General features: G+C 49.1%; 82 protein-coding genes and 1 tRNA gene (1 of these 83 running past the window's edge). 41 read left to right on the top strand and 42 right to left on the bottom strand.

The features are described 5' to 3' along the window. Window positions 1-202, top strand: the end of a protein-coding gene (gene purL, locus H6F93_RS24900) for a phosphoribosylformylglycinamidine synthase subunit PurL (RefSeq protein ID WP_190686817.1). 2,198 nt of this gene lie to the left of the window's left edge; only the last 202 of its 2,400 coding nucleotides appear in the window; the start codon falls outside the window, past its left edge; its stop codon occupies window positions 200-202. 333 nt (window positions 203-535) lie between these two features. Then, window positions 536-2,101 carry an amidophosphoribosyltransferase gene (gene purF, locus H6F93_RS24905; RefSeq protein ID WP_190642625.1) on the top strand — a complete coding sequence of 522 codons (1,566 nt, stop codon included), beginning with the start codon at window positions 536-538 and terminating at the stop codon, window positions 2,099-2,101. A 175-nt stretch (window positions 2,102-2,276) separates the two neighbouring features. On the opposite strand, the gene glgP is transcribed toward purF, so the two are convergent. Beyond that, window positions 2,277-4,490 carry an alpha-glucan family phosphorylase gene (gene glgP, locus H6F93_RS24910; protein WP_190686820.1) on the bottom strand — a complete coding sequence of 738 codons (2,214 nt, stop codon included), beginning with the start codon at window positions 4,488-4,490 and terminating at the stop codon, window positions 2,277-2,279. 416 nt (window positions 4,491-4,906) lie between these two features. Between glgP and H6F93_RS24915 the strand changes: the two genes are divergently transcribed. Next, complete coding sequence (locus tag H6F93_RS24915; RefSeq protein WP_190686823.1) at window positions 4,907-6,151, top strand: hypothetical protein; 1,245 nt, start codon at window positions 4,907-4,909, stop codon at window positions 6,149-6,151. 2 nt (window positions 6,152-6,153) lie between these two features. Then, window positions 6,154-7,428 (top strand): 1-deoxy-D-xylulose-5-phosphate reductoisomerase, encoded by a 1,275-nt coding sequence (gene dxr / locus H6F93_RS24920; protein WP_524538011.1) that lies wholly within the window; start codon window positions 6,154-6,156, stop codon window positions 7,426-7,428. 55 nt (window positions 7,429-7,483) lie between these two features. Here the strand turns inward: dxr and rimM are convergent, their stop codons facing one another. Beyond that, window positions 7,484-8,014 (bottom strand): ribosome maturation factor RimM, encoded by a 531-nt coding sequence (gene rimM, locus H6F93_RS24925; protein ID WP_190642628.1) that lies wholly within the window; start codon window positions 8,012-8,014, stop codon window positions 7,484-7,486. Continuing rightward, entirely contained in the window at window positions 8,014-9,318 is a 1,305-nt protein-coding gene (locus H6F93_RS24930; RefSeq protein ID WP_190642629.1) for a valine--pyruvate transaminase, read from the bottom strand. The genes rimM and H6F93_RS24930 overlap by 1 nt, the downstream gene beginning before the upstream one ends. 247 nt (window positions 9,319-9,565) lie before the next feature. Here H6F93_RS24930 and H6F93_RS24935 point away from each other — a divergent pair, with 247 nt between their 5' ends. After that, window positions 9,566-9,940, top strand: coding sequence for a hypothetical protein (locus tag H6F93_RS24935; protein WP_190642630.1), 375 nt, complete (start codon window positions 9,566-9,568; stop codon window positions 9,938-9,940). A gap of 7 nt (window positions 9,941-9,947) precedes the next feature. Here the strand turns inward: H6F93_RS24935 and folB are convergent, their stop codons facing one another. From folB to H6F93_RS24965, 6 genes are all read right to left on the bottom strand, one after another. Continuing rightward, window positions 9,948-10,316 carry a dihydroneopterin aldolase gene (folB, locus tag H6F93_RS24940; RefSeq protein WP_190642695.1) on the bottom strand — a complete coding sequence of 123 codons (369 nt, stop codon included), beginning with the start codon at window positions 10,314-10,316 and terminating at the stop codon, window positions 9,948-9,950. An 86-nt stretch (window positions 10,317-10,402) separates the two neighbouring features. Continuing rightward, window positions 10,403-10,786: a type II toxin-antitoxin system VapC family toxin gene (locus H6F93_RS24945; RefSeq protein WP_190686828.1), complete on the bottom strand. Its 384-nt coding sequence runs from the start codon at window positions 10,784-10,786 to the stop codon at window positions 10,403-10,405. Next, window positions 10,783-11,604 (bottom strand): hypothetical protein, encoded by an 822-nt coding sequence (locus tag H6F93_RS34245; RefSeq protein ID WP_242043609.1) that lies wholly within the window; start codon window positions 11,602-11,604, stop codon window positions 10,783-10,785. Before H6F93_RS34245 ends, H6F93_RS24945 begins: the two co-directional genes overlap by 4 nt. Before the next feature lie 69 nt (window positions 11,605-11,673). After that, a complete protein-coding gene (locus H6F93_RS24955; protein ID WP_190686831.1) occupies window positions 11,674-12,978 on the bottom strand; it encodes a glutamate-5-semialdehyde dehydrogenase in 1,305 nt (434 codons plus the stop codon). Window positions 12,979-13,222: 244 nt separating this feature from the next. After that, the gene (locus tag H6F93_RS24960) at window positions 13,223-13,861 is read right to left on the bottom strand and encodes a Uma2 family endonuclease (protein ID WP_190686834.1); all 639 of its coding nucleotides are present in this window, start codon (window positions 13,859-13,861) and stop codon (window positions 13,223-13,225) included. 57 nt (window positions 13,862-13,918) lie between these two features. Continuing rightward, the gene (locus H6F93_RS24965) at window positions 13,919-14,968 is read right to left on the bottom strand and encodes a catalase family protein (protein ID WP_190686837.1); all 1,050 of its coding nucleotides are present in this window, start codon (window positions 14,966-14,968) and stop codon (window positions 13,919-13,921) included. Between the two features lie 310 nt (window positions 14,969-15,278). Between H6F93_RS24965 and H6F93_RS24970 the strand changes: the two genes are divergently transcribed. The 4 genes from H6F93_RS24970 to H6F93_RS24985 all read left to right on the top strand — a co-directional run bounded on the left by H6F93_RS24970 (window position 15,279) and on the right by H6F93_RS24985 (window position 18,000). Beyond that, on the top strand, window positions 15,279-15,476 hold the full coding sequence (locus H6F93_RS24970; RefSeq protein ID WP_190642635.1) for a DUF751 family protein: 198 nt from the start codon (window positions 15,279-15,281) through the stop codon (window positions 15,474-15,476). Window positions 15,477-15,566: 90 nt separating this feature from the next. Further along, complete coding sequence (gene rbfA / locus H6F93_RS24975; protein ID WP_190686841.1) at window positions 15,567-16,079, top strand: 30S ribosome-binding factor RbfA; 513 nt, start codon at window positions 15,567-15,569, stop codon at window positions 16,077-16,079. Between the two features lie 2 nt (window positions 16,080-16,081). Next, entirely contained in the window at window positions 16,082-17,710 is a 1,629-nt protein-coding gene (locus H6F93_RS24980) for a glycoside hydrolase family 3 N-terminal domain-containing protein (protein WP_190686844.1), read from the top strand. A 107-nt stretch (window positions 17,711-17,817) separates the two neighbouring features. After that, a complete protein-coding gene (locus tag H6F93_RS24985; RefSeq protein ID WP_190642638.1) occupies window positions 17,818-18,000 on the top strand; it encodes a hypothetical protein in 183 nt (60 codons plus the stop codon). 52 nt (window positions 18,001-18,052) lie between these two features. Here H6F93_RS24985 and H6F93_RS24990 read toward each other — a convergent pair whose 3' ends face one another. Together H6F93_RS24990 and hemB are read right to left on the bottom strand one after the other, a co-directional pair. After that, window positions 18,053-18,562, bottom strand: coding sequence for a DUF732 domain-containing protein (locus tag H6F93_RS24990; protein WP_190686847.1), 510 nt, complete (start codon window positions 18,560-18,562; stop codon window positions 18,053-18,055). A gap of 182 nt (window positions 18,563-18,744) precedes the next feature. After that, window positions 18,745-19,728 (bottom strand): porphobilinogen synthase, encoded by a 984-nt coding sequence (hemB, locus tag H6F93_RS24995; RefSeq protein ID WP_190686850.1) that lies wholly within the window; start codon window positions 19,726-19,728, stop codon window positions 18,745-18,747. Window positions 19,729-19,937: 209 nt separating this feature from the next. Here hemB and H6F93_RS25000 point away from each other — a divergent pair, with 209 nt between their 5' ends. Continuing rightward, window positions 19,938-21,338, top strand: a complete 1,401-nt coding sequence (locus H6F93_RS25000; RefSeq protein WP_190686853.1) for an AAA family ATPase — start codon at window positions 19,938-19,940, stop codon at window positions 21,336-21,338. A gap of 12 nt (window positions 21,339-21,350) precedes the next feature. Further along, a complete protein-coding gene (locus tag H6F93_RS25005; RefSeq protein WP_190686856.1) occupies window positions 21,351-22,142 on the top strand; it encodes an HNH endonuclease family protein in 792 nt (263 codons plus the stop codon). Between the two features lie 40 nt (window positions 22,143-22,182). Here the strand turns inward: H6F93_RS25005 and trhO are convergent, their stop codons facing one another. The 4 genes from trhO to H6F93_RS25025 form a co-directional block, all read right to left on the bottom strand. Further along, window positions 22,183-23,076 carry an oxygen-dependent tRNA uridine(34) hydroxylase TrhO gene (gene trhO, locus H6F93_RS25010; protein ID WP_190686859.1) on the bottom strand — a complete coding sequence of 298 codons (894 nt, stop codon included), beginning with the start codon at window positions 23,074-23,076 and terminating at the stop codon, window positions 22,183-22,185. 2 nt (window positions 23,077-23,078) lie between these two features. Beyond that, window positions 23,079-25,754 carry a GAF domain-containing protein gene (locus H6F93_RS25015; RefSeq protein ID WP_190686862.1) on the bottom strand — a complete coding sequence of 892 codons (2,676 nt, stop codon included), beginning with the start codon at window positions 25,752-25,754 and terminating at the stop codon, window positions 23,079-23,081. Window positions 25,755-26,085: 331 nt separating this feature from the next. Further along, window positions 26,086-27,219, bottom strand: coding sequence for a glycosyltransferase (locus H6F93_RS25020; RefSeq protein ID WP_190686865.1), 1,134 nt, complete (start codon window positions 27,217-27,219; stop codon window positions 26,086-26,088). Between the two features lie 271 nt (window positions 27,220-27,490). Further along, the gene (locus H6F93_RS25025) at window positions 27,491-28,642 is read right to left on the bottom strand and encodes an NAD-dependent epimerase/dehydratase family protein (RefSeq protein WP_190642644.1); all 1,152 of its coding nucleotides are present in this window, start codon (window positions 28,640-28,642) and stop codon (window positions 27,491-27,493) included. Between the two features lie 291 nt (window positions 28,643-28,933). On the opposite strand from H6F93_RS25025, the gene H6F93_RS25030 reads away from it, so the two are divergent. The 4 genes from H6F93_RS25030 (at window position 28,934) to H6F93_RS25045 (ending at window position 31,813) form a co-directional block, all read left to right on the top strand. Beyond that, window positions 28,934-29,851, top strand: a complete 918-nt coding sequence (locus H6F93_RS25030) for an NAD(P)-dependent oxidoreductase (protein ID WP_190686870.1) — start codon at window positions 28,934-28,936, stop codon at window positions 29,849-29,851. Window positions 29,852-29,867: 16 nt separating this feature from the next. Beyond that, window positions 29,868-30,674 (top strand): AraC family transcriptional regulator, encoded by an 807-nt coding sequence (locus H6F93_RS25035; protein WP_190686875.1) that lies wholly within the window; start codon window positions 29,868-29,870, stop codon window positions 30,672-30,674. An 87-nt stretch (window positions 30,675-30,761) separates the two neighbouring features. Then, the gene (locus H6F93_RS25040; protein WP_190686876.1) at window positions 30,762-31,505 is read left to right on the top strand and encodes an AzlC family ABC transporter permease; all 744 of its coding nucleotides are present in this window, start codon (window positions 30,762-30,764) and stop codon (window positions 31,503-31,505) included. Beyond that, on the top strand, window positions 31,502-31,813 hold the full coding sequence (locus H6F93_RS25045; RefSeq protein WP_190686879.1) for an AzlD domain-containing protein: 312 nt from the start codon (window positions 31,502-31,504) through the stop codon (window positions 31,811-31,813). Before H6F93_RS25040 ends, H6F93_RS25045 begins: the two co-directional genes overlap by 4 nt. Before the next feature lie 24 nt (window positions 31,814-31,837). Here the strand turns inward: H6F93_RS25045 and H6F93_RS25050 are convergent, their stop codons facing one another. The 5 genes from H6F93_RS25050 to H6F93_RS35930 form a co-directional block, all read right to left on the bottom strand. Next, window positions 31,838-32,281 carry a type II toxin-antitoxin system VapC family toxin gene (locus H6F93_RS25050; protein WP_190686881.1) on the bottom strand — a complete coding sequence of 148 codons (444 nt, stop codon included), beginning with the start codon at window positions 32,279-32,281 and terminating at the stop codon, window positions 31,838-31,840. Between the two features lie 12 nt (window positions 32,282-32,293). Beyond that, a complete protein-coding gene (locus H6F93_RS25055; protein ID WP_190686884.1) occupies window positions 32,294-32,554 on the bottom strand; it encodes a hypothetical protein in 261 nt (86 codons plus the stop codon). A gap of 260 nt (window positions 32,555-32,814) precedes the next feature. Beyond that, a complete protein-coding gene (locus tag H6F93_RS25060; RefSeq protein WP_190686887.1) occupies window positions 32,815-33,405 on the bottom strand; it encodes a chromophore lyase CpcT/CpeT in 591 nt (196 codons plus the stop codon). 64 nt (window positions 33,406-33,469) lie between these two features. Next, window positions 33,470-34,210, bottom strand: coding sequence for an ABC transporter permease subunit (locus H6F93_RS35925; RefSeq protein ID WP_190686889.1), 741 nt, complete (start codon window positions 34,208-34,210; stop codon window positions 33,470-33,472). A 124-nt stretch (window positions 34,211-34,334) separates the two neighbouring features. Continuing rightward, window positions 34,335-35,171 (bottom strand): basic amino acid ABC transporter substrate-binding protein, encoded by an 837-nt coding sequence (locus H6F93_RS35930; RefSeq protein ID WP_190686892.1) that lies wholly within the window; start codon window positions 35,169-35,171, stop codon window positions 34,335-34,337. 281 nt (window positions 35,172-35,452) lie between these two features. Here H6F93_RS35930 and H6F93_RS25075 point away from each other — a divergent pair, with 281 nt between their 5' ends. Further along, window positions 35,453-36,223 (top strand): amino acid ABC transporter ATP-binding protein, encoded by a 771-nt coding sequence (locus H6F93_RS25075; protein ID WP_190642651.1) that lies wholly within the window; start codon window positions 35,453-35,455, stop codon window positions 36,221-36,223. Between the two features lie 29 nt (window positions 36,224-36,252). On the opposite strand, the gene H6F93_RS25080 is transcribed toward H6F93_RS25075, so the two are convergent. Together H6F93_RS25080 and H6F93_RS25085 are read right to left on the bottom strand one after the other, a co-directional pair. Further along, window positions 36,253-36,999, bottom strand: a complete 747-nt coding sequence (locus H6F93_RS25080; RefSeq protein ID WP_190686894.1) for a Uma2 family endonuclease — start codon at window positions 36,997-36,999, stop codon at window positions 36,253-36,255. Between the two features lie 82 nt (window positions 37,000-37,081). Then, window positions 37,082-38,788 (bottom strand): transglutaminase domain-containing protein, encoded by a 1,707-nt coding sequence (locus H6F93_RS25085; protein ID WP_190686895.1) that lies wholly within the window; start codon window positions 38,786-38,788, stop codon window positions 37,082-37,084. A 126-nt stretch (window positions 38,789-38,914) separates the two neighbouring features. Here H6F93_RS25085 and bioF point away from each other — a divergent pair, with 126 nt between their 5' ends. Next, entirely contained in the window at window positions 38,915-40,099 is a 1,185-nt protein-coding gene (gene bioF, locus H6F93_RS25090; RefSeq protein ID WP_190686896.1) for an 8-amino-7-oxononanoate synthase, read from the top strand. Between the two features lie 97 nt (window positions 40,100-40,196). Here bioF and H6F93_RS25095 read toward each other — a convergent pair whose 3' ends face one another. Further along, a complete protein-coding gene (locus H6F93_RS25095; RefSeq protein ID WP_190642655.1) occupies window positions 40,197-40,784 on the bottom strand; it encodes a general stress protein in 588 nt (195 codons plus the stop codon). A gap of 200 nt (window positions 40,785-40,984) precedes the next feature. Continuing rightward, window positions 40,985-41,293 (bottom strand): TMEM14 family protein, encoded by a 309-nt coding sequence (locus H6F93_RS25100; RefSeq protein ID WP_190686904.1) that lies wholly within the window; start codon window positions 41,291-41,293, stop codon window positions 40,985-40,987. A gap of 80 nt (window positions 41,294-41,373) precedes the next feature. Between H6F93_RS25100 and H6F93_RS25105 the strand changes: the two genes are divergently transcribed. Then, a complete protein-coding gene (locus H6F93_RS25105; protein WP_190642657.1) occupies window positions 41,374-42,687 on the top strand; it encodes an ATP-binding protein in 1,314 nt (437 codons plus the stop codon). Between the two features lie 4 nt (window positions 42,688-42,691). On the opposite strand, the gene H6F93_RS25110 is transcribed toward H6F93_RS25105, so the two are convergent. Beyond that, window positions 42,692-42,764, bottom strand: a tRNA-Arg gene (locus H6F93_RS25110). A 37-nt stretch (window positions 42,765-42,801) separates the two neighbouring features. Between H6F93_RS25110 and H6F93_RS25115 the strand changes: the two genes are divergently transcribed. Beyond that, window positions 42,802-43,275 (top strand): low molecular weight protein-tyrosine-phosphatase, encoded by a 474-nt coding sequence (locus tag H6F93_RS25115; protein ID WP_190642658.1) that lies wholly within the window; start codon window positions 42,802-42,804, stop codon window positions 43,273-43,275. Window positions 43,276-43,312: 37 nt separating this feature from the next. Here the strand turns inward: H6F93_RS25115 and H6F93_RS25120 are convergent, their stop codons facing one another. Then, window positions 43,313-43,978 (bottom strand): response regulator transcription factor, encoded by a 666-nt coding sequence (locus H6F93_RS25120; RefSeq protein WP_190642659.1) that lies wholly within the window; start codon window positions 43,976-43,978, stop codon window positions 43,313-43,315. Between the two features lie 382 nt (window positions 43,979-44,360). Between H6F93_RS25120 and H6F93_RS25125 the strand changes: the two genes are divergently transcribed. Then, window positions 44,361-45,437: a Gfo/Idh/MocA family oxidoreductase gene (locus H6F93_RS25125; protein ID WP_190686908.1), complete on the top strand. Its 1,077-nt coding sequence runs from the start codon at window positions 44,361-44,363 to the stop codon at window positions 45,435-45,437. 370 nt (window positions 45,438-45,807) lie between these two features. On the opposite strand, the gene remA is transcribed toward H6F93_RS25125, so the two are convergent. Beyond that, on the bottom strand, window positions 45,808-46,071 hold the full coding sequence (remA, locus tag H6F93_RS25130; protein WP_190642661.1) for an extracellular matrix/biofilm regulator RemA: 264 nt from the start codon (window positions 46,069-46,071) through the stop codon (window positions 45,808-45,810). 251 nt (window positions 46,072-46,322) lie between these two features. On the opposite strand from remA, the gene H6F93_RS25135 reads away from it, so the two are divergent. After that, a complete protein-coding gene (locus tag H6F93_RS25135) occupies window positions 46,323-48,035 on the top strand; it encodes an Rqc2 family fibronectin-binding protein (RefSeq protein WP_190686984.1) in 1,713 nt (570 codons plus the stop codon). A 167-nt stretch (window positions 48,036-48,202) separates the two neighbouring features. On the opposite strand, the gene psaJ is transcribed toward H6F93_RS25135, so the two are convergent. Both psaJ and H6F93_RS25145 read right to left on the bottom strand, forming a co-directional pair. Further along, complete coding sequence (gene psaJ, locus H6F93_RS25140; RefSeq protein WP_190642662.1) at window positions 48,203-48,337, bottom strand: photosystem I reaction center subunit IX; 135 nt, start codon at window positions 48,335-48,337, stop codon at window positions 48,203-48,205. Between the two features lie 156 nt (window positions 48,338-48,493). Beyond that, window positions 48,494-48,976, bottom strand: a complete 483-nt coding sequence (locus H6F93_RS25145) for a Photosystem I reaction center subunit III (protein ID WP_190642663.1) — start codon at window positions 48,974-48,976, stop codon at window positions 48,494-48,496. A 171-nt stretch (window positions 48,977-49,147) separates the two neighbouring features. Between H6F93_RS25145 and tsaD the strand changes: the two genes are divergently transcribed. Further along, window positions 49,148-50,191 (top strand): tRNA (adenosine(37)-N6)-threonylcarbamoyltransferase complex transferase subunit TsaD, encoded by a 1,044-nt coding sequence (gene tsaD, locus H6F93_RS25150; RefSeq protein ID WP_190642664.1) that lies wholly within the window; start codon window positions 49,148-49,150, stop codon window positions 50,189-50,191. A 74-nt stretch (window positions 50,192-50,265) separates the two neighbouring features. Here the strand turns inward: tsaD and H6F93_RS25155 are convergent, their stop codons facing one another. Then, window positions 50,266-51,267: an alpha/beta fold hydrolase gene (locus tag H6F93_RS25155; protein ID WP_190642665.1), complete on the bottom strand. Its 1,002-nt coding sequence runs from the start codon at window positions 51,265-51,267 to the stop codon at window positions 50,266-50,268. Between the two features lie 49 nt (window positions 51,268-51,316). Further along, window positions 51,317-52,672 (bottom strand): proton extrusion protein PcxA, encoded by a 1,356-nt coding sequence (locus H6F93_RS25160; RefSeq protein WP_242043611.1) that lies wholly within the window; start codon window positions 52,670-52,672, stop codon window positions 51,317-51,319. A 383-nt stretch (window positions 52,673-53,055) separates the two neighbouring features. Here H6F93_RS25160 and H6F93_RS25165 point away from each other — a divergent pair, with 383 nt between their 5' ends. From H6F93_RS25165 to H6F93_RS25190, 6 genes are all read left to right on the top strand, one after another. Next, entirely contained in the window at window positions 53,056-55,146 is a 2,091-nt protein-coding gene (locus tag H6F93_RS25165) for a recombinase family protein (RefSeq protein ID WP_199314007.1), read from the top strand. 167 nt (window positions 55,147-55,313) lie between these two features. After that, window positions 55,314-55,877 (top strand): pantetheine-phosphate adenylyltransferase, encoded by a 564-nt coding sequence (gene coaD / locus H6F93_RS25170; protein ID WP_190686914.1) that lies wholly within the window; start codon window positions 55,314-55,316, stop codon window positions 55,875-55,877. Then, window positions 55,775-56,518, top strand: coding sequence for a F0F1 ATP synthase subunit B (locus H6F93_RS25175; protein ID WP_190642668.1), 744 nt, complete (start codon window positions 55,775-55,777; stop codon window positions 56,516-56,518). Before coaD ends, H6F93_RS25175 begins: the two co-directional genes overlap by 103 nt. Window positions 56,519-56,562: 44 nt before the next feature. Beyond that, window positions 56,563-58,368, top strand: a complete 1,806-nt coding sequence (locus H6F93_RS25180; protein WP_190686917.1) for a proline--tRNA ligase — start codon at window positions 56,563-56,565, stop codon at window positions 58,366-58,368. A 6-nt stretch (window positions 58,369-58,374) separates the two neighbouring features. Beyond that, entirely contained in the window at window positions 58,375-59,178 is an 804-nt protein-coding gene (locus H6F93_RS25185) for an LmeA family phospholipid-binding protein (RefSeq protein ID WP_190686920.1), read from the top strand. Window positions 59,179-59,297: 119 nt separating this feature from the next. Beyond that, window positions 59,298-60,053 carry a GerMN domain-containing protein gene (locus H6F93_RS25190; RefSeq protein WP_190686922.1) on the top strand — a complete coding sequence of 252 codons (756 nt, stop codon included), beginning with the start codon at window positions 59,298-59,300 and terminating at the stop codon, window positions 60,051-60,053. Between the two features lie 86 nt (window positions 60,054-60,139). Here H6F93_RS25190 and H6F93_RS25195 read toward each other — a convergent pair whose 3' ends face one another. The 4 genes from H6F93_RS25195 to mgtE all read right to left on the bottom strand — a co-directional run bounded on the left by H6F93_RS25195 (window position 60,140) and on the right by mgtE (window position 63,711). Continuing rightward, entirely contained in the window at window positions 60,140-60,526 is a 387-nt protein-coding gene (locus H6F93_RS25195) for an ArsR/SmtB family transcription factor (protein ID WP_190642672.1), read from the bottom strand. Window positions 60,527-60,639: 113 nt separating this feature from the next. Next, a complete protein-coding gene (locus tag H6F93_RS25200) occupies window positions 60,640-60,918 on the bottom strand; it encodes an Npun_R1517 family heterocyst differentiation transcriptional regulator (protein WP_190686924.1) in 279 nt (92 codons plus the stop codon). A 976-nt stretch (window positions 60,919-61,894) separates the two neighbouring features. Further along, a complete protein-coding gene (locus H6F93_RS25205) occupies window positions 61,895-62,200 on the bottom strand; it encodes a DUF6464 family protein (protein ID WP_190686927.1) in 306 nt (101 codons plus the stop codon). A gap of 107 nt (window positions 62,201-62,307) precedes the next feature. Beyond that, window positions 62,308-63,711: a magnesium transporter gene (gene mgtE / locus H6F93_RS25210; protein WP_190686929.1), complete on the bottom strand. Its 1,404-nt coding sequence runs from the start codon at window positions 63,709-63,711 to the stop codon at window positions 62,308-62,310. 240 nt (window positions 63,712-63,951) lie between these two features. On the opposite strand from mgtE, the gene H6F93_RS25215 reads away from it, so the two are divergent. From H6F93_RS25215 to H6F93_RS25250, 8 genes are all read left to right on the top strand, one after another. Next, window positions 63,952-64,386 (top strand): hypothetical protein, encoded by a 435-nt coding sequence (locus H6F93_RS25215; RefSeq protein WP_190686931.1) that lies wholly within the window; start codon window positions 63,952-63,954, stop codon window positions 64,384-64,386. A gap of 237 nt (window positions 64,387-64,623) precedes the next feature. Then, window positions 64,624-66,420: an aspartate--tRNA ligase gene (gene aspS, locus H6F93_RS25220; protein WP_190686933.1), complete on the top strand. Its 1,797-nt coding sequence runs from the start codon at window positions 64,624-64,626 to the stop codon at window positions 66,418-66,420. Then, window positions 66,417-66,749 carry a cytochrome c6 PetJ gene (gene petJ, locus H6F93_RS25225; RefSeq protein ID WP_190686935.1) on the top strand — a complete coding sequence of 111 codons (333 nt, stop codon included), beginning with the start codon at window positions 66,417-66,419 and terminating at the stop codon, window positions 66,747-66,749. The genes aspS and petJ overlap by 4 nt, the downstream gene beginning before the upstream one ends. A 25-nt stretch (window positions 66,750-66,774) precedes the next feature. Next, window positions 66,775-67,617: a Tab2/Atab2 family RNA-binding protein gene (locus H6F93_RS25230; RefSeq protein ID WP_190686937.1), complete on the top strand. Its 843-nt coding sequence runs from the start codon at window positions 66,775-66,777 to the stop codon at window positions 67,615-67,617. Window positions 67,618-67,671: 54 nt separating this feature from the next. Then, a complete protein-coding gene (locus tag H6F93_RS25235) occupies window positions 67,672-68,544 on the top strand; it encodes an S-methyl-5'-thioadenosine phosphorylase (RefSeq protein WP_190686940.1) in 873 nt (290 codons plus the stop codon). Window positions 68,545-68,810: 266 nt separating this feature from the next. Beyond that, on the top strand, window positions 68,811-70,067 hold the full coding sequence (locus H6F93_RS25240) for an aspartate aminotransferase family protein (RefSeq protein ID WP_190686943.1): 1,257 nt from the start codon (window positions 68,811-68,813) through the stop codon (window positions 70,065-70,067). A gap of 153 nt (window positions 70,068-70,220) precedes the next feature. Beyond that, complete coding sequence (locus tag H6F93_RS25245) at window positions 70,221-70,607, top strand: nuclear transport factor 2 family protein (RefSeq protein WP_190686947.1); 387 nt, start codon at window positions 70,221-70,223, stop codon at window positions 70,605-70,607. A 78-nt stretch (window positions 70,608-70,685) separates the two neighbouring features. Then, window positions 70,686-71,666: a YegS/Rv2252/BmrU family lipid kinase gene (locus tag H6F93_RS25250; protein WP_190686950.1), complete on the top strand. Its 981-nt coding sequence runs from the start codon at window positions 70,686-70,688 to the stop codon at window positions 71,664-71,666. A 157-nt stretch (window positions 71,667-71,823) separates the two neighbouring features. Here H6F93_RS25250 and H6F93_RS25255 read toward each other — a convergent pair whose 3' ends face one another. Next, on the bottom strand, window positions 71,824-73,122 hold the full coding sequence (locus H6F93_RS25255) for a glycosyltransferase family 4 protein (RefSeq protein ID WP_190686954.1): 1,299 nt from the start codon (window positions 73,120-73,122) through the stop codon (window positions 71,824-71,826). Between the two features lie 530 nt (window positions 73,123-73,652). Continuing rightward, window positions 73,653-73,784: a hypothetical protein gene (locus H6F93_RS34820; RefSeq protein ID WP_277882018.1), complete on the bottom strand. Its 132-nt coding sequence runs from the start codon at window positions 73,782-73,784 to the stop codon at window positions 73,653-73,655. 766 nt (window positions 73,785-74,550) lie between these two features. On the opposite strand from H6F93_RS34820, the gene H6F93_RS25260 reads away from it, so the two are divergent. Further along, window positions 74,551-75,816, top strand: a complete 1,266-nt coding sequence (locus H6F93_RS25260) for a GTP cyclohydrolase II (protein ID WP_190686957.1) — start codon at window positions 74,551-74,553, stop codon at window positions 75,814-75,816. A 46-nt stretch (window positions 75,817-75,862) separates the two neighbouring features. On the opposite strand, the gene fmt is transcribed toward H6F93_RS25260, so the two are convergent. Further along, the gene (gene fmt / locus H6F93_RS25265) at window positions 75,863-76,882 is read right to left on the bottom strand and encodes a methionyl-tRNA formyltransferase (RefSeq protein ID WP_190686960.1); all 1,020 of its coding nucleotides are present in this window, start codon (window positions 76,880-76,882) and stop codon (window positions 75,863-75,865) included. Between the two features lie 71 nt (window positions 76,883-76,953). Continuing rightward, window positions 76,954-77,193 (bottom strand): hypothetical protein, encoded by a 240-nt coding sequence (locus H6F93_RS25270; RefSeq protein ID WP_190686963.1) that lies wholly within the window; start codon window positions 77,191-77,193, stop codon window positions 76,954-76,956. Window positions 77,194-77,548: 355 nt separating this feature from the next. On the opposite strand from H6F93_RS25270, the gene H6F93_RS25275 reads away from it, so the two are divergent. Next, complete coding sequence (locus H6F93_RS25275) at window positions 77,549-78,376, top strand: hypothetical protein (protein ID WP_242043612.1); 828 nt, start codon at window positions 77,549-77,551, stop codon at window positions 78,374-78,376. A 48-nt stretch (window positions 78,377-78,424) separates the two neighbouring features. On the opposite strand, the gene H6F93_RS25280 is transcribed toward H6F93_RS25275, so the two are convergent. The 3 genes from H6F93_RS25280 to H6F93_RS25290 all read right to left on the bottom strand — a co-directional run bounded on the left by H6F93_RS25280 (window position 78,425) and on the right by H6F93_RS25290 (window position 80,741). Continuing rightward, complete coding sequence (locus H6F93_RS25280) at window positions 78,425-79,639, bottom strand: DUF4335 domain-containing protein (RefSeq protein ID WP_190642686.1); 1,215 nt, start codon at window positions 79,637-79,639, stop codon at window positions 78,425-78,427. Continuing rightward, window positions 79,636-80,205, bottom strand: coding sequence for a DUF3038 domain-containing protein (locus tag H6F93_RS25285; RefSeq protein ID WP_524538012.1), 570 nt, complete (start codon window positions 80,203-80,205; stop codon window positions 79,636-79,638). The genes H6F93_RS25280 and H6F93_RS25285 overlap by 4 nt, the downstream gene beginning before the upstream one ends. A 251-nt stretch (window positions 80,206-80,456) precedes the next feature. Next, complete coding sequence (locus H6F93_RS25290) at window positions 80,457-80,741, bottom strand: DUF427 domain-containing protein (protein WP_190686968.1); 285 nt, start codon at window positions 80,739-80,741, stop codon at window positions 80,457-80,459. A gap of 277 nt (window positions 80,742-81,018) precedes the next feature. On the opposite strand from H6F93_RS25290, the gene H6F93_RS25295 reads away from it, so the two are divergent. The 3 genes from H6F93_RS25295 (at window position 81,019) to H6F93_RS25305 (ending at window position 84,973) form a co-directional block, all read left to right on the top strand. Further along, window positions 81,019-83,016, top strand: a complete 1,998-nt coding sequence (locus tag H6F93_RS25295) for a long-chain fatty acid--CoA ligase (RefSeq protein WP_190686971.1) — start codon at window positions 81,019-81,021, stop codon at window positions 83,014-83,016. A gap of 91 nt (window positions 83,017-83,107) precedes the next feature. Beyond that, window positions 83,108-83,557: a YlqD family protein gene (locus tag H6F93_RS25300; RefSeq protein WP_190642690.1), complete on the top strand. Its 450-nt coding sequence runs from the start codon at window positions 83,108-83,110 to the stop codon at window positions 83,555-83,557. Between the two features lie 96 nt (window positions 83,558-83,653). Next, complete coding sequence (locus H6F93_RS25305) at window positions 83,654-84,973, top strand: dihydrolipoamide acetyltransferase family protein (protein WP_190642691.1); 1,320 nt, start codon at window positions 83,654-83,656, stop codon at window positions 84,971-84,973. Window positions 84,974-85,141 lie beyond the last annotated feature (168 nt).

Raw genomic sequence — 85,141 nt, forward strand, 5'->3', positions numbered from 1 at the left:
TGTGATTTCTGTTTCAGCGATTCACAAAGCAGAGTGGGAATCCTATTTAACCAAGAACTTGGATCAGAATTGGCAGCAAATTGGGCAAGTCAGCGGAACAACTCTCCAGGTAATGGCGGACGGTTCCAACTTAATCAACGCTAGGATTGAGGAGATGGGCGATCGCTGGCTCAATGCTATCGAGCGGCGTTTAACCACCTGATCAGCTTCAGTAAAGGCTTCCGGGCAACGCAGCATGAGAGTTGTCATTTACTGGTAATGCAGACCTCCGGCATTGAGCTGGAAGAATCTTGGTGGGTAGAGTGTCAACGATACATACATTTCAACCCTTTTCTGCATCAATGTAAGCCCAACGAAACAGATATGAATGGTTAACTAAAAGCTGTTTACGTTACCGTTAATCTATGGGATTGTTAAGGAAACGTTAATTTGTAAACATTAATCCACTTCTTTACTACCGTGGGTAGTTACATCTCGTAGCATTTATTTAGTATTCAACAAAATTCGCTAACTCAACCAGGAGCCAAATCCTCGCATGATGCCTAATCCTGCTGATCGTCCATCTTCGGGTGAAGATTCTGACTTGTCCCTTGCTACTTCCGCTGGTTTGACCCGGCCAGACAAACCAGAAGAAGCCTGTGGCGTGTTTGGGGTTTATGCACCTGGTGAAGATGTTGCGAAGTTGACTTACTTTGGGCTGTACGCGCTCCAGCATCGTGGACAAGAATCTGCTGGAATTGCCACGTTTGAAGGCGATCGCGTGCATCTGCATAAGGATATGGGACTGGTTTCTCAAGTATTTAACGAAACCACTCTGGGCGATTTGCCTGGCGATTTGGCTGTAGGGCATACTCGCTACTCCACGACTGGCTCTAGTCGAGTTGTGAATGCTCAACCCGCCGTGGTGGAGACTCGGCTGGGTTCATTGGCGCTGGCTCATAACGGTAATTTGGTCAATACACCAGCCCTGCGAGAAGAGTTGCTGAGATCTAAGTTCAACCTGATCACCACGACCGACTCAGAAATGATTGCCTTTGCGATCGCTGAAGAGGTTAACGCGGGCAAAGATTGGCTAGAAGGCTCAATTAGTGCTTTTAACCGCTGTCAGGGAGCATTTAGCTTGGCGATCGCCACTCCAGACGGCATCATGGGTGTGCGCGACCCCAACGGCATTCGTCCACTGGTTATTGGCACCCTGAATGATCCTGAATCAGAGGCTCCTCAACGCTATGTTTTGTCTTCAGAAACCTGTGGGCTAGACATTATTGGCGCAGAATATTTGCGTGACGTTGAGCCAGGGGAACTAGTGTGGATCACCGAGCAAGGGCTAGCTTCTTTCCATTGGGCACCTAAGGTCAAGCGTAAGCTATGCATTTTTGAAATGATTTACTTTGCTCGCCCTGATAGCGTCGTAAATGATGAAAGCCTTTACAGCTATCGGTTGCGGTTGGGTAAACAACTGGCGATCGAATCTCCTGCTGATGTCGATATGATCCTGGGAGTGCCTGACTCTGGAATTCCGGCGGCGATCGGTTTTTCACAAGAATCCAAGATTCCCTACGCAGAAGGATTAATCAAAAACCGCTACGTCGGAAGAACCTTCATTCAGCCCACCCAGAGTATGAGAGAGTCTGGCATTCGGATGAAGCTGAATCCGCTCAAGGATGTGTTAGTCGGTAAGCGAATTCTAATCGTGGATGATTCGCTCGTTCGGGGTACCACTAGCCGCAAAATTGTGAAAGCGTTGCGTGAAGCTGGGGCGATCGAAGTTCACATGCGAATTTCTTCCCCACCCGTGACTCATCCTTGCTTTTATGGCATCGATACAGATAGCCAGGATCAATTGATTGCTGCAACCAAATCAGTAGAGGAAATTCGTGAGCAGATTGGTGTAGATTCCCTAGCCTATCTGACCTGGGATGGAATGTTAGAAGCGACCGAGCAAGACAAGGAAAGCTTTTGCTCAGCTTGCTTTACAGGTGACTATCCCGTGCAGATTCCAGAGATGGTCAAGCGATCGAAGTTGATGCTAGAGAAGAATGTTCCGGCAGAGCAGCCTGTTTTGCCTGAGAAAGCAATTCCGGCTTCAACTTCGGTGTAGGGCAGCTTTTGCATTACCGCTGTAGCCGTACAGGTTAGGACAAAGAAGGGAGGGCACCCCGCTGCGCGGGGTGCCCTCCCTTCTTTGGTAAGTGGGTATGACTGGCACTATAAAAAAGGGACAACATTACATTTAGATGTTGTCCCTACAAAAATAACCCTACGTTGAAGCGTCTCTAAGAAGGAACGCTGGCTAAAATCGGCTCCATGTGAATCGGCGCACCAGGTGCGTACATCTTGGCCACATAATCGGCAATCATGCGATCGGTGTTAAACACAGGTGCATTTGTGCGAATTGAAGCTTTCATCATCTGCACCCAGCCATGCGGAACGCCGTTCTCATCCTGGTCATAGTAGAGCGGTACGATTTCCTGCTCCATCAGCTGATACAGAGATTCAGAATCGATTTGATCCTGCAAATCTTGGTCGCTGGTGTGAGCGTCTTCGCCGATCGCCCATCCATTAATGCCCTTACCGTTTGCGTCTACCTGGTAGCCTTCACACCACCAGCCGTCTAACACGCTGCAATTGATGCCGCCGTTAAAGCAAACTTTCTGACCGCTGGTGCCTGATGCTTCTAGTGGACGACGAGGATTGTTGAGCCAGACATCGACTCCCTGTACCAGCTTTTGGGCGGTGAAGATATCGTAGTCTTCCACAAACGCAACTCGGTTTTGCAAGGCAGGATGTTTGCACCATTCCATCAGTCGTTGAATGATGCGTTTGCCTTCCTCATCGGCAGGATGTGCCTTGCCCGAAAAGACAATTTGAATGGGGCGCTCTGGGTTGCCAAATAGGCGAATTGCCCGCTCAAAGTCGCGCAGTAGTAAGGCTCCACGCTTGTAGGGGCTAAATCGACGGGCAAAGCCAATTGTCAGTACTTTGGGATCAAGTAGTTGATCGGTTGCCTGAATCAGTCCCTGATCTTCACCCCGTAGTTGCCGTGCGTGTTTGATCTTGAAGCGGGTATGGGCAACCAGACGGTCTTTGAGAATCTGGTGGCGATGCCACAATTCCTCATCCGGCACCTGATCTACCTTTGCCCACATTTGTGGGTCGACGACATGGCTAGACCAGTCTTCTCCCATGTATTGGGCGTAGAGGTCAGCCAGCAAGGGGGCTGTCCAGGTGCGCGCATGAACGCCGTTTGTGATGTGACCAATCGGAACTTTGTCTTCAGGGCGATCGGGATAGAGAATCGTCCACATCTTGCGCGATACCTGACCATGCAATTCGCTTACGCCATTGGCAGCACGGGTCAGACGCAGTGCTAGAACGGTCATGCCAAACGGTTCCCAGGGATCGCCTAAACGCCGTGCGCCCAGTGCCAGGAACTGTTCACGGGAAAGCCCTAGTTCTTGCCAGTAGTGAGCAAAGTAGGAATCGATCAGGTCAGCAGAGAATACGTCATGCCCCGCAGGAACGGGCGTATGAGTGGTGAAGATGGAGCGATCGCGTACCGACGCTTCTACGTCGTAGAAGGATTTGCCCGTACGCTGAATTTCCAGCTTTGCCACTTCCAGCAAGCAAAAAGCAGCGTGTCCTTCATTCAAGTGATAAACCGAAGGCTCGATTCCCAGAGCTTGTAGTGCCCGGACACCGCCGATCCCCAGTAGCACTTCTTGGGCGATCCGGGTTTCCTGGTTGCCACCATAGAGGTGTCCAGTAAGCCAGCGATCAATCGGATCATTGTCTTCTCGGTCCGTATCTAACAGGTAAAGGCTGACGCGCCCCACCTGCACCCGCCAAATTTGCGCTCTAACGAGTCGCTGGCGAACCTGTAGCTCAATCGTGATGGCTGATCCCTGGTCATTGAGCATTAGCTCCAGGGGCAGTTTCTCAAACTGGTTATCTACGTAATAGTCTTCCTGCCAACCGCTGCGGCTCAGCCGTTGCCGAAAGTAGCCCTGACGATAAAGCAGCCCTAATCCTACCAGTGGTACGCCCAGGTCAGCGGCTGATTTGAGGTGATCCCCAGCCAGAATGCCTAGACCGCCTGAGTAGATGGGCAGCGACTCATGCAGCCCAAACTCGGCGCAAAAATAGGCTACGGGATGTTCTTGAGAAATCTGGGGCGCGACTCGATTAGCCCAGGTGTTGCGCTCTGACATGTATTGGTCAAGCTGAGCAGCCAGGATTTGCAGTCGCTTGAGATAGGTAGGGTCTTCAGCAACTTGGGTGAGGCGATCGTAGGAAACGGTTTCTAGCAGAGCAACGGGGTTATGACCGCAACGCTGCCATTCCTCTGGGTCGATGTTTTGAAATAGGGAGATTCGATCGCTTGTCCAGCTCCACCAATAGTTGTAAGCCAAATCCGCTAAGCGTTTGAGGGGAAGCGGTAATCTTGCGCCTAATCTGTTAGCAGGCGTTACAGAACTGTCGTTCACCATATCTTTTTTGCTCTCAATACTCTCTGTGCTTCGTTAGACTTCTCTCATCAGAACTGGATTGTGTGATTCAGGCTGGTTATTTGGTACGACTTGAACTAGTTTTGCGATCGCCAAGTAACCTAATTTATTTAGCGCTGAATCAAAACCCTGATGAGTCAAAACGCACTGCAATGAAGTCTACCTACAGGCTGACAGGATTTTGCTTAAAAAGAAGTTTTTTTTACACTCTTTACGGTTTTGCAGACTACAAACTGACTTGATCCTGAATTACTTTTTCAATCTGCAAAGTTTTGAACGCTTTTTTAACTAATCATTACTCAAGCTGAAGGGCAGGCTACAAGGCGCAGAAAGTAGGTTGGTGACCTTCAATTTACTTGAGGCTATAGTTAGGTTTTATACTTCAAAGCTTTGGGTGTATGACACAACCCAACTTGCATCTTGCTAAGCAGGGGAATGAGCAGGCGATCGCCACTTTCATTGAAAAAGCGCTTCAGACTGAAGCGATCGCCACAAAAGTAAGCCTGACGGATGGCTGTCTGCGAATCAGGCTAGGGGCGGCTGAGCTTCCTGATCAGGCAACTTGTCTCAAACAGATCTATCGCGCCTTGCTGCATTTACAGATTCCGCTGGTCAAGTCAGTTCAGGTTTATGCCTGCCAGCAAGACCAGCTTCCGGTGTGGGCTGACCAGTGTTCTGCCAATCGGCTAGGTCTGCTCAAGGGATTAGCAAAACAGGGCGATGAAGAGGCGATCGCCGCTCTGCTCAGCCGTGCTTTAGCTCACCAAACGGTTGAAATCAAAGCTCAGCTACAAAATGCTCATCTATCCGTTTATTTAAGTTCTGACCAAACTCCCAATCAAAGAGCTGCAGTAACGCTGATTGAGCGAGAATTAGCCGGATTCAGCACAAATTTGATTGCAGACGTTCAGGTTTTTGGAAAACGGACTAAATCAGATTCTCCAGACTGGACTGAGGAGTTTTCGCGGCAGGTACCCGCAGAGGGAGTAGTCAATCCGCCCGCAACAGAAGCGATCCCCGTTTCAAATCTGCTCAAGTCCAGGGCTGGTCAGCCCCTTTCTGCTCAACAGCCTGCCCAACCCCCGATGGAGTGGACGTTCAAGTTTAACTATCTCAAGCTGGGGTTCGTTTCAGCTCTGGCATTCTATGGGCTGTTTAGCGCTTCAGACTACACGGTTGATGGCTTTCTGATAGCTAACAACGGCATCATGATGTTTATGCATGGGGTCAACCTGATTTTTCATGAAGCGGGGCACGTTCTGTTCAGTCCCTTTGGGTGGTTCATTTACGTTTTAGGGGGATCGCTGATGCAGATTTTGGTACCTGCGGGCATCTGCGGCTATTTTTTCTATACGCAACAGCGCTATGCCAGTGCGATCGCCCTTTGCTGGGCTGGAGAAAATTTCTGGGATGTCTCCATCTACATCAAAGATGCTCAAGATCGAATTTTGCCGCTGCTGGGCGGTGAAATCAGCTATCACGACTGGCACTACCTGCTATTGCACACGAGTTCTTTGGCTAAAGCACAGCCTTTCGGCAACTTTGTTTACACCATTGGCATTTTGATTTACGCCTTTGCGGTTTTTGCTGGGGTTTACTATGCCCAGATTGATCAAAAGGCTGAGACGGCATCTGGGAAATAACCTTGGGATCATCTCTTCTGCTTTGCTTGGTTCCTGCCCCAGAGCGTCCTATAGTGGAGTTGCTGCTAATTCTTAAACAATCCGTGAAACCGATTACTCTGCTTGGCTCCACTGGCTCTATCGGCACCCAAACCCTGGATATTGTGGCTGAATATCCCGATCAGTTTCAGATTGTCGGATTGGCAGCCAGACGGAATGTTGAACTGCTGGCTCAGCAAATTCGTCAGTTTCGTCCCCAAATTGCAGCGATCTGTGACACCACTCAGTTGGGCGCTTTGCAGGAGGCGATCGCCGATCTTGATTACAAACCGATTCTGCTGGCAGGCGAAGCCGGTGTAACTGAAGTCGCTCGCTACGGCAACTCAGAAGCCGTTGTGACCGGGATTGTAGGTTGTGCCGGACTTTTACCAACAATTGCGGCGATCGAAGCCGGAAAAGATATTGCCTTAGCCAACAAAGAAACCTTGATCGCAGGTGGTCCGGTCGTCCTGCCGCTGGTTGAGAAACACGGGATCAAACTGTTGCCTGCCGATTCAGAGCATTCTGCAATCTTTCAATGCCTGCAAGGAGTTCCGGCAGGAGGGTTGCGCCGAATTCTGCTCACTGCCTCTGGTGGTGCGTTTCGAGACTTGCCTGTGGAAAAGTTGGCAACTGTTAAAGTTGCTGATGCGCTAAAGCACCCTAACTGGACAATGGGGCAAAAAATTACCATTGACTCCGCCACCCTGATGAATAAGGGATTGGAGGTGATTGAGGCACATTTTCTGTTTGGGCTGGATTATGACCATATTGAGATTGTGATCCATCCGCAAAGTATCATTCACTCACTGATTGAGCTAGAAGATACATCCGTGCTGGCGCAGCTTGGTTTGCCTGACATGCGGTTGCCCTTACTGTATGCCCTTTCTTACCCAGAGCGAGTTTCGACGGATTGGGAACGATTGGATCTGGTCAAAGCTGGGAATCTGACATTTCGAGAGCCTGACCATCAGAAATATCCCTGCATGCGGTTGGCGTATGCAGCAGGTCGAGCCGGGGGATCAATGCCTGCCGTTCTCAATGCTGCAAATGAACAGGCTGTTGCGCTGTTTTTAGAGGAAAGAATTCAGTTTCTCGATATTCCTCGGCTAATTGAGCAGGTGTGCGATCGCCATCAATCTGACAATCACGCTTCTCCTTCCCTGGAGGACATCATTGCGGCTGACCAGTGGGCCAGGCAGGCGGTGTTGGAGTTTTGCCAGAAACTGGATAAGGGCGATCGGGCGATCGCCGTTTAGACCTAATTTTATTAAGCTCTGCAAACATCTTCTGAGATGTTTGAGCGTTGAAGCTCTACTCAATTAACCCAGCAGGGGGCGTGATCTCAATTCGTCTCTGCTGCAAATCCACGACAGGCACAATTTCCTCAACAAATGGAATCAGCTTTTTAGAGCCGGATTCACTGAGCTCTACTTCTAACAAATCATTGCCTGCTGCAAATACGTCTACAACGGTGCCAACCAAAGCCTGGGTTGCCTGGTCAAAGACCTTTAGACCCAACAGATCGGAGACATGAAATTCACCCTCTTCTAAAGGGGGGCGATCGCTCTCTGGCACCAGCAGGCGGCAATTTTTTAGTGCTTCAGCCTGGGTGCGATCGCTAACTCCCTCAAACCGCAGCACATACAGCCCTTTACCGTTGAGATAGCGTCCTGACAATAGCTCAATTTGCTCTGGCTCTGTTGCCTCTGGTCGTAGCAGCCAGCGCAGCCCAGGTACCTCAAATCGCTCTGGAAAATCTGAGTTTGGATAAACCCGAACTTCCCCTTTTAATCCTTGTACGCCAACAATTTTACCGACTTCCAACCAGCTTGTATCAGCCATCAACCCACCACCAAATTAGCCACCCGCTTACTTGATTGTAGGCTCGACTGCCGATAGGTTTGCTCTGTCACCTCTGCTAGTCGTTGCATGGCTGTTACCAGTTCTTGATCGGTGGCAGTCAGGCTGATGCGGAAGCATTGTTGCGTGTGGCTCCAATCCTCCCGAATGCCTGGGAAGAAGGGGCTACCTGGAACGACTAAAACACCCTTTTGCTTTAGCAGTTCGTAAAATTCCCAATCGGTGATGGGCAAATCTTGGAGCCAGAGCCAGCCAAAAATCGAGCCTTCGCCGCGATGCAAAAACCAGGGCACATCAGGCATTACGTCTTGTAGAGTTGACTCCAGGACGGCAAACTTTGCCTGATAGTGAGGACGAATCACTCGTGTTGAGATGTCTGCCAGTTGTCCAGAGCGAATTGCGTGAGCGGCGATCGCCTGCCCATAACGTGAAGAATGTAAGCAAAGATTAGTCTGAAAAGATTCTAGCGCCTGAATCACCTGCTCATCGCCTAGGGCAATCCCTACCCGCTCACCCGGAAGCCCCGCCTTTGACAAACTAGTGCAGTGAACAATGTTGTCTCCAAAGATAGGAGTCATCTCCGTAAAGTTGAGTGACGGGAAAGGTGGCGCATAGGCGGAATCAACTAGTACAGGGACATTATAGGTACTAGCCATTGCCGCAATTCGTCTCACCTCATCGTCTGACAACACATTGCCTGTTGGGTTACACGGACGCGAAAACAGCACGAATCCGGTCTTTTCGTTGATTTCTAGTTGGCTAAAGTCAGGGCGATATTTAAACCAATGCCCCTTTGCATCCATCTCAATGGCTGGCTTGTAAGCTTTTACCGCTTCTGGTGTGAGCGAGATGCCGCCATATCCGGTGTAGTCAGGACTCAGCGGCAAAACCATTTGCTTAAGTTCGCCGTCAGTAGTGTAGCCGCCCAGTGCATTCGCAGCGTAGAAGTAGAGGGCTTGACTACCGGGGGTGATGAGAATGTTGCGATCGCTCAAATTCAGCCCAAACCGCTGATTAAAATCTTGGAGTACTGCCTCAATTAAAGGACGGTAGCCCTGGCTTGCACCATAGCGACAGACCACTTCCCCATATTCCGCACTACTCAAAAGCTTGGCAGTACAATCGCGCCACATCTGCTCAACCTCCGGCAAAATTACCGGATTGCCAGCGCTCAAATTAATAAAATCTTTGCCTGCCCGGGCTGCCTCGACGATATCCTTCATCACTGCGCGAACGCCGCTCAGGTGAGACATCTGATTGCCAAATCGAGTAAGGGCAGGCTTCATAGGAAGTTAGGACTAAAAGCTAAGGGGATGCAAATGGGTGCTGTGCAAAAATGCTGTGCAGATTTACAGGCAAGAATAGTAAGGAAAGTCTAAGCCCCATTCTCAAAAATCGCAACTTTAAAGCGGTGTAGTGCTGCTCATCTAAGCTATACCAATTCTCAGTTTCGAGCGGCGGAACTAGCCCTACACAACCTGTTGAGACGGCAGGCAAGATGAAGAGAAAAGAGTAAACATAGTGGAAAAAAATATGCCAGGACGCTTAAATATCACCATTGTTTGTTTGCATATCAGTGCAGCTCTTTATGTACTGCTAGGAATTGGCTTGGGATTTTTCTTTGCTTTCGTTTCAGTACAATCCATAGCACCTGACCCTTCCCTAACATCCGTGCAGCCTTTGGGAATTTTTCTGGGTGTGTTTACCTTGATTTTTTCTTTATTGCTTGCAGTAGGGGTAGAAGTGGTCGTTTGGGGTTTGAGAAAACTCAAGTACTGGGCTTGGATTGCTGGTATCGTCATTTGTGCCCTGTATATTACAAGCGCTTTTGTAGTTTTGGGTGGATTAGGGCTGTGGGGCTTGCTCGATTCAGAAACTCAGGCTGCTTTCCGTGCCGCCAAACAATAGCGCAGGCTTAGGAAACCGCAGTGTTGCGACTTCGGGTAATTTCTACTGCGATTCTGCCGTCAAAGTCTGGAATTGGTGCAGTTACTTTGGTGACCCGAACTCGAACTTTCTCAACGCCTGATTCTAGAATTAGCGTGGCGATCGCCCCTGCTAGTTTCTCAATCAGGGCAAATCTCTCGGTTTTGATCAACTTTTGAACTTCAAGGACGGCTGAGCGGTAATCGTAAGTGTCTTCAATGCGATCGCTCTCCGCCGCCTTCGTCAAGTCAAACCACACCGTCAGGTCAACTTCAAACCACTGCCCCAATACCTGCTCTTCGGGCAGCAGCCCAATATGTCCAAAAGCCCGAATTCCAGTTACTTGAATAGAGTCCATTATTAACTACGCTGCGATTCATGAAAATGGCAACTTCAAAGGATTACTTGACCCGTTCGGCTCAAAGGCTATGTTGGGCTGCGCTGCTACATGACGCTGACTGAGTAAGCACGAATAGCTGCGTCTACAGTCGCAATCGTCAAACCATTCTGTAATGCCTGACAGATTAACATCCTATTAAACGGATCACGATGTAATGGCGGTAGGTTAGCCAGTTGCGCCACACTGCTTTCGTCGAGAGCAAGACTGGTAATCTGATGAAGATTTCGTTGTTTAGGTAAATACATTCCGGGATGCTCCGGCAGAGGCAGTTTACCCAACTGGTACTTAACAATTGCTTCCCAAACTGAAACTGCACTCAAATAGACTTCGTTGTCCGGTGTACGAATGGTATCCCGAATATCGGTTGACAATCGGGTATCACCGATAATGAACCACAGGAAAATATGCGTGTCTAACAGAACTTTCATTTACCCTCGAATGCACTTAAAATCTCCTCTGGTAAGGGCGAATCAAAATCATCGGGAACTATAAATTTTCCGGCACACAGTCCAAACGGTCGTAGTTGCTTATTGTTGGATACAGCAGGTCTAGCTTCAGCGTCTAACTTATCAGAGTGGTAGTTAGATGCTACTTCAACTATTACCTTACTGTTCTGTTCAAGTTCTTCGGACGTATTAATATACTCCTCAACTCTCAGTACAATAAGGCTACTATAAGCTCTAAGTTGAGTAACTAAAATCGACAATTCTAAGCCATTCTCAAAGTATTCTTCTACGTCACGGATAGAGATAGAAATTGCATTCTTGGCACCGTTTTGAATTTGTTTGAGGTCTGAGATTGAGAAGAAATTTGTAAAAACATCAACAATTTGAGAGAGCAGCAGGAAACCTGAAACGATTCTCTCAAGATCCGCTTCATATTCACCAGTTCTACCTTCGTTTATACGGGAGAGACTAAGAAATAAACAGGAATATGCTATAGAATGATTGGTTAAATGATTGAGTAATTTGATCAGATTGATTGCCTCAGGGATGTGCTTGTAGTGATTCCACACACCGAACCAAGAGTTAGTTAATTGGTCAAAGGCATCATACTTTTCCTGATATGTTTTGGAGTTACTCTTGGTTTGTTGTAGAAAAAACTCTGTTTCTTCAATAAGATTTTTGATCAGGGTTTGATCTGAACTTACAAGAATATCGTCGAGGTGTTGCTTTAGGTACTGAATATCCTCTAAAACAACTTGACTGAGAGTACTATCAACTCCTTCCATTTGAATATTATTCATAGCAGACACTTCCTAAGCATTAAAAGAGCTGATGAACTATTCCTGCATTGTAGTTGTTGTGCTAAGACACTACAGATCCTGGTGGGTGAAAGGTTTTGCGTTTGCACCAGAATAGGTTGCCACGATATGCCCGTCACCTTTGATTTGATATTTGTAGGTGACAAGTCCTTCTAGCCCAACGGGACCACGCGGCGGCATTTTTTGGGTGCTGATGCCTACTTCTGCCCCAAAGCCGTAGCGAAAGCCATCAGCAAAGCGAGTTGAGCAATTTTGAAATACGCCTGCTGCATCGACTTGGGCAACGAAGGTTGCGGCGGTTGTGTCGTCTTCGGTGACGATCGCCTCTGTATGACGAGAGCCGTAGGTGTTGATATGGGCGATCGCCTCATCCAAAGAATCCACCACTTTAATCGACAAAATCAGATCACTGTACTCAGTTGACCAATCTGCTTCAGTTGCGACTGCCATCTCTACAATTCTGCGGCTAGATTCATCTCCTCGTAACTCTACTTGCTTGGCTTGAAGCGCTTGAGCAACTTCTGGGAGAAAATCTGGAGCGATCGCCTGATGAACCAAAAGCGTTTCGATCGCGTTGCAGGCAGACGGGTAGCCGACTTTTGCATCAATGGCGACCGCCACTGCCTTTTGAATATCAGCGGCTTTGTCTACATACAAATGACAAATGCCGTCCGCGTGTCCTAGCACTGGAATTCGAGTATTTTCCTGGACAAAGCGCACAAACGAGTTTGAGCCTCTGGGAATGATCAGGTCAACGTATTGGTCAAGCCGTAATAGTTCCAGAGTTTCTTCGCGGGTCGTGAGCAACCGAACGACCGCCGGATCAACTCCTGCCTGAGTTAGCCCATTGTGAATCGCTTGGGTGAGTGCAGTGCAAGACCGCACCGCTTCTTTGCCGCCTTTGAGAATTACCCCGTTTCCAGACTTGATTGCCAACGTCGCAATTTGTACCAGCGCATCGGGGCGCGATTCAAAAATTACGCCTAACACACCTACCGGACAAGCGACTCGCTGCATCACCAGCCCATCATCCAATTCTCGGTGAATCTCTACCTTGCCAACAGGATCAGGTAGCTTCCCTACATCGCGGACTCCGGCGATCGCCCCCTGAAGCTTACTCGCATCCAGCTTCAGCCGTCCATATAGCGGTTTTGCCAACCCTTCTGCCAGAGCCGCTTCACAGTCTCCCTGGTTTGCTGCCAAAATTTCTGGAGCAGATGCTTCGAGGGCTTGGGCGATCGCCTCAATAGCTCGGTTACGGGCATCAGTTGGCAAAACTGCCAGCTTGCGTGCCGCCTCACGGGTTTGCTGAGCCAGGGCAGTCAAGGAAACGGAAGCTACTTGGGAAGCTGTCATGGTTTAAAGGGCGGGATATTTTAAGCTGCGACTATTTCTATCCTAAACTTTTGCGGATTCGCCGCTGAAGGGATTGAATCTAAAGTTACGTTCAACTGAAGCTCTCCAACAGCCACAGCGAACGAACTCTCCTCCTCAGCAATTTTTGACAATCGTTTGGGAACCCCTCCGTAGAGGTAAGCATTGCTTGCCTCTTTTTTATGGGCACTTCTTTACAGTTACTTCCTACAGCTTAAATACGTCTTTATCCCTCATTCCTCATTCCTTCCCGCGCCCACTCCCTTACCGATCGTCGCAGTGCCAACCTTCCAGCATTTCGATGAGCTTCAATGATTTGAGGTAGCTTCTGGATTTCTAGCATGGGAAAAACCAGACTGCGTTCTGCTTCTACATACTGATCGGATTGCAGATGATAGATTTTGAGCGCTCCGTTGTCGTAGCACCAAAGTTCTGGAACGCCTAACCGAGCATAGATAGGAAAGCGATCGAGCGATTTGCTGGTGATGTCGATTTCCAACGCCAGGTCGGGTGGTGGGTCTTGGTTCAGGTCAAAGTTGAGCTTGCCGCGAACTAGAGCCTCATTTTGAAAGTAGAAACAGTTATCGGGTTCAAGGCCTGCTTGCTTGATTTCTCGTTGCCAGGTTGTAGAACCGTAACTTTCGTAGTCGATCTCTAAGGTTTCAGCAATATCTTTTACTGCATCACCGATCGTTTCCTTAAAGTATTCGTGTTCTGGTAGGGGGGTCATAATTTCCAGGGTGCCTCGGTCGTAGGCAATTCGGGCAGAGCGGCGATCGCCCAAATCCTTCAGCAAATTCTCAAACTGCTGCCAGCTAATGTTGTGAAGCACGACTCGATCGGCGCGGTTGAGTGTGACTGCCATAGGAACACCTCTCTGAGAATTCTTAGATGGTAGTGCGATCGCCCCTGCTCATCCTGACTAATCTGGAAATTCTGCTGCGGTCGGTTCTCGACGAGGAACGCCATTTAAGTCGTGTCGCAGATTCGCCAGAGATTCGTAAACCACTTTGCGAACGCGATTGATTCCGCCTAGCGGTTTGTGTTCTGGGATGGAATGCCAAGGGGTATATGAGAGATTCTCACAAAATTCCATCTGTTCAGGGGAGTCAAAGGTTTGGGGTGGAATTCTTAAGGTTGCGACTTTTCGATAAGGCGAAAGGGATTCATCCCATTCAATCGTTGGATCTTCAATTGGCATCTTCACCGGATCAGTTTGAAGCTGTACCAAAAAGTCGAAGGTTGCCTCCTGGTTTGCCAGGTGTTTCACCATGACTTCGTGCAGATAATGCATTGAGCTGCGATCGCCCTCTGGCGCATTCTCTACATTTGTGGGTTTGACTGAAAACCGAGCAGCTTTGGAGCCGAACTGATAGGGCACCATACTCCAATATTGAATCGTCAGCGGATTGGGAATTTTCTTTTTGTTGATCGCTCTGGAGATGCCAAACTCATGCAAACGCCACTTTAGCGGATTGATGCCATTGAAGAAGAAGCGAATAATCTGTTTCTCTCCTTGCTTCCGCAGGTTAAACAGTTCTAGATAATCCTGAGCATTGCGAATTGCAAAAACCGGATGATTCACTAGGGTAAAGTCCTGGGTTTGCTCGTGTTTTTCCGCTTCTAGTACCTTCTCACCTTCTACACCTAGTAGCTTAATAGCAATTCCACGAGTGTCGCCTTTGGCGTCAGGTTGGGGCTGTCTGGCTCCGTTAGACAGGCGCACCCAGGCAGGATAGCGTCGTGGTTCCTTAAAAATGCCAACTCGCAACTCATCAGGCAAACCATCCGCTACGATGAATTCTGCTTTGACACAGCCGTGATGTTTGGCATGAGCATCCCGTTTTGCTGGACGCAAATTTGCTGGATAGTCTTGCTCAAGCAACTTCAAACTGATCAGTTCAATTTCTCGAATCAACTCCGCCTCGTTTGCGGGCGGATATTCCTTGCCTAGTTCGAGTTGGTTTTGCATGGTTTTTAGGGGAATTGGGGGTTAGGGGTGAAAAGCAAAATCCAGGACTTGTGCAAGCCCTAAAACCAATGTCCTAACAGAGTAAGGGAAGCTATTGGCTCACTTTTTAGGGTGAGCAGTTTGATCAGTTTGCTGTAGTTGCAGTTTTCTGTTGGCTTTAACTGAACCAACTTTGGGGCTGTGAAACTCTTGCAGCGAAACTCGTACAATATTGAGGAGCGTTATTAGAGAGTGTTTGACTTTAACTGACGCTAGCTAGCTTCTTTAATATTTTTAACTCGCTGCAAAGGCGTTATTTTGGCTGAGAATCATGCAAGAGTTTTTGAACAACATTTCCCGCTATCCTCGCTTTCTGATTACGATATCGCTGGGCATCTTGCTGACGCTGGTTAGCCCATTGCTGCCTTTGTTTAAGCGCCCCTCAACGGCGATCGCCACCAGCATTTTCCTCGTAGCAGCACTAACCTTCGTGGGTTTCACTCTACGCGCTATGTTGGGGTTAGGTTAGGGGCTAGGTGCTTTAAAGGTTGGATTTTCCGTGCGCTAAGGTACGAAAAATCAACCCGATTCCCCTTTGTAAACGCTAGAGAAAAGTTTTATGGCTACCAGTCGTCGTGTTGCCCGTGTTTCTGAATTGATCAAGCGAGAGGTTAGCCAGTTGCTAATGTCTGGCATTAAAGATGATCGTGTTGGAGCGGGCATGGTGAGTGTCACTGATGTGGATGTATCAGGTGATTTGCAACACGCCAAGATTTTTGTCAGCATCTATGGCACCGATGAAGCCAGAGCTGCGACGATGGCGGGGTTGAAATCTGCAACTGGATTCGTTCGCGGTGAGTTAGGTCACCGAATGCGGCTGCGTCGAACTCCAGAGGTTATCTTCGTTGAAGATCGTTCGCTTGAGCGCGGCACCCAGGTATTATCGCTACTGAATCGACTGAGCCAAGAACGCAAGGATTCCCCCTTAAACGAGGAACTGGCTGAGGATGCTGCGGTTGAAAGTAGCATCGCTGAGGACGATTTTGATGAGGATGATTTTGACGAAGATGACTTTGATGAGGATGATTTTGACGAAGAAGTGAATGAAGATGGCATGGGAGCTAAGCAGTAAACGTGTCTACCTTGCCCGATTGGGAAACTTTGTCTTTGCCAGAATGGGTGGCTCAGATGGTGGTAGTTCGCGCTTCTGGGCACCTGTTTGACCATCAGATTCGCTATCCTGCATGGGAGTCTCCAGCAGCAACTTTGCGTCACTGGCTAGAAGATTTGGCAGTGGGTGGGGTGATTTTGCTGGGGGGCAGTGCGGCGGAGGTGGGATTGCGATCGCACCAGCTTCAAGAGTGGGCTAGAATTCCGCTGCTGATCGCGGCAGACATTGAGGAAGGCGTAGGGCAGCGATTTGCTGGAGCGACCTGGTTTCCGCCACCATTCGCGCTTGCTGCGATCGCTCAACAGGATCTCGCCAAAGCTGAACAGTATGCTGAGCAAATGGGCGCATTCACGGCTGAAGAGGCACTTGCGATTGGCATTAACTGGGTGCTGGCTCCGGTAGTGGATGTGAACAACAACCCTCAGAATCCAGTAATTAATGTGCGGGCTTTTGGGGAAACGCCAGATGTCGTGAGTCGGCTATCAACTGCGTTTATCCGAGGGGCAAAGCAGCATCCAGTTCTAACCGCTGCCAAACATTTCCCCGGACATGGTGATACAGCGACGGATTCTCACCTGGAGTTGCCCATTCTCACGCACGCTCAAAAGCGATTGGCTGAGGTAGAGTTACCGCCGTTTGAGCAGGCGATCGCCGCTGGAGTGGATGCGGTGATGAGCGCTCATCTACAAATTCCGGCGTTGGATGAGAAATATCCAGCCACGCTGTCTTATCGAATTTTGACAGAGGAGTTGCGGCAGCGATTGAGCTTTGGCGGACTGATTGTCACGGATGCGCTGATCATGGGAGCGATCGCCAACGGCTATGGAGCAAATGAAGCGCCCGTGTTAGCCGTTGAAGCTGGGGCAGATATTCTCCTGATGCCGATTGATCCAGCCGGTGCAATTCAGGCAATCTGTGAGGCAGTTGAATCAGGGCGAATTGCTCCAGAGCGAATTCAGGCTTCGGTTGAGCGGATCTGGCAAGCAAAGCAAAAGGTGTGCGCTCCAGATTTGCAGGGCAGTACTTCTCACGCTTGGGAACAAGTTTCACCACCGCCAGTTCAGCTTGAGCGGCTAGCCCAGCCAGAGGCGATCGCCTCTGTTGCTCAAATTCTACGAGACTCGATGCAGGTTCACCATCCAGCTAACGCTCGCCTCCGGTCTACTCAAACTGGGGAACTGAGAAATCTGATTTTGGTGGATGATGCTCTAGAGCGCGATTTCCTGGGAAAACACACGCCGGCGATCGCTCTTCCGCAATCACGAGGATACCGAACTGAAATTGTTGACTGCTACACCCTCCCGCCAATGTTGGACCGGAGTACGCCACCCTGTCCAACGCTATTGCAACTGTTCATTCGGGGAAATCCATTTCGCGGCAGTGCAGGGCAGACGCAGACTGCTCAAGATTGGTTTCAATTCTTAGTTAAAACTGATCAACTGCAAGCCCTAGTAGTTTATGGGAGTCCCTATATTCTGGAGCAGTTTGTTTCGGTGTTACCCCCCGATGTTTCGTATGTCTTTACCTATGGGCAGATGCCGTCGGCCCAGGGGATCGCTCTGCAGCAGTATTTTGATGGTGAAACGCTCTAAGCCTTGAATAACTTGAGGTGGAAGCAGAAGTACCCCTAATATGTTTTTTTAGAAAAGCAGGAAATCAGATCTGTTCCTAAAAATTGTCCAGAAAGGTAAACGAATTCATGCGGGTACAAACTCCCCCAAAGCAACTAGCAGTCAAGCGATCGCCAACTGCCTTAACCGCCAAAATTGCCTTTGTCGGCTTGACTTTTACTTACTTGCTAGCCTATGCACTGGCGGGACAAATGATGATTGAACCTGAACCCGAAGCAGTCATCCACCCAATCGAATCTTCTGCACCGTAGCTTGAGTAGAGACGCAGCAAATACGTCTCTACCTCATTGTCTTTGAACCCTCTTATCGACCAATTTCCGCACGGTACTCTGGGCAATAGGTGTTGATGGCAGCTACATTGACCGCCGCATCGAAAGAAGCAGGCAAGCCCCCCTCGAGTTGAAGCTGCCGAACTTCCTGGAGACTAGAACCTTCGTCCATGACGACGCACACCGTCGCACCATAGTTTGCAACTTCTTGACGGTTTGTTTTGGACGCAAACTCAATAGCGTTAGGGCTAGCAACACTCAGAAACGCCTGCCAAAATTCTTCCCCTTCCTCGGTTAAAGATAGTCGGGTAGCAGTTTCAGTTGGGCAGTAGTCTGCCAAAATCCGCACTTCGCCAGTCTCTTCGTCGATAAAGGTAAGACCTGACAGGGTGTTTAACTCACAAACGCCAAGGAAACCTGTCACAGGTACAACCTGCACTTCATCCTCATCGTCTGAATCTTGGGCGATCGCAGGTTGAGGCAGTCCCGCCAGCGGCAGCAACATCGACCCCATTAGCACAAGTGAATAAGCGATTTTCAGCATTGACAACACCAGAACTTTCTCTGTCTCAGGATAACTACTGAAATGGTTATGTTCCCAGTTTTCAGATCAGTTATAGCAGTCTTGCAGAAAGTATCAAATTGCGGGTTGGGAATTGGGGGGGTTGGAATTAGAAATGAAACTCGTTTCAGGGATCTCCTAACCCCTGATCCCCAATCCCCTAACTACCCATTCAGCCAACGGGCTGCATCTTTGGCGTGGTAAGTCAAAATTAGGTCAGCACCCGATCGCTTGAAGCCTGTTAGTGTTTCCATGACGACGCGCTCTTCATCAATCCAGCCATTAAGGGCGGCTGCTTTGACCATGGCGTACTCACCAGAAACGTTGTAGGCAGCTACGGGCAGGTTGGTGGCTTGCTTAACGCGCCAGATGATGTCCATGTAAGCCAGAGCAGGCTTGACCATCAGCATGTCTGCACCTTCAGCAATGTCTAGCTCAATTTCTTTAAGGGCTTCTTTGCCGTTGCCGGGGTCCATCTGGTAGGTGCGGCGATCGCCAAACTGGGGTGTAGACTCTGCTGCATCACGAAATGGTCCATAGTACGCCGAAGCATACTTTGCGGCATAAGACATGATCGGCACATCTTGGAAATCCGCTTCATCCAGCCCTGCCCGAATTACCTGGACAAAGCCATCCATCATACCCGAAGGCGCAATAATATCAGCTCCCGCTTTTACTTGGGAAACTGCTGTTTTCTTCAATAGCTCCAGTGTCGGATCGTTCAACACCCGTCCAGACAGATCGCCGACTTCTAAGTAGCCACAGTGACCGTGAGAGGTGTATTCACACAAACAGGTATCCACAATCACCAGCAGGTCTGGCACTGCTTCTTTCACAGCACGGGAAGCAACCTGCACAATGCCATGATCGTGCCAAGCTCCGGTCGCCTCAACGTCTTTGTCTGCCGGAATGCCAAATAGAATGATTGCTGGAATTCCCAGGTCGTAGACTTCCTTCGCTTCTTCTACGATTTTGTCTACTGAAAGCTGGTAAACTCCCGGCATAGAGCGGACTTCTTGGGCAATTCCCTCACCCTGCACCGCAAAGAGGGGATAGATCAGATCACTTGTAGTTAAAGTATGCTCACGCACCATGCGTCGAAGCTGAGGATGGCTGCGGAGGCGACGAGGGCGATGAAGTGGAAACATAGGAGTCTGATGGGATTTGAGGAGTTAAACACCAATTGTTATAGAGTCTAAAGCTTTGGCTGCACTCATAACTTACTCAGAACGTAACTTTCTGTAAAAGCAATGAAGGGACTACTGGTTGAATAAACAGCAGAGCGATTGCTCTTCCCTTAGTTGAAGCGTCTATTACCAGTCAGTATGATTAGTGCATAAGCTTCTTTCAACATGCCATGACTAATGAGCCGAAACGAACTAGAAGCAGACACAAACCTACGGCATCAATCCACAATGTACCGCCTGCCTATTTCCTCTCACTGGAAATAGAGCATGTCCTTTGCTTCAAAGATCGGCAAATTCTTGATGTTTCTGATGGCAATGGCAATCCAGCTCAATGGACAGTAATTTTAGGTGATAACGGAGTTGGAAAAACTACACTACTACGATGTTTAGCCGGCATGGAATTGGAATTAGAAATTGTTACTTTTGATGAACATGATGAAGAATGGGTCTTCCCAATTCTTTATGAAGGCTCCAAAAGCATCTCATTATGGCAAGAATTAGAAATTTTAGAAGAGAGTGCTGCTGAGTTTAATGTTCGAGTAGGCTATGACAACTTTCTCTCGTTGCGTGGGGTAGAACGCGTCAAAAGTAGCCATAAGCTATCACATTCACGTTTTTTAGAGGCAGAAATTGAGTTTGTTTTGCCCGGTTACTGTTCTGGTGAGATGTCTAGTGTGTTGGCAGGGTTCGTATGCTATGGATATGGTGCGACACGAAGGATGGGAGAAGCTTCACTTGGTGAAAATTTTGATGTAGAAAATTCAGTAAGTTTATTCTCTGAAAAAGCTTCATTAATTAATGCAGAAGAGTGGTTGTTGCAAACTGATTATGCGGCTCGATCAGCTTCAGGAAAGACACGCGATCGCCTGCAAAAGAATCTTAACCAAATCATCGAAATTCTAAAGCGTATCTTACCGGATGTTGAAGATATTCGGATTGCTCCTGCTGATGAGGAAACTCCCCGTCCTAGAGCAGAGTTTTTGACACCTTATGGATGGGTTCGCTTATCTAGTTTGGGATTGGGTTATCGTACTGCGATCGCCTGGATGGTAGATTTAGCCGTGCGATTGTTTCGACGCTACCCTGACAGCCAAAACCCATTGGCTGAACCTGCGATTGTTTTGGTTGATGAGATTGACTTACATCTTCATCCCAAATGGCAGCGCAACATCATGAGTTTTTTAACAGAACGATTTCCCAACACCCAGTTTATTGTGACGGCGCACAGTCCCCTCGTGGTACAGGCAGCAGCGGATGCCAATATTGTGTTGCTGAGGCGGGAGGGCGATCGCGTCGTAATTGATAACAATCCTGAAATTGTGGATAACTGGCGGGTTGATCAAGTACTGACGAGCGTTTTTGAATTACCGACTGCTAGACCCGTTGACTTGGAACCCATGTTGGCGCGTAGGCAAGAACTACTCGAAAAAGCTCGGCTCTCTAAAGCTGATGAAGCGGAACTTCAAGAGTTAGAAGCAAAAATTGGTTCTCTCCCGACCGCAGAGACCCCAGATGACATCAAAGCGATGGATATCATTCGTCGTGCTGCTCAATTGTTGGAAAATTCTTGAATAGGGTGACTTGTGATCCGCATTCAGAAGTTAGCCACGCCGCCTGAGAAACTAGTTCAGGATGGAAAAACTAAACGGCGATCGCATTGCAGTAGCTATTCCCGCAATCCTAAGATTTACCAGTTAGGTGAAAGAACGTTTTCCTTCGATTGCAACATCTATGCTCATAAAAGTGTTAAACAAGCCTTGATTCAGGCACAGCATGGGAAGTGCTGCTTCTGCGAACGCTTAACTGGCATTGATGGAGATGTGGAGCATTTTCGCCCTAAACAAGCTTACAAACAAGCAACAGGAGAACCTTTGTATCGACCCGGATATTATTGGCTAGCTTACGAATGGGATAATCTTTATCTTGCCTGTCCTGGCTGTAATCAGAGACATAAGCAAAATCTGTTTCCACTACAAAATCCGTCTGAGCGTGCAATTAGCCATCGTCATGATGTTGGCGCTGAACAACCTTTATTTATTGATCCGGGAAAAGAAAATCCTGAGGAATTCATCCGTTTTCGAGGTGAAGTAGCCTATGCTGTGGAATCAAACGTTCGGGGACAAGCTACACTCAATACTTTAAAGTTGAATCAGCGATCGCTTCCTGAAGCTCGGCTGCAGCGACTGCAAATGCTGAAACGTCTTTGGCAAATTGTACAACTTGCTCAATCAGACGAAAAAGCAGGTGATGCTGGATGTCAAGAGCTAGCAGGCGAGGCAAGACATTCTTTGGAGCGAGCTATTCAAGATGCTGCCGAGTTTTCTGCTGCTTCTCGTTGGGCAGTTCAAACGAAATTTCAGTTTGTGATTGGATAGACTTAGATCTCTGCAAGTACGGATTCCGTATAAGTATCTGCTAAAGCACATTTTTTTGCTGTGCCAACCGCATCTGCCGTACTTTTTCCGCCTGCCGTACTTTTTTCTCTTCTGTTAGTCCGTTAAAGCAATAGGGACAGGAAATGCCTTCTTGGTATTGGGGAGAAGCCTTATCTGCATCAGAAATGGGGCGACCACAACTCAAGCACTGGTCGTGAGTGCCCGGAGCCAAGCCATGCTGAACCGCAACGCGCTGGTCAAACACAAAGCATTCACCTTGCCAGAGGCTTGCGTCAGCAGGGACTTCTTCTAAATAATTGAGGATGCCACCTTGCAGGTGATAAACCTCCTGAAAGCCTTGTTGCAGCATGAAGGAGGAAGCTTTTTCGCAGCGAATGCCGCCTGTGCAGAACATCGCGACTTTTTTGTGCTTGGTTGGGTCAAGCTGAGTCCGAACGTAGTCGGGAAACTGGCGAAATGAATTTGTTTGAGGGTTTTGTGCGCCCTGAAAGGAACCGATCGCCACTTCAAAGTCATTGCGCGTATCGATTACCGTCACCTCTGGGTCAGAAATCAGCGCATTCCACTCTTGCGGGCTGACGTAGGTGCCAACCTGATTATTGGGGTCAACTTCGGGAAGCCCCAGTGTGACAATTTCTTTTTTCAACCGCACTTTCAGCCGATCAAAGGGAGGGGAATCGGCAAAAGATTCCTTATGTTCCAGGTCGGCTAGACGGGGGTCAGATCGCAGAAAGGCGAGGACAGCATCAATGGCTTGACGGGGAGCGGCGATCGCTCCGTTCACGCCCTCTTCTGCCAACAAAATTGTCCCCTTGATTCCTTGCTGGTTGCAGTAGTCCAGCAATGGAGCTTGCTTCTCAGCAAAGTCAGGCAGCTTAACGAACTTATAGAAGGTTGCGACAACGAAAGCCATTTCTACTTTTCGGTGAGATCCCAAACGCCACTCCAGTCTTCAGGCGGCGGAGTGACCATCCAGTGGTGACAGCGCTTGACGTGCAGGTCGGCCGCTTTATCTTGGTGGTCTAGCTCTTCCAAAATTGTGCCAAATGCGGCGATCGCTTTGACAAACTTGCGCTCAAGATAATATTCTCGCCCCTGCTGATAGAGTTCGATCCTGCGTTGGTCTAACTCTGAGATGGGTTCCGATCGCAGTCCCACTAGCTCGTAAATGCTGACGGGCTTGTTTTTACCCTTCACCCGAATCCGGTCTAACTCTCTCACCCACACCTGATCGGCGCAGGGCTGGTAGGTCGTTTCACTGATGATAATGTCACAGCCATATTGCTTGCTTGCTCCTTCCAGGCGCGATCCCAGGTTCACCCCGTCGCCAATTGCGGTAAATTCCATCTTGCGGCTGGAGCCAATGTTGCCGCTGATTACATTGTCAGTGTTGATACCAATGCCGATGTTGATCGCGGGTTTGCTGTCTGCCTCGCGCTTCTGATTCAATGCTTCTAGCCGATGCCGCATATCGATCGCTGTTTGTACGGCTAACCAGGCGTGATTTTCTAGCGGCAAGGGGGAGCCAAACACGGCCATAATTGCATCGCCGATGTACTTGTCGAGGGTGCCTTTATGCTTAAATACCGCATCGACCATCGACTCAAAGTATTCGTTGAGCATGACAACCAGTTCTTCGGCTTCCATGCTTTCGGCGATCGAGGTAAAGCTACGAATGTCTGAAAATAGGATAGAAACCTCTTTGCGATCTCCCCCTAGTTTCGGGTCATCCAGCCTGAGCAGTTCCTCTGCTAACTCCTGGGTCATGTAGCGATACATGGTGTTCTTTAGCCGCTTTTCGTCACTGATGTCATCCATCACGACCAGTGCGCCATACACATGAGTATCGTCTGCCACATCAGCAATCGAGTTGATCGACAGGTGAACGCTGTGCTGCTCGACTTCCGATGAGATCAGAGTTTGGTCAGGGTAGTACTGCTGTCGATTCTTACTACCCGCGCCTTTTAACGCAGCAACGAACCACTTGGAGAAATCCCCTTCCTTAATTTTGATCAGTTCGGTGATCGGTCGCCCTTCAATTTTTTCCTGCTCGTCCAGTCCGAGCAATCGCTTGGCGCTTTCGTTGGCAGCGATCACCTCCCCATCTTTGTTAGTTGAGAAGACGGCATTAGAGAGCGATCGCAAAATGTCTCGCTGCATCTGTTCTTGCTGCTTTACAGTGGCAAACAGCTTGGCATTTTGCAGCGCCACACCCGCCTGGATGTTAAACGCCTGCATAAATTCCTGGTCGCTGCGGTTAAAGCTAGACTTCCAGCACTCTGGTGCTCTGGGCCAATCTTCTGGATTGTATTCAGTAAATTCGCCCTGTTTCTTTTTGTTGACTAGTTGCGTGACGCCGATTAGCTCACCATCTGCGTTGAAAATGGGCATACATAGCAGGCTGCAGGTACGGTAGCCGTTGGTCGGGTCTAGCTTTTTGGCGTTGTCTGCATCTGGATGTTCGTACAGATCAAAGGGAATGTTTAACGGCTCACGGGTTTCTGCAACTTTACCTGCAAAACCAACGCCGACGGGTACCCGCAGTTCTTTGAGCGAGCCATCTGGCATCGGAATTTTTGTCCACAGGTCGTTCCGATCCTGATCGAGTAGCCATAGCGTACTGCGATCGGCGTTCATCAGTTCCTTTGCCTCTTCCATCACCCGTGCCAGGGTCGCATCCAGATCAAGGCTGCTCTGACTCAGCGATCGCGTTGCTTTCATCAGCGCTGTCGCGGCTCGCTGTCTTTGCGTTGCCAAATAAAAGGAACGAGAGCTTTCTAGAATCAGGCGAATTGATGGCGAAAATTCACTGAACAAGTCCTGATCTTTTTCTGTGAAGCCCTGTCGATTTACCCGCTCAGACAATGGATCTCCAGGATCATTCGGAAAATTGAGCTTGTTAATTAGCTGTACGACAGCTACCAATCCGCCATTCTCGCTCAACAGTGGCAAGGTCAGCATGGTGTAAGTGCGATATCCCGTCTTTTTGTCCTGCTTTTGGGCAAAAGCTGAGCGGGGATCATCGTAAAAGTCGAAGGGGATGTTGATTGGCTGTTTGAAGGTCGCCACTTCGCCCGCAATCCCCTGGTCAGCAGGAATGCGTAGCTCTAAGGAACCGCCTCCAGCATTTTCGGCAACGATTGACCAGAGTTCGTTTTTGTCTTCGTCCAAGAGATAAATCGTGGTGCGATCGGCCCCCAGCAACTCGCCTGTCTTGAGGGTGATCGACTGAAGCATTTCGTTCAGAATGGCATCGAAACCCTGGCTATCTAGCACAGAGTCGAGCATCGACAAGGTCTGGTTGACGACGCGCAGCTTTTGCTCAACATCCGTCACAACCTGCCTAAACGTATCCTGGGTTAGAGGAGCCAGAAAAGCTGAGAAATTGCCGTGGTTAGTAGCAAGAGCCCCACCTGGCTCAGTTTTGCGGGGTACGTTTAGGTTTAAGTCGTCGGTGCTGTGAACCACGTCAACTTCAATGTCACCCATTGAGTTAAAGTAGGCTCCCCCATCTTCGGAGACGTGAGGATACACATCAATCACAGCGTCAGCATGGTCCCGATCGGGCCGGCGTGGGGATGAAGCTGTCATAGGTACCTATGAAAATTTGTAAAGATTGGAAGTTGGAAGAAAGCTTCAGCCGCCAAATATCAGCAACCGTTCCTGTTAATCCCTGTTTAACCTGTACTCCGACTTCCGCAAAATCTGGGGTTAGCGCAGGTAAGGCAATAGTCTAACAGCTTTCTGACGACTCCAAGGCGCAAGCCAAGTCGGTTAATTCCATTCTTCCCAACCTGGATATAGCATAGCTAATATCTAGAATTGTCTCCTGAGATAAAAGTGGCGATCGCTCCCTTTATGAAGGCATTTTAAGTTTTTGGTGCGCCTTTTTGAAGGGACCTACGAAAACTAAATGACAACCCTACGCTGCCGTGGGCATGGAGTGTGGTGTCAGCACCACTTGGTAGAAATCTTGAAGCTGACGGGTCGCAGCCGTCCAGCTCCAGCGTTCTGCCTCCTGGCGGGCGTTTTGGCGCAATGTTTCGCGTTCGGTTTGTTGGTTGAGCAGGCGTTGAGTAGCGGCGATCGCCCCCTGTTCGTCATAGGAATCAAACAAATAGCCGTTGACACCGTCCGTTACGATATCGGGAATGCCACCTGAGTTGGCTGCAACCACCGGACAGCCTGCCGCCATTGCCTCAAGCAGTACCAGTCCCAATGTTTCGGTGCGCGACGGAAACACAAAGGCATCCGCAGAGGCAAAGGCGGTTGCTAAATCTGCGCCAGTCAGGTACCCGACAAAGTGAGTCGGCGTGCCAGCAAAATACTGTTCTAATTCCTGGCGGTGCGGTCCATCACCCACTAGAGCCAGTCGAGCATTTGGGATCGATTCCAGGACGGGTCTGATTTTGTCGATTTCTTTTTCCGCCGAGAGCCGTCCAACATAGAGCAACAACGGGTTATCAGGGTTTCCCTGACTGAGGCGCGATCGCATCTCTTGGCTCGCCAAACCGGGATGAAATAGCTCCGTATCTACTCCCCGTTGCCACACAGCTAAGCGCTCAATCCCATGGGCATCCAGCTCTTCCTGCATGGCAGTTGAGGTGCAGAGGTTGATCTGTGCCTGATTATGCGCCACTTTCAGCAGTTCCCACATCATGCCTTCCAGCATTCCCAAGCCGTAATGCTCTAGATATTTAGGCAAGTGGGTGTGATAAGACGCAACTAGCGGCACTTTAAAGATTTTGCTGTAGTACAGTCCTGCCAATCCTAAAACGGCAGGATTCACTACATGAATTAAATCGGGCTTGAACCCTTCTAGCACTTGACCAATGGAGGGACGTGGCAGCGCCAGCTTTAGCTCTGGGTAAAGCGGTAAGGGAAACCCCGGCACCCCATAAATTCTGGCTCCCTTATATTCAGTCAATCCACCATCGGGAGAAATTACTAAAACTTCGTCACCCAATCGCTGCAACTGTTCAACGGTATGGCTGAGGCGGGTGACAATGCCGTCAACTTTGGGCAAAAAAGTTTCGGTAAATAGGGCAATTCGCATAGAGAATGTTCGGGATTGGGGGGTGGGGGTTCGGGATTGGGGGTGGTTTTCTCGTTCCCATGCTTACTTGGGAACATCAGCGTAGAGACTCTGCCTCTTCTACAGGGCACAGTCAAGTTGGCAAGAACTTATTAGAACGGAATGCAAAATCGATCACGCTCCGTCCTGACAAGAGTTTGAACCTAATGTCACTGGCTAGGGATTAAGATCTCCGACTTCTCAAAGAAGTCGGAGATCTGACATAACATACAGCTCGGCCGGATCGACTGAGTTAACCCTTCCACTTGACTTTGGGCAGGATTTGCTTCTCGTCTACGCGATGCTTGTACTGAACGCTGAAGTTGAGCAAGGAGTCGAGCAGCGAGTCAGACAGGTAGTGGGGCTGTAAGCCGAGGTCAAGCAGGTTGGTGTTCTTAGCGTTGAAGTAGTGTTCTTCTAACTCAACGCGAGGGTTGTCGAGGTGCTTGACTTCAACGCTCAAACCGAGAGAGCTTCCAGCTTTCTCGACCATTTGCGCCAAGTCGCCAATGCTAAACATTTCGGTGAACTGGTTAAAGACGCGGAACTTTCCTGGGTCGGCGGGGTTAGCGATCGCCAATTCCACACACCGCACCGTATCGCGAATGTCCAGGAAGGCGCGAGTTTGACCGCCGCTGCCATAAACCGTCAGCGGATGCCCGATCGCTGCCTGAATGCAGAAACGGTTCAGCGCTGTACCAAACACACCGTCGTAATCGAGGCGGTTGATCAGCAATTCATCCATGCCCGTCTCTTCTGTTAGCACCCCATAGACTACGCCCTGGTTTAGGTCAGTAGCTCGTAGACCCCAGATTTTGCAAGCAAAGTGAATGTTGTGAGAGTCGTGAACTTTGCTCAAGTGATAGAACGAACCGGGCTGCTTAGGATAGGGAAGTGTGTCCTTACGGCCGTTGTGCTCGATCGTGATGTAACCTTCTTCAATGTCGATGTTAGGCGTACCATATTCGCCCATCGTGCCTAACTTCACCAGATGGCAATCGGGGAAGCTTTCACGCATAACGTAGAGCAGGTTCAGCGTCCCAACTACATTATTAACTTGCGTCAAGACGGCATGTTCACGATCGATCATGGAGAAGGGAGCCGATCGCTGTTCGCCAAAATGCACCACCGCTTCGGGTTCAAACTGGTGCATTGCTTTGCTAAGAAATTCGTAATTGGTAATGTCGCCAACAAAAAGGTCGATCGATTTACCAGTTAAATCTTTCCAGCGCTGGAGGCGTTGCTGGATGGGAGCAATCGGGGTCAGAGTCTCGACACAAAGCTCTAAATCCCAGTGTCGGCGCACCATGTTGTCCAGGATGCCGACTTCGTATCCTCGGTTTGAAAGGTAAAGTGCGGTAGCCCACCCGCAATAGCCGTCGCCGCCAATGACTAGGACTTTCATCTTGCCATATCCTGTTTGCTGATACTCGCTCAAATCTATCAGGTTTGGGTACCTTCTAGACGATTGAGGCTGAACTGTTCGCCTAAAAACTTCTATTAAAATTAGCTGTCAAACTACTCGAAGCCCCTGACAGCAATATCTTTTAGCCTTTTCACCTAAGCTCTGACCTAGTCTTCGCGGATAGGTGAATGGGACAAAAGTAAATCGCAGCGGGGACATTCTAATGAAGGATGTAAATTGGGTCGATCGCCTCTATCCTGAGAGCGATTAGAGTGTTTCAGGAATGGGCGAATGAGCAAAGATATCGGCTCTAAAACAATCGGCTTTGTTGGACTAGGCAATATGGGGCTGCCAATGGCGACGAATCTGCTTGCAGCGGGTTATTCGCTGCGGGTATATAACCGCACTCTAGAGAAGGGGCGATCGCTAGCTGAGCAAGGCGCAACTTTGGTGAATACACCCGCTGAAGTTGTAGCACCCGAAACCATCGTCATCACGATGCTCGCTAACGACCAGGTACTAGAGGAAGCTGTGCTGGGAGAAAACGGGATTCTAGAAAAGCTCAGCCCTGGCAGCATTCACCTATCCATGAGTACCATTTCACCCGCAACCGCTCAGCACTTAGCAGCACAACACGAGCAGCAAGGGGTGCATTACCTGGCAGCACCCGTATTTGGTCGCCCTGATGCCGCTGCTGCCAAAAAGCTGTGGATTTGCGTCTCAGGAAACCCCGCTGCTAAAGCGGAAGTTGCGCCCGTGCTAGATGCTTTGGGACAGGGTGTATTTGACTTTGGCGAAACGCCGGAAGCCGCAAATATCGTTAAAGTGACTGGCAATTTCCTGATTGTTTCAGCGATCGAAGCGATGGCTGAAGCATTTACCCTGGCAGAAAAAAACGGTATCGATCGCACTCAGGTCGCCGAACTTTTTGGCAAAACGCTGTTTGCTTGCCCGATCTACCAAAACTACGGTCGCATGATTGCCCAACAGCAATATGAACCTGCTGGATTCAAGCTTTCCCTCGGTCTAAAAGATGTCACCCTGGCCCTGCAAACTGCCAGAACTAGCCAAATGCCCATGCCCCTCGCCAGCTTGCTTCACGATCGCCTGATGGCTGCTGTTGCCAAAGGCAAAGGCGACCTCGACTGGACTGGACTCGCTTCAGAAATGTCTGAACAAGCCGGAATACCCCCAATCCCTAATCCTTAAACCCCCAACTCCCGCCATGAAAGAACAAGTCAAATTCTGGCGATCGCCTCAATTCGCCGATTTAGAACTCCTTCATGCCCGATTTATTACTCATTCCTTTTGTCGTCATACCCATGACACCTACGCGATCGGCGTGATTCAGCAGGGGGCAGAGGAATTTGATTATCGAGGTGCTACCCACGTTGCAACGGCAGGTAGCGTTGCGTTGATTAATCCGGGAGAACCGCACGACGGGCACGCTGCAACTGAGGGAGGCTGGATGTATCGAATGCTATATCCCGATGTCAGCATTCTGCGGGAAGCAATGGCTGATTCCTGGCGATCGCCCGACATTCCCTATTTCCCTCAGCCTGTGATTCAGGATGAATACCTGAAGGGGTTACTTTTGCGGTTGCACGTCACCTTGGAGAAATCTACTTGTCAGCTAGAGCAAGATTCGCGCATGGTGTGGACGATGGCGCAATTGATTGCCCGTCATGCAGGCGATCGCCCCACTCTTAAAGCAGCAGGGAAAGAATCTCAACCGATTCGGCTGGTGCAAAATTACCTGGAAGCACACTACGCCGAAAATTCATCGTTAGAAGAACTGGCGGCGATCGCCAACCTCAGTCCTTTTTACCTGCTCCGTACCTTTCGCAAACAGGTTGGTCTACCACCGCACGGCTATCTCAATCAGGTGCGTTTGCATCGTGCCAAACGGCTGCTAGTTCAGGGCAAGCCGATTTCTGACGTAGCTCAGGAGACAGGCTTTGCTGACCAGAGCCATCTGACGCGACAGTTTAAGCGAATGACTGGGGTGACTCCAGGGCAGTATCAGCGGTAAGGAGGGCAATTTTCTTCAAGACTGGGAGGAGCGATCGCCAATAAATTAGGAAGCATCAGGGTTTTACTCCCTGGAGGTGATTGACCCATGCTTCAACAAACAAATCGCTCAACCTTCTTTGCAGAATTCTTTAACGGCATGAACCGCGCTCTGGGAGTTGTGGCCGGTTTCTTGCCGATCGCCATGAGCTATGGCGCAATTTCAGTCCAGTCAGGATTGTCTCCGCTCTCTACCGTGGGGATGTCTGTCTGGGTCTACGCAGGTGCTTCCCAATTTGCGGCAGTTGAAGGCGTAAGGCAAAATCTGTCTGGTGTCAGCATTCTACTCACGATGCTGATCATCAATCTGCGCCACATTCCCATGAGCCTGTCAGCGCACAACATTTACAAACGGTTTAGCTGGGGGCAGCAGTGGCTTCTGTCTCTAGGGCTGATTGATGAAACCTTTGCTCTAGAGATGACAGACGAGCCGCGTCCCTTCGCCTATTACCTAGGGATGCACCTATGCTGCTGGGCTTCTTGGATCACGGGTTCCTGGCTGGGCTGTCAGGTGGGAATGCAATTACCCGAACAGTGGCTTCAGTTTGCATTGCCCGGACTATTCCTTTGCTTGTTAGTCGGTAACCTGCGAAGTTCTGCTAGCACTGCACCCCGCGATCGCTGGCAGCAAGAAATCAGTATTGTTTTGGGCGTAGGAATTGCCCTGGTTCTAATTACTCAGCAGTTTGGATCGATCGGTCTTTTGATGTCAATTTTGGCGATCGCCATCCTATCCTCCCTGCTCCCAGGCTTAAACCACAAGGAAAAGCTGAATCCTAAGGAGAAAGTATGAATATCTGGTGGGTAATCTTCTTGGCTGGAATTGGCACCTATCTAATGCGAAGTGCAGGCGTTTGGCTACCACCCCAACTCTTTCAAGCACGTTGGCTGAATCATTTGCCGCTAGCGGTAATTCTAGTACTCACAATCAGCAGCATGGTCAGCCTGAGCGGTTCAACGATAGAAACTTTGGCAACTGTTGCAGCAGGTGTGGTGGTGGCGATCGCTAGTTTCAAAAAGGTTCCACTCATTTTCTGTGTGGCGATCGGATGTGGAGTATGGGGGGCGATCGTTTCCCTAAATCTCAGTTCAACGCTCTAATTGAAGGTTCCTTTATGGCAGAGGCTACAGCCACGATTCTAGGGAGAAAGGCTGTGCTTGCTGAATTCGGATAAAATCGCTGTCAGCAGACACAACGACAAGGTTATGCTGGATTGCTGTTGCCGCAATCCAGAGATCGTGATCGTCAAAGCCTAAATCTCCAGCGCTTGTACTTCGACGTTTGCTTTTATCTTTGGGCGCAAACTGATTAAAAACTGCTGTTTTCAGCTGGCTGTACAGAATGGCAGTCTCTTCATCAATGAAGTACAAATCAACATTCGCCAGAAAAGCTTGAACTGCTACAAAGTTTTGAGCCTTTCGCTCTAATTTTTCGGCCATGTATAGCAGTTCGCCATAAGTAATGATGCTAATGCCAATTTCACTAGTAAAACGAGAACGCAATGCATCAGCGACTATGGAATTGTTATTGATGATGTAGCTGCAATGATTGGTATCTAGAAGATACATGACATGAAGTGATTAAAACTGAGCTTTGGATCGAGTTTCCTCAACAAAGCAAAGGCTTTCCTCTAGATCGTCACCTTGCCAAGTTCCTGCAAACTTCAATAAATCAACTGCTTTACCTCCTCGTTTAATTGGAGGCATCCGACGAAGTGCACGATGACTAATACTATTTCTGCTCTCAAGTGAATCTAGAAATTCACTGACCAACGAAAGTTGCTCAGGTGGTAGTTGAGCTAATTGCTGTTCAATTTTCTGGAGTAATTCTAAATCAGTCATCACCACCTCATTGTTGTTTGTACATGCTGCTGTTATTTGTGCACAGTTTCAAAACCTTTAGATGTTAAGGGATATCATTGCCCTCGCTCATGTTTTACCAATTTTTCTGCATCAAGGGTCCTTAATGCATATGCCTGTTCTTTGAGTTTACAAAATCTTTGTAGCCTGCTCGAAGGTCTGTGCTGTGGTTACAGCAAGTCTAATGAGGGCGATCGCCTCATCCGTTCAGGTAGGGAAGATGTTATTCGCCCTACAGGGCTTCAGACTTTTACTTCGTCTGCAAAATTTGCGACTCGCACAAACTCAAATGGGCCTGCGACCGAACCCCAGATATGCTCATCGGTTTCTGGGTCGCGTCCACGGTCTTGGCTGATAAAGCGCTGGTCATCGATTTCAAATTCGCTGTCGAGGTAGGTGGTTTTTCCTTTTCGCACGACCATGCAGGCTTTGCCTGGTTCAACATGCCCTTTGAAGCTGTGCCCTGTCCAGTCCACGATCATATTGCAGCCAGGAAGTTTTTCCAGACGGTCAGGACTGATTTGCTGCAAGCGCTTCAGGTCGCGGGATGCGCCGTAAAAGTCTTGCTCATTGTGAACGGTGTAGTTTTCAACTTCAATGCGATCGCCCTGTACCAGCAGCTTCAATACCCGTAGCCGATAGGGGTCATTCAGCATGTAGTCATAGGCTTGCTCAACAAAAAAGCTGACTCCAGACAAAAACTCTAGCGGTAGCGGACGCATACAGACGCGAATGTGAGCAAAAAAGGGCGGATTTTCAAACGCCTGTGCTTGATTGCTAAAGTCTGCTGCCATCCAGCGGGCTAGTGCAGCGATGTCGGTAGAGTGCGTCATAACCTCTGTGCGATCGGAACATTACTCCATTTTAGAGGACTCTGAACGCAGCAACTTACGCAGCCTACGACAAATGATCTCCGCTGGCTGAAACTGGATTAAGTGGCGGTGCAGCTTTTGCTCTGGCTCGTTCTACGGGGTTCATCCATCGCTCTAGCCAGCTAAATGCCTGGGAGGACAGCAGCGTCAACACTAGGTAAATCAGTGCAATGCCAGTCCAAATTTCAAACGCACGATAATTTTGCGCCACGACCAGTTGACCACGACGAACCAGTTCCTCAAAGCCAATGGTTGAAACCAAACTGGTATCTTTGAGAAGTGTGATGAATTCGTTGCCTAAAGGAGGAATCATGCGGCGCAGAGCTTGCGGAAAGATGATATAGCGCATGGTTTGAACCGGTCCTAAACCGAGTGATTGCGAGGCTTCTCGCTGCCCTAACTCAATAGATTGGATTCCTGCCCTTACAATTTCCGCAATATAGGCAGCGCTGTTAAGGCTAAGTGCGGTTACTGCGGCGGTTAAAGGGCTAAAGGAAAATTGCGTGTTGGCTAAGTTGATGACTAAAGCTGGCAGACCAAAGTAAATCATGAAGAGCTGCACTAGCAGGGGCGTACCTCTGAAGAAGTCTACGTAAGCCCTTGCAGCAAAACTAATAATAGGCGATGCAGAGAGTCGGGCGATGCCAATCAGTGAACCGCCAACCATACCTAGCACAACAGACAGAGCAGTAAGCTGTAAGGTTACTACTGCGCCGCGCAGCAGGTTTGGTAGAGCATTCAGGATAATTTCTAGAAATTGAAGCACAGTGGGGGTTCCATTAAGTGCGTGAGTAAGGTGTAGGTTGAATTGAGGGTACGAAACCCAACAAGAGTAAAAGATAAAAGCTGTGTTGGGTTCCGCTTTGCTGCACCCAACCTACAGATTGAGGCTATTCTAGTGGGGCTTCTTCGGGTAGTTCGGGTGGAGCTTCACCAAACCATTTTTGGTAGATCTCCTCGTAAGTACCGTCTTCCAGGATGGTAGCTAGACCAGAGTTGATCGCTTCGGCATTGGGTGAGCCTTTGGGCAGTGCAATGCCGTAAAACTCCTCGGTGACCAGTTCCCCTACGACTTTTACACCGCCGATGTTGCCGGTTTGAATTGCGTAGAGTGTAACCGGAGCGTCGTTGATCACAGCATCAGCATTGCCGTTTGCTAGCTCTTGCAGGGCGAGTGGGGCTGAGTCAAAGGTGCTAACGGTCGCTCCCTCGATTTCTGCTGCTTGGTCTGCGCCTGTTGTGCCGATTTGTACCGCAATTCGTTTGCCTTCCAGGTTTTCTAGGGAGGTCACGTCGGTGTTGTCCTCCGGAACGGCGATCGCCAACCCTGCCTTAAAGTAGGGGCGAGAAAAATCGACGGTTTGTGCCCGTTCTGCGGTGATGGTCATGGAGCTGATTGCAGCATCCACGGTTCCGGCTTGCAGAGCGGGAATGATGCCATCAAACGGAAGCGCCTGAAACTCGACGGTGAATCCGGCAGCTTCTCCGATCGCATTCATCAAGTCAATGTCGAATCCTTCATAGCCGCCACCTTCAGCCTGAGATTCAAAGGGCGGAAAGGCTGGCTCTGTGGCAACGGTTAGCGTTGTGGCAGCGGCTTCTGAACTACCCCCTTCTGTCGCTTCGGGAGCCTCTTCCCCATTTGGGCCACAGGCAGCAATCATGAAAACGCAAACTAAGCCAATGGCAAACTGGCGTAAAAAACGAGATCGAGTGAATTTGAACATGCGAGCAATCTTCATACAAACATTCTTCTCCCTTAAACCTTCACACCAAGACAGATAGCAGTCTTAGACTTTTAGCATTCAAATTCAAGACTAAACGGGCATTAGGAACCGCAAGGTGAAGAATTATCTACAATTCACACTGCGATCGCCTAATTCTACAAACTAAAAACTAGCGTGTTGGTAGTCATTCCATCTATCTAGCAACGCTAAGTGTGTTAGCAACTATTAAGGGTGAGAGCAACTTTAGAATCACTCCCTCATCAGAAGACTTCTAAATCCAGATGAAAGATAACAATAGCGCTGCCCCAGCAATTATTTTTGAGCAAGTAGAGAAAAGATTTGGTGCACTGCAAGTCTTAAATGGCATCAGTGGCTATATCAACCCAGGTGAGGTCGTTGCCGTGATCGGGTCGTCGGGCTGTGGCAAAAGCACCCTGCTGCGCTGCTTTAACCGACTTGAGGCAATCAATGGCGGGCGGCTAATCGTCAATGGCATTGATTTATCGCACCCTGATCTCAGTACGGGGAAGCTGAAGCAGCTTCGAGCCAATGTGGGAATGGTGTTTCAACAGTTCAATCTGTTTCCCCACATGACGGTGCTAGACAACCTGACTCTAGCTCCGCGCAAGGTGCTCAATCAGCCTGCTAAGGAAAGCTCAAGGCTGGCGCGGTTTTATCTGGATAAGGTGGGGCTGTCAGAAAAGGCAGAGGCTTACCCTGACCAGCTCTCTGGTGGGCAAAAGCAGCGGGTGGCGATCGCCCGTGCCCTCTGTATGAAGCCGCAAGTTATGCTGTTTGACGAACCCACTAGCGCCCTCGACCCAGAATTGGTAGGCGAGGTGCTAACTGTCATGCAGCAGTTGGCTGAAGAGGGCATGACAATGGTGATTGTCACCCACGAGATGCAGTTTGCGCGTGAGGTCGCCCATCGGGTGCTGTTTTTGAATAAGGGCTTTGTAGAGGAAGAAGGTGCTGCCCGGCAGGTGTTGACCTACCCGAAGAGCGAGCGTCTTCAAGTATTTCTTAGTCGCATGAATTTTGCCAAAACTTGAAAGAATGAATTCACAAGATTCACTAAAAGCTACGGTTGATTAGGATCAATCCCAAGCGATCGCAACCGTTCTGCCAGGATTGCTGCTTGCTGCTGAGCAGCTTCCCGCTGCTGGCGTTCTTGTTCTAGCTGCGCCGAAGTTTGCTCTAACTGCGCTGAAGTCTGCTCGAATTGAACGACTGCCTGTGCTGCTGCCTCTTCAGGCGTTGGCACTTTTTCCCCTTCTAGCGTGAAGTAGCGTAGCTGGTTTGCCTCAACTCCTAAAAACAAACCCAGTTCTTCGCTCCAACGCCATCCATGATGAGTGGGGGCGATCGCCTGATATTCATGTCCGTTTAGCCGAAACCCTTCAAACTCGAAAGTTTCTGGCGAGAACCAGAAATATTCAGGAGTGCGAAACCGGTCCTGATAGAGAACTTTCTTCAAATTGCGATCAACTGTAGCGGTCGAGTTCGAGAGCAGTTCAATGATCAGGTTGGGATATTTGCCATCTTCCTCCCACACTACCCAGGCGTTACGAGGTCGCTTCTCAGTCTGTTTCACCAAAAAGAAATCCGGGCCTCGAAAGTCCCGGTTCTTGAGTTGCTGTCGACTGAAGTAGATTGTCAGGTTAGCCCCAATGAAGAAATCGTTTTGGTCACGCCACAGCCATTCCAGACAGGTAACTAGCAGCAAAAGCTGCATATAGTGAAGCGAACTCTCCATTTCCGGCTCATCACTCAAAAGCTGACTGGCATCTGGCATCAGTTTTTCTAGTTCCTGGGCAGTTAGAGCCATTAAGTCCCTCAACGTTGCAGATGTGCTTTTATTACGGCGGCAAGGATTGGATTAGTACATGGGTTTTAGTTTGATTCAGAGATCAGGTGGGAGGAGGCAGTTCTCCCAAAATGGTGAAGCGAATGTGGTTGATTGCCAGGTCGCCGATTGACAGGTCAAAGCTGGCATCTGGAGTCTTTAAAGTCTCAAAGGGAATGCCTTTGGCAATCTCAGCGTGATACCAGGGCAGACCCATGAAAAAGCGTGTAGGGTAAGGACCGCCTTCGATCACATCATCCACGTTGGATTCCATCGGTAGCCAGCCAAAACCAGGAACGTAAAACTCAAGCCAGACGTGGTTAAAGTCAGGCTGCAGAGGCACTCCTTGGCGATCGGCGGGTTGTGGACATTTGTAGCGACCAACCGTTCGGCAGGCGATGCCATTGATTCGGGCTAGCGCTAACAGCAAGCCAACATATTCACCGCAAGAGCCAACACCGCGTTCCAAAGCTACGTCGGGGGTGTCGATGTGCGGCTTGATGCCGTAGGAAAGGCGATCGTAAACGTAGTTGCGGACTTTCAGAATTTTACGCAGCAGGTTGGTTTCGGTGCCGATCGCCTCTTGTGCAGCGGCTTGAATGACGGGCGTATCCATCGCCAACTCATCATCATCCACCAGATAGCGCGACTGAAACTCAGCCGATAGCGCCGGAGTCCGGTCAACGTCATCAAAGGTAAAGCGATATTTGATTCCACGGACTTCTAGCAGTGCTTTCCAGCCAAACAGTCGCCCCTCGTCAGGTTGTAACGAATCGAATTTGAACACAGCAACCCGCTGTCCTTCCTGGATTTCTTCCTGAAAGGGCATTCCAATCGGTTCAACCCGCTTTACGGTCTGGCGTGGTGTGTCTGCGGGCAGGGCAATCCGCCACTCTAAACCGTTAACCTGCACTTCCTCTAGCGGCAGCAGTTCTTCGATGTAAGACATTTCGATCAAGTAGCCATTTGACAGAGCGTAATGCTGGTCTTTGTCAACGTGGAAATGCAGCGGGTGAATAAAGGTGCGATCGCGAAAGCTAAGCTGATAAGGATCTTCGGAGTTGGGGTCATCCCGAATGTATGCCTCTTCCCCAGCGTAGGCAACATAGAGAATTGTTTCCTGGGTTTGAGAATCGGTGTGAAAGGCAATTCCAGAAGGGGAGTCAAACGGAGTGAGAATGCTGAAGTTGACTTCTCCAGTGGCTCGATCCATGCAGTAAACCGTTTGCTCGGTGCGATCGCACACCCACAGTTCTTCATCCCGCACAGACAGGTTTTCAGCGCCCACACCGGGGGCAGCAAACCGCGTGATTTGCTGTCCGGTTCGACGGTCAAAAATGAGAATGTAGCCGGACTTTTGACAAGCGACATACACCGTAGACTGCCACACCGCTACGCCATCTGCTGGATAGGGCAAGGTGGCAAAATGCTTGGGCGTAGGGTCAGCTAGCGTACACGAAAAGACATCGTGATCTCGGGTAAACCAGATTGTGTCTTCCCACACAGCCAGACCTGCCGCATCAAGAAAATCTTGCACGTTGTGGGGGTTAAGGACTGTGGTATTGTCGCTGGCGGGATCGACCTTGACCAAATAGCCTCGCACTGCATCAACCGCAATCAGGTCATCTCCCATTGCAGCTAGACCATGCAGGGCATAAACCCCGATGGGCCTAATCGTTCGATGTTGTGGCGAAAATCGAGACGGCAAGGCGATCGGTTCAGGGGGGGAGTTGGGCTTCAGTTGCTCAGATTGGGTAGAGTCAAGCAGCATAATAGGCGAGCGGTGGTAGGGCGATGGGGTGAAATCCTTCTCATCATAAACAAAACTCTTGGACTGCTAATGTATTGAGGCAAGCAGGTTTGGCAGGATGAGAGATGAGAAGATGAGGGATAAAGGATGAGGGATGAGGCAAGTCCTTATGCTTGGATTGGGCAAGCGATGCAGACGATCCGACGGGCAAATTGGTATCGCGCTGTCAGGACGGTAGAGGGGCGATCGGGTGCAGTTGTCAGGCTAGATGGACGCAAGGTCTTGAATTTTGCCAGTAACGACTACTTGGGACTGGCGGCAGATGAGCGGCTGATTCGGGCGGCGATCGCTGCGACTCAGGAGTTTGGCACGGGCAGTACAGGTTCTCGCTTAATCACCGGACATCGATCATTGCATCGACAGTTAGAAGGAGCGATCGCCAAGCTAAAGCAAACCGAAGACGCGCTAGTGTTTAGCTCTGGCTATCTGGCAAACCTGGGAACAATCGCTGCTCTAGTAGGGCAACGGGACTTGATTTTATCGGACGAATACAACCACTCTAGCTTGAAAAACGGGGCAGTTCTCAGCAAGGCAACGGTGCTGGAATATGCTCATAGTGACCTGGCAGATTTGCAGACGAAGCTGGCTCAGCAGCGCGATCGCTTTCGACGTTGCCTGATCATCACCGATAGCGTTTTTAGCATGGATGGCGATCTGTGTCCGCTGCCAGAGTTGTTAAATCTGGTAGACCAGTTTGGCTGTATGGTGCTGGTCGATGAGGCTCACGCGACGGGCGTTTTGGGGGAAACAGGGGCGGGCTGTGTCGAGCACTTTGGTTGCACTGGGCGATCGCTGATTCAGGTAGGCACCTTGAGCAAGGCGTTGGGGAGCCTGGGCGGGTATGTGACGGGCAGTGCAGAACTGATTGACTTTTTGCGAAACCGATCGCCCGGATGGATCTACACTACTGGGCTGTCTCCCGCTGATACTGCTGCTGCGCTAGAGGCGATCGCTATCATTCAGCAAGAGCCAGTACGCCGTCAGCAGCTTTGGCAAAACGTTCACCAGCTTCAGCAACAGATCCACGGTTGTTCAGATAACGCTTTCTCCAATCGCTTCAAACTGATTCCCAGTGAGTCACCCATTCTTTGCCTACAGGTATCCGATGCAGAAAAGGCGATCGCCATTGGTCAGCATCTTCAAGAGCAGGGCATTTTTGCCGCCGCTATCCGCCCACCCACTGTACCTACTAGCCGCATTCGCATCACCGTCATGGCAACGCATCAGCCTTCTCAGATTCAGCGGCTTGTAGAAGCGCTGTTTTCTAACTAGAGATCATCAGAAGGACCAGGATCGAGAAAACAAAAGCAGATAAGGGCACCGACAAAAGGTGCCCCAACCTATTGGCTATTATCCGACGCACCCAATACTAGAAGCGTCCTGGCGTTGGGCTACTGATACCCGCAGCAGGGTTGCCAACAGCTCCCGGAATGCCATAAAAGTCCCAATCCCGAATTCCTCGATTGTTCAAAATCGCTTCGGCAGTGCGGACATCGTCTGACGAACCTTCCAGAACTAAAACGTAGTCTCCCTGTTCGAGGCGATCGCCGTAGTACTGCGCCCGATCTTCGGGAACTCCCCAACCAATCAACGCACCAACCAAACTGCCCCCTGCGGCACCAATTCCACTGCCCAGCAGAGTATTAGCTAGCACAATACCGACTTCAGCAGCAGGTCCAACTCCGGGAATTGCCAAAACTCCCAATCCACCAATTAAGCCCAGCAGTCCACCAGTGGCGGAACCTGCAACAGCTCCTGCTCCGGCTCCGCCTTTCACCTGCTCTTCCTTCGGATTCATGTCAGCATCAGATATTTGATCTTTGCCCTTTGCATTACGAGCAATGATCGAAACCCGATCCATGTTGAAACCTGCATCTCTTAGCTCTTGTAGAGCCATTTCTGCATCTTGACGACTGGAGAAGACTCCAATAGCACGTCCGTATTGACCAATAGTCATAACTTTCTCCTTCTGCCTAGCAGGTTTTAACCTGCATTCAGTAAGCTGTGTTTCGTGCTTTTGCGTACAGCTCTATTGTTCTCACTGTGCTCTAGATCTTCATCAGCCCACAGGGATAAGGGAATATCGGCCAATAGTGAGGAAGGATGGAGGATGAGAAAGTAAGAGATGAAGAGCTATGACCAGACGGCCATCACTCCCTACAAGTTTTGCAGAATGGGAATGAATGCTACGGCTCCAGCAATGATCATGAGTCCAGCAGGCATGAATTTACGCGTTTTGGATAGCCGCACTGCAAAAACGATGATGAGTGCAACCGTCACGATCGCCGCTAGCCATAGCCCTCCACTAATTCCCGTTAGGGACAAGATGCCAGCCAAAATCAGCAGTGCGCCGCTGACGCTACCCGAAATAAGAGAAGTTTTGCTCTGCGCCTGAACGTAGCCGATGATGCCGCCCACGATAGAAAGGATGCCGTAAGCGATCGCTGCCACAATAGCTAAATTCATAGGTTCTTGGATTTTTTGGATTTTAAGGATTTAGGGGTTAAATTCTAGCGGAGTAACACGCGCCCATTTACAGTAATGAAATGGATGCCCAAGTCACTCACCCAATTCAATTTCTTCAGCGGCAAGCCGCTTCTTTGCTAATTTACCAGTCTGTCCTTAGCAGCGAAGTTGGAGTAGCTTTTCTTAACCTGCTGCAAGCTTTGCGACAGCCTGACTCCGACGGCATAAACTGTCTTCGAGCCTATGGCGATTGGTTTAATGCTCTGGCGATTCAGCGGCAAAGCTGGCAAGATCACCTGTTGACGCAGCTCCTCCGGGCTGAAAATCCCTTTAGCCAGCAGGCTCAGCGAACCGATTTAGCTAGCTTGCCGCCACCCTTACTGGCGGCTGCCCAGCACGATTTACAGGTTTTGCAACATCTCTATGCCTGTAGTGGTCAGCAACTTAGCCAGTGGGTACAGGCAGCAGCAGCACTGCCCGTTGCCCCAACAGCCTGGAATCAAACTCGCACGGGACATCCTCAGGCGGGGTTAGGAGGCATTCGCAAGTTACCGCTGTGGGTCAAGCTAGAAGGCATTGAAGATTGGTCAGGCGTGCTGGAAGATTTAGCTGCCTATTACCGCAAAGCTGGAGCCGGACTGTTTTCTGAATATCGCGCCGCGCGTTGGCAGTTTGGCAAGCTCACAGGAATTCCCTGTCCCGACCTGGTGCGACTCAAGGAATTGACGGGCTACGAAGCGCAGCAGGAGGCGTTAATTAAGAACACAGAAGCGCTGCTGGCGGGCTATCCAGCGCTGCATGTGTTGCTCTATGGCAGTCGCGGCTCGGGCAAATCGTCGCTGGTAAAGGCGATGTTGACTCGCTATGCAGAGCAGGGCTTGCGGCTAATTGAGGTAGCAAAGGCTGACCTTCAAGATTTGCCTGCCATTGTGGATCAGTTGCGAGGAGTGCCACAAAAGTTCATTATCTTTGTAGACGATTTGTCCTTTGAGGAAGATGAAGACGCTTATAAAGCGCTTAAAGTCGTTCTCGAAGGAAATCTGACGGCTCGCCCGCAGAATATGGTAGTCTACGCCACTTCTAATCGACGGCATTTGATTCGCGAGTTTTTTGGCGATCGCCCCCGCCCTAGCGACGCAGACGAAATTCACAACTGGGATACGGTGCAGGAAAAGCTTTCGTTTAGCGATCGCTTTGGCTTAACGCTCACCTTTGAACCTGCAGATCAAAAGACCTATCTGGCGATCGTGCATCACCTGGCAAGTTTGGCAGAAATTCCCTTGACAGCCCAGGAACTGGAATATCAGGCGCTGCAATGGGCAACCCGTCACAATGGGCGATCGGGTCGCACTGCCCGCCAGTTCATTGACTTTCTACGTGCGAATCTCTTGTAAAGTACGAGCATGGAGGGATTCGAACCCCCGACCCTCAGGACCGGAACCTGATGCTCTATCCACTGAGCTACATGCCCTTAAACCTGAAGCGAGTATAGCATTTATAGGATTTTCATGCCTTACAAGTTACTATTTGTTTGCCTGGGAAATATTTGCCGCTCTCCTTCTGCCGAAAACATCATGGATCATCTGATTCAGCAGGAAGGATTGAGTGACCAGATTGTCTGCGACTCGGCTGGCACCTCTAGCTACCACATTGGCAGCCCACCCGATCGCCGCATGTCCGCTGCTGCCAACAAACGCGGTATCACCCTCACCGGTCAAGCTCGTCAATTTCATCCTGAAGATTTCGAGAAATTTGACCTGATCTTGGCGATGGACAAAGAAAATCGTCGCGACATCTTAACGCTCGACCTCAAAGAACAATATGGCGACAAGGTTAAGCTGATGTGCGACTTTTGCCGCCATCATCCCGATCAGGAAGTTCCCGATCCTTACTACGGCGGCACTGAAGGTTTCAATTATGTGATCAATTTGCTGCTGGATGCCTGTGAGGGGCTACTGGAGAAGGTAAAGGATGAGATATGAAGCGGTTCATTTCCCGTCCTTCATTCGTCCTTCATCTCTACTCCACCAAGTGATGCTCCATCGCAAACCGTACTAGCTCGGCTCGATTGTTAGTTTCGGTTTTGCGGAGCAGGCTACTCACATATTTTTCGACAGTGCGCGAACTCAGGTGAAGGCGATCGCCAATTTGAGAGTTAGAAAGCCCATCCGTTAGCAGATCTAGCACTTCCCATTCGCGGGGAGTGAGATCGAGGGCAATGGCGATCGCACTTGACTTAGGTTGTTCGTTGGGTAGATGTGGACTTTCGGCTTCTGTGGTGGGCGGTCGCATTCGCCAATCTAGCTGAATCATCTGCACCCGCTCCAGCAAGTTACGAATCACGGCTCCCAATTCTTCTAAATCAAAAGGCTTCGGCAAATAGGCATCACAGCCAAGCTGATAGCCTAGAATTCGCTCTTGAGTATTGGTGCGAGCGGTCAAAAAAATCACAGGCAATAGCCGAAACGCTGGCTGTCGGCGCACCTGTCTTACTAATTCATAGCCATCCATCTGCGGCATTGTGATATCTGTCACAATCAGATGGGGCTGATATTGATCGACCATAGCCAAAGCCTTTCGACCATCCTCAGCCGAAACAACTAAATATCCAGAAAGTTCGAGGTAGTCACTGATTGACAAACGAGTGCCAGGATCATCATCAGCAACAAGGATGGTCAGGGGCATGAGGTGCAGACAAATACATAATCACTCTTAGCCTAAGCCAAGATCGTCCTACGCGATTGCCAGAGGGACGACTTTTCTAAATCATTACACCAGATCAAGCAGAATATGACGTCAAGAGGATCGCTATCTACCTCTTCAGAGTAACGCATCCCCTCAATCTCAATTGCGTCACAAACAGAAAAGCGTAGCCAGGAAGAAAACTGACACATTTTTAGTAAAGCAAAGTCAGTCACGTTGCACAATAAATGGAAGCACCGTATTCGATTTAAACCAAACTTCGGAATTCTTTATATAAAGACCATCGTGATACTATCTGGTTGGTCTGACGACTGCACAGCAGTCACTTTTTCGGCGTGATTTCATGGTGTAGGAGACAACAGGAGTGCAAGAGAGTACCTCTGTGGGGTGTGCCAGTTCCCACTTACAGCGCAGCCAACCTGAGCCCATTCGGGTTGGTGTGATCGGAGTCGGCAGCATGGGACAAAAGCATACTAGAGTTCTCAGTCTGCTAAAAGATGTCGAGCTTGTAGGTGTCTCAGATGTAAACGTTGAGCGAGGTCTAGATACTGCTAGCAAATATCGCGCCCGCTTTTTTGAAGACTATCGCGAGTTACTCAAACATGTTGATGCGGTTTGCATTGCCGTTCCAACGCTGTTGCACCACGTCGTAGGACTGGCCTGCCTTCATGCAGGCGTGCATGTACTCATCGAAAAACCGATCGCCGCCAGCATTGCTGAAGCCGAATCACTCGTCAACGCTGCTGCGGAATCACACTGTATTTTGCAGGTTGGTCACATAGAGCGCTTTAACCCTGCTTTTCAGGAACTCAGCAAAGTGCTGAATACTGAAGAATTGCTGGCATTAGAGGCTCATCGCATGAGCCCTTATTCTGACCGAGCCAACGATGTTTCGGTCGTGCTAGATCTGATGATTCATGATATTGATCTGCTGCTAGAGCTAGCAGGTGCGCCCATCGCCAAGCTGACAGCTAGTGGCAGTCGAGCCGCAGATTCAGGCTATCTAGATTATGTGACTGCTACCTTGGGCTTTGCTAATGGCATCGTTGCAACCCTAACGGCTAGCAAGGTAACGCATCGAAAGATTCGCCGCATTGCCGCTCACTGCAAAAATTCTTTGACTGAGGCAGATTTTCTCAACAATGAAATCCTGATCCACCGCCAAACGACCGCAAATTGCCTGACGGACTATGGGCAGGTGCTTTATCGGCAGGATGGGTTGATCGAAAAAGTTTACACCAGCAATATTGAACCGCTTCATGCTGAGCTAGAGCATTTTGTCCACTGTGTTCGAGGGGGAAACCAACCTTCGGTAGGAGGGGAACAAGCCCTTAAAGCTTTGCGCCTGGCTAGCCAAATTGAACAAATGGCAATGGATGGGCAAGTGTGGGAACACTGCGACATTAATCTCAGTACCAATGCTACTGTGAAAATTTCGTAGCCTGCTCAAAACACATTTTTAGGCAACACACTTTTAAGCGATAGTGCCTGACTTACCAAAATGTCCATCTGAAGTGTCCATCCGATGGATATCAAACTATCAAAGCGTTTCAACCAGGGGAATGTTTTTGGGTTCGGCTTTTCCTAAAGTTGAGTTAGGAGTAGGTGATTTAATAGGTTGAGTGCGATCGCTAGTCTATTTCAGCACGACCTAAAATGCTTTGGTAAGCAACGCTGCATTTAGATAGAAATATAGTTTTACTGCACTAAGTTAGTTAATACTTGCCTCAAATTCTGGGTCAAACTTATGCCCTCACCTTGAATGTTTTGTGAGCGATTTAGGAAGTAGCAACCGCTTAAAAAAATCAGTTTTAATCATCGCTTGCACCGTCTTTACTAACCACAAAACGATTAGCAACGGTTTCGGGTTGAATTGCAGAAAGAATAATGTGACCAGAATCAGTAATAATCACTGCCCGAGTACGACGACCGTATGTAGCATCAACAAGCTGTCCGCGATCGCGAGCGTCAGTAATGATACGTTTAATAGGGGCGGATTCTGGACTCACAATAGCTATCACTCGGTTGGCGGATACGATGTTACCAAAACCGATATTGATCAGCTTAATGTCCATAATAAATAGAATGACCTAGCCGAGTAAAGGTTTAAAAAGTCTTAATCTCAATACTATCGACAAAAAAAATGACCAACAAGCTTAAATTCCCGAAAATCCCCGTTCTTTGCTTTTATTCTCCGTTTTTTCTACCTTTTGGCATAAATTCTTTGACTTAAGAGCCTATGATCGGCTAGCCATTCTAATTGAAATTTCTCAAGTTGAATGAAGCGACTGACTCAATTTTGTTGTGATTGAAAAGATGTTCTGCTTTGCAACCCGTTGACTTTACGACTCTCATGGCTGCCTGCGCGGAATTGCAGACAGATTGGTTGCCTGCTCGACTAGAGCAGGTCTATCAACGCGATCGCCACACCATCGCGTTGGCTCTGCGAACCTTAGATCAGCGAGCCTGGCTAACGCTATCCTGGCATCCGCAAGCTGCTCGCGTTTGCATTGGCGACCCACCGCCGCGTGTACCAGATACCTTTACCTTTAGCCAACAGCTTCAGCATCAGCTAAAGGGGTTGGCGCTGGTGACGATTAAGGCGATCGCTCCCTGGGAACGCGTTCTCGACCTGCAGTTTGCCCGTCGCCCAGGTGAAGACGCACTTTGGCATCTCTACGTCGAGATCATGGGCAAATACAGCAACGTGATTTTGACTAACCAGGAAGATCTCATCGTCACGGCGGCGCATCAGGTCAGTTCCCAACAGTCGAGCGTACGCCCAATTCAAACGGGGCAACCTTACGAAGTTCCGCCCGCGCTGACTGATCCTGCTCCCAGCTTGAGTGAGGCTCAATCCCGCTGGCGTGAGCGAATTAGTCTTGTTCCTGGCTCGTTAAAGCGCAATATCCTGAAAAGCTATCGGGGACTCAGTTCTACTCTGATTGCTTCAATGGCACAGGCTGTTGAACTGGAGCCCGATCAACCGACGGATAGCTTAAGCGATCGCCACTGGCAACAGCTATTTGACTGCTGGCAAACCTGGCTACGAGCACTAGAGCAACAGCAGTTTCAACCGGGTTGGTTGACGCAGGGCTATACCGTTATGGGCTGGGGCACTGTTGAACCTGTCAAGTCTGTGCAGGATTTGCTCAACCGTTACTACACTGACCAGCTCAATCAGCAAGAATTTTCACAGCTGCGCCACCAAATTGGACAAAAATTAAGCAACATTCTAAAAAAGTTAAACGTTAAAGCGCAGGACTTTCGAACTCGTCTCCAGCAGTCTGACCAGGCAGATGACTATCGAGAACAGGCAGATCTGCTGATGGCGCATCTGCACGAATGGCAACCAGGTATGAAGGCGATCGCCCTGGCTGATTTCACCACCGAAAGACCGATTACCATTCCGCTCAATCCAGAAAAAAACGCCGTCCAAAATGCTCAAGCGCTTTACAAACGACATCAGAAGTTGAAGCGATCGCGAGCTGCGCTAATTCCCTTGTTAGATGAAGTCCAGGCAGAAATCGCCTATTTGGAGCAAGTCGAAGTCGCCATTTCCCAGCCAGAGCAATACCAAACTCCCGATGATCTGCTTTCCCTCGCAGAAATTCGCGATGAACTGATCCAGCAAAAATATCTTGAAGCCCCTGACCGCCGTAGTTCTGCCCCTCCCAGCACCGATTTTCGTCGGCAGCAAACGCCCGGGGGGCACGAAGTTCTAATTGGACGCAACAACCGCCAAAACGATCAGCTAACTTTCCGTTTGGCAGGGGACTATGACCTCTGGTTTCACGCCCAGGAAATTCCTGGTAGCCATGTGCTGCTCAGGCTCCAGGCAGGTGACGTTCCTGATGAAGCAGACCTCCAATTCACCGCTGACCTGACCGCCTACTACAGCCGCGCTCGTCAAAGCGAACAAGTTCCCATTATTTACACTGAACCTAAACACGTCTACAAACCCAAAGGCGCAAAGCCTGGAATCGCCATCTACAAAAACGAACGGGTCATTTGGGGGCAACCTCAGCGGGTGAAGTAGACCGGAATACCGATTCGTATTCCATGAAAAAATGGGCACGAGTCTGCACTCTTTGCCCATTCCGTAGTCGCTTACAGCAACGCCATAGACTAAAACACATCACAGCTTAAGCAATGTGCTTTTTATCTATGGCGTTGATTTCAAAACTAACGAAATCTTGTCAAAACCTACGGCAGCGGGTGGAACAGCAGGTCAGGGAAAAAGCGGTTAAATTCAATCAAAGCTCCAGCAATAACAAACAGGCAAGCTGTCGCGAACACCGGAGCGGTCGATAGATATTTCAGGAGATACTGCGATTGCATGAATATGCTCCAAACATTCAGAAGATGAATTAAGTTGTCGGTTGCGTAGGTTGGGTTAGCGCTAGCGTAACCCAACAAAACTGAAGTCAATGCTGGATTTCACGAGAGTTCGATCCAACCCAATTCAGCAAGTTTGTCAGCTAGAAGTTAACAGAATTATCGAGGTGAAATTGGAATTTCTTCTTCTTTCGCGACTAATTCGCCACTCAATAACTCTTTAATGGCTGCTAGGGGCCAAAGGAGAGAAGAGAGGATGATACCAATGGCACGAGGCACATCGATAACGACTTCATTCATTTCAGGGTCTTTTTCACCGCGTACCGAAATTAGGTAAGAGCGACCAGACCAGCCAATCAATCCGGCAATGTAAAGGAAGAGAATGCCAGGAATAAGAAACTCGCCTGCATGATTCAGACGACCATCTACAACCAAATGGGGCAAACCTTCGGGACCACAAAGCAGATTATCACCGTAGAAATCAAATCGCTTTTTAGCTTGTTCTGTCTTAGCGTTAGAGGCACGCTGTTGAAAAGCGGGGGTGTCAGCGCAGGGGGTTAACCCGGAGACATCAGCAGAGGCAGGAGGTGCAAAACCTGCCCATAGAAAAAGAACTAGCACTAGAGCAAACAATCGTTGCATGGAATTGTTTCCCTTTATTACAAAAAGCAAAGTCTTTTGTACAAAAAAATTAAGTTATTTGTACAAACAAAGTTGAACTTCAGAGCAATCATACTCTCACAGGGAAACCCAGTAAAGTTAAGCTTTTAAAAGAAATTGATTGAATAGAAGTTTGGGCTTTTTTAGCAACGTATGGCAACGATTTTGGCAATTGAAACGAGTTGTGATGAAACGAGCGTTGCGGTGGTGCGCGATCGCCAGGTGTTGAGCAATGTAGTTTCGTCTCAAATTGCCATTCACCAACAGTATGGCGGCGTGGTGCCAGAGGTGGCATCTCGTCAGCACGTAGAGATCATTAACTGGGCGATCGCCCATTCCTTGGAGCAGGCTCAACTCGACTGGTCTGGAATTGATGGCATTGCTGCAACCGCTGCACCAGGGTTAGTCGGGGCACTGCTGGTCGGTCTAACGGCTGCAAAAACGCTGGCAATGCTGCATCAAAAGCCATTTCTAGGTGTGCATCACCTGGAAGGGCACATCTACGCTTCCTACTTAAGTGAACCGGCGCTGGAACCCCCGTTTCTCTGTTTGCTTGTCTCTGGGGGGCACACCAGCTTGATCTACGTCAAAGATTGCGGTCACTATGAGACGCTGGGTCAAACCCGTGACGATGCTGCTGGAGAAGCTTTTGACAAAGTAGCAAGGCTGATGAACTTGGGCTATCCGGGTGGACCCGTGATCGATCGACTGGCGGCTGAGGGCAATCCCCAGGCTTTTTCCTTGCCTGAAGGTCAGGTTTCCCTTCCAGAAGGCGGCTACCATCGCTATGACTCTAGCTTCAGTGGCTTAAAAACTGCTGTGCTGCGGTTGTCCCAAAAGCTGCAGCAGTCCGAGGGAGCTTTGCCTGTGGCGGATCTGGCTGCCAGTTTTCAGGATACGGTGGCGCGATCGCTCACCAAACGGGCGATCGCTTGTGCCCTCGACTATGGGCTAGACACCATTGCGGTTGGCGGTGGTGTTGCGGCTAACAAAGGGTTGCGTCGTCGCCTCCAAGCTGCCGCCGCAGAGCGCAATCTGCGCGTGCTGTTTCCGCCCATGCAGTTTTGCACTGATAATGCTGCGATGATTGGCTGTGCAGCTGCCGATCATTTCAACCGGGGACACAGATCACCGCTGACCTTGGGGACACAATCTCGAATGGCGATCGCCAACGTCATGCAGCTTTATGCGACTTAGGAAATTTGTGAGCCAGGTTTTGTCCTCAAGGGGCAAACGACTGCTTGCTATCACCAAAACCTGATTTAACTCAATCAGAACTCATGCTTCGCGACAATCCTTTGAATTTGAGCTGCCACTTCCTCTGGCTGCTCAACCATCGCTAGGTGTCCACAGTCAGGAATTTCAACCACATTGTTGCCGCAGCATTCAAACGAAGGGTGAAAACTGGCCAAGTGACGAACGTACTGAGGTTCCATGATCGTGTCTTCTGCCCCAGCAATAAAGTACACAGGCTGCTGCAGTCGGGAAACAACCTGGGGCAGACTGTGAACCTCTGTCTCTGTCGTTGAGTCCAGTAGTGTTCCCAGAGCGGCTTCTGGATGTGCCGCGACCCAATCTACTAACCGCTGCTTACCCCACTGCCGCGTTAGTGGACGCGCCACATTCATCCGCGACATCGGCAGATCGAGCAGCGGCAAACGACAGAGCCAGCGTGGACGCAGCTTGACCAACTGCTGCCCTGCTGCCCGAAACCGCTCAAACTCCTCTTTGAGGTAAATACCACCACCCGAATTTACACACACAACCCCTCTAATTTTCTGGGGTAGCTGATCGGCAGCCCATAGAGAAATACTGCCTCCCAGAGAATGACCTACCAACCAGGCAGTTGAAATTTCAAGCTGCTCCAGCAAAACAGTCAAGTCTTGTGCATAAGCAGCTGGAGCATATCGAGAAGGAACCGTTAAAGTAGCGTTTTGCTTTAGAACACTCGATTGAGCAACTGAACTAGTGCTGCCTGACTGAACTCGGTCGAACTGAGTTGAGCGCTCGGATGAGCTGTTCTGCTCAGCAGCAGACATTTGTGGCGATGAAGCTTGACTGGAAGGCTTAGGGGTTGCAGCTTGCGAGCGACCAAATCCTCGCAAGTCATAGGATAAGCATTGATAGTGAGGCGATAGCTGCTGAATGGTAGGCCGCCAATATTCACGGCTCAGCAGCCAGCCGTGAACAAAAACCAGAACGACAGAGCTATCTCTGGGAGGAGTTAGCTCATAGGCGTGAGGGACTCCCAGGACATCAACGGTTTTGACCATACTTCTATGGTATCTCGAAGCGCTCTGAAATCTGGCATTTCTGATCGCCTTACTCGTTCATCGTCTTGTAAGTCGCGACAGCCGAAGGCGAGATCCGATTCAAATATCGAAAGATCCAATACTTGAATACTGTATCTAAAATTACAGGAAAGGTTGCAATAAACAAGAAAATAAAATCTCGATTGGCAGGCAGTCCTAAGTGTCTAGAAACCCCCTCCAAGATGACTTCCCATCCATGAGGTGAGTGAAAACCGACGAAGGTATCAGTCAACAAAATAATAATAAAGGCTTTAGCGCTATCGCTAAGTCCATAAACCAACTCATCAAAAAATGACTTTAAAACTTCAATCTCTCGTTTGCTGAAGTAAATAACACCTGTAAATGCAATTAAAGAGATTAAGTCAGAAAAAACATTTTTAATTGCGTTAGAGCTTCTCTGGCGATATTCCTCCTCGATCTCAGATGCCCTGTGTCGTAATACTTCTGCGATCGCTTCTTCAGAAACCGGTGGAGCCTTACCAATGAAACTTTCAAACCTAATTCTTTCCTCATATCGGTGCAGTTCATCCAGTGCCTCTTCTTCCATTTCTGCATTTAGAAAAACTTCGGCCTGCTCCTCATCTCGGAGAGAGTCAACCAGCGGTCCGATGAGAAAGTTCTTCGAGATTTGCTGAGTTAGCAGCGGAATGATAATGAGCAACAGAATAAATCTTAAGGAAATAACGGTTCTAGCTTTGGAGCTACGGAAACTATCAACAACCTGCTCTTCCGCTTTAGGATCGAGTTCTCGTTTAATTCGATCTACCGTTCTTAGAATCGACCTGGGCAAAACTCCAGTTTTATCAGCAATAGAATCACCGTCGGTTGATAAATCTGGCTTAGGCTGCTTCTTGGCTGACTGATCCGGTGAATTATTTTGAGGTTCAATACGCCCTGGCTGCCGCACTTTTACATCAGTAATCTGAGTGGATTCTGAAATTGAAATTAAGGAGGAAGGCTTTTGTCTGACAGAACTATAGCGAGCAAGAACTTCATCTACTATTCTGAGCTTCTTTAGAATAAGACCGGGTTTGTCGATAATGCTGATTGCACGTAAATCAGCATTTTCTTCTAACTGAATCTCGGTAATTTTTTGATTGGAAATCTGCAAAATGGAGCTGCTGGTTTTGAACTCTGCCAGCCTCACTTTTGCAATGTTCAAGTACTTCGTCAGTTCTGATTGAAAGTAATCCTGTGCGCTCTTGCTATAAGTTCCATAGTCAGTCGATATTTTACTGCCACCAAAATGGGCATCTTCGATCGCTTTGATTCTTAAAGCAGCTTCATAAGCCTCGTCTAAGGCACGCTCTGGTGTTCTCAGAAACCACTGATTAGCACCCTGCAAATACCCTTTAATCGTTGCCAAAAGAGATGTTTTCATATGTGGTTTAGCGGGTGCCTAACATGTTTTCTAGCAGCTTATGTCTAAAGATATTCAACTTTTGTGTTTAAACAATCCAATTTATTCATACTAATCTTAAAGGAGTTGTGAAAGGGGTCCCTGACGAAGTGCTTTTCTCACGGACTGTTCGTCTTACTGTTGATTTAGGACCGCTGTAGATTTGGCAGGCAAGTAAACTTCAAGCTCAATAAACCTTGATAATGCCTAACTTATAATAAGGCTAGAAAACTTCCTAGTATTTAAAGGTTAAGGTACGTAGTATCATATCAAATCCGTCCTCCAGCTCGTCCGTTGCGACTGCCTCTGTTTGGCTCGTCGGCTCAACTCGGAGTGGTAAGACGAGCCGCTTGATTGAGCAATTTCAGGTTCTAGCTCAGTTTTTTGCAGAACAGCCTCATCCTCATCCTGCTCCTGCTACCTTGGTCTTTGCTGCCAATGGAGATAATCGGATTGACCTGGCAGACCGCATTGCAGTAGCCACTCAAGCTCAATTTCCCTTTGATTCCACAACTCCACTTGGCTTTTTCCAGAGTGAGGTTGTGCTGTTTTGGCCTCTGCTGGCACAACAGTTGGGCTTAAAGACTCAATTTCCGCTGCGGCTGCGCCCGGAGACTGAGCAGGAATTAGCGACGCGGCTATGGCGACCTGAGCTAGATGACGGACGGCTTAGTCAGGAAGGAGTCAGTGAGTATTATCTGGTGCGTCGAACACTCGATTTGCTGCAGCTAGCCGCAAGTGGGGGCATCCCCACGGAGGACATTGCCAGCGTCTTAAAGGATGGGTTTGCGGGGCAAGAGGGGTCGGCTGACCTATGGAACTGTATGCAGGAAGTGTTGCTGCGCTGGCAGACGTGGTGTCTGGAGCGAGGACTGCTGACCTATGGGATTATTTCTCAGCTTTACTGGCGATATTTGTTGCCGCATCCCACTTATCAACAGCAGCTTAAACGCCGCTATCGGGCGATCGCCGCTGATGATGTGGATGAATACCCGGCGATCGCCCGTTTCCTCTTCGAGTTTTTGCTCGATCAGGGTATTCCCGGCGTGTTTAGCTATAACCCAGACGGTTCAATTCGATTAGGTTTGGGCGCTGATCCTGACTATCTAGCTGGATTAGCTGCACGGTGTCAGGTTGAAACCTTATCTCCCCAACCAGACAGTTTGACTGAAACCTGGGGTGAAACGATAGTGAACTGGATTCAAGAACCGCTATCGCTACCCGAGCTGCCAGATTCTATCTATTCAATTCAAACCACTTCTAGAGCACAACTGCTGCGCCAGACGGCAGAAGTGATCACAACGGCAATTCACTCTGGGCAGGTGCAGCCTCAGGAAGTAGCGGTGATTGGACCCGGTTTGGATGCGATCGCCCGATACACGCTGCGAGAAATTTTGACCAGTCGGGCGATCGCCGTCGAATCACTCAACGACCAGCAGCCGCTCAACAGTTCCCCCATGATTCGCGCTTTGCTAACCCTGATGGCATTTATCTATCCAGGGCTAGGTCATTTGCTCAACCGCGATGCCGTTTCTGAAATGTTGGTTGTGCTGAGCCAAACTCCTGCCTTTGATGCAGGGCGATCGGGACTCGACCTAGCGAGAATTGATCCTGTGCGGGCAGGGTTACTAACCGACCACTGCTATCTTCCCGACTCCGAGCACCCCCAACTCCTTCCCGCTAATGCTTTCCCTCGCTGGGATCGGCTGGGTTACCAAGCAACTAGCTTCTATACCGACCTACTGCAATGGGTCGAGACGCAACAAATTCAGCAGCAACAACGCCTGATTCCTAATCCTGTTGTTCTGCTCGATCGTGCTACTCAGCGCTTCCTCTCGGGTGGTAGCAACTTACCCTACGATCAACTTGCCGCCCTCAGAGAACTGATGGAAACCTCCCAGCACTACTGGGAAGTAGATAATCGGCTGAGGCAAGCTGATGCAGCAGGTTCCGTAGCAAGTCGGGCAGAATCTCCAGTCTCTGTCAGCGTCGGACACTTCATTCAGCTACTGCGTGACGGGACGATAACAGCAGACCCTTTTCCCGCTCGTCCAATTGGACCAACGAGTCAGGCAGTCACCCTGGCGACCATCTTTCAATACCGCTCAAACCGTCGTTTTCATCGCTGGCACTTCTGGCTTGATGCAGGTTCTGCCCTTTGGCTAACGGGGGGTGGACCTTTATTTGGCGCACCTCTATTTTTGCAATCTTGGTCAGGACGCCCCTGGACAGCGGCCGAAGCCACGGAAGCCGATCAGCAACGCCTCCAGCGCCAAATCTTAGACCTTCTTGGTCGAGTGGGTGAACGAGTCTACTTGTGCCACAGTGAACTAGCCACCAACGGGCAAGAGCAAAACGGGCCGTTACTCAACCTGGCAAATTCTGCCACGGCAGCCTTCTCCGAATATGCTTTAGAGAAATATGCTCCAGAGTTGGTTTGACTAAAGTGTTCAACTCAGTGCAAGTCATTCAATAAATTCCACCCGATAGAAATTTCTTTGTTTTCGCCGTTAACGCCTCCGTTGCCATCTGTATAATGTCCTGATATTCCCAAGATGGCAGTATCAGCATCCGGTAAAATCGCTTCAGCGAGTCGAGAAACTAAATCGTGATTGCAGTGTATCCTGGTAGTTTCGATCCGATTACGCTGGGTCATCTGGATATCATTGAGCGAGGCTGTCAGCTCTTTGATCAGGTGATTGTGCTGGTATCGACGAACCCTAACAAAACGCCGCTGTTTTCAGCGCAGAAACGGATAGAGCAAATTTGCTTGACCACCCGTCATCTGCCCAACGTTGAAGTTGATAGCTTTGACGGTTTGACTGTAACCTATGCAAAAATGCGAAAAGCTGGGGTGCTGTTGCGGGGTCTTCGAGTCCTCTCTGATTTTGAGAAGGAACTCCAGATGGCTCATACAAACAAAACGCTCTCAGACGATGTTGAAACCGTTTTTCTAGCCACTTCAAACGAGTACAGCTTTCTGAGTAGCAGCCTAGTTAAAGAAATCGCTAGGTTTGGTGGTCCTGTAGATCATCTTGTCCCTCAACCCGTTGCCCTGGATATCCATCAATGTTACGCCAAGACTCCGACCGTATTAGCCCCGACCGTAGCGGAAGTACCCCACATGCCGGAGTCTCCGCTGGAGGTTCCTACGGAGATGCAGCCCGAATAGGCGGCCTTGATATCCAGCGAGAGCTCAATAAGCTGGAAGAGATGATTCTCGACAGTCCCCGGATTCCTCTGAGCAAGCGGACTTTGGTGGATGAAGAACAGTTGCTCGATCAACTTGACTTAATTCGACTGAACCTGCCAACGGCATTCCAAGAAGCGGCAGAAGTGGTTCGTCACAAGGAAGACTTGTTGTCAGAAGCAGAGCAGTATGCTCAAGAAATTTTGGAAACTGCAGAGCGACGAGCTGCCCAAATCTTGGATGAGATGGGTTTAATTCGGCAAGCTGAGCTAGAAGCACAACAAATTCGGCAGCGGGTGCAGCAGGAATGTGAAGCCGCACAAGAGCAAACGATGGCTGATATTGATCGAATGCGCCGCCAAGCTCAGCAGGAATTAGAGGAAATTAGGAAGCGGGCGATCGCCGAATCCGAGGAGATCCAGCAAGGCGCAGATGACTACGCCGATAGCGTCCTCAAAGGCATGGAGCAACAGCTTAGTGACATGATTCGTGTCATTCGCAATGGTCGTCAACAGCTTCACCCAGAGCCACCTGCTCCACAAAAGCCACGGGAATCTAGTAGCCCCTCTGCAAATCGCCCTACCCCAGCTCAAAAATCTGCGTCAGAGCGATCGAAGAGCTAGTAGTCTAGACTTCTGTAGGAAGACAATTTGTAGGAAGGCAAACCATGCGGCTGTCACAGATGCTCTTTTTAACCCTGCGGGAAGATCCAGCAGAGGCAGAAATTCCCAGTCATAAACTGCTGCTGCGGGCAGGATACATGAGGCGAATTGGCAGTGGTCTTTATGCCTACCTACCGCTGCTGTGGCGCGTCCTCAAGAAAGTCTCACAAATTGTGCGAGAAGAAATGGACGCTGCCGGAGCGCAGGAATGCTTGCTAACTCAGTTGCAGCCCTCAGAGTTATGGCGCGAATCGGGCCGGTGGGATACCTACACCAAAGCTGAAGGCATCATGTTCGCCTTAAAAGATCGGCAGGATCGCGAATTGGGGCTAGGTCCAACCCATGAAGAAGTCGTGACGGCGATCGCCCGTGACATGATCCGCTCCTACCGTCAGTTGCCGGTCAACCTCTATCAGATTCAAAGCAAATTCCGAGATGAAATCCGCCCCCGCTTTGGTCTGATGCGTGGGCGAGAATTCATTATGAAAGATGCCTACTCCTTTGATATGGATGAGGCAGGCATGAAAAAGTCCTACGAAAAGATGTATCACGCTTACAACAACATCTTTCGGCGATCGGGATTGGCATTTCGGGCTGTGGAGGCAGATTCGGGGGCGATCGGTGGTTCCGGTTCCCAGGAGTTCATGATTCTAGCGGACGCAGGCGAAGACGAAGTTCTCTACACGGAGGACGGACAATACTCTGCCAACGTCGAAAAAGCGGTTTCCTTACCGCTCGATGCTGAACCTTCCGGTTTCAAGAAATACGAGAAATTAGAAACCCCTGGAACGCCAACCATCGCTACCCTCTGCGATTTCCTCAAGTGTTCACCCACGCAAATCGTCAAAAACGTACTTTACCAGGTGACGTACAACAACGGCATGAACGTGCTGGTGTTAGTCAGCATCCGGGGCGATCAGGATGTCAACGAAGTGAAATTGCAAAATGAACTGGTAAAACAGGCAGATCAGTACGGTGGCAGCACAGTGATTGCGCTAACCGTTCCTGACGCTGAGGCCCAACAAAAGTGGGCGGCAAAACCCTTGCCGCTAGGTTACATTGCTCCTGATTTGGGTGATGATTACATTCAGTCATCCAAAAATTTAGCTCCAAAGTTTTTGCGAATAGTAGACCCAACCGCAGTTGAGCTAAAAAACTTTGCGACAGGAGCAAATGAATCAGGGCATCACGTCGTTGGGGCAAATTGGGGTGAGCAGTTTCAGCTTCCCAAGCTAGCTGTAGATTTGAGAAAAGCCCAAGCAGGCGATCGCGCCCTACATGACTCCAGCCAAACCCTCCAAAGTGCCAGAGGCATTGAAGTTGGTCACATTTTCCAACTCGGCTTGAAATATTCCAAGTCAATGGGTGCAACCTACACCAACGAGCAGGGTGAACCCGCTCCCATGTACATGGGCTGCTACGGGGTGGGTGTGTCTCGACTGGCACAGGCGGCCGTTGAGCAATCCTACGATAAGGATGGAATCATCTGGCCCGTGGCGATCGCTCCCTATCATGCGATCGTCGTCATTCCCAACATTGCCGATGCCAACCAGGTAGAAGCGGCTGAAAAGCTGTATACCGAACTGAATCAGGCTGGTGTAGAAACCTTGCTCGACGACCGCGACGAACGGGCCGGAGTCAAATTTAAAGATGCTGACCTGGTCGGTATTCCGTTTCGGATTGTGACGGGGCGATCACTCCAGTCTGGCAAAGTCGAAGTGGTCAAACGTGCTACCCGCGAATCTGAAGAAATTGCTCTGGATCAAGTGCTGCCTACCCTCAAGCAATGGATCGCTGAAGCTCTCTCTTAACCCGATATGGAATTCTTCACCATTCTTCTGTCCGGCTTGCTGGGTATTCTTTCCCCAGCTGGCTTGGTTATCGACAGCGTAGCTGAAAATGCTATCCGCGATCAGTTAGAGGACGTTGAGCAGCTAGAAGTCCGGGTGGATAACGCACCCAGCTACCAAATCTTGCAGGGTAAAGTTCAGCGAGTCAGAATTGCTGGACGTGGACTCTTTCCTGTAGAGGCTTTGCGAATCGACACGGTGGAAGTGGAGACAGATACGATCGCCATCGATCCTGAGCGCCTCCAGGAGGGTCAGGCTGCGCTGGAGCAACCCTTGCAGGCAGGAATCCGACTGGTATTAAAGCAATCAGACTTAAACCAGGCTTTGCAATCTCCTGAAATTGCCGAACAGTTGCGTGATTTTAGCGTCAATCTAGTTAGCCGTTCAGGAGCTGAGGAATTACAGCGTTATGACTTCATCGACCCGCAGGTAGAGTTCATAGGCAACGATTCCGCAGGTAGCACGGCTCTAGGTCGCATACGAATTCAAGTCATTCTACGCGAACAGGAAACTCAAGAAGATTTGCAAATTCTTGCAGAATTGGGATTAGAAAAAACCTCAGCCCTACAGCTTCAGATTGTTGAGCCAATCGTCCGTGCCAATGGAGAACCCGTTCCGCGCCAGCTTATTCAGCCATTGATTGACGGCATCAACCAACAGCTCAACCTGAATAATTTAGAAACTTTTGGCATCACAGCTCGACTTCTACAGGTAGAGTTAACCCCTGAAGCGCTGAATTTAGCTGCATTTGTTCAAATTCGTCGGCCTTGAACTCCGGAAACCGGGTTAGCACTGCTGTAGTTAGAGAGCTGAGATAAATTCAACCCCTTTCGAGTTAAATCAGGGCTTCCTCAACTCTCACGCTGTCTGTTATTCAGGAGGAACCTGCTATGCGTGATCATCAGCCATCAGATCAGCCAACCCATCAGTCACTAGAATCATCGGACTACCCACAGCCAGAGACAGAATCGTTTCCTGAAGGCAATCGGCTCTCTCGCCGTATTCCACTTGGATTACTCGCAGGAATATCTGCCGTCGTTGTGCTAACAGGCAGCGCTACAGCCTGGTGGACATGGAACTTTGCGGCTAGGAACGCTGACCCTAGCAAAACTGCTCCTGCTACCATACAGCCCTCCCCAGTGGAATCGCCTGCGACAAACGTTCCCATAGAATCACCTGCTGCTCAAGCACCTGAACCCCAGTCCAGCAGTCCCGTAAAAGAGCAAACTGCTGAAGTTTACTGGCTGGGTGTCAATGCTGAACAGTTAGAACTAGTCGCTAGTCCAGTTTCACTGCCAACTGATCAGCCTGATGAGGCACTGAAAGTAGTATTTGAAGATTTGCTCCAAGGACCAAGCGAATCAGCAGCGTTCTCCGAAATTCCTGAAGGCACTGAACTGCGCGAGGTAACCGTTGAGAGTGACGGAGTTCATGTTGACCTATCTGAGGACTTTACCGTCGGCGGCGGTAGTGCATCTATGACGGGCAGGTTGGGACAAATAGTCTATACCGCCACTAGCCTGGAACCAGAAGCCAACGTTTGGATCTCGGTAGAAGGAGAACCCCTAGAAGTACTAGGTGGAGAGGGTTTAGTCGTTGACCAGCCAATGACCCGTGAGGGCTTTGAGCAGAACTTTGCCCTCTAGAGCAATTTGCCAGAAGCACCAGCAATCCTAGATTTAGCTGTGAAGATGAGTGGGTTGTGAGAGTGTCTCCTTACCAAGGGACACTCTCACAGCCTATTTTGGATTGCTATAGTATCAGGCTGCTGTCTGCTAGTTAAGGTAAAGGCCCGGAAGTGTCTGGCCTGCTGCTCAATGCGGGTGGCAAGGCGATCGCACACCAAGCTGCACAATTCAAAAATCAGATCGTCTTCCACACTGTAGTAAGCTGAGGTGCCAACGCTGCGGCGGCTGAGAATGCCAGCTTGCAACATGACCTTCAAGTGTTTAGAAACATTGGCCTGACTAGTTGCAGTTGCCTCAACCAGGTCTTGAACACACTTTTCACCATCTCGCAGTGAGTTCAAGAGTTTCAGACGCATCGGTTCACTCAACACACCGAAGTACTCAGCAACTTGCTGCACAATTTCTGGCGGTACAGACTCGGCTGGTTTCATGCAAATCTAACCCCGAAAGGACTGATCCCAGATTGTACCAGTCAACCCATCTATGCCAATAGAGTAATAGAACACAAGCGGAGCACGTTCTATGTAGCAATACGAAAGGTTGACTAGGCTAAATCACTAGAATTGCGTAAACGGATAAGCTGACGGCGCATTTGGGGCGATGCTTCCACCTCAGGTAGCTCTTTTGCCTCAACATGGATCTGAACTGGTTCCAGATACTCGTCAGCTCCACAGGTGAACGCATCTAGCAACATTTCTAGAAGCTCCTCGCGATCGCACAGAACGCCCTTCTCCTCAATCAGCCTGAACTTGAGGCGAATCTCACAATCGTAGACACCAACTTCAGTGCTAACAGGCTGATACTCTAAAGAACTAGATTTCATCTGAGAAACAGCACCTGTTGTGCTGCGATTAAGAGGGTAGTTTCCAGATCTGGTTCAACAAAAGTTTCATCAATTTTGCTTTTGCAATTGACCTGCCTTTAAAGACTTACTGCTTAAAGATAGGGACTTCTTGCTGTGCAGGGCTTGGCGTTTGTTGCTTAGACTTAAAGTAGCATTCCCTTGAAGATGATTAGATCCGCTAATTAGCTGAATTCAAATTACTTGATTGTTAAAGCTTTTATATTGAATCAGCGGTAGCTTCACCATTCCCTAACACAAATAGATCTGTATCGTCGAATTAGTAATGAACGCTTACTAACGCTATTTTCTACTCTTCAGGCTAGGGCATTCGTAAAATCTCTGTAAGGACTCTTTAATGCCTTTACAGAGGCTTTAAACCAGATTTTAGTTGGATATTTAACTACCTAGAAAGTACCATTTTGCCGCCTACGCTTGGTTCTCAATAAGTTTGGTAAATTAGACATCTCTGCCTTCGGATAGCTTCAGACCCCGCAGGGTACCTGAGTTGTGCCGAATGTATGGGTAGGGCATTTCTCAAACTGCAGGTGAAAAGATGTCCTGGTTCAGACCATTATGATATGAAAACAAACGTTAAATACGCCTGGTTCTAGCCTCTTTAATGCAGGTTCAATCAAGCAGCCGTCGCCACATTTTACACTTGACTTAAGCTTGTACTGATCAACAACTTAAAGCTGAATGTACTTTTTTTGACACTTTGCTTTTCCAGCAAAGCAATCTGTTACAAACACCTTGCTTTGCTAATAGCGAAACTGGCTTCAGTGTTTAATTCAGTAGTAATCAATTTTCTGATACAGGCATTAGCAGGGTAACTGAGAATTCAATATGGTACAGGTAGGACTTATGCTACATCGAATGGTTAGCAGTCCAGCTTTGATTTGAAACAATGTGTGAAGAAGACGAAAGAAGTTGGAGGAAGGGTAGACTCTCAACCCTTTCAGCAAGTCCATTCCTTGGGGTGGTAGTGTGAACAATCCTGGCAAGGCCCAAGTGGATTTACGGCGCAGCGAATATAGCTGGAGCGGGCATTAAATTGGCAGGTAATGTCACCAATGATGTAACCCATTCCTTCCACATAGTGTTGGTCAGGGGCAAGATGGAAATTGGGCAGACCCCGACTGGCAGTTGAGTGAAGGGCTAACCGAAGTCTCTCTTGGGCTTGAGTGTCTACGCGACGCATGACCCAGATTGAGAATAGGGAAGGGGTCAAGCCAAGAATGAGAATTAGGAGTGCAACTAACACGGCTTTCTGGTTTGACGATGGAGCTAAGTGAACGAGCAGGACTGGATTCTACCTACTTTCTTGTCCTTAAGTGGGGAAAAGCTTTTGGACTTATTCTGAATCTAACGCTATTGAATCTGCAAGATTAGCCGCGCCAGGTTGAGATAAATCAGGACTCCCAATACGTCTACGGCAGTTGTGATGAATGGAGCGGACATTAGTGCGGGATCAAGACCGATAGTCTGGAAGAGAAACGGTAAGGTTGATCCTGCAACTGAAGCCAGAATTGAAATGGCAACCAGGCTAACTCCAACAGCGATCGCCACAACCCAGCTTCCTTGAAGCACATAGGCCCAGACCAGCACGACCAGTCCCAGCATTAAACCCAGGAAAGTTCCTGCGATCGCCTCTCGACGAATCACCCGCAGGGCTTTTTTACCCTGAATTTCATCCGTATTTAGTCCTCGAATCACGACAGTGGAAGATTGTGCACCAACATTTCCACCCGTACCGATCAGGAGAGGAATAAATGCTGCTAGTGCTACAACCTGCTGCAAAATTTCCTGCTGACTGCGAATTACAGCACTGGTCGCAGTATTCGTAATCAGCAGCACAAACAGCCAAACAACCCGTCTGCGAGCTACAGTCAGCAAATTCGTTTGGAAATAGCTGTCATCGCCGGACTGCACGCCACCCAAGGTATAAATATCTTCCGTTGTTTCCTCTTCCAGGATGTCGAGCACGTCGTCTACGGTGATGATTCCGACTAGACGCTGTTCTGCATCGACGACGGGCACTGCGAGGAAGTCATAGCGTTGAATGATTCGAGCCGCTTCTTCTTGATCGGTGTCGGTATGGACGTAGACGATTTCACGAGTCAGGACATCGCCAATCTTTTGGTCTGGTTGGGCCGTCACTAGGGCGCGGAGGGAAAGGGTACCGATCAAACGACGGGCAGCATCAGTGACGTAGAGGTAGTAAATGGTTTCACTGACGTTAGCTAGGCTGCGGATGCGTTCAAGGGACTGAGCGACTGTCCATCCTTCTTTAAGGGAAACGTACTCCGGAGTCATAATTCGTCCGGCGGTGCCCGATTCGTAGCCTAACAGCAAGGCTGTAGCGCGACGTTCTTCTAGGCTAAGCTGCTCCAGGATGCGAGTAACGACTTTGGCAGGCAACTCGTCAAACAGGCGCACTCGATCGTCGGGCGACATTTTATCGACGATATCGAGTACGTCTTGCCGCTTAAATTCTTCGATCAGCGTTTGCTGGACGGTGGAATCAAGATATTCGTAGACTTCAATCGCCTCACTTTTGGAAAGTAAGCGAAAGGCGATCGCCTGCATTGGTTCAGGCAGTCCTTCGATCGCTTCAGCAATATCCGCAGGCTGAACGGGTACGAGCAGCGCTTTGGCTCCGATCAGGTTTCCCTGTTCCAAAAGAGCCTGAAGTTGCGATCGCACCAATTCTCGCAATTCTCTACGAGAAAAACTTTGAAGAGCAGTGGATGAATTGTCGTTGTCGATAGTCAATGCTCTAAATTTTTTCCTCTATGAGTCTGTGCCTATTGTGGCTCTACCCATAATTTCCCATAACGTTTGTTGCTTGACTACAGCAACCGCTCATCAATTTGGTAAACCAGTGTAGGGTTTGCAGGTTCTTACTTTAGCCCGATGCTATCAATTCTGTCGGAAGTTAGTTTGAAAGTGCAGCCGTCATCACTCTTGAGATGAAGTTTGCCCAGAACTGATGTGACTAAAGGAGAGAGGCACATGAACTCTGAGACTAGAACCCCCGAAATTACCGCAATTACAACGACTCCTGAAACAACTGCGGTCGTGCAAATTAGTCCTGAGACGGAGGCATTGGTAAAGCAGGAAATGCCAAACAAGCCAGAAGAGGCTCAGCGTGAAACGATGGCTTTGATTGAAGCTATCAAAAGACGTGCTCAGCTGTCAGTGCAAGAAGCGAGGGATGTGACGCTTGACTCTTACCTGACAGCAGTTCGGCAAGCTAGAGAAGCAGTGGAGCAAAACAAGCCCCTAGTCGATCCGGTGCAAGTTGAAAAGTCGGTTGAATTAGTCCAACGACAGGCAGAAATGAATTGGAGCGTGATTGTTTCCGAAATTGAATCTTTGGGGGTGCAATTAGTTGACGCAGCCAGGGATGCTTGGAATACGTTGATGAATTCAGACCACAAGCGTTAATCAAGAGATCTTCGAGGAGTATGGGAACGAACGGACGTTCGTTCCCACTCAGCTACTTTTAAATGGAGCAGGAATTGTCCGGAGATCTTGTCGGGGAGAATCTTTTGCAAAGGCAAGGTGAATTGCCTCCCTGCCGGAGCGAAAAGAATAGGACTCTGATTTTTCTGATCGGGATCGCAACGAATGCTAGATAATGGAAGGGTTTTTACTTAGGCCCTTCAGTTTCAACTCATAGCCATGCGAACCCATTACTGCGGTCAACTCCGACCTGAACATATTGGAGAGACGGTTACTCTATTTGGTTGGGTAGACCGTCGCCGCGATCATGGCGGAGTCATTTTTTTGGATTTACGCGATCGCACTGGAATTGCCCAGATTGTCAGCGATCCCGAACGTACGCCTGCTTCCTATGAAACCGCAGGTGATTTGCGAAACGAATATGTAGTCAAAATCACAGGGCGCGTTACTCGTCGTCCTGATGAATCGCTGAATTCTCGCATTCCCACAGGCGAAGTCGAGGTATACGCTGACCAGATTGAACTGCTGAATGCGGTACGAAAACAGTTGCCGTTCCAGGTCTCCACTGCTGATGCGGAACCTGTGCGAGAAGAACTGCGGTTGAAGTATCGCTATCTCGATTTGCGGCGCGATCGCATGACGCGAAACCTGCAGCTGCGCCACCAGGTTGTCAAAGCCATTCGCCGTTACCTGGAAGATCAGGAAGGTTTCATCGAAGTCGAAACCCCAATGCTGACACGCTCCACCCCAGAAGGCGCACGAGATTTTCTATTACCGAGTCGGGTCAATCCAGGAGATTGGTTTGCGCTGCCGCAGTCGCCACAGCTGTTTAAGCAAATTTTGATGGTGTCGGGGTGCGATCGCTACTATCAAATCGCCCGCTGCTTCCGGGATGAAGACCTGAGAGCAGACCGTCAGCCCGAATTTACTCAACTGGACATGGAGATGAGCTTCATGTCGCAGGAGGAAATTCTTGACCTGAATGAAAAATTGGTCTGCCACATCTTTAAAGCAGTTAAAAACATCAACATCTCGCGCCCGTTTCCACGACTTACTTATGCTGAAGCGATGGATCGCTACGGCTGCGATAAACCCGACACTCGTTATGATCTGGAACTGGTGAACGTTTCTGATCTGGTCAAAGATTCTGGCTTTAAGGTGTTTTCGGCGGCTGTTAGCAGTGGCGGAATTGTCAAAGTTCTGCCGATTCCGAATGGCAACGCCGCGATTTCTAATGTGCGAATCAAACCCGGTGGCGATTTGTTCAAAGAAGCCAGTGAAGCTGGAGCAAAGGGGCTTGCCTACATTCGAGTGCGCGAGGACGGTGAAATTGACACGATCGGAGCCATTAAAGACAACCTCACCGACGCACAGAAGCAAGAACTGTTAAGCCGCACCGGAGCCGCCCCAGGGCACTTGCTGCTATTTGGTGCAGGGGATGCCGCAACGGTAAACAAAACGCTCGACCGCCTGCGTCAGGTCGTAGCGCGTGAACTGAAGCTGATTGATCCCGACAAGATTAACTTGCTCTGGGTAACAGACTTCCCCATGTTCGAGTGGAATGCCGACGAGAAACGGTTGGAAGCCCTGCACCATCCCTTCACTGCCCCCCATCCTGACGATGCTCACGACCTGAAAACTGCCCGCGCTCAGGCGTATGACTTGGTCTATAACGGCTTTGAAGTGGGTGGAGGCAGCCTGCGAATTTATCAGCCTGATTTGCAGCGACAGGTCTTTGAAACAATTGGTTTGTCGCCCGAAGAGGCATACAGCAAATTTGGTTTCTTGCTAGAAGCGTTTGAGTATGGCACTCCGCCACATGGAGGAATTGCTTACGGGCTGGATCGACTGGTGATGCTGCTGGCGGGTGAAGAGTCAATCCGAGATGCGATCGCCTTCCCTAAAACCCAGCAAGCTCGCTGCCTCCTCACCAATGCCCCCTCTAGTGTTGACGAAAAGCAGCTAAAAGAACTGCACGTCGCTTCAACCTACAAACCCAAACCTAAAGCCGAATGAAACGAATCGTCACGGCGATCGCCCTGATGCTGATGATCTGGACTGCCCTTACTCTTCCGGTTTGGGCAGCCGACACTGCCAACGGTGCCCAAATTTTTGAAGCGCATTGTGCAGGCTGTCACATTAACGGTGGCAACATCATCCGGCGCGGCAAAAACCTGAAGTTGAAAGCGCTGCGGCGCAATCAGATGGATTCACTGGAAGCGATCGCCCAAATTGTCACCAACGGCAAGCGTCCGATGGCAGCTTATGGCGATCGCCTCACCCTCGAAGAAATCGAAGACGTTTCAGCGTATGTGCTGGAACAAGCAGAGAAAGATTGGAAATAAATAAGCGTTAGGAGAGCCAGACAAAATGACGGTTTGGCAAGCTGATTTTTATCGTCGTCCATTGCAGAATGAGGCAAAACAGCCGCTGTGGGAACTAGTGGTCTGTAACCCTGAGCAAACTTTTTCAGCTCAAGCATTTTGTCCGCAGCCAGAAGCAAATTCTGCCTGGATCGCAAATCAGCTATTGCAAATGGCAGGCAGCTCTAAAAACCTACCTCAGCAGATTCAGGTATTTCGCCCTCAGTCAGTCAGCTTAATTGCAGCCGCTTGCCAAGCCTTAGAAATCGCTGTAGAGCCAACCCGCCGCACTCCTGCTTTAAAACAGTTACTTCAACAGCGGGTTGAGGACTACCGCAAGCTGGAAGGTTACACCGGACAGCCCTACGAGCCTGTCAAACTAGAACAACCGCCACCCGTGCCGTTGCCCGAAAATCTGTGGGGAGAGCAGTGGCGATTTGCGGCGATCGCCGCCTCTGACCTGGAATCCAGCTTCAAAAACAGACCCATTCCCATCCTGCAAATGCCCGAAGCGCTTCTGCCAGTCAACTTACAGCTTGCCTCCACGATTTCGGTACCCGGTGTGGTAATCGATGGCGGCAGACAGTCAATGCGTCTAGCACGGTGGCTGCAAGAAACTTGCCCAGTCTCACTCAACTACATTCCAGGCGAGCCCAATGGACTAATTCTAGAAGCAGGACTGGTCGATCGCTGGGTAGTCACTACTTTTGATGATCAGGACGTAATTTCTGCCGCTCAAACCTTTCAACAGCGGCAGCAAACGGCTCAAGGACTGCACTTTTTGCTAGTTCAACCCGATGATTCTGGTATGACCTACAGCGGGTTCTGGCTATTAAGGGCAGAACACTAGCAGCTTTTCCCGGTAGAATGGCTTGGCATTGCAGCAAAGGGCAAAAAAGCAATTATGGCTGACGTAAAGATTGGGATCATGGGTGGCAGCGGTCTTTACAAGATGGAGGCACTGCGAGACATCGAGGAAGTGCAGATTGATACGCCCTTTGGTGCGCCGTCTGATGCTTTGATCTTAGGGACGCTAGACGGAACGCGAGTGGCTTTTTTGGCTCGTCACGGACGCAATCACCACCTTTCCCCTTCAGAGCTACCCTTTCGGGCAAATATCTATGCAATGAAAAGCCTGGGAGTGGAATACTTAATTTCCGCTTCGGCAGTCGGTTCTCTCAAGGAAGAAGCCAAGCCGCTGGACATGGTTGTGCCTGACCAATTTATCGATCGCACCAAAAATCGAATTTCCACCTTCTTTGGTGAAGGGATTGTGGCACACATTGCCTTTGGTGACCCAATTTGTCAAAACTTGGCGAAAGTTCTGTCAGAGGCGATCGCCAGCCTCAATTTCCCTGACGTTGTGCTGCATCGCGGCGGCACCTATGTCTGCATGGAAGGGCCGGCTTTTTCAACCAAAGCAGAATCCAATCTCTATCGCAGCTGGGGCGCAACAGTGATTGGCATGACCAATTTGCCAGAAGCAAAGCTAGCCAGAGAAGCAGAAATCGCCTATGCAACCTTGGCTCTAGTAACTGATTACGACTGCTGGCACCCCGATCACGACAGCGTGACTGTAGAAATGGTCATCGGCAACTTGATGAAAAATGCAGTTAACGCTCAGCGTGTGATTCAAGAAACGGTGCGTCGCCTTGGTCAAAACCCCCCTTCCTCAGATGCCCATTCTGCGCTGAAATATGCCATCATCACGCCACTCGACAAAGCCCCATCTGCCACAAAAGAAAAGCTGAGTTTGCTCTTGCAGAAGTATCTGTGAAGCCATGATTTCGACAAGACTTTAAATATCGTTGAAATGTCATTGAATTTTCACAATCAGCAGGAGAGTGCCCTAAAGACGCTACATCAGTGCTTTGAAAGGTTTCATGGCGATCGCAGCTAACTCTACAGCAGAAACAAGTAACTTACAATCAGACTTAGCCCTAAATCTAAACTCTTGATTTAGCCAACCTTGTATTTCCAGGTTGTGTTTCTAACTCAGTTGTTACCATTGTTTGAATTGTTTCCCCAGCAGAGGAAAAGCCGATGAGTCCAGCAGAAACCCTCGTTTCATCTCCCGTCGCTGTCGCTAGCCCCAGCCCAGCCGAGTTTGACGAATATGTCATGTCAACTTATGGGCGCTTTCCCCTTACCTTAGAGCGAGGTGCAGGCTGCCGCGTTTGGGATGCTGATGGGCGAGAATATCTGGATTTTGTCGCTGGCATTGCTACCTGCACCTTAGGTCATGCTCACCCAGTTTTGGTTGAAGCCGTGACGCAGCAGATTCAGAAGCTGCATCATGTTTCCAATCTTTACTACATTCCAGAACAGGGTGAGTTAGCGAAGTGGCTAGTGCAGCACTCCTGCGCCGATCGCGCCTTTTTCTGCAACTCTGGAGCAGAGGCAAATGAGGGTGCAATCAAACTCGCCCGCAAATATGCCCACACGGTTCTAGGAATTGACAATCCGACTGTTTTGACCGCCCACGCTAGTTTTCATGGACGCACCCTGGCGACCGTCACCGCTACCGGACAGCCAAAATATCAAAAGAATTTCAATCCGCTCGTTCCAGGTTTCTATTATGTTCCCTACAACGATATTCGGGCATTAGAAGAAGCGATCGCCCAACTCGACAGCAGAGAACGGCAGGTTGCTGCAATCATGTTGGAGGGGCTGCAAGGTGAAGGTGGTGTTCGACCTGGCGATCTAGCTTATTTCCAACGGGTGCGACAGATTTGCGATGAAAAAGGCATTTTGCTAATTCTCGATGAAGTCCAGGTGGGTATGGGTCGCACTGGTCACTACTGGAGTTACGAACATCTAGGAATTGAACCTGACATTTTCACCTTGGCAAAAGGCTTGGGTGGTGGCATCCCAATCGGTGCTGTGTTGTGCAAGTCCTTCTGTGATGTCTTCCAACCGGGTGATCATGCCAGCACATTTGGCGGCAATCCATTTGCTTGTGCCGTAGCTCGCGCAGTTTGCCAAACCCTAGAGCAAGAAAACCTGCTAGAAAATGTGCAGGAGCGAGGTAAGCAATTGCGTCAGGGACTGAGTGCACTCGCTCAAGCTTATCCGCAAGCGATCGCTGAAGTCCGAGGTTGGGGTTTGATCAACGGTCTGGTCTTGAGATCAGACATCCATTTAACCTCAGCGGACGTTGTGAAAGCTGCAATGGCTGAAGGATTGTTGCTAGTTCCGGCAGGTCCAAAGGTTGTTCGATTTGTGCCGCCGCTGATTGTCAGCGCCGCTGAAGTCAGTCAGGCATTGCAGGCAGTGGAGCGATCGCTAGCTGCACTCTAGTCAACGATCAGTTTTTAAGAATAAATCCACAAATCTAGCCAGAGAGTGAGAAAAGGGCGATCGCTTCTTCCTCGCTCTCTACTCTTGGATGGACAGAACTCAAGACCTTCTTGCAGTACACTGAACGGATTCCCAGTTAAACTGCGGCCTTTAATGAGCGACACACAAGCTGTGCTAGCTGTAAATCAGGCTTTCTATCGTGCTTTTGAAAAAAAGGACATCGAAGCCATGAGCCGCGTTTGGTCAAAAGGTTTAGGTAGTCTCTGCATTCATCCCGGAAGAGGGGTCTTGAAAAGCTGGGATCAAATTAGCGTTTCCTGGGAGCAAATTTTCAAAAACACAAGCTACTTCGAGATTGAAACGGACGTCATCACTATTGAAATCAGCGACAATCTTGCCTACGTTGTGCTGACTGAAAGCTTGCTTCAAATTGTTCGAGGCAAAAGGCTTGAAGCGCAATCAACGGCAACTAATATTTTTGAGCGCATGTCTCAGCAATGGTATCTCGTGCATCATCACGGTAGTCCTCTCGTACAGTAATCCGTTGCTGTAACGACAGGTCCATTGGGGTCAATCTTGTTCAAGCACAACTGTCGTACCTTGCTTTAGGAAGGTCGTATGTCTCGTTCCGCATGTCTAATTTTTAATCCTGTTGCAGGTCAGGGCAATCCAGATCAAGATCTGGCTAAAATTTTGGAGATTCTAGAGCCAGAAATTGATCTAGATATTCGCAAAACAACAGAGGATGTTGATGCCGATCAGCTTGCTGCTGAAGCGGTAGAGCGAGGTGCAGAAATGATCATTGCCTCTGGCGGTGATGGAACGCTATCAGCAGCAGCAGCAGCACTAGTCGGCACCAAGATTCCTTTTGGGGTAATCTCACGTGGAACAGCTAATGCTTTTGCAACGGCTCTAGACATTCCAAACACCATCGAAGCAGCATGCCAAACCATTTTGGGAGGCTTTACTCGAACTGTAGATGCTGCCTACTGCAATGGTAAACCAATGGTTTTACTGGTTGGCATTGGGTTTGAGGCTGAAGCCGTCGAACGTGCTAACCGTGAAGCAAAAAATCGGTTTGGTATGCTGGCATATGTGTTGGCAGGACTACAGCAGCTTCGTGACCTAAGTAAGTTTGATGCAGAAATTGAAACCGAAGATAAAGTGATTCGTGTTTCAGCTGCATCTGTTACGGTAGCAAATGCTGCACCACCGACCTCAATTTTGGCTCAAGGTCCTGCTGGACTTATCGTAGATGACGGACTATTAGATTTGACGGTTGTGGCTCCCCAGAATGTGGCTGGGGCGATCGCCGCTAGCTATCACCTGCTTCAGTCCGCACTTAACGAGCATCCAGCGGAACGCCCCGATATTGGCTACCTACGAGCTAGAAAAATCAAAATCACCACAGATCCTCCCCAAAAAGTTGTGCTGGACGGTGAACTGGTGGGTAGTACTCCGGTTGAAGTCGAATGCATTCCCGCTGGGCTCACAATTTTAGTTCCAGAAACCGCAGTAGAAGTTCCTGTCGAACACCTGGATGGGTTACCTGATGTAGAGGTGATTCCAAAAAAGGGTGAAGTAGAGGAAAAAGGTTAACAGCCATAAGGATCAGGGAGAACGCTTATATTCCCCCTAATCCTTAGTGGAATACAAAGCACGGCATACAGCAGTGACGCAGTGCGCCGCTGCTGTATGCCGTGTAATTAAGGATAACTATAATCATCCCCACGAATAGGTTTGCAGCTTGCAGTCTTTAAGCATCAACGACAGGTTTCTTTACACCAAAAGCTGGTAGCGCTTTGAGCACATTAGAATTTCCAGCCGGATGAGCCACAACTTGAGCAAACAGAGCTTCGTAGCGGCTTAACGCCTGCTCAAACTCATAATTCTCCATTGCGTACTGCCTACCCTGTTGCCCTAACTGCTCTGCCTTCTGTGGATTCTGATATAACTCCAGAACGGCATCAGCCAAAAGCTGAGGTTGCTGAGGCGCTACCACAACGCCGCCCCCACTTTGCTCTACGGATCTTGCTGCTGTTCCGGTTAATGGCACAGAAGCCACAATTGGACGTCCGCTTGCCAATATGACCTGAGTTTTGGAAGGCATATTGAACGAAATCACATTCCGCTTTTGCACAATTAACCCTACATCTGCTGCGGCTAGCATTTCTGGCAATTTCTTACGCGGTTGAAAAGGCAGCAGTTTTACATTGGTTGTTTCTTTCGACTCGCAATATTTCTGCAACTGCTTTAGAGCCTTTTCTTCCCCCACAATGACAAAGACGATTTCGGGAATATGTTTCAACCGATTAGCTGCATCTATGACTGTCTCCAGTCCTTGAGTCAGAGCGATGTTGCCAGAATAAAGAGCAACAAATTTGCCCTCAAGCTGGTGAGCTATCCGGAAGGGGTTATTTTCCTTCGGTAAAGGTTGAATGAAATTAACGTCTACCCAGTTAGGAATGCAGGTGATTTTTTCGGCAGGTACACCTTTACCAACCAGGTTCTCTGTAAATCCGTCCGTGATAACGCTAATCGTATGAGCCGTTCGGTAAGCAAACTTTTCTAGAGCTTCGAATACGCGAATTGCAACCTTATTGGTTAGCAGACCCACATGCACTGCCGCTTCGGGGAGAATGTCTTGCAAATTAAGAACGACAGGACAAGAGTGAAACCAAGCCAGCAAGGCAGCAGGAACGCTGACTGGCAAAGGTGGAACGGTCAGCAAAATAACGTCGGGTCGCCAACCCCTGAATGCCTGAATCATGCTGGTAAGAACGAAACTGCCGTCCAGCATGACTCGCGTTACCAGACCAGGTTGAGGGCGTACCCAGACATAGCTACGCTGAATTGTAACCCCATTCTTTTTCTCCGTGAGATACCACTTGCCCCGATATTCCTTGTAGATTTGGCGCTCAGGATAATTGGGCATTCCTGTGATAACTCGGACTTCATGTCCCCTCGCTGCTAACCCTTCGGCTAGCTCGGTCATAAGGGGAGCAATACCGATAGGTTCAGGATGATAGTTGTAGGAGTAGATTAGAATCCGCATAAATGTAGGCTCTAGTAGGCTCTAGATTAAACTGACGAGGCTCTCGGCTCAGCAGTCTTCTTTTGGGGCAACTGAAAGTAGACTCTGAGATGTTGCGAGGGTATCACCGACATTAAGGCATTAGTTATACGGTCGCGTATTCAGTAAAATCTCAGAAAAATTCTTGAGACACTGTTGATGTTGCTAGTAGAAACCATAACTATGATTAGTTTCTAAGGAAACTTCTGGAGCTTGGCTTCAGGGAATCTTTAGGCTCTGAGTTAAGTCTTTAAAGATTTGAAGAAAATCAAGTATTCCCGAAAACACCTGAATTCTAGACAGCAACACCTGGCTATTTTGAGTTTGAGCAGAACAGGCGTGAAATAGGCGAATGTCCATGAACAGCCCCGATGAGTGGTTATTTATCGCGGCTTTTGAGGTTTAAACTCTTCTGGTATCGGTGGAAGTTTAACTGCAATATTTCGTAAGAACTTATGATAAAAGCCTTTTCCACAAAGCTTCTCTAATTCACTGCATTCTTCATCTACCGCTCATAATTCGCAGACTAGTTTAGATAGGCGTGATGCTAATGGCGCGATCGCCATAACCTCTTCACTCACGGGTGCATCTCTGCTGTTGTTAGGAGCGCTGCGGGAGGCGGGTTGATTCGCTTTATTCTTCATCCCGTGAGTGGATTTGCTGCAGGTACGGGCTATAGCCAAATTGGCGTGGCAAAACACTCGCTCTCAGGCGCAAATTACCACAGCAGTGTTGCCCCCCTCACTAAGCAGAATTGTTGAGGGAGAAGGGTGAGCAGATTTACATTCTCATCGCCTCTTTGCTCAAGCACTAGAGAAAATGCGGCAGCAACACCCGCAATCAGCAGCAATATTTCAGGAATTCATCATTTCTCTGTTAGCAAACCGTTTCAGCCAGGCTCATTGAGAAATCAAAAATCTTCGCTCTTAATGCCACTTTTTACCGTAAAGACTGGCTGTTGTAGCGATCGAAATCTATAAGCAAAGCCATTCCCAGCTTTAGCTACGGCTGCTAGAATACTACCTTCCACAGGAATTTGATCAGCAATTATTCTGCGAGTTGAGTACACGACAAAAATTAGAAACCGCTCAAGACCTTGATTTTGACTTGTATGGGCAGTTCAAAATTAACTGGGAGGTTGCATTTTTCTCCTGTAAATCGCACAGCTAGACCGCGCCACACCTCATTCGCTGTACAGCGCGCCTCCAAGTAGATTTCACCTGTTCTTGACACTGAAGTTTTTCTAGTGAAAAACTCTCGGCCCTAAAACCAGATCTAGCTGATCTACTTGAAATGCTTTAGCAAGCAACTGAGAGGTTTAGCGACAAGTTCACAGAAGCAGTTCTTGAAATTTCTTGAACCGCAATTTCTTAGCAGCAAATTCTTATCAGGGCAGCATTTAGGAGATCTATGTCAGAACAATCAGCCGTTTCAAAACCCAGTCACATCGTTTTAACCTCTCACCCCAATCGATTTGGTCCTAAACCCACAGCTATCTCTTGGGGAGACGCAGACCCCTTGAAACGAGGACCAGTTGTGGCGACCTTAACCAATTCTGCCCATCGCAATGTAATTGGGACTCACTCTGGTTCTTATGCCCTCTATCGGGCCTTGGCAGTCGCGAGTGGCGTGCTGCAATCTGGTCATCGGGCTGATTTAACTGATACCTCTCCGACAGTGCGGATTGGACCCCATCCTAGTTGGGCTGATCCAGACAAAATTGTTGCTCTAGATCCGTTTGGCGCTTCTGTAGGCGAAGTGTTTCAGCCTTTTTACGAGCAGGGCTACGATATTCGCCCAACGATCGCCATCACCAAAGCTCACATCAATATGCCGGAACTGCAAGAAGCGGTTGCTAAGGGGCGCTTGCAGGTAGATGGCAAAATTATGAAGACAGGTGGCGATTTAGTTGTCACAAAGGCAGCCCTTGAGCCAGTCTGGTATCTACCCGGAATTGCCAAACGGCTCAAAGTCGATGAAGGGGTCTTGCGTAAAACCTTGTTTGAGCAAACAGGTGGAATGTTTCCAGAACTGGTAACTCGTCCGGACTTGCTGGTTTTCTTACCTCCGATTGGTGGCATTACCGTCTACATGGTGGGAGATCTGGACGCAATTACTGATCCGCAAAAGCCGCTGACCGTGCGGGTACATGATGAATGCAATGGGTCAGATGTATTTGGATCTGATATTTGTACCTGCCGACCCTATTTGGTGCATGGAATTGAGGCTTGCATTCAAACGGCTCAAGCAGGCGGAGCTGGAATAATCGTCTATTTTCGCAAGGAAGGTAGAGCCTTGGGTGAAGTGACCAAGTTTCTGGTCTACAATGCCCGAAAACGTCAGGAAGGGGGCGATCGCGCCGATGCTTACTTCGCCCGCACCGAATGTGTTGCAGGTGTGCAAGACATGCGCTTTCAAGAACTCATGCCCGATGTGCTGCATTGGCTCGGAATTACCCGAATCGATCGCTTTATCTCCATGAGTGACATGAAATACCGGGCGATTGTCAATTCTGGCATTGAGATCATCGAGCGGGTGCCCATTCCCGAAGAACTGATTCCGGCTGATGCCAAAGTAGAAATTGAGGCCAAAAAAGCAGCAGGCTATTACACCGAAGGAGACATACCGGATGCAACTTTGCTTGCTCAGGTTCAGGGACGGGGTTTGAGTGATTGAGGTTTTTGATTCACGGGTTACTGGTTGTTGCGCGAATGACCAGTAACTAACCATTTTCTAGCTTTTCGCCGATTTGCAAGCGGGAGCCGTTAATGAAGTCCCATCCGGACTGCGATCGCCTACCTGCCATCTGCACTTCGCGCAGGAGCAGCAATCCTTCCCCTGTCTGAATCAAAGCTCCCTGATTCTTCAGCAACCCCACAACAGTTCCAGGAGTAAGAGAATCGTGTTGCTGGGAGGCTTGCTCTAGCAGACTTTCCCATTCGGGTTTTATATCGTGCAACTCAGCCGGAAGCAACGCGTGATACGTTGCTACCAGTGGCACGGTAGCTGTAACTTTTAGTACTGTTCCTCGAAAGGTCGCAACGCAGTTTGGGAAGAATCCTCGAACTTGATTGTGCAGGGCGATCGCCGGACGTGACCAATCTAGCTGATAGTCCTGCTTTTGAATCAACGGCGCATAGGTAGCCTGAGCATTGTCTTGAGGAATAGGTTGAAGCGATCGCTGCTCTAGTCCAACCAGTGTCTCTACTAGCAAGTCAGCCGACACTGCCGATAGAGTTTTTGCCAAATCTAGAGCCGTGTCTAACAAGCCAATTGGTGTAGTCGTTTTGAGTAGCATTGCTCCAGTATCCATGCCCGCATCCATCAGCATGGTCGTGATCCCCGTCTCCATCTCGCCATGATAGAGACTCCACTGAATTGGAGCCGCGCCTCGATATCTAGGCAACAGCGAACCGTGTGCGTTGATGCAGCCTAACCGAGGCATGTCCAAAATTTCTTGCGAAAGAATCTGTCCATAGGCCACAACGACAAAAGCATCTGCCTGACTTGTTCGCAACTTCTCCAGAGTTTCGGCATCTCGCTTGACGCTGCGCGGTTGCCAGACTGGAAGCTGATGCTCAACTGCTAACGCTTTGATCGGAGAAGGAATGAAGTCATTGCCACGTCCTCGTCGTTTGTCAGGCTGAGTCACCACCGCAAGCAACTCAAATTCAGGCTGGGACAGCAATCGCTCCAAACTGGGCACCGCAAACTGAGGAGTACCAAAAAAAATAATTCGCATGAGCCGGGATCAACAGTATGGGTGCCAGGAAAACAGAGTTTGAGACTGCTTTATTCCGAAAATCCTAAAGATTAACTTCGAATATCCCTGATTAACGCTTCAGATCGCTGAAGTACTTTTTCGAGAATGGGCGTTTCTTGGATTTGCGCGGGGTGAACCTGAGCAACCGCTATGCCCAACAGTCCTGCAAAACTGCCGCCCACTGTTAGCAGCAGCAGCCGAAAAATTAACACCAGGAAAGACCTGCCCCCACCGGGCGATCGCTGAGGAGATTGGCGTTCCGTTGCTTGAGCCGTTGAGGATCTAGTCATATTTCGCGACCTCATGCACAGATTTCCCTGTTGTGATGCTACCTCAACTTTGGACAAGTCCAAAAGCTGAGCGTTAATTTTCCCAGCTTTGCGGTCAAAATCGCACGATTTCTACTAGTTACCTACCTGCCTACAGACCGACATTAGCAACATTACATCTGTTGAAGAGTTTAGAGAATTCATGCATTCACGAGCCTTACAGTTGCTATACATAGATCAAGGAAAGATAGAACGAGAACAGCCTTATGTTGGTTCGGGTGTCGCATCTCACCACAAATCCGTCGCCCAGAGACTTAACTTAATGCGCCAAATCAAACTCTGCTTAGGATGGTTGTTCCCCCGAACATCATCTCAATTGGCTACCGTCTTGTTATTGGTGTTTCTATTAGGCTCCCGCTCCGTCTTAGCTAGTCCTGAAGCTGTTCCGGCTGCTGAGTCGCCAGCTTCCCCTATTGTTCCTGAAAATTCTGTCTCTGAAAGTCCTATGGCGGAGCCGTCAGTACAACTTGACCCACTCAATAGTCCCTATCCAGTTCCCTGGAATTGGGTTTTAGCAACTCTGGCTGAAATAAGTCGGTCAAATACTTCAATCCTGCGTTATTACCGCAGCCAGTCGCTTATTTCTCCGGATGGTGAATATGCGGCTTATAGTCGCATTCAAATGCAGGTTTCTCCTCAATTCACTCAGAGTCGAGTTAGCAGTGTTTTGTTTCTGGAGAATTTGAGGACGGGTGATTTGCAGACGATTACTGCATCTTCTCCCCTAGCAGATAACCCCTTTGGAAACGGAAATCTCACTCCTGTAGAAGTTGAGGCGGGGGGGATTGCCATCTTGATTCCAGTTGCCTGGTCTGAGACGGGCGATCGCATCCTGGCAAGAGAGTTTGAGTCGTTGTTTGGCTCTGATATTGCTTCCGACTATGCCGTCGTTTGGGATCGGCAGCAAAACCGCACTTACACCGTTGCTCCCACTCGCGTTCAGTACACAAACGCTGTTTTATTGGGCTGGAGTCAAACGCATCCTGGGCGGGTTCTTTTTCAAGCAGGCAACCTGGGTGATACCCAAACCATGCTATGGGCAGTAGATTTTAGCGGAAGCACCACCGCCGCCATCGAAGACCAGCCCGTCACTTTTGGACGAGTGGCAAACAACATCTGGGCGGGGCCTCAGGCACATCGATAGAAACTGGAGAATCTTTGAGGGCGCAAAAATCTTGCGCCCTTTATGTATTTATATCAACAGAGAAACAAGGCTCTCTAGAGGTGATGCATTGGCAGCAGGTCGTCCATTCCAGGGACTGACCTCAATGACTCCGTCAGGTCTAAACACAACTCGAAACTGACCAATGGGTTCCTGGTTTGGCGCATCTGCATCAATTGGGTTGTATCGCAGATCTGCAAGAGGAGTTAGGTCAAAGTAGGTGATAGCGGCTTCGTTGACTTGCTTTACTCCGAGAATATCGCCATTCTCGGCAACACCAACCCGATAAATGAGTTCTTCATCCAGTCCAGCATCTCGATCAGTCCAGGCTGCATCAAGCTGATCTCGCAACTGCAAGGTCATTTCATCGAGCCGATCTGGGTCAGAAATCTCAGGAGCAGCATCTAGCAGTGCTTCTAAATCTGCAGCAGCTAAAGATTCTCCAACTTCTGTTGTTTCAGAAACATCATCAGGTGGCTCTGCTCCAGAATCAGACAGCTCAGAATCAGAAAGTTCAGATGCGTCATCAGCCACTACAGGTTCTGGTGAAGCAGTTGTTGCAGTTGGGGGTGACTCGGTTGCTTCTTCAACACTGGCATTCGCAGCCGGAGAAACTTCTGTAGACTGTTCTGTCGTTGTCTCTGACTCTACTGGTCCTCTTTGCGGCACAGGCACAAAGAAGAGGGCGATCGCTGCAACTGCCAGCCCAGAAACTCCCAAAGCAGCTGGCATTGCTCGTTTTGTTATCGGTTCCTGCGATGCAACATATCGTTTAGAAACAGGAGTTAGATTAAGCGATAAATCCGGTAGTGTTTGGCTATCCGCAAAAAACTGATCAATCGCTTCAACCAGATCAAAAAGTTGAACGGTTACCAAATCAAGCTGGATCGGAGTCGCAGAACTCTGAGCCTGACTACCATTTCTCGATTCAGCCTGAATCGTTAGCCGGTGTTGATTCTGGTTGATCCGCTGAAGATGTACCAGGTTTGGCTTGCCCGTTGCATGAGAAGGATGAGGCACCCCACTTAAAAATTCTTGAGCATAATTACTGACGGCTGTGATTAGACTCTCAAAGAATTCTCTACCCCCTGTAAGGGGTTTCTCAAGGTGAGTAAAATGGCACTCAGCACTGACCAACTTAGAAACTAGTGGACGACCCGTTGTGCTGCTAGCGATCGCCTCATCTGGCCATCCTTCAAGGACCAGCTTACAGTTCGGTAAACTATATTGACGCTGAATCGTCATGCCACATCTCCATCAAACAAGCTGCTCCAGAGCCGCTGTGTACCACCCGTTCCTGTGCAAAATAGAAGTTGGCTCAAAAGCTTCATCGCGAGTTCGTTTAGCTTTTCATCAGTGCTATATGCCATTACGCCTGCTCGTTTAGGGTTCATCCGAGAGCGAAAGTGCGCTCTAAATCGCTCTAGATACTCAGACAGGCGGAAATGATGATCTAGGGATAGCTGTTTTTCTTGCAACTGCTGATAAGCCAAAAGCAACTGACGAATTAGAACAGTTAGCCGTCGTGCCAAATGACAGGCAATCAGAACTAATGCTTTTGCTTCTGTTAGCGTAAGCGGACGGCGCTGACTATTGCGTCTCAATGGGTTGGTGCTGCGTAGCCGCCACAGAGATACGCGATTTTTCACGATTCCCTGTAGTTCAAGCTCTTTAGCAGCTATGAGTAGAGCCTCAGAACCACCAAGGTCTAACGCTTCGATCGCCAGGATAATAAGATCAATTTGTAACCGCGCCCGACGAGGACAAACCTCATCCAACACAGGAGGGTTGGGTAACGAATCCAGAATCATAGGAGGTGACTGGGCGGGTGGACTATATACTTTCATTACCCTCACGGAGATGTTCAGCAGAATTCTATCAAACCACGATCTACCTATTCCTGGATTCAGACCTTGGATCTGTTATTCCGGTCACAAATGTTTGACAGTAACACTTTTTATCCGGGAATGTCAGTTTGCTGGATGGCATCACAGACAGCAAGTTAGACATCAAGATACCCAAAAGCCAGCTTCACAGCACCAACTTAAGGACTCATTTGGGGTTAAGCTTCGACCTGCACACCGCGCCAAAATGCTACGTACCCTTCAATATTCTTTGCAGCATCTTTAGCGCTGGGGTAGTACCATGCAGCATCCTTATTGATTTGCCCATCCACCTCAATGTTGTAGTAGCTTGCAAGCCCTTTCCAAGGGCAGGTCGTATGAGTGTTGCTAGGCTTAAAATATTCCGACTTGATCGAGTCAGGAGGAAAGTACTGATTTCCCTCGACTACTTCGCATTTGTCGCTTTCTGCTAAAACGATACCTTTCCAAACTGCTTTAGCCATATAAATTCTCCTAATAACACGCTTTGCTATCCTATTCTAATTCCGCTACCTATCAGCATATTCATAGCCTATTATTCGGACAGCGATTCTAAGGAGCAACTCTCCTCGCTGGCAGGCTGCGTTCGTGACCTAATCTGCAAGATGGAGAAGTTGCAAGACGGACGGATAGGGTTCTGTCCTTCCCAATTGACTATTCTAGCGCTGCAAGAAGTAGGGTAGTTTAGAAAAATCGCAATCCCCTTAGAGACTTTAACGGCACTTTACGGAGCTAGTCACGATGAATCGCCCCACCAACTCCGGTTCTACATTCGCTCTAAATACTGCTACACCGTCTGGCTCGGCTGGCATCTCTGAAAGTCGCCCTAACGACTTTAGTGCAGCTCAGTCAATTCCCGAAATTTGGGCGATCGCAGCTCAGCGGAAAGAGGTGGCTAGCCTGGTTGCACTTCATGATCCTCATGTGAAACCAGAGGTAAGCATTACCTATGCAGAGCTGTGGCAGCAGATTCAGCAGTTTGCAGCTGGATTGCAGGCACTGGGATTGCGGGAAGGGGAACACGTTGCCCTGTTCTCAGACAATAGCCCTCGTTGGCTGATCACTGATCAGGGCATGATGACGGCTGGCATTGTCAACGTAGTGCGTAGTGCTCAGGCAGATCGAGAGGAGCTACTGTTTATTCTTGCTGATAGCGATAGTGTGGCGATCGCAGTTCAAGATCAGGCTACCCTTAAAAAACTCTACTCTGACCTTAACCCAGATCAGATTCGACTAGCAATTGTGATGTCTGATGAAGCGGTGGAGCAGGGCGATCGCCTCAAAACTTTAACTTTTTCCCAAGTTCTAGAGTTAGGAGCTAAGCACTCGCTTCAGCCAGTCAGCACGAATCGAGACACGCTGGCTACCCTAATGTATACCTCTGGGACTTCCGGAACACCTAAAGGAGTAATGCTGACCCAGGGCAATTTGCTGTCCCAAGTCACAAATGCGGGAGCCGTAGCCCAGCCTCAACCTGGAGAACGTGTCCTCAGCATTCTCCCGATTTGGCACTGCTACGAGCGCTCCTTTGAATATTTCATCTTCTCTTTTGGCTGCACCCAGATCTACACCAATATTCGTCAAGTCAAGCGAGACCTCAAAGAATTTCACCCCCACTACATGGTCGGTGTGCCTCGCCTCTGGGAATCGATTTACGAAGGAGTGCAGAAGCAGTTTCGAGAGCAGCCTGCAAGCAAACAGCGGCTTATCAACTTCTTCTTAGAAATTAGTCAACGCTACATAGATAACCGCCGAATTGTTCAGAAATTAGACTTAGAGAACCTGAATCCCTCTGCTGCAGAGCGGTTTGGGGCAGGGCTAAAACTACCTTTCCTGGCATCATTGCATCGCTTAGGAGACAAGCTCGTCTACCAACAGGTTCGGGCAGGCGTAGGGGGAGAAATTAAGTTTGTTGTGAGTGGTGGCGGTTCGATCGCCATGCACCTGGAGAACTTCTTTGAAATCGTCGGGATTCAGATTTTAGGCGGCTATGGTCTAACAGAGACTGCTCCTATTACTCATGTTCGTCGTCCTTGGCGCAATATTAGAGGTGCTGACGGTCAGCCAATTCCTCAAACTGAAACCCGCATCGTTGATTTAGAAACCCGTCAACCTCTTCCTGCTGGACAACAGGGAGTTGTTTTGATTCGAGGTGCTCAAGTAATGCGAGGCTATTACAAAAATCCTCAGGCAACAGCTAAGGCGATCGACTCAGAAGGTTGGTTCGATACGGGCGATCTAGGTTTAGTCACGGCTGAGGATGATCTGGTAATTACAGGGCGAGCCAAAGACACAATCGTTTTGACAAACGGCGAAAATATCGAGCCGCAGCCTATTGAAGACGCTTGCTTACGGAGTCCCTACATTGACCAAATTATGCTGGTCGGGCAAGATCAGCGATCGCTAGGTGCCTTGATTGTTCCTAATCTAGAAACGCTAGAAAAATGGGCAGCCACTCAAAACCTACAGCTTCAGCTTCCTGATCAGGAAAACACTGCATCTCTAGCTGCGACTCAAATCAGCCTTGAAAGAAAACAAGTCCAGGACTTGTATCGGCAAGAGTTAACTCGTGAGGTCAAAAATCGACCTGGATATCGTCCCGACGATCGCATCGGACCATTCCGGCTTGTCTTAGAGCCTTTCTCTATCGAAAATGGCACCATGACTCAAACTCTCAAAATCCGTAGACCCGTTGTGATGGAACGCTATCGCGATATGATTGACGGGATGTTTGTCTAAACTGTACTGGTTGTGCTGCTCAAGAACAGCATGGCTTCGCTCACATAATTTTTGTCTCTAATCCTCAAATTGTTTCCTTGACCTAAAACTCATGGATGTTTCTAAATCCCATCTGCTCTTAAAACGAGTTGTAAACGTAAAAGCCCTTGTCACTCCTTTGTGGAAGGAGGGAATGCAGCAACAGCTACAGGCCCAAATTAACCAGTTAGACGGTCAACTGCAACAGTTAGAGAACCAGGGACAGCGCATGACGGCTGAGCTACAAAAGCAAACCTCTCAGCCCGCCGATCCAGCGATCGCTCAACAAATTGGCAACATTCAAGTACAAGTTAACCAAAAGAAGAGCGAGCTTTTAGAACAGAAAAATCGAATCCTTCAACAACTTCAACAAGTACAGCTTGCAGAACTGGACAAGGAAGTGTTGCAGCTCCAAGTCGAAGGCTTTTTCCGTGTAGAAATTGGAGACAATCTGTTCGACAAAATGCGCGTAGAGATACTTTTACGCGATGGAGTTGTCCAAGAAATTCGAGGCGATGCATAGCCTACTCGCATCCTAATTTCTGATCCTTGAACGACCCAGATCACGATACAATTCGATTCTGCTATCCATGTTGTTTTAATTGTCGCAAAGCTACTCATGATTCACGAAGTTTTCATGCCCGCCCTTAGTTCCACTATGACAGAAGGCAAAATTGTCTCCTGGATCAAATCACCTGGAGACAAGATTGAAAAGGGCGAAACCGTAGTTGTTGTTGAGTCTGATAAAGCAGACATGGATGTAGAGTCCTTCTATGAAGGCTATCTTGCAACAATTGTTGTGCCTGCAGGTGAAGTTGCTCCTGTAGGAGAGGCGATCGCCCTAATAGCTGAAACAGAAGCTGAAATTGAAACTGCCAAACAACAAGTTTCTGGTAAAACCAAAAGCAGCCCGACATCAGCATCTACTCAAGATCAAACAGAACAAGCGGCGCCAGTGGCGATCGCGGTTCAGCCTGAAACTGAACAAAACGGCTCTTCTAAAGCTGGTAACGGTCGAATTGTTGCATCTCCTCGTGCCCGCAAACTAGCTAAAGAATTAAAAGTTGATCTAGATATTCTCAAAGGCAGTGGTCCTCATGGTCGAATCGTAGCAGAGGACGTTGAAGCAGCAGTTGGAAAAACGAGCCAGCCAACTGCTGTACCCACACCTTCAGTTATTGCACCAGTAGTCCAAACGACTACCCCTGTATCCCCCACTTCTGCAAAATCTGCAACTCCTGCTATTTCTGCGATTCCCACTGCACCAGGTCAAGTTGTACCGCTAAATACTCTACAAAACGCAGTAGTGCGAAACATGGTTGCGAGCCTTCAGGTTCCAACCTATCGAGTGGGTTATACAATCACTACCGATAGCCTAGATAAAATCTACAAGCAGATCAAATCAAAGGGTGTAACTATGACTGCACTGCTAGCAAAAGCAGTCGCAGTCACACTGCTAAAACATCCATTACTGAACGCTAGCTATACTGAACAGGGCACTCAATACAAACCTGACATTAACGTTTCAGTAGCCGTTGCTATGGATGATGGCGGTTTAATCACCCCCGTGTTGAAGAATGCAGATCAAGTTGATATCTATTCCCTATCACGTGCTTGGAAAGACCTAGTTAATCGCTCCAGGACAAAGCAATTACAGCCTGATGAATACACCTCCGGCAGCTTTACGCTTTCAAACTTGGGAATGTTTGGAGTTGATCGATTCGATGCAATACTGCCGCCCGGACAAGGCGCTATCTTAGCGATCGGAGCATCACATCCGCAAGTTGTTGCCACCAAAGATGGGCTACTAGGTGTGCGACAACGAATGCAAGTGAACATTACCTGTGACCATCGAATCATTTATGGTGCTCACGCAGCAGCGTTCCTCCAAGACTTAGCAAAACTAATTGAAACTGACCCTCAATCTTTAACGCTATAGAGTTTAGGTTGCAATTAACTTATAAACCTGAGGTTGCAAGTTAAGCGTTTCAACCGGCGTTGTTGCATGATTGAGAATTGAGCCAATCAAGTTCTAAACTAGGTTGAGATTAAGCTTTAACTTCATAGCTATCAGGCTTTGCAACTTGGATCATGCGATTGAGAGCAG

This window comes from Leptolyngbya sp. FACHB-671, from assembly GCF_014695745.1.
Taxonomy (GTDB): domain Bacteria; phylum Cyanobacteriota; class Cyanobacteriia; order Elainellales; family Elainellaceae; genus JAAUTN01.

Bases quoted from the DNA above. Each gene is read 5' to 3' on its own strand.
- purF (WP_190642625.1), top strand. From the start codon at position 536: ATGATGCCTAATCCTGCTGATCGTCCATCTTCGGGTGAAGATTCTGAC.
- glgP (WP_190686820.1), bottom strand. From the start codon at position 4,490: ATGGTGAACGACAGTTCTGTAACGCCTGCTAACAGATTAGGCGCAAGA.
- H6F93_RS24915 (WP_190686823.1), top strand. From the start codon at position 4,907: ATGACACAACCCAACTTGCATCTTGCTAAGCAGGGGAATGAGCAGGCG.
- rimM (WP_190642628.1), bottom strand. From the start codon at position 8,014: ATGGCTGATACAAGCTGGTTGGAAGTCGGTAAAATTGTTGGCGTACAA.
- H6F93_RS24930 (WP_190642629.1), bottom strand. From the start codon at position 9,318: ATGAAGCCTGCCCTTACTCGATTTGGCAATCAGATGTCTCACCTGAGC.
- H6F93_RS24935 (WP_190642630.1), top strand. From the start codon at position 9,566: ATGCCAGGACGCTTAAATATCACCATTGTTTGTTTGCATATCAGTGCA.
- folB (WP_190642695.1), bottom strand. From the start codon at position 10,316: ATGGACTCTATTCAAGTAACTGGAATTCGGGCTTTTGGACATATTGGG.
- H6F93_RS24945 (WP_190686828.1), bottom strand. From the start codon at position 10,786: ATGAAAGTTCTGTTAGACACGCATATTTTCCTGTGGTTCATTATCGGT.
- H6F93_RS34245 (WP_242043609.1), bottom strand. From the start codon at position 11,604: ATGAATAATATTCAAATGGAAGGAGTTGATAGTACTCTCAGTCAAGTT.
- H6F93_RS24955 (WP_190686831.1), bottom strand. From the start codon at position 12,978: ATGACAGCTTCCCAAGTAGCTTCCGTTTCCTTGACTGCCCTGGCTCAG.
- H6F93_RS24960 (WP_190686834.1), bottom strand. From the start codon at position 13,861: ATGGCAGTCACACTCAACCGCGCCGATCGAGTCGTGCTTCACAACATT.
- H6F93_RS24965 (WP_190686837.1), bottom strand. From the start codon at position 14,968: ATGCAAAACCAACTCGAACTAGGCAAGGAATATCCGCCCGCAAACGAG.
- H6F93_RS24970 (WP_190642635.1), top strand. From the start codon at position 15,279: ATGCAAGAGTTTTTGAACAACATTTCCCGCTATCCTCGCTTTCTGATT.
- rbfA (WP_190686841.1), top strand. From the start codon at position 15,567: ATGGCTACCAGTCGTCGTGTTGCCCGTGTTTCTGAATTGATCAAGCGA.
- H6F93_RS24985 (WP_190642638.1), top strand. From the start codon at position 17,818: ATGCGGGTACAAACTCCCCCAAAGCAACTAGCAGTCAAGCGATCGCCA.
- H6F93_RS24990 (WP_190686847.1), bottom strand. From the start codon at position 18,562: ATGCTGAAAATCGCTTATTCACTTGTGCTAATGGGGTCGATGTTGCTG.
- hemB (WP_190686850.1), bottom strand. From the start codon at position 19,728: ATGTTTCCACTTCATCGCCCTCGTCGCCTCCGCAGCCATCCTCAGCTT.
- H6F93_RS25000 (WP_190686853.1), top strand. From the start codon at position 19,938: ATGACTAATGAGCCGAAACGAACTAGAAGCAGACACAAACCTACGGCA.
- trhO (WP_190686859.1), bottom strand. From the start codon at position 23,076: ATGGCTTTCGTTGTCGCAACCTTCTATAAGTTCGTTAAGCTGCCTGAC.
- H6F93_RS25015 (WP_190686862.1), bottom strand. From the start codon at position 25,754: ATGACAGCTTCATCCCCACGCCGGCCCGATCGGGACCATGCTGACGCT.
- H6F93_RS25020 (WP_190686865.1), bottom strand. From the start codon at position 27,219: ATGCGAATTGCCCTATTTACCGAAACTTTTTTGCCCAAAGTTGACGGC.
- H6F93_RS25025 (WP_190642644.1), bottom strand. From the start codon at position 28,642: ATGAAAGTCCTAGTCATTGGCGGCGACGGCTATTGCGGGTGGGCTACC.
- H6F93_RS25030 (WP_190686870.1), top strand. From the start codon at position 28,934: ATGAGCAAAGATATCGGCTCTAAAACAATCGGCTTTGTTGGACTAGGC.
- H6F93_RS25035 (WP_190686875.1), top strand. From the start codon at position 29,868: ATGAAAGAACAAGTCAAATTCTGGCGATCGCCTCAATTCGCCGATTTA.
- H6F93_RS25040 (WP_190686876.1), top strand. From the start codon at position 30,762: ATGCTTCAACAAACAAATCGCTCAACCTTCTTTGCAGAATTCTTTAAC.
- H6F93_RS25045 (WP_190686879.1), top strand. From the start codon at position 31,502: ATGAATATCTGGTGGGTAATCTTCTTGGCTGGAATTGGCACCTATCTA.
- H6F93_RS25050 (WP_190686881.1), bottom strand. From the start codon at position 32,281: ATGTATCTTCTAGATACCAATCATTGCAGCTACATCATCAATAACAAT.
- H6F93_RS25055 (WP_190686884.1), bottom strand. From the start codon at position 32,554: ATGACTGATTTAGAATTACTCCAGAAAATTGAACAGCAATTAGCTCAA.
- H6F93_RS25060 (WP_190686887.1), bottom strand. From the start codon at position 33,405: ATGACGCACTCTACCGACATCGCTGCACTAGCCCGCTGGATGGCAGCA.
- H6F93_RS35930 (WP_190686892.1), bottom strand. From the start codon at position 35,171: ATGTTCAAATTCACTCGATCTCGTTTTTTACGCCAGTTTGCCATTGGC.
- H6F93_RS25075 (WP_190642651.1), top strand. From the start codon at position 35,453: ATGAAAGATAACAATAGCGCTGCCCCAGCAATTATTTTTGAGCAAGTA.
- H6F93_RS25080 (WP_190686894.1), bottom strand. From the start codon at position 36,999: ATGGCTCTAACTGCCCAGGAACTAGAAAAACTGATGCCAGATGCCAGT.
- H6F93_RS25085 (WP_190686895.1), bottom strand. From the start codon at position 38,788: ATGCTGCTTGACTCTACCCAATCTGAGCAACTGAAGCCCAACTCCCCC.
- bioF (WP_190686896.1), top strand. From the start codon at position 38,915: ATGAGGGATGAGGCAAGTCCTTATGCTTGGATTGGGCAAGCGATGCAG.
- H6F93_RS25095 (WP_190642655.1), bottom strand. From the start codon at position 40,784: ATGACTATTGGTCAATACGGACGTGCTATTGGAGTCTTCTCCAGTCGT.
- H6F93_RS25100 (WP_190686904.1), bottom strand. From the start codon at position 41,293: ATGAATTTAGCTATTGTGGCAGCGATCGCTTACGGCATCCTTTCTATC.
- H6F93_RS25105 (WP_190642657.1), top strand. From the start codon at position 41,374: ATGGATGCCCAAGTCACTCACCCAATTCAATTTCTTCAGCGGCAAGCC.
- H6F93_RS25115 (WP_190642658.1), top strand. From the start codon at position 42,802: ATGCCTTACAAGTTACTATTTGTTTGCCTGGGAAATATTTGCCGCTCT.
- H6F93_RS25120 (WP_190642659.1), bottom strand. From the start codon at position 43,978: ATGCCCCTGACCATCCTTGTTGCTGATGATGATCCTGGCACTCGTTTG.
- remA (WP_190642661.1), bottom strand. From the start codon at position 46,071: ATGGACATTAAGCTGATCAATATCGGTTTTGGTAACATCGTATCCGCC.
- psaJ (WP_190642662.1), bottom strand. From the start codon at position 48,337: ATGCAATCGCAGTATCTCCTGAAATATCTATCGACCGCTCCGGTGTTC.
- H6F93_RS25145 (WP_190642663.1), bottom strand. From the start codon at position 48,976: ATGCAACGATTGTTTGCTCTAGTGCTAGTTCTTTTTCTATGGGCAGGT.
- tsaD (WP_190642664.1), top strand. From the start codon at position 49,148: ATGGCAACGATTTTGGCAATTGAAACGAGTTGTGATGAAACGAGCGTT.
- H6F93_RS25155 (WP_190642665.1), bottom strand. From the start codon at position 51,267: ATGGTCAAAACCGTTGATGTCCTGGGAGTCCCTCACGCCTATGAGCTA.
- H6F93_RS25175 (WP_190642668.1), top strand. From the start codon at position 55,775: ATGTTACGCCAAGACTCCGACCGTATTAGCCCCGACCGTAGCGGAAGT.
- H6F93_RS25180 (WP_190686917.1), top strand. From the start codon at position 56,563: ATGCGGCTGTCACAGATGCTCTTTTTAACCCTGCGGGAAGATCCAGCA.
- H6F93_RS25185 (WP_190686920.1), top strand. From the start codon at position 58,375: ATGGAATTCTTCACCATTCTTCTGTCCGGCTTGCTGGGTATTCTTTCC.
- H6F93_RS25190 (WP_190686922.1), top strand. From the start codon at position 59,298: ATGCGTGATCATCAGCCATCAGATCAGCCAACCCATCAGTCACTAGAA.
- H6F93_RS25195 (WP_190642672.1), bottom strand. From the start codon at position 60,526: ATGAAACCAGCCGAGTCTGTACCGCCAGAAATTGTGCAGCAAGTTGCT.
- H6F93_RS25200 (WP_190686924.1), bottom strand. From the start codon at position 60,918: ATGAAATCTAGTTCTTTAGAGTATCAGCCTGTTAGCACTGAAGTTGGT.
- H6F93_RS25215 (WP_190686931.1), top strand. From the start codon at position 63,952: ATGAACTCTGAGACTAGAACCCCCGAAATTACCGCAATTACAACGACT.
- aspS (WP_190686933.1), top strand. From the start codon at position 64,624: ATGCGAACCCATTACTGCGGTCAACTCCGACCTGAACATATTGGAGAG.
- petJ (WP_190686935.1), top strand. From the start codon at position 66,417: ATGAAACGAATCGTCACGGCGATCGCCCTGATGCTGATGATCTGGACT.
- H6F93_RS25230 (WP_190686937.1), top strand. From the start codon at position 66,775: ATGACGGTTTGGCAAGCTGATTTTTATCGTCGTCCATTGCAGAATGAG.
- H6F93_RS25235 (WP_190686940.1), top strand. From the start codon at position 67,672: ATGGCTGACGTAAAGATTGGGATCATGGGTGGCAGCGGTCTTTACAAG.
- H6F93_RS25240 (WP_190686943.1), top strand. From the start codon at position 68,811: ATGAGTCCAGCAGAAACCCTCGTTTCATCTCCCGTCGCTGTCGCTAGC.
- H6F93_RS25245 (WP_190686947.1), top strand. From the start codon at position 70,221: ATGAGCGACACACAAGCTGTGCTAGCTGTAAATCAGGCTTTCTATCGT.
- H6F93_RS25250 (WP_190686950.1), top strand. From the start codon at position 70,686: ATGTCTCGTTCCGCATGTCTAATTTTTAATCCTGTTGCAGGTCAGGGC.
- H6F93_RS25255 (WP_190686954.1), bottom strand. From the start codon at position 73,122: ATGCGGATTCTAATCTACTCCTACAACTATCATCCTGAACCTATCGGT.
- H6F93_RS34820 (WP_277882018.1), bottom strand. From the start codon at position 73,784: ATGAAGAATAAAGCGAATCAACCCGCCTCCCGCAGCGCTCCTAACAAC.
- H6F93_RS25260 (WP_190686957.1), top strand. From the start codon at position 74,551: ATGTCAGAACAATCAGCCGTTTCAAAACCCAGTCACATCGTTTTAACC.
- fmt (WP_190686960.1), bottom strand. From the start codon at position 76,882: ATGCGAATTATTTTTTTTGGTACTCCTCAGTTTGCGGTGCCCAGTTTG.
- H6F93_RS25270 (WP_190686963.1), bottom strand. From the start codon at position 77,193: ATGACTAGATCCTCAACGGCTCAAGCAACGGAACGCCAATCTCCTCAG.
- H6F93_RS25280 (WP_190642686.1), bottom strand. From the start codon at position 79,639: ATGACGATTCAGCGTCAATATAGTTTACCGAACTGTAAGCTGGTCCTT.
- H6F93_RS25285 (WP_524538012.1), bottom strand. From the start codon at position 80,205: ATGATTCTGGATTCGTTACCCAACCCTCCTGTGTTGGATGAGGTTTGT.
- H6F93_RS25290 (WP_190686968.1), bottom strand. From the start codon at position 80,741: ATGGCTAAAGCAGTTTGGAAAGGTATCGTTTTAGCAGAAAGCGACAAA.
- H6F93_RS25295 (WP_190686971.1), top strand. From the start codon at position 81,019: ATGAATCGCCCCACCAACTCCGGTTCTACATTCGCTCTAAATACTGCT.
- H6F93_RS25300 (WP_190642690.1), top strand. From the start codon at position 83,108: ATGGATGTTTCTAAATCCCATCTGCTCTTAAAACGAGTTGTAAACGTA.
- H6F93_RS25305 (WP_190642691.1), top strand. From the start codon at position 83,654: ATGATTCACGAAGTTTTCATGCCCGCCCTTAGTTCCACTATGACAGAA.